Annotated in this window: 109 protein-coding genes and 1 pseudogene (2 of these 110 cut by a window edge); 71 read left to right on the top strand and 39 right to left on the bottom strand. The window is 35.7% G+C overall.

Going from position 1 to position 115343, the window contains the following annotated elements; all coding sequences use genetic code 11:
- The 7 genes from WBG21_RS06915 to purD form a co-directional block, all read left to right on the top strand.
- Positions 1 to 75, top strand: partial view of a WecB/TagA/CpsF family glycosyltransferase gene (locus tag WBG21_RS06915; RefSeq protein WP_340076190.1) — the end only. Its footprint begins 660 nt before the window's first position; the window shows 75 of its 735 coding nt (coding positions 661-735); its start codon lies off the left edge, out of view; its stop codon occupies positions 73 to 75.
- Positions 72 to 1280: an O-antigen ligase family protein gene (locus WBG21_RS06910; RefSeq protein ID WP_340076188.1), complete on the top strand. Its 1209-nt coding sequence runs from the start codon at positions 72 to 74 to the stop codon at positions 1278 to 1280. Before WBG21_RS06915 ends, WBG21_RS06910 begins: the two co-directional genes overlap by 4 nt.
- A gap of 538 nt (positions 1281 to 1818) precedes the next feature.
- Positions 1819 to 2160, top strand: coding sequence for a hypothetical protein (locus tag WBG21_RS06905; protein ID WP_340076186.1), 342 nt, complete (start codon positions 1819 to 1821; stop codon positions 2158 to 2160).
- A 13-nt stretch (positions 2161 to 2173) separates the two neighbouring features.
- Complete coding sequence (locus WBG21_RS06900; protein WP_340076184.1) at positions 2174 to 3472, top strand: UDP-glucose dehydrogenase family protein; 1299 nt, start codon at positions 2174 to 2176, stop codon at positions 3470 to 3472.
- 14 nt (positions 3473 to 3486) lie between these two features.
- Positions 3487 to 4470, top strand: a complete 984-nt coding sequence (locus WBG21_RS06895; RefSeq protein WP_340076182.1) for a UDP-glucuronic acid decarboxylase family protein — start codon at positions 3487 to 3489, stop codon at positions 4468 to 4470.
- 4 nt (positions 4471 to 4474) lie between these two features.
- A complete protein-coding gene (locus WBG21_RS06890; protein ID WP_340076180.1) occupies positions 4475 to 5824 on the top strand; it encodes an exopolysaccharide biosynthesis polyprenyl glycosylphosphotransferase in 1350 nt (449 codons plus the stop codon).
- Positions 5825 to 5860: 36 nt separating this feature from the next.
- Complete coding sequence (purD, locus tag WBG21_RS06885; RefSeq protein ID WP_340076177.1) at positions 5861 to 7132, top strand: phosphoribosylamine--glycine ligase; 1272 nt, start codon at positions 5861 to 5863, stop codon at positions 7130 to 7132.
- Here purD and WBG21_RS06880 read toward each other — a convergent pair.
- A complete protein-coding gene (locus WBG21_RS06880; RefSeq protein ID WP_340076175.1) occupies positions 7127 to 7348 on the bottom strand; it encodes a DUF6341 family protein in 222 nt (73 codons plus the stop codon). The genes purD and WBG21_RS06880 overlap by 6 nt on opposite strands.
- Positions 7349 to 7395: 47 nt before the next feature.
- Here WBG21_RS06880 and WBG21_RS06875 point away from each other — a divergent pair, with 47 nt between their 5' ends.
- Positions 7396 to 8319, top strand: coding sequence for a DUF6427 family protein (locus WBG21_RS06875; protein ID WP_340076172.1), 924 nt, complete (start codon positions 7396 to 7398; stop codon positions 8317 to 8319).
- Here the strand turns inward: WBG21_RS06875 and upp are convergent.
- Positions 8308 to 8964, bottom strand: coding sequence for a uracil phosphoribosyltransferase (gene upp / locus WBG21_RS06870; RefSeq protein ID WP_340076169.1), 657 nt, complete (start codon positions 8962 to 8964; stop codon positions 8308 to 8310). The genes WBG21_RS06875 and upp overlap by 12 nt on opposite strands.
- Positions 8965 to 9042: 78 nt before the next feature.
- Here upp and WBG21_RS06865 point away from each other — a divergent pair, with 78 nt between their 5' ends.
- Together WBG21_RS06865 and WBG21_RS06860 are read left to right on the top strand one after the other, a co-directional pair.
- Positions 9043 to 9648, top strand: a complete 606-nt coding sequence (locus WBG21_RS06865; RefSeq protein ID WP_340076167.1) for a DUF4254 domain-containing protein — start codon at positions 9043 to 9045, stop codon at positions 9646 to 9648.
- Positions 9635 to 10699, top strand: a complete 1065-nt coding sequence (locus WBG21_RS06860) for a glycosyltransferase family 9 protein (RefSeq protein WP_340076165.1) — start codon at positions 9635 to 9637, stop codon at positions 10697 to 10699. Before WBG21_RS06865 ends, WBG21_RS06860 begins: the two co-directional genes overlap by 14 nt.
- On the opposite strand, the gene WBG21_RS06855 is transcribed toward WBG21_RS06860, so the two are convergent.
- Positions 10684 to 11736, bottom strand: coding sequence for a ferredoxin--NADP reductase (locus WBG21_RS06855; protein ID WP_340076163.1), 1053 nt, complete (start codon positions 11734 to 11736; stop codon positions 10684 to 10686). The genes WBG21_RS06860 and WBG21_RS06855 overlap by 16 nt on opposite strands.
- Positions 11737 to 11832: 96 nt before the next feature.
- Between WBG21_RS06855 and WBG21_RS06850 the strand changes: the two genes are divergently transcribed.
- From WBG21_RS06850 to WBG21_RS06835, 4 genes are all read left to right on the top strand, one after another.
- Positions 11833 to 13317 carry a DUF5687 family protein gene (locus WBG21_RS06850; RefSeq protein ID WP_340076161.1) on the top strand — a complete coding sequence of 495 codons (1485 nt, stop codon included), beginning with the start codon at positions 11833 to 11835 and terminating at the stop codon, positions 13315 to 13317.
- 11 nt (positions 13318 to 13328) lie between these two features.
- The gene (locus tag WBG21_RS06845) at positions 13329 to 14024 is read left to right on the top strand and encodes an ABC transporter ATP-binding protein (RefSeq protein ID WP_340076159.1); all 696 of its coding nucleotides are present in this window, start codon (positions 13329 to 13331) and stop codon (positions 14022 to 14024) included.
- A gap of 121 nt (positions 14025 to 14145) precedes the next feature.
- Complete coding sequence (locus tag WBG21_RS06840) at positions 14146 to 14328, top strand: hypothetical protein (RefSeq protein WP_340076157.1); 183 nt, start codon at positions 14146 to 14148, stop codon at positions 14326 to 14328.
- Between the two features lie 37 nt (positions 14329 to 14365).
- Positions 14366 to 14539 (top strand): hypothetical protein, encoded by a 174-nt coding sequence (locus WBG21_RS06835; protein ID WP_340076155.1) that lies wholly within the window; start codon positions 14366 to 14368, stop codon positions 14537 to 14539.
- A gap of 31 nt (positions 14540 to 14570) precedes the next feature.
- Here WBG21_RS06835 and WBG21_RS06830 read toward each other — a convergent pair whose 3' ends face one another.
- Entirely contained in the window at positions 14571 to 14903 is a 333-nt protein-coding gene (locus WBG21_RS06830; protein WP_340076153.1) for a helix-turn-helix domain-containing protein, read from the bottom strand.
- Between the two features lie 152 nt (positions 14904 to 15055).
- Between WBG21_RS06830 and WBG21_RS06825 the strand changes: the two genes are divergently transcribed.
- The 22 genes from WBG21_RS06825 (at position 15056) to WBG21_RS06720 (ending at position 33054) form a co-directional block, all read left to right on the top strand.
- Entirely contained in the window at positions 15056 to 15238 is a 183-nt protein-coding gene (locus tag WBG21_RS06825; RefSeq protein WP_340076151.1) for a hypothetical protein, read from the top strand.
- A gap of 53 nt (positions 15239 to 15291) precedes the next feature.
- Complete coding sequence (locus tag WBG21_RS06820) at positions 15292 to 15462, top strand: hypothetical protein (protein WP_340076149.1); 171 nt, start codon at positions 15292 to 15294, stop codon at positions 15460 to 15462.
- A gap of 92 nt (positions 15463 to 15554) precedes the next feature.
- Positions 15555 to 16022 (top strand): CPBP family glutamic-type intramembrane protease, encoded by a 468-nt coding sequence (locus tag WBG21_RS06815; RefSeq protein ID WP_340076146.1) that lies wholly within the window; start codon positions 15555 to 15557, stop codon positions 16020 to 16022.
- The gene (locus tag WBG21_RS06810; RefSeq protein ID WP_340076144.1) at positions 16022 to 16225 is read left to right on the top strand and encodes a hypothetical protein; all 204 of its coding nucleotides are present in this window, start codon (positions 16022 to 16024) and stop codon (positions 16223 to 16225) included. Before WBG21_RS06815 ends, WBG21_RS06810 begins: the two co-directional genes overlap by 1 nt.
- A 461-nt stretch (positions 16226 to 16686) precedes the next feature.
- Complete coding sequence (porW, locus tag WBG21_RS06805) at positions 16687 to 19209, top strand: type IX secretion system periplasmic lipoprotein PorW/SprE (RefSeq protein ID WP_340076141.1); 2523 nt, start codon at positions 16687 to 16689, stop codon at positions 19207 to 19209.
- A 28-nt stretch (positions 19210 to 19237) separates the two neighbouring features.
- A complete protein-coding gene (locus tag WBG21_RS06800) occupies positions 19238 to 19645 on the top strand; it encodes a bactofilin family protein (protein WP_340076139.1) in 408 nt (135 codons plus the stop codon).
- The gene (locus tag WBG21_RS06795; protein WP_340076137.1) at positions 19614 to 19835 is read left to right on the top strand and encodes an AtpZ/AtpI family protein; all 222 of its coding nucleotides are present in this window, start codon (positions 19614 to 19616) and stop codon (positions 19833 to 19835) included. The genes WBG21_RS06800 and WBG21_RS06795 overlap by 32 nt, the downstream gene beginning before the upstream one ends.
- Positions 19836 to 19837: 2 nt before the next feature.
- On the top strand, positions 19838 to 20212 hold the full coding sequence (locus tag WBG21_RS06790) for a DUF6168 family protein (protein WP_340076135.1): 375 nt from the start codon (positions 19838 to 19840) through the stop codon (positions 20210 to 20212).
- Between the two features lie 72 nt (positions 20213 to 20284).
- Complete coding sequence (gene atpB / locus WBG21_RS06785; protein WP_340076133.1) at positions 20285 to 21403, top strand: F0F1 ATP synthase subunit A; 1119 nt, start codon at positions 20285 to 20287, stop codon at positions 21401 to 21403.
- Between the two features lie 38 nt (positions 21404 to 21441).
- Positions 21442 to 21633 (top strand): ATP synthase F0 subunit C, encoded by a 192-nt coding sequence (gene atpE / locus WBG21_RS06780; protein WP_303302503.1) that lies wholly within the window; start codon positions 21442 to 21444, stop codon positions 21631 to 21633.
- A gap of 88 nt (positions 21634 to 21721) precedes the next feature.
- Complete coding sequence (locus WBG21_RS06775) at positions 21722 to 22222, top strand: F0F1 ATP synthase subunit B (RefSeq protein WP_340076126.1); 501 nt, start codon at positions 21722 to 21724, stop codon at positions 22220 to 22222.
- Between the two features lie 4 nt (positions 22223 to 22226).
- Entirely contained in the window at positions 22227 to 22775 is a 549-nt protein-coding gene (atpH, locus tag WBG21_RS06770) for an ATP synthase F1 subunit delta (RefSeq protein WP_340076124.1), read from the top strand.
- Between the two features lie 60 nt (positions 22776 to 22835).
- Positions 22836 to 24416, top strand: coding sequence for a F0F1 ATP synthase subunit alpha (gene atpA / locus WBG21_RS06765; protein WP_340076122.1), 1581 nt, complete (start codon positions 22836 to 22838; stop codon positions 24414 to 24416).
- Positions 24417 to 24489: 73 nt separating this feature from the next.
- Positions 24490 to 25353 carry an ATP synthase F1 subunit gamma gene (gene atpG, locus WBG21_RS06760; RefSeq protein WP_340076119.1) on the top strand — a complete coding sequence of 288 codons (864 nt, stop codon included), beginning with the start codon at positions 24490 to 24492 and terminating at the stop codon, positions 25351 to 25353.
- A gap of 161 nt (positions 25354 to 25514) precedes the next feature.
- Complete coding sequence (locus WBG21_RS06755) at positions 25515 to 26420, top strand: DUF6607 family protein (protein ID WP_340076117.1); 906 nt, start codon at positions 25515 to 25517, stop codon at positions 26418 to 26420.
- A 114-nt stretch (positions 26421 to 26534) separates the two neighbouring features.
- Positions 26535 to 27032, top strand: coding sequence for a hypothetical protein (locus WBG21_RS06750; protein WP_340076115.1), 498 nt, complete (start codon positions 26535 to 26537; stop codon positions 27030 to 27032).
- Positions 27033 to 27110: 78 nt separating this feature from the next.
- Positions 27111 to 28568: an oligosaccharide flippase family protein gene (locus WBG21_RS06745; RefSeq protein ID WP_340076113.1), complete on the top strand. Its 1458-nt coding sequence runs from the start codon at positions 27111 to 27113 to the stop codon at positions 28566 to 28568.
- Positions 28565 to 28999, top strand: coding sequence for a dUTP diphosphatase (gene dut / locus WBG21_RS06740; RefSeq protein WP_340076111.1), 435 nt, complete (start codon positions 28565 to 28567; stop codon positions 28997 to 28999). The genes WBG21_RS06745 and dut overlap by 4 nt, the downstream gene beginning before the upstream one ends.
- Positions 29000 to 29058: 59 nt before the next feature.
- Positions 29059 to 30069, top strand: coding sequence for a sugar phosphate nucleotidyltransferase (locus WBG21_RS06735; protein ID WP_340076108.1), 1011 nt, complete (start codon positions 29059 to 29061; stop codon positions 30067 to 30069).
- Between the two features lie 35 nt (positions 30070 to 30104).
- A complete protein-coding gene (locus tag WBG21_RS06730) occupies positions 30105 to 31031 on the top strand; it encodes a tetratricopeptide repeat protein (protein ID WP_340076106.1) in 927 nt (308 codons plus the stop codon).
- 5 nt (positions 31032 to 31036) lie between these two features.
- Positions 31037 to 31822, top strand: coding sequence for a lipoprotein insertase outer membrane protein LolB1 (locus tag WBG21_RS06725; protein WP_340076103.1), 786 nt, complete (start codon positions 31037 to 31039; stop codon positions 31820 to 31822).
- A complete protein-coding gene (locus tag WBG21_RS06720) occupies positions 31822 to 33054 on the top strand; it encodes a murein hydrolase activator EnvC family protein (RefSeq protein WP_340076101.1) in 1233 nt (410 codons plus the stop codon). Before WBG21_RS06725 ends, WBG21_RS06720 begins: the two co-directional genes overlap by 1 nt.
- A 72-nt stretch (positions 33055 to 33126) precedes the next feature.
- Here WBG21_RS06720 and WBG21_RS06715 read toward each other — a convergent pair whose 3' ends face one another.
- Together WBG21_RS06715 and WBG21_RS06710 are read right to left on the bottom strand one after the other, a co-directional pair.
- Positions 33127 to 33639: an acyl-CoA thioesterase gene (locus WBG21_RS06715; protein ID WP_340076099.1), complete on the bottom strand. Its 513-nt coding sequence runs from the start codon at positions 33637 to 33639 to the stop codon at positions 33127 to 33129.
- Between the two features lie 79 nt (positions 33640 to 33718).
- Entirely contained in the window at positions 33719 to 34699 is a 981-nt protein-coding gene (locus tag WBG21_RS06710; RefSeq protein ID WP_340076097.1) for an HU domain-containing protein, read from the bottom strand.
- A gap of 73 nt (positions 34700 to 34772) precedes the next feature.
- Between WBG21_RS06710 and dprA the strand changes: the two genes are divergently transcribed.
- Positions 34773 to 35879, top strand: coding sequence for a DNA-processing protein DprA (gene dprA / locus WBG21_RS06705; RefSeq protein WP_340076095.1), 1107 nt, complete (start codon positions 34773 to 34775; stop codon positions 35877 to 35879).
- Here dprA and trpS read toward each other — a convergent pair.
- Positions 35876 to 36844, bottom strand: a complete 969-nt coding sequence (gene trpS / locus WBG21_RS06700) for a tryptophan--tRNA ligase (protein ID WP_340076092.1) — start codon at positions 36842 to 36844, stop codon at positions 35876 to 35878. The genes dprA and trpS overlap by 4 nt on opposite strands.
- Before the next feature lie 77 nt (positions 36845 to 36921).
- On the opposite strand from trpS, the gene WBG21_RS06695 reads away from it, so the two are divergent.
- A complete protein-coding gene (locus WBG21_RS06695) occupies positions 36922 to 37662 on the top strand; it encodes a lysophospholipid acyltransferase family protein (protein ID WP_340076090.1) in 741 nt (246 codons plus the stop codon).
- A gap of 61 nt (positions 37663 to 37723) precedes the next feature.
- Here the strand turns inward: WBG21_RS06695 and WBG21_RS06690 are convergent, their stop codons facing one another.
- From WBG21_RS06690 to recA, 4 genes are all read right to left on the bottom strand, one after another.
- A complete protein-coding gene (locus WBG21_RS06690) occupies positions 37724 to 39124 on the bottom strand; it encodes an outer membrane beta-barrel protein (protein ID WP_340076088.1) in 1401 nt (466 codons plus the stop codon).
- A 2-nt stretch (positions 39125 to 39126) separates the two neighbouring features.
- Positions 39127 to 39669, bottom strand: a complete 543-nt coding sequence (locus WBG21_RS06685) for an RNA polymerase sigma factor (RefSeq protein WP_340076085.1) — start codon at positions 39667 to 39669, stop codon at positions 39127 to 39129.
- A 20-nt stretch (positions 39670 to 39689) separates the two neighbouring features.
- Complete coding sequence (locus WBG21_RS06680) at positions 39690 to 40118, bottom strand: hypothetical protein (protein WP_340076083.1); 429 nt, start codon at positions 40116 to 40118, stop codon at positions 39690 to 39692.
- A gap of 90 nt (positions 40119 to 40208) precedes the next feature.
- Positions 40209 to 41213 carry a recombinase RecA gene (gene recA / locus WBG21_RS06675; RefSeq protein WP_340076081.1) on the bottom strand — a complete coding sequence of 335 codons (1005 nt, stop codon included), beginning with the start codon at positions 41211 to 41213 and terminating at the stop codon, positions 40209 to 40211.
- Between the two features lie 372 nt (positions 41214 to 41585).
- Here recA and trhO point away from each other — a divergent pair, with 372 nt between their 5' ends.
- The 6 genes from trhO to WBG21_RS06645 all read left to right on the top strand — a co-directional run bounded on the left by trhO (position 41586) and on the right by WBG21_RS06645 (position 48127).
- Positions 41586 to 42650: an oxygen-dependent tRNA uridine(34) hydroxylase TrhO gene (gene trhO / locus WBG21_RS06670; RefSeq protein WP_340076079.1), complete on the top strand. Its 1065-nt coding sequence runs from the start codon at positions 41586 to 41588 to the stop codon at positions 42648 to 42650.
- Positions 42651 to 42728: 78 nt separating this feature from the next.
- Positions 42729 to 43883 (top strand): PSP1 domain-containing protein, encoded by a 1155-nt coding sequence (locus WBG21_RS06665; protein ID WP_340076076.1) that lies wholly within the window; start codon positions 42729 to 42731, stop codon positions 43881 to 43883.
- Complete coding sequence (locus WBG21_RS06660) at positions 43883 to 44368, top strand: gliding motility lipoprotein GldH (protein WP_340076074.1); 486 nt, start codon at positions 43883 to 43885, stop codon at positions 44366 to 44368. Before WBG21_RS06665 ends, WBG21_RS06660 begins: the two co-directional genes overlap by 1 nt.
- A 6-nt stretch (positions 44369 to 44374) precedes the next feature.
- On the top strand, positions 44375 to 46708 hold the full coding sequence (locus WBG21_RS06655; protein ID WP_340076072.1) for a penicillin-binding protein 1A: 2334 nt from the start codon (positions 44375 to 44377) through the stop codon (positions 46706 to 46708).
- Positions 46709 to 46740: 32 nt separating this feature from the next.
- Positions 46741 to 47442, top strand: a complete 702-nt coding sequence (locus tag WBG21_RS06650; RefSeq protein WP_340076070.1) for a CoA transferase subunit A — start codon at positions 46741 to 46743, stop codon at positions 47440 to 47442.
- A gap of 28 nt (positions 47443 to 47470) precedes the next feature.
- Positions 47471 to 48127, top strand: a complete 657-nt coding sequence (locus WBG21_RS06645) for a CoA transferase subunit B (RefSeq protein ID WP_340076068.1) — start codon at positions 47471 to 47473, stop codon at positions 48125 to 48127.
- Positions 48128 to 48130: 3 nt separating this feature from the next.
- On the opposite strand, the gene dxs is transcribed toward WBG21_RS06645, so the two are convergent.
- A complete protein-coding gene (gene dxs, locus WBG21_RS06640; RefSeq protein WP_340076389.1) occupies positions 48131 to 49903 on the bottom strand; it encodes a 1-deoxy-D-xylulose-5-phosphate synthase in 1773 nt (590 codons plus the stop codon).
- Positions 49904 to 49941: 38 nt separating this feature from the next.
- On the opposite strand from dxs, the gene WBG21_RS06635 reads away from it, so the two are divergent.
- Positions 49942 to 50391 (top strand): nucleoside deaminase, encoded by a 450-nt coding sequence (locus WBG21_RS06635; protein WP_340076066.1) that lies wholly within the window; start codon positions 49942 to 49944, stop codon positions 50389 to 50391.
- A 57-nt stretch (positions 50392 to 50448) separates the two neighbouring features.
- Here WBG21_RS06635 and WBG21_RS06630 read toward each other — a convergent pair whose 3' ends face one another.
- The 5 genes from WBG21_RS06630 to aspS all read right to left on the bottom strand — a co-directional run bounded on the left by WBG21_RS06630 (position 50449) and on the right by aspS (position 55109).
- Positions 50449 to 50643, bottom strand: a complete 195-nt coding sequence (locus WBG21_RS06630; RefSeq protein WP_340076063.1) for a cold-shock protein — start codon at positions 50641 to 50643, stop codon at positions 50449 to 50451.
- A gap of 93 nt (positions 50644 to 50736) precedes the next feature.
- Positions 50737 to 50982: a hypothetical protein gene (locus WBG21_RS06625; protein ID WP_340076061.1), complete on the bottom strand. Its 246-nt coding sequence runs from the start codon at positions 50980 to 50982 to the stop codon at positions 50737 to 50739.
- A gap of 2 nt (positions 50983 to 50984) precedes the next feature.
- Complete coding sequence (locus WBG21_RS06620; protein ID WP_340076059.1) at positions 50985 to 52775, bottom strand: chloride channel protein; 1791 nt, start codon at positions 52773 to 52775, stop codon at positions 50985 to 50987.
- A 34-nt stretch (positions 52776 to 52809) separates the two neighbouring features.
- Positions 52810 to 53301: a ferritin gene (locus WBG21_RS06615; RefSeq protein ID WP_340076057.1), complete on the bottom strand. Its 492-nt coding sequence runs from the start codon at positions 53299 to 53301 to the stop codon at positions 52810 to 52812.
- A gap of 53 nt (positions 53302 to 53354) precedes the next feature.
- Positions 53355 to 55109 carry an aspartate--tRNA ligase gene (aspS, locus tag WBG21_RS06610; protein ID WP_340076054.1) on the bottom strand — a complete coding sequence of 585 codons (1755 nt, stop codon included), beginning with the start codon at positions 55107 to 55109 and terminating at the stop codon, positions 53355 to 53357.
- A gap of 242 nt (positions 55110 to 55351) precedes the next feature.
- Between aspS and WBG21_RS06605 the strand changes: the two genes are divergently transcribed.
- Entirely contained in the window at positions 55352 to 55702 is a 351-nt protein-coding gene (locus WBG21_RS06605; RefSeq protein ID WP_340076052.1) for a toxin-antitoxin system YwqK family antitoxin, read from the top strand.
- A gap of 63 nt (positions 55703 to 55765) precedes the next feature.
- Here WBG21_RS06605 and WBG21_RS06600 read toward each other — a convergent pair whose 3' ends face one another.
- The 5 genes from WBG21_RS06600 to WBG21_RS06580 are packed head-to-tail and all read right to left on the bottom strand — an operon-like array spanning position 55766 to position 62854.
- Positions 55766 to 59260 (bottom strand): efflux RND transporter permease subunit, encoded by a 3495-nt coding sequence (locus WBG21_RS06600; protein WP_340076050.1) that lies wholly within the window; start codon positions 59258 to 59260, stop codon positions 55766 to 55768.
- 5 nt (positions 59261 to 59265) lie between these two features.
- Entirely contained in the window at positions 59266 to 60438 is a 1173-nt protein-coding gene (locus tag WBG21_RS06595) for an efflux RND transporter periplasmic adaptor subunit (RefSeq protein ID WP_340076048.1), read from the bottom strand.
- Between the two features lie 29 nt (positions 60439 to 60467).
- The gene (locus tag WBG21_RS06590) at positions 60468 to 60857 is read right to left on the bottom strand and encodes a four helix bundle protein (protein ID WP_340076046.1); all 390 of its coding nucleotides are present in this window, start codon (positions 60855 to 60857) and stop codon (positions 60468 to 60470) included.
- A 39-nt stretch (positions 60858 to 60896) separates the two neighbouring features.
- Positions 60897 to 62246 (bottom strand): TolC family protein, encoded by a 1350-nt coding sequence (locus WBG21_RS06585; protein ID WP_340076045.1) that lies wholly within the window; start codon positions 62244 to 62246, stop codon positions 60897 to 60899.
- Entirely contained in the window at positions 62243 to 62854 is a 612-nt protein-coding gene (locus tag WBG21_RS06580) for a TetR/AcrR family transcriptional regulator (RefSeq protein ID WP_340076043.1), read from the bottom strand. Before WBG21_RS06580 ends, WBG21_RS06585 begins: the two co-directional genes overlap by 4 nt.
- Before the next feature lie 138 nt (positions 62855 to 62992).
- Here WBG21_RS06580 and WBG21_RS06575 point away from each other — a divergent pair, with 138 nt between their 5' ends.
- Positions 62993 to 63967 (top strand): polyprenyl synthetase family protein, encoded by a 975-nt coding sequence (locus WBG21_RS06575; RefSeq protein ID WP_340076041.1) that lies wholly within the window; start codon positions 62993 to 62995, stop codon positions 63965 to 63967.
- Positions 63968 to 63975: 8 nt separating this feature from the next.
- Here WBG21_RS06575 and WBG21_RS06570 read toward each other — a convergent pair whose 3' ends face one another.
- Entirely contained in the window at positions 63976 to 64965 is a 990-nt protein-coding gene (locus tag WBG21_RS06570; protein ID WP_340076039.1) for a hypothetical protein, read from the bottom strand.
- Between the two features lie 52 nt (positions 64966 to 65017).
- Positions 65018 to 65701, bottom strand: coding sequence for a metal-dependent transcriptional regulator (locus WBG21_RS06565; protein WP_340076037.1), 684 nt, complete (start codon positions 65699 to 65701; stop codon positions 65018 to 65020).
- A gap of 41 nt (positions 65702 to 65742) precedes the next feature.
- Between WBG21_RS06565 and WBG21_RS06560 the strand changes: the two genes are divergently transcribed.
- From WBG21_RS06560 to WBG21_RS06525, 8 genes are all read left to right on the top strand, one after another.
- Entirely contained in the window at positions 65743 to 66540 is a 798-nt protein-coding gene (locus WBG21_RS06560; protein WP_340076035.1) for a transporter, read from the top strand.
- A gap of 71 nt (positions 66541 to 66611) precedes the next feature.
- Positions 66612 to 67520, top strand: a complete 909-nt coding sequence (locus tag WBG21_RS06555) for a metal ABC transporter solute-binding protein, Zn/Mn family (protein WP_340076033.1) — start codon at positions 66612 to 66614, stop codon at positions 67518 to 67520.
- Complete coding sequence (locus WBG21_RS06550; RefSeq protein WP_340076031.1) at positions 67520 to 68257, top strand: metal ABC transporter ATP-binding protein; 738 nt, start codon at positions 67520 to 67522, stop codon at positions 68255 to 68257. Before WBG21_RS06555 ends, WBG21_RS06550 begins: the two co-directional genes overlap by 1 nt.
- Positions 68257 to 69378 carry a metal ABC transporter permease gene (locus tag WBG21_RS06545; protein ID WP_340076029.1) on the top strand — a complete coding sequence of 374 codons (1122 nt, stop codon included), beginning with the start codon at positions 68257 to 68259 and terminating at the stop codon, positions 69376 to 69378. Before WBG21_RS06550 ends, WBG21_RS06545 begins: the two co-directional genes overlap by 1 nt.
- Positions 69371 to 70531 (top strand): metal ABC transporter permease, encoded by a 1161-nt coding sequence (locus WBG21_RS06540; protein WP_340076027.1) that lies wholly within the window; start codon positions 69371 to 69373, stop codon positions 70529 to 70531. Before WBG21_RS06545 ends, WBG21_RS06540 begins: the two co-directional genes overlap by 8 nt.
- A 261-nt stretch (positions 70532 to 70792) precedes the next feature.
- Positions 70793 to 71779: a ribonucleotide-diphosphate reductase subunit beta gene (locus tag WBG21_RS06535; protein ID WP_340076025.1), complete on the top strand. Its 987-nt coding sequence runs from the start codon at positions 70793 to 70795 to the stop codon at positions 71777 to 71779.
- Between the two features lie 159 nt (positions 71780 to 71938).
- A complete protein-coding gene (locus WBG21_RS06530) occupies positions 71939 to 74362 on the top strand; it encodes a ribonucleoside-diphosphate reductase subunit alpha (RefSeq protein WP_340076022.1) in 2424 nt (807 codons plus the stop codon).
- 171 nt (positions 74363 to 74533) lie between these two features.
- Positions 74534 to 75868 carry a deoxyguanosinetriphosphate triphosphohydrolase gene (locus WBG21_RS06525; RefSeq protein ID WP_340076387.1) on the top strand — a complete coding sequence of 445 codons (1335 nt, stop codon included), beginning with the start codon at positions 74534 to 74536 and terminating at the stop codon, positions 75866 to 75868.
- Between the two features lie 3 nt (positions 75869 to 75871).
- Here WBG21_RS06525 and WBG21_RS06520 read toward each other — a convergent pair whose 3' ends face one another.
- Positions 75872 to 77164 (bottom strand): aminopeptidase P family protein, encoded by a 1293-nt coding sequence (locus tag WBG21_RS06520; RefSeq protein ID WP_340076020.1) that lies wholly within the window; start codon positions 77162 to 77164, stop codon positions 75872 to 75874.
- 56 nt (positions 77165 to 77220) lie between these two features.
- Between WBG21_RS06520 and WBG21_RS06515 the strand changes: the two genes are divergently transcribed.
- From WBG21_RS06515 to WBG21_RS06490, 6 genes are all read left to right on the top strand, one after another.
- Positions 77221 to 78084, top strand: a complete 864-nt coding sequence (locus WBG21_RS06515) for a ChaN family lipoprotein (protein WP_340076018.1) — start codon at positions 77221 to 77223, stop codon at positions 78082 to 78084.
- A gap of 35 nt (positions 78085 to 78119) precedes the next feature.
- Positions 78120 to 78743 (top strand): AbiU2 domain-containing protein, encoded by a 624-nt coding sequence (locus WBG21_RS06510; protein WP_340076016.1) that lies wholly within the window; start codon positions 78120 to 78122, stop codon positions 78741 to 78743.
- Between the two features lie 128 nt (positions 78744 to 78871).
- Positions 78872 to 81724 (top strand): WD40/YVTN/BNR-like repeat-containing protein, encoded by a 2853-nt coding sequence (locus WBG21_RS06505; RefSeq protein WP_340076014.1) that lies wholly within the window; start codon positions 78872 to 78874, stop codon positions 81722 to 81724.
- 103 nt (positions 81725 to 81827) lie between these two features.
- Positions 81828 to 82487 (top strand): succinate dehydrogenase cytochrome b subunit, encoded by a 660-nt coding sequence (locus WBG21_RS06500; RefSeq protein WP_340076012.1) that lies wholly within the window; start codon positions 81828 to 81830, stop codon positions 82485 to 82487.
- A gap of 12 nt (positions 82488 to 82499) precedes the next feature.
- Positions 82500 to 84503 (top strand): fumarate reductase/succinate dehydrogenase flavoprotein subunit, encoded by a 2004-nt coding sequence (locus WBG21_RS06495; RefSeq protein ID WP_340076010.1) that lies wholly within the window; start codon positions 82500 to 82502, stop codon positions 84501 to 84503.
- 76 nt (positions 84504 to 84579) lie between these two features.
- On the top strand, positions 84580 to 85326 hold the full coding sequence (locus WBG21_RS06490; RefSeq protein ID WP_340076008.1) for a succinate dehydrogenase/fumarate reductase iron-sulfur subunit: 747 nt from the start codon (positions 84580 to 84582) through the stop codon (positions 85324 to 85326).
- Between the two features lie 167 nt (positions 85327 to 85493).
- Here the strand turns inward: WBG21_RS06490 and WBG21_RS06485 are convergent, their stop codons facing one another.
- Entirely contained in the window at positions 85494 to 88760 is a 3267-nt protein-coding gene (locus WBG21_RS06485; RefSeq protein WP_340076006.1) for an amidohydrolase family protein, read from the bottom strand.
- 94 nt (positions 88761 to 88854) lie between these two features.
- On the opposite strand from WBG21_RS06485, the gene WBG21_RS06480 reads away from it, so the two are divergent.
- Complete coding sequence (locus tag WBG21_RS06480) at positions 88855 to 90543, top strand: ABC transporter ATP-binding protein (RefSeq protein ID WP_340076004.1); 1689 nt, start codon at positions 88855 to 88857, stop codon at positions 90541 to 90543.
- Positions 90544 to 90950: 407 nt separating this feature from the next.
- Here the strand turns inward: WBG21_RS06480 and WBG21_RS06475 are convergent, their stop codons facing one another.
- Both WBG21_RS06475 and WBG21_RS06470 read right to left on the bottom strand, forming a co-directional pair.
- On the bottom strand, positions 90951 to 92951 hold the full coding sequence (locus tag WBG21_RS06475) for a S9 family peptidase (RefSeq protein WP_413789396.1): 2001 nt from the start codon (positions 92949 to 92951) through the stop codon (positions 90951 to 90953).
- Positions 92952 to 93060: 109 nt separating this feature from the next.
- On the bottom strand, positions 93061 to 93630 hold the full coding sequence (locus tag WBG21_RS06470) for a DUF3109 family protein (protein WP_340076385.1): 570 nt from the start codon (positions 93628 to 93630) through the stop codon (positions 93061 to 93063).
- 125 nt (positions 93631 to 93755) lie between these two features.
- On the opposite strand from WBG21_RS06470, the gene WBG21_RS06465 reads away from it, so the two are divergent.
- Both WBG21_RS06465 and WBG21_RS06460 read left to right on the top strand, forming a co-directional pair.
- On the top strand, positions 93756 to 94328 hold the full coding sequence (locus WBG21_RS06465) for a MarC family protein (protein WP_340076000.1): 573 nt from the start codon (positions 93756 to 93758) through the stop codon (positions 94326 to 94328).
- A 10-nt stretch (positions 94329 to 94338) separates the two neighbouring features.
- Complete coding sequence (locus tag WBG21_RS06460; RefSeq protein WP_340075998.1) at positions 94339 to 94542, top strand: hypothetical protein; 204 nt, start codon at positions 94339 to 94341, stop codon at positions 94540 to 94542.
- Here the strand turns inward: WBG21_RS06460 and WBG21_RS06455 are convergent.
- The 3 genes from WBG21_RS06455 to WBG21_RS06445 form a co-directional block, all read right to left on the bottom strand.
- On the bottom strand, positions 94539 to 96134 hold the full coding sequence (locus WBG21_RS06455; RefSeq protein ID WP_340075996.1) for a S41 family peptidase: 1596 nt from the start codon (positions 96132 to 96134) through the stop codon (positions 94539 to 94541). The two genes, WBG21_RS06460 and WBG21_RS06455, sit on opposite strands and share 4 nt — an antisense overlap.
- A gap of 2 nt (positions 96135 to 96136) precedes the next feature.
- Positions 96137 to 96571, bottom strand: coding sequence for a deoxycytidylate deaminase (locus tag WBG21_RS06450; RefSeq protein ID WP_340075995.1), 435 nt, complete (start codon positions 96569 to 96571; stop codon positions 96137 to 96139).
- Between the two features lie 105 nt (positions 96572 to 96676).
- A complete protein-coding gene (locus WBG21_RS06445; RefSeq protein WP_340075993.1) occupies positions 96677 to 97261 on the bottom strand; it encodes a HupE/UreJ family protein in 585 nt (194 codons plus the stop codon).
- 351 nt (positions 97262 to 97612) lie between these two features.
- Here WBG21_RS06445 and WBG21_RS06440 point away from each other — a divergent pair, with 351 nt between their 5' ends.
- The 4 genes from WBG21_RS06440 to WBG21_RS06425 all read left to right on the top strand — a co-directional run bounded on the left by WBG21_RS06440 (position 97613) and on the right by WBG21_RS06425 (position 102066).
- Entirely contained in the window at positions 97613 to 98749 is a 1137-nt protein-coding gene (locus WBG21_RS06440) for a tetratricopeptide repeat protein (RefSeq protein ID WP_340075991.1), read from the top strand.
- Positions 98750 to 98795: 46 nt separating this feature from the next.
- A complete protein-coding gene (locus tag WBG21_RS06435) occupies positions 98796 to 100508 on the top strand; it encodes an erythromycin esterase family protein (RefSeq protein WP_340075989.1) in 1713 nt (570 codons plus the stop codon).
- Positions 100509 to 100865: 357 nt separating this feature from the next.
- On the top strand, positions 100866 to 101276 hold the full coding sequence (locus WBG21_RS06430; protein ID WP_340075987.1) for a BrxA/BrxB family bacilliredoxin: 411 nt from the start codon (positions 100866 to 100868) through the stop codon (positions 101274 to 101276).
- Positions 101277 to 101334: 58 nt separating this feature from the next.
- Positions 101335 to 102066, top strand: coding sequence for a lysophospholipid acyltransferase family protein (locus WBG21_RS06425; RefSeq protein ID WP_340075985.1), 732 nt, complete (start codon positions 101335 to 101337; stop codon positions 102064 to 102066).
- A 28-nt stretch (positions 102067 to 102094) separates the two neighbouring features.
- Here WBG21_RS06425 and WBG21_RS06420 read toward each other — a convergent pair.
- The 8 genes and pseudogenes from WBG21_RS06420 to WBG21_RS06385 all read right to left on the bottom strand — a co-directional run bounded on the left by WBG21_RS06420 (position 102095) and on the right by WBG21_RS06385 (position 112784).
- Positions 102095 to 103168, bottom strand: a pseudogene (locus tag WBG21_RS06420) (PA0069 family radical SAM protein).
- Positions 103169 to 103269: 101 nt separating this feature from the next.
- Complete coding sequence (locus WBG21_RS06415; RefSeq protein WP_340075983.1) at positions 103270 to 104052, bottom strand: enoyl-CoA hydratase/isomerase family protein; 783 nt, start codon at positions 104050 to 104052, stop codon at positions 103270 to 103272.
- On the bottom strand, positions 104031 to 105467 hold the full coding sequence (locus tag WBG21_RS06410; protein WP_340076383.1) for a sensor histidine kinase: 1437 nt from the start codon (positions 105465 to 105467) through the stop codon (positions 104031 to 104033). The genes WBG21_RS06415 and WBG21_RS06410 overlap by 22 nt, the downstream gene beginning before the upstream one ends.
- A 105-nt stretch (positions 105468 to 105572) precedes the next feature.
- Positions 105573 to 106124 carry a CopD family protein gene (locus WBG21_RS06405; protein WP_340075981.1) on the bottom strand — a complete coding sequence of 184 codons (552 nt, stop codon included), beginning with the start codon at positions 106122 to 106124 and terminating at the stop codon, positions 105573 to 105575.
- A gap of 75 nt (positions 106125 to 106199) precedes the next feature.
- Positions 106200 to 109322 (bottom strand): VPS10 domain-containing protein, encoded by a 3123-nt coding sequence (locus WBG21_RS06400; protein ID WP_413789395.1) that lies wholly within the window; start codon positions 109320 to 109322, stop codon positions 106200 to 106202.
- A gap of 74 nt (positions 109323 to 109396) precedes the next feature.
- The gene (locus tag WBG21_RS06395) at positions 109397 to 110737 is read right to left on the bottom strand and encodes an MATE family efflux transporter (protein WP_340075977.1); all 1341 of its coding nucleotides are present in this window, start codon (positions 110735 to 110737) and stop codon (positions 109397 to 109399) included.
- Positions 110734 to 111771, bottom strand: a complete 1038-nt coding sequence (gene hemH / locus WBG21_RS06390) for a ferrochelatase (RefSeq protein ID WP_340075975.1) — start codon at positions 111769 to 111771, stop codon at positions 110734 to 110736. Before hemH ends, WBG21_RS06395 begins: the two co-directional genes overlap by 4 nt.
- A gap of 119 nt (positions 111772 to 111890) precedes the next feature.
- Positions 111891 to 112784 carry an AraC family transcriptional regulator gene (locus WBG21_RS06385; protein WP_340075973.1) on the bottom strand — a complete coding sequence of 298 codons (894 nt, stop codon included), beginning with the start codon at positions 112782 to 112784 and terminating at the stop codon, positions 111891 to 111893.
- 201 nt (positions 112785 to 112985) lie between these two features.
- Here WBG21_RS06385 and hemA point away from each other — a divergent pair, with 201 nt between their 5' ends.
- The 3 genes in view from hemA to WBG21_RS06370 are tightly spaced (each overlapping or abutting the next) and all read left to right on the top strand, a layout consistent with a single transcriptional unit that may run on beyond the window.
- Entirely contained in the window at positions 112986 to 114242 is a 1257-nt protein-coding gene (hemA, locus tag WBG21_RS06380; protein WP_340075971.1) for a glutamyl-tRNA reductase, read from the top strand.
- Complete coding sequence (gene hemC, locus WBG21_RS06375; protein ID WP_340076381.1) at positions 114233 to 115147, top strand: hydroxymethylbilane synthase; 915 nt, start codon at positions 114233 to 114235, stop codon at positions 115145 to 115147. Before hemA ends, hemC begins: the two co-directional genes overlap by 10 nt.
- On the top strand, positions 115148 to 115343 hold the beginning of the coding sequence (locus WBG21_RS06370; protein ID WP_340075969.1) for a uroporphyrinogen-III synthase. 467 nt of this gene lie beyond the right edge of the window; 196 of the gene's 663 nt are visible here — the first part of the coding sequence; its start codon is at positions 115148 to 115150; the stop codon falls past the right edge of the window.

Here is a 115343-nt window from a genome sequence, read left to right as displayed (position 1 = left end):
CGCATGTGGAAAAGATATTTTTATACAAACACGATATTCATTAAATTGCTTTTAAGGTACCTATTGTTTAAATGAGAAGAGAAAAAACTATAATAAACTTACATTTTATAGCAATATTAACTATATCCCTATTAATTTTTGGTGACTTAGCCAGAAAAATTGCAGTATATTTTGAATTTGAATTTACTAGGTATACTGCAGCCGTAAAATTGTTTTTGCTATTAGTTTATTTCATTTTTTTTTTAAGTAAGCTCAATGAGTTTTTTAGGAATAAAATCCAAAGACATATATTCTTTATTATTCTCGCATTGATTTTTCTTTTTTTTTTAAGTAATGCTTCTCCATTTAATAATAAGCCCTTTAATCCATATAATATAGAACACCTAACAAAATATTTATTTTTTCCTATAACCTTTTTTGTTTTTTATAAAGCTTTCCAGAGCAGGAAATTTGTTAAAAACATATTTATATATTATCAATATTTTTTCTTGGCAAACCTTATAGTAATTGCCCTTAGTTTTATTTTTGATATTCAAATATTTAGAAGTTACTATAATTTGGAAAGATTTGGCTATTCAGGATTAATAAATAGACCTAACCAAATAAGTTATATAACCATCTCTTTTATTTTAATCTATTATTATGAGACAATAGTCTTAAAAAGAAAAAAGCTATTTTATTTATTAGGCACTATTTTGGTTTCGTTACTATTTGGAACAAAAAGAATTTATTTTTTCTTGATAATAATGCTGACGTTTCACATAACAACTATTACTAGAGAGATGAAGGTTAAAAATTTAATAGCTTTATTTTTTGGCATTATTGGAGCTTTTTTATTTAGAGATATTTTTTATAACCTTTTTGAGAGTAAGTTCGGAATCTTTATTGACATATATCAGAAAAAAGGATTTTTGTCTAGTATAATGTCCTTTAGAAATGAAACATTAACAAAAACTATTAATGAACAGATAGTTCCTAATTGGGAGGTTTTTAACATCTTTATTGGAGGGGCCGATTTTACAAAAATAAGACCCGAAATGGATTTATTTGACCTGTTCTTTTTCTTTGGGTTAATAGGGATGGGTTTATATTTTCTTTTTTTGAAAAACTTTGTTAGCACATTAAACATAAAAAGTTGCTATCTAAAATATACCCTCTTGGTATGTTTTTTCATATCATTTATGTCAAGTGGGTTTTTAAACAGCGCGAATATTCCGTTTATATTTTTGATTAATATTTATTATTTAAACCAACTAACGTTAATAAAACAAGGGGAATGACCCTAAAATAATATTATAAACCCATAATATGAGGATATTCATCTTTTGTATATTTACCGATAAAGATCTTATAAAATCATCTCCTTTAGTCTTTTTTAAAGTAAGGAGAAACTACTATATGGTTTTCGGATTTTGATTAATCTAATGTGGAGAAGTCTTAGTCAAAATATTGAAAACAAAGACTTGTTTATTCTTAACCCACCATTTTGTAGATTTACCTTGTTAATCAAATAATATCCTCACCTAAAAAGGTTTCCGTGAACAATAATTTAGGCACAAGGGAAGGGCAAATGTTGCTAAAGGGAGAAGAGATAATATTTCATCATTCAAGAAAATGGCATGAAATATATAAGTTGGATTGACAGTACATAAAAAAGAATGACAAAAACATTGAGACATGAATCTATCAATATTATTAGAAAAAAACCCTAAACATAGTTGGAGCAAAAAAAATAAGTCATAATTTTGAACTGTCTTATTTCATTATTTTTTATAGAAATTCATATGCTCATTGTGAAAGTTTAATTAGAAGAAAAAGATGGAACCTAAAAAAGTAGCCGAATATGCAATAAAGTACCTTAACTTTCAAAAGGAAAACATTAAAAACCTTGAAAATTCAATAAGCATATCCTATGAAGATTTAACAGACAATACGGATGCAATATCTAATAGGATTATAAAATTTATGCCAGAACTTGTAGATATTAAATTTAAAAAGAAGTTTTCGGCACATAACTATTGGAATGAAAAAATGAAAATAACCAACCTTAACCATGAAAACATAAATAGATTATCCGAAGAGCAAATGAATGCTATTAATACTGTTTTTAAAAAAGATGAAAAAACACTAAGCTATTTTGGGTATAAACTTATTTTGTAAATATTAAAATCGAATGAAAATATCAGTTATAGGAACCGGTTATGTGGGTTTGGTTACAGGAACCTGCCTAGCCGAAACAGGGAATGAAGTGCTTTGTGTAGATATAGATGAGGCTAAAGTACAAAAAATGAAAAATGGAGAAGTCCCCATTTATGAACCTCATTTGGATGTTTTATTTGAACGGAATATCAAAGCGGGACGACTTAACTTCACAACATCATTAAAAGAAGGTCTAGATCATGGAGAAATTATTTTTCTAGCACTACCCACACCCGAAGATGAAGACGGTTCCGCTGATTTAAAATATGTTTTAGGGGTAGCTGATGAAATAGGAAAATTAATTACAGAATACAAAGTTATTGTTGATAAGAGTACTGTCCCTGTAGGCACTTCAGACAAGGTAAAAGAAGTAATAGCTAAGCATGCAAAGATAGACTTTGATGTGGTGTCCAATCCTGAATTTTTACGGGAAGGCTTTGCAGTAGATGATTTTTTAAAGCCAGAACGTATTGTTATAGGTTCAGGTTCATCAAGGGCGACAGCACTTATGGAGAAGTTATACAAACCCTATGTTCGCTCAGGAAACCCTATTATTATTATGGATGAGCGCTCTGCAGAACTCACCAAATATGCAGCTAATGCATTTTTGGCCACTAAGATCACTTTCATGAATGAAATTGCAAATTTCTGTGAAAAAGTTGGGGCAGATGTAGATAAAGTACGCATAGGTGTTGGCACAGACTCAAGAATAGGTAAACGATTCCTTTTTCCGGGGATTGGATATGGTGGTTCTTGTTTTCCAAAAGATGTAAAAGCATTGCACAAATCAGGAAAAGACAATGCTTATGATTTTCAAATATTAGGTTCGGTTTTAAAGGTAAACACCAAACAGAAGTTAGCCCTTATTCCCAAGATAAAAGGGTACTTTAACAACAATCTTTCGGGCAAAAAAATAGCTATTTGGGGCCTGGCTTTTAAACCGGAAACAGATGATATTAGAGAAGCTCCAGCATTAGACATTATAAATGCATTACTGGAATTAGGTGCTAAAATTACTGCTTTTGATCCTGAGGCAATGAATAATGTAAAAAGAAAGATGGGAGATAAAATACAGTTTGCAGCCAATATGTATGAGACACTTGATGGAGCAGAGGCATTAGTCATTTGTACAGAATGGAGTATATTTAGAACTCCAAATTTGCAAAAATTAAAAGACAATTTAATTAACCCAGTTATATTTGATGGGAGAAATCTATATGATAAAGAAGAAATAAGAGATGCGGGGTTTAATTATATATCAATTGGGAGGTAATAAGCTAAAATAATATGAAACGAGTTTTAATAACAGGTGCTGCGGGGTTTTTAGGGTCACATTTATGTGATCGGTTTATTAAAGAAGGCTTTTATGTGATTGGAATGGACAACCTCATTACAGGAGACTTAAAAAACATAGAACATTTATTTAAGCTTGAAAATTTTGAATTCTATCATCACGATGTTACAAAATTTGTACATGTTCCTGGAGAGATAGACTATATATTGCATTTTGCTTCTCCTGCCAGTCCTATAGATTATCTTAAAATTCCTATTCAGACTCTTAAAGTTGGGGCATTAGGGACTCATAATTTATTGGGATTAGCAAGAGAAAAAAAGTCACGTATTTTAATAGCATCTACTTCTGAAATTTATGGGGATCCTTTGGTTCACCCACAAACAGAAGAGTATTATGGAAATGTAAACACTATTGGCCCAAGGGGGGTATATGATGAAGCTAAACGATTTATGGAGTCAATAACAATGGCATATCATCGTTTCCATAATGTAGATACTAGGATTTTACGGATATTTAACACCTATGGCCCTAGAATGCGATTAAACGATGGAAGAGTTATTCCTGCTTTTATTGGACAAGCTCTTAGAGGTGAAGACCTTACGGTGTTTGGAGATGGGATGCAAACACGTTCCTTTTGTTATGTAGACGATCAGATAGAAGGAATTTATAGGCTTTTAATGAGTGATTACATATATCCGGTAAATATTGGTAATCCAGATGAGGTCACCATTAAAGAGTTTGCTGAAGAAATAATAAAATTGACAGGAACAAATCAAAAAATTATTTATAAGCCTTTACCTCAAGACGATCCTCTTCAAAGACAACCAGATATAACGAAAGCAAAACAGGTTCTAGATTGGGAACCTAAATACAGCAGAAAAGAAGGAATGAAAAAAACATATGAATATTTTAAATCCTTGAATAAGGAAGACTTACAAAGAACTGCTCATAGGGATTTCTCATCGCACATTAAATAATAAAATGGGGTATAAAAGAGGAAGATATTCAAAATTCTTATTACCATTTATATGCATAATAGACCTTACAGTTGTAAATCTTACTGCATATATTCTGCCAATTCTTTTTAAGACCCCAGTACTATTTTCAACCTATATCTCCATTACATGGGTAGTAATTGCATTAAGAAATAATTTTTATGAAGTTCATCGCTATTCTAAAGTAACCCTTATTCTCTCTTTGCTTTCTAAACAATTTGTTTATTATTTTTTGGCACTATATGCATTTATTGGATTCTTTAAAGAAGTAAATATTAGTAGACTATTATTAGCAACATATTGTTTGATAGTACTAATAATAGTGGCAATTATAAAGTTTACATTTCATTATCTCTTGATGAAATATAGAGAAAAATATGGAGGAAATCAAAGAAAGGTTATAGTAATAGGGAAAAATAAGAAGACAGATCAATTAGTTCAAATATTTCAAAAAAGATTAGAATATGGGTATGAGTTTAAAAAACAGTTTTCATTAACAGAGGGGAAAAATACTCTAAAAGATTGCTTTGAATATGTTTTAAAAGAAAATATAGATGAAATATATTGTTCGGTTTCAGAACTTTCAAATAAAGAAATAGAAAAGATTGTTGATTTTACAGACTTAAATCTTAGAGTTATTAAATTTTTACCAGACAATAAAAATATATACACTAAAAAATTAAAATATGAGTATTATGACTATCTACCTATACTTTCATTAAGAGATGTCCCTTTAGATAACCCTATAAATTTTTTCACTAAAAGAACATTTGACATCATTTTTTCTTTTCTTATCTTCTTCTTCATTTTATTATGGTTAATTCCTATTCTTGGGATATTAATAAAAATAGATTCAAAAGGGCCTATCTTTTTTAGGCAAAATAGACCAGGACTTAATGAAAAAGGGTTTTATTGTTATAAGTTTAGGTCTATGAAACTTAATGATGTTACTGAAAAATCAGCAACTAGAAATGATCCAAGAGTAACTAAATTAGGGGCTTTTTTGAGGAAAACAAGTATTGATGAACTTCCTCAATTTATTAATGTATTATTAGGAGATATGTCTGTGGTAGGGCCTAGACCACATTTATGGAAACAAAATGCAGAATATGGTAAAAACGTTAATAAATATATGATCCGTCATTTAGTCAAACCAGGCATAACAGGTCTTGCTCAAACAAGAGGGTATAGAGGAGAAATAGAAACGGATGGAGATATGATAAATAGAATTAAGCTGGACATTTTTTATATTGAAAACTGGTCTTTAGTCTTAGACATTAAGATAATTATACAAACCGCTTTAAATATGATAAAAGGTGAAGAGAAAGCCTATTAACTTTTTGATATAAATTTTTATATACAATACAAATTAATGAACATTCTTATTTTAGGTTCCGGAGGGAGAGAGCATACCTTTGCTTGGAAAATTTTACAAAGCCCCAAAGTAAAAAACCTTTTTGTAGCCCCGGGAAATGCAGGGACAGCAACAATTGCTAAAAATATACCCATCAATGTAGCAGATTTTCAAGCAATTAAAAACTTTGTGATTAATGAAAACATCGACATGGTTGTAGTAGGCCCTGAAGATCCTTTAGTAAAAGGGATTCATGATTTTTTTCTCTCAGAAAAAGAATTAAACAAGGTAAATGTTATAGGCCCTGGAAAAATAGCAGCTCAACTTGAAGGGAGCAAAGAATTTGCAAAGCAGTTCATGATGCGGCACGGAATTCCAACAGCACAATATCAAAGTTTTACTAAGGAGGCCATAAATTCAGCCTTTAAATTTTTGGAAACATTACAGCCACCATATGTCTTAAAAGCTGATGGGCTTGCAGCGGGTAAGGGCGTATTAATTTTAAATGACCTGCAAGAAGCTATAAATGAACTTCAAAACATGTTAGTCGCCGAGAAATTTGGAGAAGCAAGCACTAAAGTGGTTATAGAAGAATTTTTAGACGGCATAGAACTAAGTTGTTTTGTGTTAACAGATGGAAAGAATTATAAAATACTTCCTACGGCCAAAGATTATAAGCGGATAGGTGAAAGAGACACCGGATTGAATACCGGAGGCATGGGCGCTGTCTCTCCTGCTCCTTTTGCCGATGAAACACTATTACAAAAGATAGAAGAAAACATTGTTAAACCAACAATAGAAGGGCTTCAAAAAGATAAAACTCCATACAAAGGGTTTATTTTCATAGGCCTTATAAAAGTAAATGGAGACCCCTATGTGATCGAGTATAATGTTCGGATGGGTGATCCTGAGACAGAAGTAGTTCTTCCTAGGATCAAGAATGATTTGGTAGAACTATTTGAAGCAGTAGCGAATCAAACCTTGGACAAAATTGATATAGAAATTGACGAACGTGCTGCCGCAACCGTTATGTTAGTTTCCGGAGGTTATCCGGAAACCTATGAGAAAGGAAAAGAAATTAAAGGGATTGAAAAAGTAGAAAATGCCTTAATTTTTCATGCAGGAACGAAGCTGGAAGCGAATAAGGTTGTAACAAATGGTGGAAGGGTTATTGCCATTACGTCTTTAGATAAATCGTATAAAGAGGCTATAAAAAAATCGTACCAAGAGATAGAAAAACTACACTTTGATAAGATATATTATCGGAAAGATATTGGTTTTGATTTATAGATAGGAGTGTGCTGTAATGCTCTTATCCTCTTCATTATTATCATTGAATTTTTTCAATTGCATTATCCAGTAAACCATGGCAACAAAACCAATAATAGCTAAAAGCCAATTTACGATATTAGCGACCCACCAGTTTTCCGTAAAACGTAAAGCATCATAAGGAACAAAAAGTACATTCACAAACAAACTTTCAATACCTTCAAAAAAACTCTTCATAGATTAAGAAATATTATATTTACTGTACAAAAATATAAAAACAAAACATGATATCAAGCATATTTGGAAAGACAAAGCCCATTAATTTTGTTTTTATTGTAGGATACCTTTTTGTATTTTTTATACTATCCGTTTTTAACACCTTAGATACACCAATAACTTTTTCGATAATGACATACCATGGCATTTCATGGGTGATCCTTATAGTGTCCATTTTCATTATTGATTTTATTGTGAAAAAAAATCACCTGTCAAAAAACAATTCATACATTATTTTAGTATTTGCGCTTTTGCTAACATTATCTCCGGAATCATTTTTTGACAGACAAATTATTCTATCCAACGGCTTCCTGCTCTTAGCTATCCGTAGAATTATTAGCTTACGGTCTTACGTGGCAACAAAAAGAAAGATATTTGATGCAACGCTGTGGGTAATAATTGCTTCATTGTTTTATGAACCAGCTATTTTAGGACTTTTATGGGTTTTTGTGGGACTTATTGTATATGTAGGGAAGGATGTTAAAAATTGGTTTATCCCGCTTTTAGTAGTAGGGATGGTACTTATATTTGGATACACGTATGCCATTTTAAAAAGTGATATAACCATCTTTAAAGAAATCATAAGCATTGATCTAAGCTATATCCCTAAAGAGTTTTATCAATCAATCAATACTTTTTCTTTTTGGATTGTAGGTGGAATAGGAATAATATCATTATTGTCTTTTTTTATTCAGATAAAGGCAAAAACATCAGAGGCCAGAACAGCAATAGCATTAATAATAGGATTACTGTTTACAACTTTAGCGATGAATGTTGCATTACCGGAATACAATAAAGCAGCATGGTTATTTGTAGCATTTCCTTTAGCACTCCTTATTGCAAACTATATAGAAACAAGATCGAAAAAATGGGTTGAGGAAATTACCTTATGGTTGTTCCTAGTGGCACCATTTGTAGAATTAATGCTGTAATTTAGTACCAAAAGACAAATCGCCTGCATCTCCCAAACCGGGAATAATATATCCTTTATCATTCAACCCATCGTCAATAGCAGCAATCCATAAATGTGTTTCCGGAGGGAAATGTGATTCTAAATATGCAATCCCTTCAGGAGAACCAATAGCAGAAATCAAATGGACCTCTTTAGGAGTACCCAAGGGTTTCATCACCTCAAATACAGAAGTAAATGAATGGCCGGATGCCAACATAGGATCTGCCAATAACAACGTTTTCTCTTCCAGAGATGGAGCAGCCATATATTCTACTATTATTTCAAAATCAGTTTCATTCAAATGATGCCGATAAGCAGAAATAAAAGCACTGTCCACACCATCAAAATAATTTAGTAACCCTTGGTGCATGGTCAAACCTGCTCTTAGTATGGAACAAATAACAAGATCATTTTTTATTAAAGGTGTTTTTTTAGTGCCTAAGGGAGTACTAATATTTTTAGAATGGTAAGAAAGCGATTTACTTAGCTCATATCCCAATACTTCACCAATGCGCTCTATGTTTCTTCGAAAACGCATACGGTCTTTTTGAATAGAAATAGCTCTAATTTCACTAATAAATTGGTTAAGTATGGAATTTTGCTCCCCGATATGATGAATGTACATAATGTCTTTTTAGGCAGAAGTATCAATAATCCAAAAGTAACCAATTATAGATTATATTTGCAACTCAAAGCAAGAACAATGAAATTCAGCAAATTTGCCTACCAAATATTTGAAGAAAGCATAGAAAAATACCATGTATTAGACAGTGTAAACCAATCTTTTGAAAATCCATACCCAAAAAACAAAATAGAGCATCTTCTATACCGAAAAAACTGGATAGATACGGTACAATGGCATTATGAAGATATTATTCGTGCCCCTAAAATTGATCCGGTGGAGGCACTTGGATTAAAGCGAAAAATTGATGCTTCAAATCAAGATCGGACTGATATGGTAGAATATATTGACAGCTATTTTTTAGATAAATATAAGGAGGTAAACCTGAACCCTGATGCCACCATAAACTCTGAAAGTCCGGCATGGGCTATAGACCGCCTATCCATTTTAGCATTGAAAATATACCATATGCAAGAGGAAGTATTAAGAGAAGATGCATCCCCTGAGCATAAAGCTGCTTGCCAAACAAAACTAAATGTATTGCTGGAACAGCGCAAAGACTTGTCTTCAGCAATCGACCAGCTTTTGGAAGACATTCAAAATGGCAAAAAATACATGAAAGTGTACAAGCAGATGAAAATGTACAATGACGAGGAGTTAAACCCCGTACTGCGTGAAAAAAAATAGTCCACAAGAACACCTTTTGATTATCCGCCTTTCTGCTATGGGCGATGTAGCAATGGTAGTACCAGTGCTGATGCTTTTAAGACAAAAATACCCGAAACTAAAAATAACAGTTCTCTCAAAAGCATTTTTCAAGCCTATTTTCAATGACATCCCAGATATTCATTTTCATTTTGCTGATGTAAAAGGGAAACACAAAGGCATTTTGGGATTGTACAAATTATCAAAAGAGCTTAACCAATTAGGAGTAACAAAAATAGCAGACCTGCATAGCGTGTTAAGAAGCAATGTTCTATGTTGGTTTTTGAACTGGAAAAGGATTAATATTAAAAAGGTTGACAAAGGAAGAAAAGAAAAAAAAGCACTTACGCGGCCTCAAAACAAAATATTTAAACAACTAAAAACAACCCACCAACGATATGCAGATGTTTTTTCTCAACTAAACTTTCCAATTGATGTAAGCAACTCCGTTTTTCTACCCAAAAAAGAAATAAACCCAAAAATCCATAATCTGATAGGAGCAGACACTAAAAAATGGATAGGAATTGCACCTTTTGCGGCACATAAAGGCAAAATGTACCCATTAGATTTGATGGAAGAAGTTATTCAAAAACTTGACAAAACCAATCAATTTAAAATCATCATTTTTGGAGGTGGAAATAAAGAAAAACAGCAAGTAAACGCAGTTTTAAAAAATCACAAAAACACGGTCAATACTATTGAAAAACTCACTTTTGAAGAAGAATTAGCATTAATATCCAACCTTGACATAATGGTTTCTATGGATAGTGGAAATGCTCACTTAGCAGCTATGTATGGTATTAAAGCAATAACGCTCTGGGGAGTTACCCATCCCTATGCCGGGTTTTGTCCCATTGGTCAACCCAAAGAATATGCATTGCTTTCAGACCGTGAAAAATATCCATTAATTCCGACCTCTGTGTATGGAAATAAGTTACCGGACGACTATAAAGAAATTATGCGGACAATTACTCCTGAGCAAGTGATAGAAAAAATATTGGAAGGTATAGAACAGCATTACACATCATCATAGTCAATAACCAAGGTTTCTGAATCAGGATTTGCTTGACATGTAAGAATCAATCCTTCAGCTACCTCGGAATCTGTTAAAATCTGATTTTTTACCATAGTGGCGCTCCCTTCTTTAATACGGGCAATGCAACTGCTACAAATACCTCCTTGACAGGAATAAGGAGCATCTATTTTTTGTGCTAATGCAGCATCAAGGATACGTTGCGATTTGTCCATCACAAAAGAAGTTTCCTCGTCATCTACCCATATTGTTATTTTTGTTTTGCCTTCCGGGACATCTTTAGAAGGTTCTTCTTCATTAGAAGTTGTAAAGAGCTCAAATTTTATCTGTTTGTCAGAAACCGTATTCTCTTTAAGTATTTCAGAAACCGTTTCAATCATTTCTTCAGGCCCGCACAGGTAAAAAGTATCAAAAGCCACTTCTTTATACTTATTCTTCAGGATAAAATTAACCATAGACCGATCTATTCGACCAAACAATGCACCGTCTTCAGTATTTCGGCTATAAATAAAGTAAACAGATAATCGTATTGTAAATTTTTCAATAAGGGCCAACAGTTCTTCATGAAACATGGTTTCTGCAACAGATTTATTTCCATACACAAGAACAAAGGAGCTATTGGGTTCTTCCTCTAAAACCGTTTTTATAATGCTCATAATAGGTGTAATACCACTTCCGGCAGCAAAAGCGATAAGATTTCTTTTTTTAGAAGGATCAGGCATAAAAATAAATTTCCCCTCAGGAGGGTGTACCTCCAAAACATCTCCTATCTGAAGCTCGTCATTTGCATATGCTGAGAAAGTGCCTTTAGGCACTTTTTTTATCCCTACACGAAGCAAATCATCCATATGCGAACTACAAATAGAATAGGACCTGCGAATTTCTTTGCCATTCACTATTTTTTTAATAGTGATATATTGTCCTGCTGTGAATGAAAAAACATGTTTCAAATTTTCCGGGATTTCAAAAGAAATCATAACAGCTGATGGTGTGATACGCTGAATTTCTTTTACTTTTAAGGGATAAAAAGAAGCCATACATAAAATTTTGTCCAAAAATAAGAAAGACCAAAAGGTTATTGTAACAAAAGGTTAATATTTATACTAATATTTAAGAGTAAAATTAGCAATAGTATGTTTAAGCACTTCTTTATTCTCCAGTGGAAATCATTTTTCAGGGCATCTAGTGTTGGAAAAAGCATTGGGTTAAAAATTCTTATGGGGTTTTTGGCACTCTATTTCTCAGCCGTATTTTTAGGTTTGGGAATAGGGTTATATCCACTACTAAAAAAAATATCTCCGGAAGCAGACCCTTTAACTGTTGTGAACCAATATGTGGTATTATGGTTGGCAGCCGACCTTATATTTCGTTTTTTTATGCAAACCTTACCAGTGATAGACATAAAACCACTAATGTACTTACCGATAAAGAAAGGGAAAATAGTACACTATATATTATTAAGGGCACTTACCTCTTTTTTCAATATCCTTCCTTTATTTGCAATAATTCCTTTCGGGATTATCTGTATTGCCAAAGGAGATTATTCTCCATTGAGTGGCACTGTTTGGATACTGAACATGTTTCTTTTGATTTTAATGGTAAACTATACCAACTTTCTGATTAAAAAAAAGTTTGCTGAAAACCTAAAAAAGTTTTTGCCATTTATAATGTTGGGAGGATTGTTTGCAGCATTGGAATATTTTAATGTTTTTAAAATAAGCGAATTTATTGGAAATATTTTAAACTCTTTAACAACAAACCCTATTTATATAAGCATTCCTTTTTTAGTGTTAATGGGCTTGTACAAATGGAACTATAATTTTTTAAAAAGCCATTTTTATTTAGACACATCATTTAGACCAAAAACGAAAGAAGCGAATACAAATGATATGGGATGGATCCGCCGTTTTGGGGATATTGCTCCTTTTTTACAACAGGATTTAAAACTCATTTGGCGTAATAAACGCCCCAAAACTACAATTTGGATATCACTATTAATAGTAGGCTATGGATTGATTTTTTATCCACAAGAAACCTATCAAGATATGCCGGCCATTTTTGTGTTTGTGGGGATATTCATAACGGGAATTTTTATGATCAACTTTGGACAGTTTATACCTGCTTGGGATAGTGGTTATTATAGCATGATGATGGCACAAAACATTCCAATGAAAAAATACTTGGCATCCAAAATGGGGTTAATGAATTTTAGTGTTATTGTACTGTTTCTGTTGAGCACCCCTTATGTGTATTTCGGATGGAATATTTTGGTACTAAACGTAGCCTGTGCTATTTATAACATGGGAGTGAATGTTCCAATATTGCTCTACGCAGGGTCTTTCAACAGAAAACGAATTGATTTAGACAAAAGCCCTTTTATGAACTATCAGGGAACAGGGGCAACACAGTGGCTGGTCGGGCTTCCATTAATGCTTTTCCCATTAGCAGTATGGTTTTTGTTTTACAAATTGACCAGCTATCAGATAGCTACATTTGTTATAGGAATAGCTGGTATAACAGGACTCTTATTAAGAAATTATTTAATGGAAATTATTGTACGGGCATACCGGAAAAATAAATATGCAATGATCAACGGGTTTAAAAAACAAGGAGAATAAAAAAACATAAAATGATATTAGTAACAGACCTCTCAAAAAAATACGGAAACATGACCGTACTTAATATAGAAACCTTAGAAATACCAAAAGGACAAAGCTTTGGCTTAGTGGGGAATAATGGCGCAGGAAAAACAACATTTTTCAATTTATTGTTAGACCTTGTTCAGCCAACTACCGGACAGATCATCAATAATGAGGTTCAAGTAAACCAAAGTGAAGCATGGAAACCTGAAACAGCTGCTTTTATTGATGAAAGTTTTTTAATAGGGTACTTAACCCCGGAAGAATACTTCTATTTCATAGGAGAACTGAGAGGCTGGAATAAAGCAGATATCGATGCTTTTTTGGAGCAGTTCACGGAATTTTTTAATGATGAAATTTTAGGAAAGAAAAAATATTTAAGAAACCTTTCAAAAGGAAACCAAAAGAAAGTAGGCATCGTAGCTGCTTTGATTGGAAATCCAAAAGTGATTATTCTTGATGAACCATTTGCTAACCTTGACCCTACAACACAAATCCGCTTAAAAAAAATCATCAAAAAACTAGCTGAGGACATTGAAATTACCATACTTATTTCCAGCCATGATTTAATACATGTTACAGAAGTATGCGAACGGATTGTTGTACTACACAAAGGAGATGTTGTAAAAGACATAAAAACCTCCTCTGAGACCCTAAAAGAGCTGGAACATTTTTTTGAGGAATGATAATTTTATTCTCAAAATCAATTTTTTATAACTAAAAAGAATTTTTTATTACAAAAACAACTAGTTTTTTTATGGTAGTTGCCCCTTTCTTTGCCAAAAGCTAATTAAAAACTACTGTTTTATGTTACAACAATTACGTATAAATCTTAAAAGAAGAACTGTTCAAACATTAAATAATCGTGAGATGTATGAAATCTCTGGAGGAGATGATTCATCATCAACAACCCCTCCCGATAATGGAGACAGCAACCCATGGCTAGATGGAACAGATAGCAATCCATGGTTGGATGGAAGTGGAGAATAACATATAGTTAAGCTTAAATTGATTAAATCAAAATGTCATGAATAAATTAGAATTTCAAATAGTAAAACCTCTGGAAATGGTTACAATTAAAGGAGGTCATGGCCCTGAAATAGTGCCTGTTGGGATGGAAACTGAATTTTTTGAGGAAGAAGATTTTAATGATGAATTATTATTTAAAAGGCGACCGATTAAGAAAAGAAGAGTGGGATAGTAGAATTATACCTCTATTAGGGGGATTTTTATTATGAAAATCGTTGATGCAATAATGCCTCTAATTTTTCAATCATTTTATCTTTATCTTTTAGACGCGCTTCGTATAAATGCAACATCTTAGGGCTCATTTTTGTGCTTTCCTTTTTATCATGACTCTTGTTAGAGGCAATCTCTAAAAGTTGCTCCAGAGGAGTTTCTAGTACCTCAGCTATTTTTAGGAGGCGCTCTACACTTAGCTTGGTTTCATTACGCTCTAATTTAGTATATGCCGCTTGGCTTATATTTAGCCTGAACGCCAGGTATTCTTGGGAATACCCTCTCACTTTTCGAACGTTCCGGATGTTTCGCAACACATAATCCATAACCTGAAGTTATAAAAACTATCATAAAAGTAATAAAAATCTTCAAATAATTATATTTTTTTTTTGTAATTAATAGATTACTTTGTTTACAACAAAATATTCCGGAAACTATTTTGTAATTAAAAAAATGTATAATTTTAAAAGCGTAAATTATGAGATTAGAAAATTTTAACGTACAAAAACTAGACACAGAAAATCTTAGGAGAGTTAATGGTGGAGATATCAGATTTCCTGGATGGTTAGGATGGTTAACCTTTGCGGTTTCTGTTATTGATGAATTTAACGAAGTATATTCTGAAGAGACATCGTCTTCTAGTAGACCATGGAATCAATGAATTAAAGTTTAATTAAAATTAAAATAATCATGAAAAATTTAGAAAAACTAAATGTGTATAAACTATCACAGAAAGAACTCAGAACAATTAATGGAGGAGGACTTGGCCGTTGGATAGCTAAAGGACTTATAGCAGTTGAGGATGCTGTTTATAATTTTTTTAATGGACATTATGAGCATTTTAGTAAAGATGATGGACCATATAATGTTGATGATGCATATTAGTATATTAACAAATGTACATACAGGATGAGGAGTAATTATTACTCCTCATCTAACATCCCTATAAGAAACTAGAATAATTTCAGAAACATAAGATGAAAAAATATTTGAAGGTAATATTAATTTATACCTTTATTGGGTTTCTTCCTGATATCTTAAATGGTATATCTGAGTTATTTTTTGAGACATCTATTTCTTTTGACAATGAAGAAGTTCAAGGAATGAGTTTGATAGAAATAGTTTTTTTAACTATTATAGTTGGGCCAGTAATAGAAACGTTAATATTTCAAGCGTTGTTAATATGGGGATTATTAAAAGTTAAATTTTTAAGAAATAATGAATGGATGTTAATATTAATTTGTGGATTAGTTTTTGGACTTTCTCACGGCTATTCAACACAACATATTGTGTTTGCTACATACGGAGGAGTTATATTAGCACATTTATACATAAAGATGTTTAATCTTTTAAATCATAAAAAAGCAATATTAATAACCACGATGGTTCATTTATTGAGGAATTTATTAATATTTATCATGGTTGATTTGTTAAAACTATTTTAATGAAAAAACAAAAGAACCTATTTTTGATAGGCTTTGGAATAATTGCAGTTTTAGATTTTATAGAACCTATTATTTATCCAAAAGAAGCCTATGTTATTTTTTCGTATACCGTTCCTAAATTATTATATATAACATATAAGTTTTTGATTGCTGTTATTTTATTATGGGGAGGAATAAACTATAAAGGCAAAAATCAAACGTAATAATTATAAATCAGCGAAATACACATAAGTATATATATTCTTACCAACACCCACCCTCTCACTTTTCGAACGTTCCGGATGTTTCGCAACACATAATTCATAACCAATAGTTATAAAGATTGTCATAAAAGTAATAAAAATCTTTATTAAGATATAATTTTTAATTTTAACTTTTTGTAAGTTTATCAATAAAATTTTTAAAAACTTAAAAATATGAATTTCAATAAATTTCAAAATCAAGAATTAACTCATCAGGAATTGCATCAAATCACAGGAGGTTGGCAGCCTGAGATTGTTCCTGTAGGAGCAGAAGACAATTAATTATCAACCTTTTTTTGCAACCAAGAGACCGTCTAGTTTTTTAGACGGTTTTTTTTATTTCCTTTAAAAAAGAACAATTTTTATCACCTTACATACTAAATAGTTAGATTTGCAGTTAAACAAATCACAGTATTAGCCTTTTGAGAAAAATACAAAACATAACTTTTGGAGTATTATTTATAAGCGCTTTTATAGGCTGCTCTACCAAAAAAGATGCTTTTATAAACAGAAATTGGCATGCGCTCAATACCAAATACAATGTGCTCTATAATGGCCATGTGGCTTTTGAAAAAGGGAAAGAAACCATAGAAACTTCTTATACTGATAATTTTTGGGAAACCCTTCCCATAGAACAGATGGAGATAAAGGAGACCATTACCCTTTCTGACAGTCCTGAAAACCCCAATTTTGAAAGGGCAGAAGAAAAAGCGACCAAAGCCATTCAAAAACACGGAATGCACATCAGTAACAGGGAGCGGAACCCTCAGACAGATGAAGCCTATTTATTACTGGGAAAATCGCGTTATTATGACCAACGGTTTGTTCCGGCATTAGAAGCATTCAATTATGTACTCTATAAATATCCTGACAGTGATAAAATAGGAGAAGCCAGCGTGTGGAGAGAGAAAGTGAATATTCGGTTGGAAAACAATGAATTGGCGATAAAAAATTTAAAGCGCTTACTAAAACAAGAAAGATTGCAGGATCAAACCTATGCAGATGCTACAGCAGTAATGGCACAAGCTTATATCAATTTAAAATACTTGGACAGTGCAGCACAAGAACTTAAAATAGCGGCCGCATATACTCGAAAGAATAAAGAAAAAGGGAGGTATTATTACATTTTAGGGCAACTTTATAATGAATTAGGGCATAAAGACACTGCCAACATGGCTTTTGACAAGGTGATTAACTTGAACAGAAAAGCTCCCCGGGCTTATATGATTAATGCCTATATTGAAAAAATCAAAAATTTTGACTCGGAGACAGGCGATAAAGAATTGTTATATGAAACATTGACAGATTTAGAAAAAAACAGGGAAAACCGTCCTTTTTTAGATAAAATATACCGGCAGGTAGCCCTTTTTCATTTAGAGAATGATTCTATTGATTTGGCAAAAAACTATTTCAACAAATCCTTACAAGAAAGTACGCCTGACGAATTTCTTAAAGCATTGAATTATGAAGATTTAGCTACCATTTATTTCGATGTTGCCAGTTATAAAGAAGCCGGAGCTTATTACGATAGTACCCTTACCAACCTTAAAGAAAAAACTAAAAAACACCGAACAATATCCAGAAAAAGAAAAAACTTAGAAGATGTTATTAAATATGAAGCGATAGTACAAAAGAATGACAGCATTTTATACATTCTTTCACTTTCTGAAGAGGGACAGACAGCCTATTATGAAAAATATATTGCTGATATAAAAGCCAAAGAGATTGCTGAAGCCGAAAAACTAGCGACAGAAAAACAACAAACAGGGATAGCTAATACATTCAATAACAAAACAAGCAATAACACTACAAGGGAAAACTTCTACTTCTATAATACAATAGCAGTAGGGTATGGAAAAAATGAATTTAGAAAAACATGGGGTAACCGGAAATTAGAGGACAATTGGCGTTTATCCAACAGAACAACTACCACTAATATTGGGACTCCTCAAAACACAATAACAGCAAATACAGAAGTAGAAGACATATATGATGTAAACGCATATTTGGACAAACTGCCAAAAGCACAACAAGAAATAGACAGTATCAAAAAAGAAAGAGATTTTTCATATTATCAATTAGGCCTTATCTATAAAGAAAAATTCAAAGAATATGAACTGGCCTCAAAAAAGCTAGAAACATTATTGAAAAACCAACCCGAAGAAAAATTGATCTTACCTTCAAAGTACAATTTGTACAAAATATACGAAGTGACTGAAAACGAAACAAAAGCATTTGCAATAAAGCAAGATATTATAACCAACCACTCTGCTTCTCGGTATGCAGAAATATTACAGAACCCACAAGCAGTATTATCAACAGATGAGAACAGTCCCGATGCGCGTTATACAAACTTATATAAGCTATATGAAGCCCAGAAATATGAAGAGGTTATTTCTCTTGCCGAACAGTATATTAGGATATATACAGGAGATGCTGAGGCTTCTCGATTTGAATTATTAAAAGCGAATGCTGTAGGACGATTAGAGGGGTTGGAAGCCTATGATGAAGCATTAAACTATGTGGCCCTCAATTATCCGAATGATGAATTTGGAAAAGCAGCACAAAAAATAATAGATGAATCAATTACAAAATTGAAAAACAATCAATTTAATGATGCTGACCCACAAGAAAAATGGAAACTTATATTCCCTTTTAATAAACAAGATACCACAACCATATCAAAACTTCAAAAAACAATAGAAAAAGCACTTTCAGACCTTAAATATAATGAGTTGTTCATTTCTAAAGATGTATATGATAGAGCTGAAACATTTATAGTAGTACATGGTTTTAGAACAAAAGAAAGGGCATTAGGCTTTGCAGAACTCTTAAAAATAAACAAAGAATATAAAATTAATGAACAGAATTTTGTAATTTCGACATCCAACTATAAAACACTACAAATACATAAAAACAAAAAAGAATACTTAGAAACCAAATAATAAAAACCTAACTTTAAATTTAGCCCCCATGTTTTCAGAAAGTAAAAGTAAGCAAACAGTCTCAACTTCGGGACAACCTAATCGAATTGGACAAAAAACAAAAATCAAAGGAGAGATTCTTTCAGAAGGCGATTTCCGTATTGATGGTGAATTAAATGGAGATGTCAAAACTTCCGGAAAAGTTGTTATTGGAAAAGAAGGCTACATCAATGGAAAAGTAGAATGCGCCAATGCAGACATTGAAGGGAAATTTTCTGGAGAATTAACAGTTATCAATATCCTTTCATTAAAATCAGGATCCAGTGTGGAAGGCAATATTGTTATTGGCAAACTTGCAGTAGAGCCCGGAGCCTCTTTTAATGCTACATGCAGTATGAGGAACCCTTCAATTAAATCATTAAATAATGAGCGGCCAGAAACCGAAAAAGCCGTATAACAAATTCCTTATTTTAACTGGAGTAGCCCTCCAAATGGGGCTAACAATATATCTAATGGCTTATTTAGGTAAGTGGTTGGATGAGAATTATAATGCCGGAAATAAACGATATATAATTATTTTTACCTTACTGGGTGTTGGGATAGCACTATTTAATGTTGTGAGGCAAACCAATAAGTTGAATAAATAATTATGGCAAAAAGTTTTACAATACGGTTAATTATAATTCTTGTTTTAGTTTTTTTTATACACATTGGAGTTCTCTTTAAACTAGAAGCCCCTCCTTATGAAAATGCAATTATCTTATCCTACACAGTAAATTTTTTAGCTGCTTTTAGTATTTATAGCATCATTTATTTAGTGAGAGAAAAATATAAAAACCAGCTAGGCTTTATTTTCATAACAGGGAGTGGATTAAAATTCCTGCTTTTTTTCATCTTTTTTTACCCACTCTATAAGCAAGACGAGACTATTACCACACTAGAGTTTTCTGCATTTTTTGTTCCATATGCAACCTGCTTAATAGTTGAGGTTTTAGGAATTGCAAAATTGTTAAACAAACAATGAAAATTGTTTTTTGATTTTAATAGAAAAACGTACATTTGCACCGATTTTTAGGCCACCATTATAGTTAGCAGGATGCAAAAAAAAATAACGGTTAAGTTCATCACACTTTTAGCGGCTTTACTATCCTTAACCGCTTATAGTAAGGATAAACAAGAGAAGGGCGATATAAAGTCTGAAATTAAAGAATATATCAACCATCACTTACTGGATTCTCACGATTTTAGCTTAACGACATATACTAATACCGAAGACGAAACCATACACGTTGGATTTCCGCTTCCGGTAATCCTCTGGGACAATGGTTTAAAAGTCTTTTCTTCTGCTAAATTCCACCATGGAGAAAGTGTGGCACAAGTAGGGAGCAGCTATTATACACTATACCATAATAAAATATACAAAACGGATGCACAGGGAACTATTGAGTATGATGAAGAGCATCACCCAACCAATGCGAAACCGCTAGATTTTTCCATCACTAAAAATGTTGCAATGATCTTTTTAGTGGGTTTATTAATGCTTTTCTTATTTAAAGGACTGGCAAAATCTTATGCTAAGAACAATGGCATTGCCAAAGGAATTGGGCGTTTCTTTGAGCCTATTGTACTATATATTCGTGATGAGATAGCCGTTCCGAATATTGGTGAAAAGAAGTATAAAAAGTACATGCCCTACTTATTGACTGTGTTCTTTTTTGTTTGGTTTATCAATTTATTGGGCTTAACACCGTTGGGAGTGAATGTAACCAACAGTATTTCAGTAACCATAGCCCTGGCATTAATGACATTTTTATTAACCAATTTAACAGGGACAAAAGACTATTGGAAACACATTTTTGACCCATTAGGGCATTCCATGCCATGGTATGGAAAATTACCTATTTATATCATATTGGTCCCTATTGAAATATTAGGGCTTTTCATTAAGCCATTTGCATTATTGATACGTTTGTATGCAAATATTAAGGCAGGACATATTGTATTGATGAGCTTGATAGGCTTGATGTTTATTTTTAAGAGCTGGATAGGTAGCCCGTTATCATTTGGATTGGCTTTTGCCATTTCGTTGATTGAGTTATTAGTTGCACTATTACAAGCATATATTTTTACTATGTTGTCAGCATTGTACTTTGGTTTTGCTAGCGAAACCCATGAACATGCTGAAGAACATGACGGGGAAGTACAACATTTGTAATATGAAATTTGAACGTTTAATTTTTTAAATATATATCTATGGAAATTCCAGTAATGGTAGGTGCAGGTTTAGTAGTAATTGGAGTAGGTATCGGGATTGGTAAAATTGGAGGTAGCGCAATGGAAGCTATCGCTCGCCAGCCGGAAGCTACAGGGAAAATTCAAACTGCGATGCTTATTGCAGCTGCTTTAATTGAAGGTATTGGGTTTGCTGCATTGTTTGCAGTATAACCAAAACCATTAAAACAAAGTTGTAACGGTTGGTTACAACTTTGTTTTCACTATTAAAATTAAAAAGACTCGACAGTATAAATAGATTATGGAAAAGTTAATAGAAGAATTTTCAATAGGCTTGTTTTTCTGGCAAAGTATCTTGTTTTTGGCATTAGTTTTCTTGCTAAGAAAATTTGCTTGGAAACCCATTCTTAATGCAGTTAATGAAAGAGAAGAAGGCATCAAAAATGCATTGGCAGAAGCAGAAAATGCCCGTAAAGAAATGCAAAACATATCTGCAGATAATGAACGCATTCTTAAAGAAGCTCGTGGTGAACGAGAAACATTGCTTAAAGAAGCCCGTGAATTAAAAGATAAAATTATCTCAGATGCTAAAAATCAAGCACAAGGAGAAGCAGATAAAATTATCAAGCAGGCACAAGCAACTATTGAAAGCGAAAAACAAGCAGCCATAGCAGACCTTAAAAATCAAGTAGCTAACTTGTCTATTGACATTGCAGAAAAGGTAATCCGAGAAGAGTTGTCAGACAAGAAAAAACAGCTACAATTTGTAGAAGGGATGTTAGAAGACGTTAAGCTAAACTAAAAAAATGGCCGGATCTAGAGCAGCAATACGATATGCGAAAGCAGTGCTGAGTTTAGCACGAGATAAAGCAGTAGCAGAGGTAATCCATAAAGATATGGAACTGATAAGTAAAACAGTTGCCAACAGTGATGATTTACAGATGTTGTTGCAAAATCCTGTTATAAATCCCGAAGAAAAAAAGGAAGCCTTAAAAAGAGTATTTTCTCAAATACACGAAATATCTACAGGACTTATTGATTTATTAGCAGCCAACAAAAGAATTGAGCTTTTAGCAGAAGTGGCTAAAAAATACAATTCCTTGTATGATGAATGGAAAGGCGAAGAATTGGCAGTTGTTACCACAGCAGTGCCCTTATCTGGAGACCTTGAAAAAAAGGTGCTTGAGAACATTAAAAAATTCACAAAAAACAAAGTCACTATTCAAAACGAAGTAGATGAAAGTATTATTGGGGGTTTTATACTTCGTTTGGGGGATTTACAATACAATGCAAGTGTCGCCGACAAATTAGATAATTTAAAAAGGACATTTAATAACAGTTCATATAGTTCATAATTATAAAGAAAGCCGTGTCAGCTATTTTTAGCTAATACCTGAAATCTAAATACAAAAGAAATGGCAGAAGTTAAAGCCGCTGAAGTATCAGCAATATTAAAAAAACAACTATCGGGATTTGAAGCCTCTGCTTCCTTAGACGAAGTAGGGACTGTACTGCAAGTAGGGGATGGAATCGCACGTGTGTTTGGACTTTCCAATGCACAATACGGAGAATTAGTAGAATTTGATTCTGGTTTAGAGGGGATTGTTCTTAACCTGGAAGAAGATAATGTAGGTATTGTATTGTTAGGGCCCTCCAAAGAAATTAAGGAAGGAGATACCGTAAAACGCACCCAACGTATTGCTTCCATCAAAGTAGGAGAAGAAATGGTAGGCCGGGTAGTAGATACTTTAGGAAACCCAATAGATGGTAAAGGGCCTATAAGTGGAGAACTGTATGAAATGCCATTAGAGCGCAAAGCGCCTGGTGTTATCTTTCGTCAACCCGTAAACGAACCTTTACAGACAGGTATAAAATCAGTAGATGCGATGATTCCTGTAGGGAGAGGCCAACGAGAATTAGTCATTGGTGACCGCCAGACAGGAAAAACAACTGTGTGTATTGATACCATTATCAACCAGAAAGAATTTTATGATGCGGGAGAGCCTGTATTCTGTATCTATGTAGCGATAGGGCAAAAAGCATCTACCGTTGCTGGGATTGCAAAAACATTGGAAGATAAAGGCGCAATGGCATACACAGTGATTGTTGCTGCAAATGCTTCAGACCCTGCGCCGATGCAAGTATATGCACCTTTCGCGGGAGCAGCTATCGGAGAGTATTTCCGTGATACCGGAAGGCCGGCATTAATTGTATATGACGACCTTTCTAAACAAGCTGTTGCTTACCGTGAAGTATCTTTATTATTACGTCGTCCACCAGGACGGGAGGCATATCCCGGAGACGTATTCTACCTTCATTCAAGATTACTAGAACGTGCTGCCAAGGTGATTGCAGATGATGCTATTGCAAAGAACATGAACGACCTTCCGGAAGCATTGAAATCTATTGTAAAAGGAGGCGGATCGTTAACTGCGTTGCCGATTATTGAAACACAAGCAGGAGATGTATCAGCATATATCCCAACCAATGTAATTTCGATTACTGATGGACAAATATTCTTAGAGTCTGACTTATTCAACTCGGGAGTACGTCCGGCGATCAATGTGGGAATCTCTGTATCCCGTGTAGGAGGATCGGCTCAGATCAAATCAATGAAGAAAGTAGCAGGAACCTTAAAATTGGATCAAGCACAATTCCGTGAATTGGAAGCATTTGCTAAGTTTGGTTCTGATCTTGATGCGGCAACTTTAAATGTTATTGAGAAAGGGAAAAGAAATGTAGAGATTTTAAAACAAGCTCAAAATGACCCTTTTACAGTAGAAGATCAAGTAGCAATCATTTATGCAGGTTCTAAAAATCTATTGAGAGATGTGCCAGTAGAAAAAGTAAAAGAATTTGAAAGGGACTATCTAGAAGTGTTAAATGCAAAATATAGAAATGTGTTAGATACACTAAAAGCAGGAAAATTAACAGATGAAGTTACCGATACATTAACAGCGGTAGCAAAAGATCTTTCAGCAAAGTATAAGGCATAAATAGATTTTAGTATTGATTAATGAGACTTTTTTATCCTCATTACTGAATACTCAATACTAAACATTTGAAAAAATGGCAAACTTAAAAGAAATACGGAATAGAATAACATCGGTAAAATCGACTATGCAGATTACCAGTGCCATGAAAATGGTTTCTGCAGCCAAGTTGAAAAAAGCCCAGGATGCCATTACAGCTATGCGGCCGTATGCCAATAAGTTAACAGAGCTGTTACAAAATTTAAGTGCATCGTTAGATGCCGATAATGGTAGTAAGTTTAGCACAGACCGAGACGTAAAGAATGTGCTTGTTGTTGCCATTACATCCAACAGGGGGTTATGTGGAGCCTTCAATTCCAACATTATAAAAGAAGCGCATAGACTTGCCAAAGAAGCGTATGCTGATAAGCAAGTTCATTTTATCACTATTGGAAAGAAAGGGAATGATATTCTCAAAAAATCATATACTGTTGTAGAAAATAATAATGAGGTATTTGATGATTTAACCTTTGAGAATGTGGCAACGATTGCAGAAAAATTGATGCAGTTGTTTGTTGAAGGAACCTATGATAAAATAGCCCTTGTTTATAATAAATTTAAAAATGCAGCAACACAAGTTGTTACAAAAGAACAATTTTTACCAATAGTTGCTTCAGAAGGAGAGGGAACAAGCGCTAATTCAGATTATGTTTTTGAACCTTCTGCAGCGGAAATTGTAGAAACATTAATTCCAAAATCATTAAAGACACAACTATATAAAGCAGTAAGAGATTCCTTTGCCTCAGAACATGGAGCACGGATGACAGCTATGCACAAAGCAACAGACAATGCAGGAGAGTTAAGAGATTCATTAACGCTTATATATAACAAAGCTCGACAGGCTGCTATCACAAATGAAATTCTTGAAATTGTAGGTGGGGCAGAAGCACTTAATAACTAATAACTAGTTAATTGATCTTCGTTTATTATTTACATTCTTATTTATAATATCATCTTGAATAAATAGACTAAAGTTATTTGTATTAATTCTAAATAGAGAATATATTTGCAACACTATTTAGATTTATTCTAATTAAAAATAACTTTAATATATTTATTAACATGAAACAAATAGCAGTATTTTTTACCGTTTTAATGCTAATCTCCTTAAACATAAATGCTCAAGTTAAAAAGAGAAAAGATCAAGAAGCCATTAAAAAAATGTGTGGATGTTATAAGGTTGGATTTAACTTTGCAGAAACTTTTAACTACGCAAAAGATTCAACCTATCAACCCTCTAAAGTAAAACATAGCAGAGGCTTAGAATGGGTTCAATTGGTAGAAGACAAAGAGAATAAAATTGTTATTCAACATTTATTGATCGTGGGAAATTCTGCGAAACCGTATATTGTTAAACATTGGAGGCAAGACTGGTTGTATGAAAACACAGATTTTTATATGTATGACTCAAATAATAAGTGGGATTATGTGAGTAAACCTAAAAATGAAATAGTAGGGCAATGGACACAAAAAGTGTATCAAGTAGACGATAGCCCACGTTATGAGGGTTCTGCCACTTGGGTACATGTTGACGGGAAAAGCTATTGGGAAAACACTACTGATGCACCCTTACCAAGACGGGAATTCACAAAGAGAAATGATTACAATGTTACCATTAGAAGGAACCGTCACGAAATTACTAATGAAGGCTGGGTACATAATCAGGATAATGATAAAGTAATTCGAAAGGCAGGAAAAGAAGATTTTGTTTTGGCACAGGAGAAAGGATATAATACCTATGTAAAGGTAGCTGATTCCAAGTGCCAGGCAGCCCAAGACTGGTGGGAAGAGCACAAGCTATTTTGGAGATCAGTTCGAAATAATTGGGAGCAAATATTTTCTCGAAAAAAAGAATTAGAATTAAAAATGAAAGTTGAAGGCAAAAGGTTATATGAATATTTATTTGATTTAGAGCTAACCTCAAAAAGTGAAAAAATAGAAAAAGTTGTCAATAAATTTGTTAAATAGCTATAACAATTCTATATAAATAAAATATCATTGCCTGATAAGATTCTTATCGGGCTTTTTTATTTTCTGGCATCAAAATTGGTTTGTATCTTTAAAAAACTAAAAATTAAGAGGATGAAAGCGTTTTGGTTGTACAGAAATTTCTTTTTTCTATCAGGAATCATGCTTGTGTTTTTAAATTGTTCAAGTTCACAAGTATTTCAAAAGAACCCTCCTTTTAAAATTAATGAAGTATATTCAGAAGAATGGGTGAATGGGACACAAGGTGGAGGCTATGGGGTAAACATACACGCATATCTTTTTGAAATAGCAGAAAATGTGGTAATAGATAGTTTGTTTTATGATGGAATGGGGACAAAATTAGAAGAACAAAAAGTAGATAAAGGGCTTTATTTTTTGGCATGGTACCTAAAAGAAAACTATAAAAAACCGGATCTTATAATGCATGAAGACCCTAAGAAGGAAGTCGGTAACACTGTCCCTGTAACACATAAAAAAATTCCTTTTGAACTAGAGAAGGACGAAGCCGTAATAAGCTATATAGAAAACGGAAATAAGAACTATTATAAAATAAAAGGGATAAAAAAGAAACCGGCTGTTCATTATCCGTAAGGGACAGTAAATATAAACTTTAATTTTTCATAACAAACTTATTCATAATAAACTAGAAAAACTTAATTGACCTTTTAATTGAATTCTATCCGGAAACTTTTTAAGCAAACTTTTATCTATGGCCTAGCCACAGTATTACCTAGGGTTTTAGCTTTAATTCTTACACCATTATACATTTCCGAACTCCCCAGAAGTGACTACGGAATTTACCAAAGCTTAATAGTATACTTAATCTTGGGGAATGTCGTTTTGTCGTATGGTATGGAAACCGCTTTTTTTCGGTTTATCAATAAAAGTGAACGAAAAGCCGAAGTACAAGCCACAGCATTAACCTCTATTTTAATCTCCTCCATTGTATTTATCTGTGCAGGGCTACTTTTTAGAGAAGCCATTGCAAACTGGCTAAACTATGAAGTAGACTTTATTATATACGCATTGCTCATTCTTTTTTTAGATGCGCTGGTTGTAATCCCATTCGCATGGTTTAGGAATCGTGAGATGCCTGTTAAGTACTCATTTATTAAAATTCTGAATGTTGTTATTAATCTTTGCTTAAACCTTTTCTTTTTCTTAGGATTGCCATTGCTTGTATCAAAAGAACCCTCTACAGCTATAGAGCACCTGACATTTGGCAATAAAGTACATTATATTTTTATTTCAAATTTAATAGCCAGTTTGGCAACCTTTCTCATATTAATACCAATCTATCGGCGGATCGGATTTGCCTTTGATAGGGTATTATGGAAAAAAATGTTCAGATACGCATTTCCTGTATTTATTGCCGGAATTGCATTTTCTATAAATGAAGGATTTGACAAATTGATACTCCGCTATATGCTTCCTGAAGACACTGCAGATACAGTTGTAGGCGTTTATGCCGCCTGTTATAAACTAGGGGTTTTTATGACGCTTTTTATTACCGCATTTAAATTGGGGGTGGAACCTTTTTTCTTTCATCATGCCAATAAGAAAAAAGCAAAAGAGACATATGCAAGCATCACCTTATATTTTACTATTTTTGGAACGTTTATTTTCTTATTTGTAGTAGTTTATACAGATATACTTAAATATATACTTTTACCTAATAAAGTCTATTGGGAAGCGCTATGGATTGTTCCATTTATACTTCTGGCAAACTTATGTTTAGGAATTTATCATAACCTTTCCGTTTGGTACAAGGTAACTGACAGAACAATATATGGAGCCTATATTTCAATAATAGGCGCTATCATCACATTAGCTGTAAACTTTACGCTTATTCCGATATTCAGCTATAAAGGGGCGGCTATTGCAACCTTATCGGCATATGGGAGCATGATGTTGATATCTTTCTTTTTAGGTCAAAAAAAGTACCCGATTCCTTACAACTTAAAAAAAATAGGGGCCTATATGATGACAGCTATATTATTTTCAGGACTTTCTTTTTATGTGTTCAATAGAAATATAATTATTGGTAGCGGTTTTCTTTTAGTATTTTTGGGGATGATTTATGGGTTTGAAAAAAAAGAACTAAAGAACATATTTTTTAAAAAATGACCGTAAAAATTATCAACCGATCCCAACATCCATTACCCGAATATGAAACAATTGCTTCTGCAGGAATGGATCTACGGGCGAATATTTCTGTCCCTATTGTATTACAACCACTAGAGCGGATGATCGTTAAAACAGGCTTATTCATAGAACTTCCCATTGGTTATGAAGCACAAGTAAGACCACGTAGTGGATTGGCTGCCAAAAAAGGGATAACAGTGTTAAATGCTCCGGGAACCATTGATGCCGATTATCGTGGGGAAATAGGGGTAATTCTAGTAAACCTGTCCAATGAGGAATTTACCATAGAAAATGGAGAGCGAATAGCCCAACTCGTTATTGCAAAGCATGAACGCGCCGAATGGCAATTGACAGAAGAACTATCTTCGACTGAAAGAGGTGCAGGAGGTTTTGGAAGTACTGGAGTGAAATGATCTAAAAACAGTTAATTATTACATCATTACATTTTTCAATCTATTGAACACATAGCAACATGAAAATTATTGTTCCGATGGCCGGAAGAGGTTCCCGGCTCAGGCCACACACATTGACCGTTCCCAAACCATTAATTCCTATTGCAGGAAAACCCATTGTACAGCGCCTGATAGAAGACATTGCAAATGTTATTCAACAAGACATTGAAGAAATTGCATTTATTATACAAGATGATTTTGGAGAAGAAATAGAAGAAAAATTAAAGGCAATTGCTAAAAGCTTGAATGCAACAGGGAAAATTTACTATCAGGACAGGCCATTAGGAACGGGGCATGCAATAATGTGCGCAAAAGAGTCGCTTTCAGGACCATGTGTAATAGCATATGCCGACACACTTTTTAGAGCAGATTTCAATATAGATTCGTCTGCAGATAGTGTTATTTGGGTAAAACAAGTAAATGACCCGTCTGCTTATGGAGTAGTAGAGCTTGACGATAAAAATAAAATAATTGGCTTGGCTGAAAAACCAAAAGAATTTGTTTCAGATTTAGCCGTTATAGGCATTTATTATTTTAAGGAAGGGAAGATATTAAAGCAAGCACTCCAAGAAGTGTTAGACAATAACATTATTCATGGAGGGGAGTATCAAATCAATGATGGTATATTGTCCATGATGAAAAAAGGCTTAAAATTTATACCTGGAGAAGTAAACGAATGGATGGATTGTGGCAACAAAGAGGTAACAGTAGCGACCAATACAAAAATGCTAGGCTTTTTACATCAAGAAAATGAGGAGCTGATTTCAAAAACGGTACAATTGGACAATGCAGAAATTATTTCTCCTTGTTATATTGGAGATGGGGTGAAACTTACCAATGCTACTGTAGGGCCATATGTCTCTTTAGGAGATGGCTGTGTAGTAGAAAACGCAAACGTTAAAAACAGCTTAATACAAACACAATCAATCATAAAAAATGCTAACTTAGAGAATGCAATGATTGGAAACCATGTAGTATTTGACGGAACATTTACACGGATAAGTATTGGAGATTATTCCGTTTTGGAATAATAGTTGAGTATACCATATAAAAGAACAATAATTCCATGTATAAACGCTTATACATACTCATTTTTATAGGAGGAAGCCTATTGTTTCCCGCATCTTTGTATGCCCAAGAAGAGACAGCAGATATTACTAATGAAGGGAATGAAGATGCTTTCCAAGAATTTTTTTTTGAAGCACTTAAACAGCAAGGCATAGAAAACTATGAGAAAGCCATTGAAGCATTGTTAGAATGTAAAAAACTAGCACCTGAAAATGCTGTTATTGATTATGAATTAGGAAAAAACTATCTCCAACTAAACCAACACTATAAAGCAGAGGATCATATCCTAAAGGCGGTAAATGCTGTACCGGAAAATGAATGGTATTTAGATATGCTTTATAAAGTTTATGAAGCACAAAACAACATTCCGAAGGCCATAGTAGTACTTGAAAAGTTAGCCGATAAAAATATAAGCTATCAAGAAAGCTTAATTACACTGTATTCCAGAAACAATAATTATGAAAAAGCGATAGCCCTTATAGATGTACTTGATAAGGAATTTGGGAAAACTACAGTTAGAAAGAACCAACGCATACGGTTTCAACAAATGATAGAAAAAAAAGAGGAAACTACCGCGGAAAAAATCAATATCAAAAAAACGGAAGAGAACCCTATAGAGGCTATTCAAGCACAACTGGAAGAATTAATAGAAAACAATAATTATAATGAGCTGCTAAAAGTTACTATAGAAGCATTGGAGAGCTATCCTTCTCAGGCGATTTTTTATTACGCAAACGGATTAGCAAATAATAGGACAAAAAACTACAAGCAGGCAATTTCTTCCTTAAAAACAGCGTTAGATTTTTTAATAGACGATGAAGATTTGCAACAAAAAATATATGAAGAGTTAATAAAAGCATATAACGAACAGGGAGATACCAAGAAGGCCAATGAATATTTAAAGAGACAGAAGGGAGAATTGTAGTGAAGATGAAGAAGTATATAAAATATATTAAAGGGAGTATATATGCGACAGGACTCATTTTAATTTTTTATTCCTGTGGTACCAATAAAATAGTTGTGGAAGAAAAAGCAACAGATGCCCTTCCTGCCAGAACTATCATAAGGAACCATTACAATAATGAGCTTGCCTTTAAAACCATTCGCGGACGGATGAAAATTGACTATAATGATGGTGGTAAATCAGAAAGTTTTTCCTTAAGCATGCGTATGGAAAAAGATAAAGCCATATGGCTGAGCGCCACACTGTCACTCGTGAAAATATACATAACCCCAACACGGGTAAGCTTTTATAACAAATTAGACAATAGTTATTTTGATGGCGATTTTTCATACCTAAGCAATTTGCTAGGTACAGAAATGGATTTTAAAAAAGTACAAAACCTGTTGTTAGGCCAAGCCATATTTAATTTAAAAGAAGAAAAATATAAATCCTCCGTCTCAAATAACAATTACCAACTAAAACCCTCTAGGGACATTGAGCTATTTAAAAAACTATTTCTTATAAAACCAGGTAACTTTAAAATGGCGCTACAGCAAATAGCGCAACCCAATAGAAACCGGCTGTTGAACATTAACTATAAAACCTACCAGAAAGTAGACAACAAGTTAGTCCCTAATGAAATAATGATAGAAGCGGAGGAACAGACCAGTAAAATAAACATTGCTATAGAATACAGAAACATAGAATTTGATCAACGCGTATCTTTTCCTTACGCTATCCCAACAGGCTATAAAAGAATTGTATTGAACTAATGCAACAAAAACGAATTACACATAAGCACATTTTTTGGTGGATAGCATTAGTGCTTTTTACAGTTCAACTACCTGCTCAAACCGCTGAGCAAAAAGCATTAGAAGCACAAAAAGAACGTTTACAAAAAGAAATCCGCCAAATAAACGAACTGCTTTCTAAAGAACAGAAAGAGCGTAAAACAACTATTCAGCAAGTAGAAGACCTCTCCCAGAAGATAAATGTAAGAAGTGAACTTATACGTGTTACCAACCGTCAGGCAAATATTCTTAACCGACAGATCAATAATAACTTAAACAAGATTTCAAGCCTTCGGGAGGAGTTAGCAGCTCTCAAAGCCGATTATGCACAGATGATTCAAAAATCATACAAAAGCAAATCGCAACAAAGCAGATTGATGTTTTTACTGTCTTCTGATAATTTTTTTCAAGCCTACAAGCGGCTTCAGTATATGAAACAATACACTGATTACAGGAAAAAACAAGGAGAACAAATACAAGTCAAGACCATAGAATTGCAAACGCTCAATAAAGCGTTGGTAGCCCAACGAAAAGAAAAAGAAAAACTCATTACTGAAAACCGTAAAGAACAACAGCAATTAGAAAACGAAAAGAAAACACAAGAAAACTTATTGGCGGCTATTCGCAAAAATGAAAAACAATACAAATCGCAAATTGAAAAAAAGCGAAAAGAAACATTGGCCATTGATCGGCAAATTGAGAAACTTATTCGTGAAGCCATTGCAGAAGCCAACCGAAAAGCGGGAAAAACAGGAAATACCACCACATTTGCATTGACCCCTGAAGCAAAACTCATTGCCAACAATTTTGAAGCCAACAAAGGAAAACTCATTTGGCCGGTAGAAAAAGGCGTAAAGAAAAAAGGCTACGGAAGTTATGCAGACCCTGTATACCCCAACCTAAAACATTTCAATAACGGGGTTATTATTGCTACTGAAAAAAATGCAAGTGTGCGGGCTGTTTTTGATGGAGAGGTGTCGGCTATCATAGCAGTGCCCAACGGGAACAAAGCAGTGCAGGTACGGCATGGAAACTATATCTCTACCTATTACAACCTGTCGAGAATATTTGTAAAAAAAGGAGATAAAGTAAAAACCAAAGAAGTACTCGGCGAAATATTTACTAGTCCTTCTACCGGAAAAACCGAACTAAAATTTTTCCTCTACAGGGACACCAACCGCTTAAATCCTGAGAATTGGGTGTATAGGATGTAAAAAGAGCATCCCAATTTATATCATAAATCTCGAAAAAAATGCTTTAACCCAAAAAACTATTTAGATTAACAACTAATCTGTAAAGAGAGCTCTTAACTCTGTGGCATTTTTTGCCTTCATTTTCCCGGCAAGCACTAAGCTTAATTGTTTTCTGCGGAGTGCTGCTGCAAAACGTTCTTTTTCCAAATCGGTTTCGGGAATAAGCTCGGGAACTACCGTTGGGGTTCCGGTATCATCAACAGCTACAAATGTATAAATAGCCTCATTGGCCTTAGAACGAAGACCGGAGACCCGGTCCTCTATCCAAACATCTATAAAGATCTCCATAGAAGTTTTAAAAGCCCTTGAAACAGCAGCTTCTACTGTAACAACACTTCCTAGAGGAACAGCCTTGTTAAAAGCTACATGGTTTACCGATGCTGTTACCACAATACGGCGTGAATGCCGTTGTGCAGTAATGCTTGCACATCGGTCCATCCGGGCTAACAATTCGCCCCCAAAAAGGTTATTTAACGGGTTTGTTTCACTGGGAAGTACCATGTCCGTCATAATAGTCCTTGAATCACTGGGGTGTTTTGGCTGCATATCACAATTTTTTGCAAAGATACACGCTGTTAATTCAATTACCTAAAATAAATATGGGGAGTAAAATATAATTGGATAATTATTCTGCTACATATAGCCAAGCATCCCATGCTTCATTCCTTCGCGCATCCCTTAAAAAAGAAAGCGCTTCATCAGCGTCCCTAAAACTGGTATAAGCTACAATATGGAGGCCATACTTATTAATTCCAAGCCGCTTAGGTGTATAACCTTTAGCCGTAAGTTGGCGCATTCGTTTTTCAGCATTGCGTTCTATACGAAAAGCTCCGGCAATAACATGATAATTTGCGTTTTGGTTGGTCTCCTTTTGAGCATTTATGGCAATGGAAGGCAATTCTATAGGGGCTGCGTCAAAAAAGGTGGCTTGCTGAATGTTCTCTTCTACTTGTTTCTGTGCTTCTTTTTCAGCATACTGAATATTTTCTTGATAACGGTTTCGGAAATGTTTGACCCCTAGAAAGCTTCCTATGGAAAGAAGCACAAGTGCAATAGCAGCATATTTCAGATATGATTTTTTAGTACGCTGTTCAGGGGTAAAGAATATAGGCACTGCCGTTTCCATTTCAACGACCTCCTTTTTTAAAATTTCTCTTTCAACGGCATTAGACACGAAAGAATGTAGCCCGAAAGATGAGGCTAAATAATTAACAGCGTGAGTAGGCTTAAACTGAATTTTGAGAGCTTCATTAAGCCATAATTCGCCAATATCTTTGAGGATTAACGTTTCTTTTTTCTCAAGAGTGGTTTTCCAATTAGCAACGTATCTCTCTATTTTGCTCAATGCCTTTTCATACGAAATGTCTTCTACGTCAGCCATGTATTTAGCGAGCAATCCGTCATTAGAGATAAGCTGTGCATTAAAAGACAACACTTTGGACGGAGGATAAAATGCATGGATAGTATGATGTACTTGCGCGGGCTTATGATGTGCCAAAAAAGCTCCGAAACCCGGAACAGTAACACATTCATACCGATATAGTAAATCACTTATATAATTAGACACTCTCATCATCACAAATATGGGGAAAAATTCGATAGGCATAAAAGTTTATCAAGAAGTTTTTATTAACACTATTTATTTAGGTTCTTTGCAACGATATAATTACGGTATATAAATGACAGAAAAAACATTAATATCTTTCTTGGCATTACAACATGCACCTACCATTGGTGATATAACAGCAAAAAAACTTATTGTTGCTTGCGGTGCTGCAGAGGCTGTTTTTGAAGAAAAAAAGCGAACACTTTTAAAAATTGATGGAATTGGAGAGCGAACAATTGCTAAACTATTTGATACAGTTCATTTTAAAGCAGCGGAGAGAGAATTAAAATTCATTAAAGACAATAATATTAAGTGTTTTTCCTTCGAAGAGACCGAATATCCGGAACGATTAAAACATTGTGTAGATGGCCCCATCCTTATTTTTTGTAAAGGAAATATAGCTATCCATAAGGAAAGAAAAATAATCAGCATTGTAGGCACACGTCAAAATACTTCTTATGGAACCACCTTTTGTGAGCAACTATTGGAGGAAATAGCGCCATTAGATCCTATTATTGTAAGTGGCTATGCATATGGGATTGATATTGTAGCACATAGAGCAGCCATAAAAAATGGGCTGCAAACCATAGGTTGCTTGGCGCACGGGTTAAACCAAATATATCCCAAAGTTCACGAGCGGTATAATAACCAAATGGAAGCAAATGGAGGGTTTATTACCGATTTTTGGAGTACTAGCAATCCCGACAGGGAGAACTTTTTAAAACGGAATCGTATTATTGCAGGTTTATCAGAGGCAACCATTGTTATAGAATCAGCAGAAAAAGGGGGAAGCTTAGTGACCGCAGATATTGCACATTCATACAACCGTGAAGTATTTGCAGTTCCCGGAAGAAATACGGATAAGTTTAGTGAAGGGTGTAATAACCTAATCAAATCACAAAAAGCACATATGCTTACTTCAGCAGCAGATTTGGTCTATATTTTAGGATGGGATATTGATGAGAAAAAGAAAAATGTAATTCAGAAAAAGCTATTTTCAGAATTAGATACTTCGGAAAAAAAAGTGTACAGCTTCCTAGAAAAAAAAGGAAAAAAACTTTTAGATGAAATAGCTTTGGAATGTCAGTTGCCAATTCACAAGACCTCAACATTGTTGCTCAACATGGAATTAAAGGGAGCCGTAAGGCCACTTCCGGGGAAGTTATTTGAAGCAATTTAATAGCCTACTTTTTCCCGAACTCTTTTTAAGACACTATTGGCTACTTCCTTAGCTTTTGTGGCTCCTTTTGCTAAAATAGTATCTATTTCATCTAAGTGGGACATATAATAATTAAAACGTTCACGCTCTTCAGCAAAACGGTTTATTAATGATTCATACAGGGCTTGCTTGGCATGACCGTAGCCATAACCTCCTTTTAAATAGTTTTCTCGCATAGCGGCAACTTCCTCAGTAGTAGCGACAATTTTGTATAATGCAAAAACAGTATCCTTATCCGGATTTTTCGGTTTTTCCAAAGGGGTGCTGTCCGTTTCAATTTGCATAATTTGTTTACGCAATTGTTTATCAGGGAGAAATAAATTGATAGTATTGTTTTTACTCTTGCTCATTTTTTCTCCATCAATGCCGGGAACGAGCATTGTGTTTTCTTGTAAATTAGCTTCTGGTAAAACAAAAGTTTCTCCCATCTTAGTATGAAACCGTGAGGCAACATCACGGGTCATTTCTATATGTTGGAGCTGGTCTTTCCCTACAGGAACAATATCTGCGTCATATAACAAAATATCAGCAGCCATCAGCATAGGATAGGTGAATAAACCGGCATTTACATCTTCTAAACGGTCAGCTTTATCTTTAAAAGAATGTGCCAACGTTAACCGCTGATAAGGGAAGAAGCAACTCAAATACCAGGCAAGTTCTGTTACTTGGGGGATATCACTCTGGCGATAAAAAACTGTTTTTTCAGTATCTAGTTGAAAAGCAAGCCATGCGGCGGCTGTGGCATACGTATTGGCTCTTAACGCTTCACCATTTTTTATTTGGGTGAGCGAATGCATATCAGCGATAAACAGAAAAGAATCATTATCCGGATTTTTGGCCATTTCAATAGCCGGTAAAATAGCACCTAAAATATTGCCCAAATGTGGAGTGCCTGTACTTTGTATACCTGTAAGTATTCGTGCCATAGGATATTCTATTCAAACAAGAGACAAAGGTAACGGATTTGACAAAAACGAAGGTTAAAATTGTTACTTTTGAGAATATGATATTCTTAGCAAAGGCAATTTTCTATAGCTTATGGCGGGCATGGTTTTATGTATTGGTAGGAATTCCTATTATCATTTTTTTTCCGGTGTTGTTGATATTATCATCTAATGAAAAACTATATCCGCAATTTTTTTGGGTAGCTCGTAATATATGGGCAAATATCATCCTTTATGGAATGGGCTTTTTTCCAATTATTAAGGCTGAAGAACAAATAGTTAGAGGGAAAAGCTATATGTTGATTGCCAACCATACAAGTATGATTGATATTATGCTGATGCTAAAAGCTTCTAAAAACCCATTTGTGTTTGTAGGGAAAAAAGAATTGGTGAAAATGCCAATTTTTGGGTTCTTCTATAAACGGGTAAGTATATTAGTAGACAGAAGCAGTGCTAGGAGTAGGACTGCAGTTTATGAAAGGGCAAAAGCCCGATTAAATGAAGGCTTAAGTATTTGTATATTCCCTGAGGGAGGAGTTCCGGACGAATCCGTTTTTTTAGATAAGTTTAAAGATGGTGCCTTCCGGCTTGCAATTGAATATCAAATACCTATTGTACCGATTACATTTGTTGATAATAAAAAACGGTTCCCTTATACTTTTATGAAAGGAAGCCCTGGGAAAATGCGGTGCATTATTCATAATTTTATTAAAACAGAAGGGCTATCGCTTGTCAACAAAAATGAGATTAAAGAAAAATCCAAAAAAATCATTTACAATCAATTAAAAAAGCCATTCTAGTAATTAGAATAGCTTTTTTATCATTGCTTTTCAGTAAAAGAAAAGTATGAAACAATTTATATTAAAACCTAAAACTAAATCCTGTATAAATGCCTAACGAATAGGGTTTAAAACCACCATCACTGTTAGAAAATGTGTTTAATTGATATTTGAACATAGGTTCTATGTTAATTTTGAGCTTATTTGATAATGGATAATCGATACCTAGACCTATGTTAGTACTAAAGTTGGTAGCATTTAAATTATTAGCCTCTCCTATTTCAGCATCGATATTATCAGAATCTATAGAAATAGTATTGTCCATTAGAAAGAGTGAACTTATCCCACCGATGAGATTTAAGCCCAGTTTTTTGTCAACAATTCGGTAGCTTAACTCTAAAGGAACTTCTATATAGCCCATTTCTTGAACTAAGACACCCGTAATTTCAGCAGGCCTAGCAGAAGTTTCAAGAGCTATGATTGGTGAAATAGTTTTATTTGCGTCGTCTAGTATAAAGGAGTTGGTATTATTATTTACTATGGTTTCCACTTGTGCCAAAGGCCTCAAAGAAACATCATTAGTATTATAACCGTAATCAACTTTATTGATTCCGGACCGGATACTTAGGCGGTCATTTAATTGATATGTAACAGTAATCCCATAGCTTAGGTTTACATTTCCGGATTTTGAATTATCAGAAAGCTGTCTGCTAATTGGGGATCCTTCTCCTATAGTATTATAATATACAGGCGCAATTACTGGAGAAATACTCCATTTTTTATTTTTGGTTTCTGCTGTTACGGTTTCTTCTTCTTTATGTTGTTCTTCTATAATATCTAGCAATGATTTTTTCTGGTTCTTTACATCTGTGTTATTCACAACAGTTGCTGCTTTTTTGTCTGGTATGGTATCTTGAAGAGTGGCTTCTGATAATTTAGCTATTTCTTTCTCATTTTTAGATTCTTTATCAGAGATTGTATGGGTTATTTGCCTGTCATGTATTGTGGCTAATAGCTTTTCAGACCGCTCTGATTGAATAGTAGAAACAGAATCTCTTATGGTCACATACGCTCTTTTATTTGGCTTAGATGAGGTTTTTTGAAAAAGTGGGTTCTTAGAGTTTTCATTTTCTTTAGATGTGAGAGAAGAAACAACATTTTTATTATTTCCTATTGAATCGATAGGGATAGTAGTGACTGGATCAGTATTGGTTTTTTTCTCATTTTCTTTTTGGGTGTCAACAATGATGTTTTTTTGGGGAGAATGATCATTGTTATTGATTAATAAATTATATCCTATGGAGAAAAGAAGAGCAACCAGTGCTGCGACGCCACCTAGTTTCCACCAAATAGGAATGATTCTTCGGGACTTTTTCTTTTCTAGCTTTTCTTCGATACGTTTCCAAAAAGTATCGCTAGGGGAAACGTTGAAGTCCCTAAACTTTTCCCGAAATAACCGATCTATATTTTTCTTATCACCCATAGTTAAAGTGATTCCGTTTTTTTATTTGTTAAATCTTTTTCAATAGTATTTTTTAAAATCATTCGAGCCCTAGACAAATTTGACTTTGAGGTACCTTCTGATATATTCAACTTTTCGGCAATTTCCTTATGTGAAAAACCATCAATTACATACAGATTAAAAACAGCCTGGTACCGATCAGGTAATTTTTGAATCAATTTGAGTAAATAGTTTATGTCTAGGTGGCTACCTTCAATAATTACTTCTGTATCTTCCTCCACTTCGTCAGAGATTAAATCGAAAACTCTTTCTTTTCGGAATTTCTGAAGCACAGTATTTATAGCAATTCTACACATCCACCCTTCAAAAGAGCCTTTGTGTTTGTAGCGCCCTATTTTGTCAAAAATAGTCAGGAAACTATCCTGCAAACTATCTTCAGCATCAGCTTTATTTTTAGAATATCGTAAACAGATACTGTATATTTTACTGCCAAACAATTTATATAGCTGTTGCTGTGCTTTTCTATCTTGATTTTTACAATCCTCTATGAGCTTTTCTATCTGCACGCAATCTTATAAATATACTTTTAGCCATTGTTTTCAGAAATAACAACGGGAACTTCCAAAATTAAATAAACAGGATCACCATTTTCATCAATACCTTGCCAAAAACGAAACGTATAAACGCCTTCATTAACTACAAAAAAGTCAAAAGAGACCTCTATCTGTTCATCTATAAATTCTTCACAGGTATCATCTTCCAGTACAGAATTAATAATGGCAACGGTTCTTAAATTATTCTCCCCTCTTACAAAATCAAACCCTTCAAAAAAGTGACAAGTAGTAGGCCTGAAGTAGGTTAATAGTATTTCATAGGTTTCCCCTAGTTCAAAAAATTCTGGCAAAGTGGCTGTTGAAATAGGAATAGCTTCAAAAGAAAAGTTCCGGTTATCATCATTTAAATCACATGAAATAATGACTACTATAACAGCAAATAGTAGAATAATTTTTTTCATAATACGGCACATATTTTTTATAATAGATGCAGAAAACTTAAAAAGGTTGCGTCTAAAGCTAAAAAAATCCCGAATTTTCGGGATTGTCTTTTATTGAATGGCTTTTAAAGCTTCTTTAATTTTAGTTTCGAGCTCTTCTAGCAATTCGGGATTGTCTTCCAATAAGAGCTTTACAGCATCGCGGCCTTGCCCTAGTTTGGTGTCACCATAGCTGAACCAGGAACCACTTTTCTTGATGATTCCATAATTGACACCAAGGTCTAATATTTCACCAACCCTGGAAATCCCTTCCCCGTACATAATATCAAACTCAGCAGTTTTAAACGGAGGGGCCACTTTATTTTTTACCACTTTTACGCGGGTTTTATTACCGGCCACTTCACCATTGTTGTCTTTTATCTGAGTAGAACGACGAATATCTAATCTGACGGAAGCATAAAATTTTAAAGCATTTCCTCCGGTAGTAGTTTCCGGGTTACCAAACATAACCCCAATTTTTTCACGAAGTTGATTAATGAAAATCACAGTACAGTGGGTTTTGCTTATAGTTGAAGTAAGCTTTCTAAGAGCTTGTGACATTAACCGGGCATGCAATCCCATTTTAGAATCACCCATCTCCCCTTCTATTTCACTTTTTGGTGTAAGGGCAGCTACAGAATCAATCACTACAATATCAATTGCTCCGGATCTAATAAGGTTTTCTGCAATTTCCAGCGCCTGCTCTCCGTTGTCAGGTTGTGATATAATAAGGTTGTCAATATCTACTCCAAGTTTTTCTGCATAGAAACGGTCAAAAGCATGTTCTGCATCAATAAAAGCAGCAATTCCACCGGCTTTTTGAGCCTCTGCAATAGCATGGAGCGTGAGTGTTGTTTTTCCAGAAGACTCCGGACCATAGATTTCTATAACACGCCCTCTGGGGTAACCGCCTACTCCCAAAGCAATATCTAAGCCAATAGAACCGGAAGGGATTACTTCTACTTCTTCTACTACACTATCACCAAGCTTCATTACGGCACCTTTTCCGTAAGTTTTATCGAGTTTGTCTAATGTTAATTTTAAGGCTTTTAGTTTTGCATCTTTTTCAGAACTCATCAGTATATTTTCTAAATAATTTTGTTGTGCTAAAATACTATTTCTTTTTTCAGAATACAACGTGTTGCGCAACCTTTTTAAGTTTTCTGCATCTTACTAATACAAGGGGATACTGATAATGAAATTTTTTAAAAAGACATTTTTAATTAATTGCCAAATGCTTGCTATTTCTGTTTCGGCAAATAGCAGGTTAGATGGTGGCTAGCTGACGTTATATTTTGATTTGAAAATTTGATAATGAAAAATCTAATAATAACGAATTAGCTGTAAAAAGCATTTAAGGAATGTTCCTTAAATGCTTTTTGTTTGCTTAAAGTATAATAAAGCAATAATTTTGTAAAAACTATTCTTTAACCTTAAAAACCGTATAGCATGCAACTGTACAACACTTTAAGTGCTAAAGAAAGAGCAGCACTTATTGAAAAAGCTGGCAAAGATCGGTTGACGCTCTCTTTCTATAAGTACCACAACATTAAAAACCCTGAAATTTTCAGAAACCATTTGTTTATTGCTTGGAATGGAATGGATGTTCTTGGCCGTATATATATTGCCAAAGAAGGGATCAATGGCCAACTGTCTGTGCCAGCAGAAAACTTTGAAAAATTCAAAACACATTTGGACAGTATTACATTCTTGGAAAATGTAAGGCTAAATATTGCCGTGGAACAAGACAATAAATCATTTTTAAAATTGAAAGTAAAAGTCCGTGATAAGATTGTGGCGGATGGATTAAATGATGATACGTTTGATGTTACAGACAAAGGAACTCATGTGGCAGCTGAAAAATTTAACGAACTTATTGAAGACCCTGATACAGTATTGGTAGATATGAGAAACCATTACGAAAGCGAAATAGGACACTTTAAAAATGCCATTACCCCCGATGTGGACACCTTTAGAGAGTCATTACCCATTATTGAAGAGGACCTTAATGACTATAAAGAGAGTAAAAAATTGGTTATGTACTGTACTGGAGGGATAAGATGTGAAAAGGCAAGTGCATATTTTAAACATAAAGGATTTAAAGATGTATATCAACTAGAGGGGGGGATTATAAATTATGTTCGTCAAGTAAAAGAAAAAGGATTGGAAAATAAATTTTTAGGTAAAAACTTTGTGTTTGATGACCGCAGAGCAGAGCAAATTTCTGATGAAATAATTGCCTCATGCCACCAGTGTGGAAACCCTTGCGACATGCATGTTAACTGTGCCAATGAAGGGTGCCACTTGCTTTTTATTCAATGCGAAGTATGTGCAGAGAAAATGAACCAATGTTGCTCAGAAAAATGCAAAGAGATAGTAGCATTGCCCTATGAAGAGCAAAAGAAACTTCGAAGAGGCAAAACCGTATCAAATAAAATATTTAAAAAAGGACGTTCAAAAGTGTTGAAATTCAAAAAAAACACCATAAAAAAAGCACTAATATCATCTGAATAAATAACACTATCTTTACGTTTTTAGAAATTAAATGATAAACCTATTCCGTGATAAAAACCTCGGATTAATATAAAAAATATGGGTTGCACAAATTGTTCAACCGGGAAAGACGGAAAGCCTGGAGGATGTAGAAATAATGGTACTTGTGGGACAGATAGCTGTAATAAATTAACTGTTTTTGATTGGCTGTCTAATATGGCGCTCCCTGCCGGTCAAGAACCATTTGATTGTGTAGAAGTCCGGTTTAAAAATAGCAGAAAAGAATTTTTCAGGAACACAAAAAACCTTCCATTGGTTATTGGTGATATTGTTGCTACGGAAGCACCTTCCGGTCATGATATAGGTATTGTAACATTGACAGGAGAATTGGTAAGGGTTCAAATGAAAAAGAAAAAAACCAATTGGAAAGACGAAACCCTCCCGAAAATTTACCGGAAAGCATCAGAACGGGATGTTGATAAATGGTCTTCAGTAAGAAACAGGGAAGAAGAGGTTCAAAAGCGATCCCGGGAATTAGCCATTACATTAGGCCTAGAAATGAAAATATCAGATGTAGAGTTTCAAGGAGATGGCTCAAAAGCAATTTTTTACTACACAGCAGAGGGGCGGGTAGATTTTCGACAGCTGATCAAAGAAATGGCGAGAGTATTTGGAACGCGTATTGAAATGCGACAGATAGGCCTTCGCCAAGAAGCATCGCGTCTCGGGGGTATTGGCTCTTGTGGCAGGGAATTGTGTTGCTCTACATGGTTAACTGATTTCAGGTCTGTAAGCACATCAGCAGCACGATATCAACAATTATCTTTAAACCCTCAAAAGCTGGCAGGTCAATGTGGCAAGCTAAAATGCTGTCTTAATTATGAATTAGACGCTTACTTAGACGCTATACAAAATTTTCCAAAACAAGAGATAAAATTAAATACTGAGAAAGGAAGAGCAATATGTCAAAAAGTGGATATTTTCAAAAGCCTTCTTTGGTATGCATATGAAGACAATGTATCTAACTGGTATAGATTAACAACAGAACAAGTTAATGAGATTATTGAAATAAATAAATCAGGAGAAAAAATCACTAGCTTGGAGGAACATGAATCAGAATTCACTGAAGAAAATAAGAAAGGCTTTGAAAATGTCGTTGGACAAGATAGCCTGACACGATTTGACAGGCCTAAAAAGCGAAGGAGAAAGAATAAGAAACGGAGGAATAAAAACTATAAAAAAGCATCAAAATAATGCTAAAGAAAGGGCTATTTCTTTTCTTGTTAATACTATTTCATTCCTGTAATACTAATACAGTGTTTTCAGAATACCAGTCCATAGAAAAAGGGTGGAATAAAAACAAGAAAATCACGTTTTCTTTTCAAGCACCCGATACTATAGGCAATTATGATATGTTTATCAATCTCAGAAATGATGAAAACTATAAGTATAACAATCTTTTTTTGATTGTGGAGATGAGATTTCCCAATTCAGAAGTAATTTCTGATACTTTAGAGTATGAAATGGCAAAATCTTCAGGGGAATGGTTAGGAAAAGGATTTACATCATTAAAAGAGAGTAAACTGTGGTACAAAGAAGCAGTTACCTTTCCAATATCAGGGGAATATGAAGTTCATATAGAACATGCCATGAGGTCAAATGGAAGTATTGAAGGAGTTTCTGTATTAGAAGGGATTAATGATGTAGGCATTGAAATAGAAAAAGTAATTAAAAATTAGTCCGGAATGACTAAAAAATCTGTAAAAAAGAAATCCGATCAGCAAAAAAATCTTTTCAAAAGATATATTGTATGGTTTTGGAGGTTGTTTGCCGGATTTATAGGAATAACTGTACTTGTCTTTTTATTAGCGTCATGGGGTGTTTTCGGAAAGATGCCTACGTTTGAGATATTAGAAAACCCTAAGACCAATCTTGCAACAGAAATTATTTCATCAGATGGAAAAACATTAGGGAAGTTTTACTTTAATGATAATAGAACCCCTATTTCATATAACGACTTACCAAAATATTTAGTAGACGCCTTAGTTGCTACGGAAGACGAACGTTATTACAAACATTCGGGAATAGATGTTCGTGGTACACTCAGGGCATTTGTTTTTCTAGGAACTAAAGGAGGGGCAAGTACCATATCGCAACAATTGGCGAAGTTATTATTTACCGAAAGAGCATCTAACAATATAGCTGCCAGAGTATTACAAAAAATTAAAGAATGGATTATTGCCACACGACTAGAGCGTCAATATACAAAACAAGAGATTATTGCAATGTATTTCAATATTTACGATTTTAATTATAATGCAGATGGAATACGCTCTGCAGCACGTATCTATTTCGGAAAAGAACCACACGAGCTAAAAATAGAAGAGTCAGCGGTATTGGTGGGAATGCTAAAAAATTCATCTTTATACAACCCGATTCGACGTCCTGAAATGGTAAAGCAAAGGAGAAATGTTGTTTTGAAACAAATGCATAAAAATGGATACATTGCTAAAAATGAAAAAGATTCCCTCCAAAAACTCCCTCTGGAGATAAATTTCACTCCCGAATCACATAAAGAAGGCACTGCTACTTATTTTAGAGAATACTTAAGGGGGTATTTATTGGACTGGATTGAAAAAAACCCTAAAAAAGATGGATCAAAATACAATATCTATCTTGATGGCTTAAAAATATACACAACCATAGATTCACGCATGCAAAAATATGCAGAAGAATCAGTGGAAGAGCATATGAAGCGCCTTCAAAAAGAGTTTTTTGTCCAAAATACGTTGGTCAGAAACCCCACAGCCCCATTTACAGGGGTTACCAATGAAGAAATAAAAGGCATTTACGAGCGTTCTATGCGCCAGTCGGAACGTTGGCGAGTATTGAAGCTACAAGGAAAAAGTGAAGAAGAAATAAAAGCTTCCTTCAATAAAAAGACAGAGATGACTGTATTTAGTTGGGGTGGCGAAATAGATACAGTAATGACACCCTTAGACTCTATAAAGTATTATAAATATTTTCTTCGTACAGGAATGATGTCTATGGAACCCAGAACAGGTCATGTTAAAGCGTGGGTAGGAGGAGTGGACTATAGGCACTTCAAATACGACCAGGTAATACAAGGAGCACGGCAAGCAGGCTCTACCTTTAAACCGTTTGTATATGCTACGGCGATTGATCAGTTACATATGTCCCCTTGTGACTCCCTGCCTGATGTGTTACATTGTATAGAAGCTAATAAATATGGGAATATGGAACCATGGTGTCCTAAAAATTCAAGTGGTGAATATTCCGGAAAAATGAGAACACTTAAGAATGCATTAGCAAACTCGGTCAATACCATTACAGCGAGATTAATGGACAAAGTAGGTCCTGAACCGGTAGTAAACTTGAGCCGTAAACTGGGCATTACATCAGATCTTTTAGCCGTTCCTTCTATTGCTTTGGGCACACCAGATATTACTGTATATGAAATGGTAGGTGCATATGGAACCTTTGCCAATAAAGGAGTATATGTGAAGCCTGTTATGGTGACCCGTATCGAGGACAAGAATGGAACCATTTTATTCGAATATGTTCCTGAAACAAAAGATGTTTTAAGTGAAGAAATAGCCTATACAACAGTAAACTTATTAGAGGGGGTCACAGAAGCAGGGTCGGGGATGAGACTAAGGCATACCTTTGCAAAAGACCGGACAGAATATAAAGAAATTATTACGGGCTATCCTTATGAATTTAAAAACGCTATTGCCGGTAAAACAGGGACCACACAAAACCAAAGTGACGGCTGGTTTATGGGAATGGTTCCTAATTTGGTCACGGGTGTATGGGTAGGAGGGGAAGACCGGGCTACACATTTCAAAACCATCACCTACGGACAAGGAGCAAGTATGGCACTTCCTATATGGGCATTGTACATGAAAAAATGTTATGAAGATGAAGAACTGAATGTTTCCAAAGAGGATTTTGAGGCTCCTGAAGAGCTAAGTATAGCTGTAGATTGTACCAAAGAACTAACAAATGAGGAGCTTATAGAAGTGGATGATGAAGAATTTGAAGAGTTAGACTTTTAAAAGATAGATTGTTTCATAAATTTTTAGCCTAAATGATTAACAAAAAAGTAAGTTCAGTAGAAGAGGCCCTTGAAGGAGTCAAAGATGGAATGACCTTCATGTTAGGAGGGTTTGGACTGTGTGGGATTCCTGAGAATAGCATATCCGAATTAGTAAAACGCGAAATAAAAGATATTACTTGTATTTCTAACAATGCCGGAGTGGATGATTTTGGTTTAGGACTGCTACTACAAAAACGTCAGATAAAAAAAATGGTATCTTCCTATGTGGGAGAGAATGATGAATTTGAACGGCAAATGTTGAGTGGTGAGTTAGAGGTGGAGTTAATACCACAAGGAACTTTAGCAGAACGCTGCCGGGCAGCGCAATCAGGTTTTCCGGTTATTTATACTCCTGCCGGTTATGGAACAGAAGTAGCAGAAGGTAAGGAAACGAGAGAATTTGATGGTAAGATGTATGTGCTAGAGCATGCTTTTAAAGCAGACTTTGCCTTTATAAAAGCATGGAAAGGCGATGAAGCAGGAAACTTGATCTTTAAAGGAACAGCCAGAAACTTTAACCCATGTATGTGTGGGGCAGCAAAAATAACAATAGCAGAAGTAGAAGAGCTATTGCCTGCAGGAAGTTTAGACCCTGACCATATCCATATCCCGGGAATATTTGTACAGAGAGTATTTCAAGGGAAAAACTATGAAAAGAGAATAGAACAACGCACGGTTCGATCTAGAGATTAAAAAACTACATTAATAAAATCAGTAAATAATGTCATTAGACAAAATAGGCATTGCCAAGCGGATAGCGAAAGAACTAAAAGATGGATATTATGTAAACCTTGGGATCGGAATCCCAACTTTAGTTGCCAACTATATCCCGGATGGAATAGAAGTAGAATTTCAAAGTGAAAATGGTGTTTTAGGAATGGGGCCATTCCCGTATGAAGGAGAAGAAGACCCCGATATTATCAATGCAGGGAAACAAACCATTACGACATTGCCCGGAGCCTCCTTTTTTGATTCTGCAATGAGTTTTGGAATGATCCGAGGACAACATGTACACCTTACTATTTTAGGAGCTATGGAAGTAGCTGAAAATGGTGATATAGCCAATTGGAAAATTCCAGGGAAAATGGTAAAAGGAATGGGAGGGGCAATGGATTTAGTAGCTTCAGCAAAAAATATTATAGTGGCGATGATGCATACTAATAAAGCTGGAGAATCCAAGCTTTTGAAACGTTGTACATTACCATTAACAGGCGTTAACTGTATTAAAAAAGTAGTGACTAACTTGGCAGTATTGGATATTACTGATAGAGGGTTCAAATTATTAGAAAGAGCTCCGGGGGTTTCTGTAGAAGAAATACAAAAGGCTACAGAAGGAACGCTTATTGTAGAAGGTGATATTCCTGAAATGAAGATATAGCACTTATAAACTATTTAAAAGAATTCTTTTTATTGATAGAACATCAATTCCCGCAACTTTATACAGGTCAGTAATATTTCCTTGTTCAATAAAAACGTCCGGAACACCAAGTCGCTGAACAGTGATTTTATAACCGTGCCGTGCCATAAATTCCAAAATGGCACCTCCGAAGCCACCGTTTATGACACCATCCTCTATGGTGATAATTTTTTGATAAACAGCACAAATTTTATGAAGTAGCTCCTCATCTAAAGGTTTTACAAAACGCATGTCATAGTGTGCTATTCTTGAATTGTCAGGAATTTCATGAAGCGCTGAGGTAACATTATTAGCAATGCTTCCGATACTTAAAATAGCAATATCAGTTCCTTTTTTTAGCTGTGTTGCTTTTCCGATAGGAATATTTCCAAAGGGTGTCCTCCAATCAGTGACGGTTCCCCTGCCCCTAGGGTAACGGATAGCAATGGGATGTTCTAATCCAAGCTGAGAAATATGCATAATATTACGCAATTCCTGTTCATTTCTTGGAGCAAAAATGATAAGATTGGGAATGCACCTTAAATAAGCTAAGTCAAAAACCCCATGATGTGTAGCACCATCTTCACCTACTAAGCCTGCACGGTCTATACAAAAAATAACCGGAAGGTTTTGTAATGCAACATCATGAATCACTTGATCATATGCACGTTGTAAAAAAGTAGAATAAATGGCACAGAAAGGAATGAGCCCTTGTGTAGCCATTCCGGCAGCAAGTGTCACAGCATGTTGTTCGGCAATACCTACATCAAAAGCCCTATCAGGAAATGTTTCTATCATATATTTAAGAGAGCTTCCGGTAGGCATTGCAGGGGTAATACCCACAATTTTTTCGTTTTTTTCAGCCAATTCAACCAATGTATGCCCAAAGACATCTTGGTATTTTGAAGGTAAACCGTCTTCTGCTTTAGGAGCAATAACCCCTGTTTTTCTATCAAATTTTCCGGGAGCATGATAGCGTATTTGATCTTCCTCAGCTTGCTTTAACCCTTTTCCTTTGGTAGTAACAATATGCAAAAAACGAGGCCCTTTTTTGTGTTTTAACCTTTTTAATTCATTTATCACTACTTCAATATCATGCCCGTCAATAGGACCGGAATAATCAAAATTCAAGGCCTTAATAATATTATTTTGAGCCAGTTTTTTATTTGATTTTACTTCTGTGAGGTATTTTTTTAAAGCCCCTACACTAGGATCAATTCCCATAGCATTGTCATTAAGGATTATAAGGAGGTTGGCATCCGTTACACCGGCATGGTTTAACCCCTCAAAGGCCATTCCGCTCGCGATGGATGCATCGCCGATAACAGCAATGTGAGTTTTTTCATAATCACCTTTTATATTTGAGGCCAATGCCATTCCTAAAGCTGCAGAAATGGAGGTAGATGAATGGCCTGTCCCAAAAACATCATAGGTACTTTCACTTCGCTTTGGGAAGCCACTGATGCCACCGAATTGTCTGTTTGTATGAAAAAGATCTTTTCTCCCTGTCAAAATTTTATGCCCGTAAGCTTGATGCCCTACATCCCATATCAACATATCATCAGGTGTATCAAAAACATAATGAAGTGCTATGGTAAGCTCTATTACACCTAAACTGGCTCCTAGGTGCCCTTCTTTTACGGAGACAATGTCAATAATAAACTCACGAAGTTCTTTTGCCAATTGGAGGAGTTGGGAAATAGAAAACCCACGGAGGTCTTCAGGAGAATGGATATGATCTAGCAATTTATCAGGCATACAACAAAAGTAAGGCATGAAATTGTATTTTTGTTTTAATGGAAACTATTTTTGACGATACCTACTTTATGAAAAAAGCCCTTCAAGAAGCGGCAATTGCTTTTGAAAAAGGAGAAATTCCGGTAGGGGCGCTTATTGTGATAGATAACCGGATTATTGCAAGAGGGCATAACCTTACGGAAACTTTGAATGATGTAACCGCTCATGCTGAAATGCAAGCCATAACAGCCGCTGCTAACTTTTTAGGGGGAAAATATTTAAAAGATTGTACATTATATGCAACACTGGAACCATGTCAAATGTGTGCAGGGGCACTATATTGGAGCCAGATATCGAAAATAGTTTATGGAGCAAAAGATGAACAGCGTGGTTTTACTGCAATGAAAGCGAAGTTACACCCTAAAACAGAGGTCATAGGGGGTATTATGGAAGAAGAGGCCAGCCAATTATTAAAAAAGTTTTTTATACAAAAAAGAAACCTTAACTAATAAAAAAAGCGCAATTCTCATTGCGCTTCAGTCATTCAAAATAAAATACAATTCATATTAGTTTAGCACTGTTACTTGTGAAGCAACCATGCCTTTTCTTCCTTCTGTTTCAACATATTCTACTTTGTCTCCATCTCTGAGTTCAACACCGTTCAATTCTGTTACATGAACAAAAATGTCTTTGCCCGTTTCGTCATTGGTAATGAATCCATAACCTTTTGATTCATTGAAAAATTTAACTGTACCTGTCATTATAAAATAATTAAAAATTAAAATGCAAATTTAGGATTTATATATACGCAAAATGTTAAATTATTGTTTTTTTTATTAAAAAAATATTGATTTTCAGGACTTTTCATTTTTTTTATCCTTCATTTTGTCCCAATTCTCCTGAGAAAACATATAGTCTTGTATCTTTTTCCCTTTAGAGCGGTGATAAATAAAAAGCGGCATTAGAATAAAGGCTGTTACCAACACAGCAATACCAATAATGATATCCCCTGTAGCATTGTTTGCATTATTTTTAAAGTAATATCCGGTAGCTATGGCTAGAACAATAGCAATAAATAAGATTTGAATAAGTCTTTTCATTATTAAGAAGTTACTTGAATTAATTTCCTTCTATATACAGTAAGCATTTTAGATTTGGAAACAAAACCTACATATTGATTGTTTTTAACCACCGGAAGGTTCCATGCACTGCTGTCTTGAAATTTTTTCATGACAGTAGTCATTTTATCTTTTTCTAATTCAATAATTTCCGGGGGATGCTGCATAATGTCACTGGCAAATACTTCTTTATAGAGGGATTGATCAAACATGATAGGGCGGATATCATCTAACAAAATAATTCCTTGCAATGATTGTGTTTCTCTGTCGATAACAGGAAAAATATTCCTTTTAGATTTTACTACTGCTTCATGAACAATTTCTTCTAAGTTCATATCGGGATAAATAGCTGTAAAATTTGTTTCTATTATTTTGTCAATATTCATTAAAGTTAATACTGCATGGTCTTTGTTATGTGTAATAAGCTCTCCTTTCCTTCCCAATTCCATCGTATAAACAGAATGAGGCATAAAATATTTAGTGATAGAGAAGGAAATAGCAGCAGTAATCATGAGCGGAATGAAAAGTTCATATCCTCCTGTTAATTCTGCAATAAGAAAAATAGCCGTTAAAGGAGCATGAAGCACGCCGGCCATTAAACCAGCCATCCCTACCAAAGTAAAATTACTTTCAGAAACGGCAACGTTCAATCCGATATTATTAAAGACCTTAGCAATACAATTCCCCATAATGCTTCCCATAAACAAGGTTGGCGCAAAAATACCTCCTACGCCCCCCGCACCGAATGTAAAAGAGCTGGCGATTACTTTAAAAAAAACAAGCCCTGCCAACAATGCAATCACAACCCAAACATTATCCAGGTTTAAGTTTAAAAAGTTATTTTCAAGTGCTTTCTCCGGATTCCCTTTTACCAGTTCGTTGATGACATCAAACCCTTCTCCATACAGCGGAGGAATAAAAAACACCAAAACACCAATCCCAATCCCCCCTATGATCAATCTTTTTATGGGAGAAGCTATTTTTTCAAAAAAACGATGAATTCGATCATAAGCTTCTGTAAAATAAATAGATGTAAAACCTGCAAAAACCCCTAAAATAATAAAGAAAGGGACATCACTTATAATAAACTTGTCTTCTATGCGAAAAGGCAATAGAATATCTGATCCAAAGAAAAAATATGAAGTAAGCACCGCAGAAAGAGAGGCCAATAACAAAGGGAGCATGGAAGCAATGGTTAGGTCTAAGCTAAAAACCTCAATAGCAAAAATAATAGCTGCAATAGGTGCTTTAAAAATAGAGGACATTGCCCCTGCTGCTGCACAACCAATGAGTAATGTTCGGGTAGTTTGGTTCATATGTAACATCCGGGCAATATTCGAACTAATTGCCGATCCGGTTGCCACGGTAGGCCCTTCCAACCCTACAGAACCTCCAAAACCAACAGTTATAGGAGCAGTTAGCAATGATCCTATCATTTGATATTGACGCATAATCCCTTTTCGCTTGGAAATAGCAAATAAAGTAGAAGGAATACCATGACTTACCTTATTCCGGACAAAATATTTAATAATAAGATAGGTAATAGTAAGCCCAATAATAGGGAAAACAAAATAAAAGGCATGGTGATAGTATTGCACTAGTTTGCCTTCTAGAAAATGTTGTATGAAATGTGTGAAATTTTTAAGAACTAGGGCTCCCAAACCGGAGGTAAAACCTATAAGTATACTCAAAATATATACAAACTGCCGATGGGAAATATGTTTGGCACGCCAGATTAAAAAACGTGTAAGTAGGGGCTTTTTTTTATTTGACATGCTACGAAACGCTCGTTGATTTTAGCTTTCCTGTTTAATTTTCAGGTATTTGCAAATCTCTATCAAAAAGATACAGGCCTCCTTTATCATTCCCGATAATTTTTAGCTTATCGATCAAAGTTCTGGCAGAAGCTTCTTCTTCCAGTTGTTCAGATACATACCATTGCATAAAATTGTGCACATTATAATCTTTGATCTCTAGGCACATATGAACAATTTCATTTACATGTTGAGTTACATGCTCCTCGCTTTCCAGAAACGTATTAAACAGGTTTTCCAATGAATCAAATTCGCTGATGATATCATTTATGGAAGGAACAATTGCTTTTCCGCCACGCTCATTGATAAATGCCATGAGCTTTACCATATGCATACGTTCTTCTTCTGATTGTTTATAAAAAAAGGAAGCAACTCCGTTGAAGCCATTCACCTCGGACCAAGAAGCCATTGCCAAATATTGCATAGAAGACGTAGCCTCTATTTTTACCTGATTGTTAAGTGCATTTTCTATTTTTTCAGAAATCATAATGCATTCATTTTTACTAATTTACAAAAAACGTCAGAGAATATCAATGTTAATTATTCGTCTAAGTCAAGCTTTATGTGCAGTTCATCCAATTGTTCTTCATCAATAAAAGAAGGCGCATCAATCATTACATCTCTTCCTGCATTGTTTTTTGGGAATGCAATAAAATCCCGGATGGTTTCTTGTCCACCTAAAATAGCGACTAACCTATCAAAACCAAAAGCAATACCGCCATGTGGAGGTGCTCCATATTCAAAAGCATTCATTAAAAACCCAAATTGTTCTTCAGCTTGTTCTTTAGTAAAACCGAGGAGTTCAAACAACTGGCTTTGTAATGTTTTATCATGGATTCTGATCGACCCACCACCAATTTCATTTCCATTAAGGACTAAATCGTATGCATTGGCACGTACTTCCTTGGGAGCGGTTTTGAGCAATTCAATATCTTCCGGTTTTGGAGAAGTAAAGGGGTGGTGCATAGCATGGTAACGTTGGGTTTCTTCATCCCATTCCAGTAAGGGGAAGTCAACTACCCATAGCGGGGCATATTCGTTAGGCTTTCGAAAGCCTAAACGTTCAGCCAATTCCATTCGCAATGCACTTAACTGCGCACGGGTTTTATTTTTTTCTCCTGAGAGGATCAGTATAAGATCTCCGGGTTTTGCATGGGTAACTTCAGCCCATTTTACCAAATCTTCCTGACCATAAAATTTATCTACGGATGATTTATAGGTACCATCTGCATTGCATTTTACATATACCATTCCCATAGCCCCAATTTGTGGGCGTTTTACCCAATCAATAAGTGCATCTATTTGTTTTCGGCTATAGTCAGCTGCTCCCGGAACAGCGATACCCACAACGAGTTCAGCCTTGTTGAAGATGGCAAACTCTTTATGTTGTGCCACAGCATTTAGCTCTCCAAATTTCATCCCGAAACGAATATCAGGCTTATCATTTCCGTAAGTTTGTATGGCTTCGTCATAGGTCATTCTAGGAAAGGAACCTATATCAATACCCTTAACAGTTTTGAGCAAATGCCGGACCATTCCTTCAAAAGTGCTCAAAACATCTTCCTGTGAAACAAATGCCATTTCACAGTCAATTTGTGTGAATTCTGGTTGGCGGTCAGCCCGTAGATCTTCATCCCTAAAACACTTCACAATTTGAAAGTATTTGTCCATTCCCCCCACCATAAGTAATTGCTTAAAGGTTTGTGGCGATTGCGGGAGGGCATAGAACTGACCTTTGTTCATACGGGAAGGAACTACAAAATCGCGTGCGCCTTCAGGGGTGGATTTTATTAAATAAGGAGTTTCTACTTCTATAAACCCTTCCTGTGAAAGATAATTCCGAACGGCGATAGATACTTGATGCCGAAAGATAAGATTGTTTTTTACCGGATTTCTTCGAATATCCAAGTAGCGGTATTTCATTCGGAGATCTTCCCCTCCATCTGTTTCATCTTCTATGGTGAAGGGAGGTAATTTAGCCTCATTTAAGATAGTCAAATCTGAAACCAAAATTTCAATATCCCCGGTTGGGATGTTTTTATTTTTAGACTCACGTTCTATAACTTTTCCGGAAACTTGAATAACACATTCCCTGCCAAGCGATTTAGCGAGTTCAAAAACATTTTTGGGCGTGCGTTCCTCATCAAAAATAAGTTGGGTAATTCCATAACGATCCCGAAGGTCCACCCATATCATAAACCCTTTATCCCGTGTTTTCTGAACCCATCCGGCCAATGTTATATCCTTATCAACATCAGCTATTCGCAATGCGTTACAATTATGGCTTCTGTACATACGTATAGCATATTTAGAGCCGCAAAGTTAATAAGATAAAGCTGAAAAAAGGATTTAAAATAATGGAACGTTAATATAACGGGGAAGAGAACTATTAAAATAATTAAATTATTAAATATCAGCATTTTACATTTGAAATGTAAATTTAATGTTAACTAAAAGTGTTTTTAATGTAAATCTTTTTGTAAATTTGTTACAGAAGTGTAAACAAAGAATCAAATTAAACATAAAATATAGACAGCATGAAAAACTTAATGTTAACCTTTGCAATGCTATTTTCAGTTGTCCTAATAGCACAAGAGAGTAAACCAACGCTTGAAAAGGAAGGGGATTTAATAAAAGCAACTTATTTCCATGACAATGGACAGATTTCCCAAACGGGTTATTATTTGAACGATAAACCACATGGGGAATGGAAGGCATACAATACTGAAGGGGAAAAAATAGCGATGGGTTTGTATGATTTAGGAAAGAAAACAGGGAAATGGTTCTTTTGGACAGAAGGAAAATTAAGTGAGGTTAACTATGAAGATAGTAAGATTGTAAGTGTTACGGAATGGAATAAAGCCAATTCAATAGCGGTTAATAAATAAGGATTATAATATCAAATGATATAAAAAAAGCCTCATGAAATTTTCATGAGGCTTTTGGCTTTTTTAAGCTACCGATTTCAAATCTTCTTTAACCTCCTGTAATTGTGTATTTTTAGAGAATCTCCTTTTTATTCGGAGTTTCAATTTACTCACCAGTAAGAAAGTTACCGGAACAATGACTAAGGTAAGGAAGGTGGCAAATGTCAAGCCGAAAATAACAGTCCAGGCCAGTGGCCCCCAGAAAATCACATTATCCCCACCAATGTATATTTTTGGATTGAACTCGGCAAATAGTGAAAAGAAATCGATATTGAGCCCTACGGCCAATGGAATCAACCCTAATACTGTAGTGATTGCTGTCAAAATCACAGGGCGCAAACGGGCTTTTCCTCCTTCAATAATGGCTTTTTTTGTTTCTTCAATAGCTAGTTCATCGCCTTCATCCAACTCAAGCGCAACTTTTCTCCTGTCGATCAGAAGCTGTGTATAATCTAGTAGTACTACTCCATTATTGACCACAATTCCGGCTAGGGAAATAATGCCCATCATGGTCATGATAATGACAAAAGTCATGTTAAAGATGACCAATCCGAATAAAACACCTATAAAACTCAGGAAAATAGCTAGCATGATAATAGCCGGTTTGGAAATAGAACTGAACTGGAAAATAAGCAATAGCATAATTAACCCTAAACCGGAAACCAATGCCCCTAAAAGAAAGGTCATGTTTTTTTCTTGTTCTTCTATTTCTCCGGTGAACTTATAGGTTACAGCATCTGACTTTTCAAAACTTTTGAGTTCTGATTTTAGCTGATTGACAATTTCGTTTGCATTGTACCCTGGTAATACAGCAGAATATAATGTTACCACTCTATTCAGGTTTCGGTGCTTAATGGCGCTAAAAGAGGCTGTATTCTTTTGTTTTACAAGGGCAGCCACAGGAATTTCACGTAATTGTCCGGTAGCTTGGTCACGGAATGTAATTTTTTGGTTGAAGAGTGCACTAGGGTTGTAGCGATTGTCTTCATTAAAACGGACATTGATGTCATAATCTTCGCCATTTTTTTTATAAACTCCTGCTTTTTCTCCAAACAGTGCTCTTCTGAGTTGTGTGCCTACCTGTCCTGCGGCAACCCCTAGTTCTCCTGCTTTTTCTCTGTCAACAGTTACCTGCATTACAGGTTTGTTTCGGTTTACATCTATTTTGAGCTCTTCAATGCCGGCTACGTTTTTGGTGTTGATAAAGTCGCGCATTTTTTCTGCTGTAAAAATAAGTTCAGCATAATCATCGCCTGTAATTTCAACATTTACAGGGTAACCGACAGGAGGGCCTACAGCATCTTTTTCTACGGAAATAGCAACTCCTGGATAACGTCCGGCTAGGGCTTCTTGGACACGTTTGCGCAATTCTTCGCTATCTTCCCCATTTCGGTATTTAAATTCCCGAAGGGAAACAGTTATTTTCCCCCTATGTGGCATTTCAGCATTTGATCCGCCATCAGTTTGTGGGTTTCCAGCGCCTTCGCCTACTTGCGATACGGCAGATTCTACCATAAAATTACGTCCGTTCTTATTATATTTAGGGTCATTTAAAACCGTATATACCCGGGTTTCAATATCTTTTGTAATGGCATTGGTTTTCTCAATATCCGTTCCTTGCGGGTATTCGATGTAAACAATGATCTGGTTGGGTTTGTTGTCAGGGAAAAATTCTACTTTTGGCGATGCGATGCCTACTAATACGAAAGACAGGAAAAGCAGCATAATGGTACCTCCTAAAAATGCATAGGGATGCCATCCACGCAATGCATACGAAAGGAAGTTTTTGTATTTGTTTTCGAGCCAAACTAAAAATCCTTTTTGAAAACGTAGTGCTAATTTTTTGAGCACATATTTGTATAACCAAAACATTCCTGCTGAAAAAATCATTAAGGTTCCTAGTCCTCTTACTGCTCCTCCTGCAAAAACGAGCAATAATCCAAGCCCTCCCAAGATAATAGTGAGCCGGATAAGCCCTTTTCGTGTAATCTCTCGTTCTTTAACCTCCATGAATTGGGAAACAAGCATGGAATTGATAAAAATAGCTACGAAAAGGGAAGAGCCTAATACAATAGACAGTGTTATAGGGAAGTAGATCATGAATTCACCCATAACACCAGGCCACATACCTAAAGGAATAAAGGCGGCTACGGTAGTGGCGGTAGAAATAATGATAGGGAATGCGATTTCACCGATACCTTTTTTGGCTGCTTGTGTGCGGCTCATACCTTCTTCATCCATGAGGCGATATACGTTTTCTACCACTACAATGCCATTGTCTACTAACATTCCGAGCCCCATGACCAAAGCGAATAATACCATAGTGTTCATGGTGTAACCTAAGGTTTGGAGAACCATAAATGACATAAACATGGACATAGGGATGGCAAAACCAACGAAAAGGGCGTTTCTAAACCCTAAGAAAAACATCAATACGGTTACTACAAGGATAACCCCAAAAATGATGTTGTTAACTAAATCATTCACTTGGTTGAGGGTAATAGATGATTGGTCATTGGAAATCGAAATTTTTAAATCGCTTGGAAAATAATTTTCTCGGGATTCATTTACAATTTTATTGATTTGCTCAGTAGCTTCTACAAGGTTTTTTCCTGCACGTTTTTTTACGTCCAACATTACCACACTTTCTCCAAATGTTCTTGCATAGGTGGTTTTGTCTTCATCTTTAAAGGTCACTTTGGCCACATCTTTCAGATAAACAGCACCATCTTGCGATTTTACAACAAAATCTTCCAGTTGTTTTGGGTCTTCAATTTCGCCTAGCACACGAATGGTCCTGCGTTGTCCACTCGCAATGAGGTTTCCGGCAGAAATGGTGGCGTTCCCTCTTCTGACGGTATTGATAACATCGTCAAAGCTTACTTTGGCAGCCGCCATTTTATAAATATCAACAGCTACTTCTACTTCTTTTTCTTGTGCGCCACGTATGTCTACTTGTTTGATTTCGGGCAAGGCTTCAATTTTGTCTTCCAGATACTCGCCAAACTCTTTAAGCTTATCTACCGGATAATCACCTTCTATGTTGATGTTGAGAATGGGAAATTCTTCAGAAAAGTTCAGATCAAATACATTGGGTTCTACTTTTGCTTGGTTAAATGTGGGCCAATCTTCGCTTGCTTTTTCTGAATCTACTTTGTCTTTTACTTTTTGCTTGGCATCTTCCACGGCAATATCTTCATCAAACTCCACCGTAATAATGGAATAGTCTTCCTGAGAAGTGGAAGTGATTTCTACCACATTACTGACGTTTCTCAGCTCTTCCTCAAGTGGATCAGTAATTAAACGTTCTACATCTTCTGCAGTGTTACCGGGGTATACAGAGCTAATATATATTTTGGTTTCCTTGATTTCCGGGAAATTTTCTCTTGGCATAGTGTAATATGCAGAGAGCCCCATAAACAGGAAAATGGCCATAATTACATATACTACTGTTTTATTGTTGATTGCCCATGAAGATAAAGCAAACTCTTTATCTATTTTTTTATTTTGATAACTCATGTTGTTTATTTTTTATTGATGAGTTTTACTTTTTGACCATCTTTTACACTTCTGGCACCTTCTTTTATAATTGCATCTCCGCTAGCCACTCCTTTTATAACTTCTACGATGTCTCCTTGTGTTTTGCCGGTTTCTATGATTGCTCTTTGGGCAATGGCTTCTTTACTGCTGTCAATGATAGAAGAGGCAATGTAAACGTATTGTTCTCCATCGGCATTTTCAGAAACAATGCTTTGGGGTATAAGAATGGCAGCCTTATTAGTGTAATCATTGATTCTAAGTTTTGCTGTAAGGTTGGGTTTGATATTGCCGGAGGTATTCGGAACACCAACTTCTATTTTGAATGACCTATTGTTTGGATTGATGTAATTGCTTACTTGCCTGACTTTAGTGTTAACTGTTTCTCCAAGAATAGGGAATTCAACTTGTACATGGGTTCCTTTTTTAATATCGGCAAGGTATTTTTCAGGAACTTCGGCCTCGATATACATATCATTTAGGTTTACAATCCGCATAATTTCTCTTCCGGGAGCTACTACACTTCCTTGCTCGGAAAAAATTTCATCAATGATTCCTGAAAATGGAGCTGTAATGGAAGTCTTAGCAAGTTGATTCCGCATTTGGGCAACAGCTTCACTTTGTGCTTCATAGGTGCTTTTTGCTTGGAGGTATTGAATTTCAGAGCCTATTTTTTGATCCCAAAGTCTTTTTTGCCGCTCGTAAGTGGTTTTTGCAAGATTAGCTTGTACTTGCATTTGGGCAAGCTGTTGGCTTAATCCTCCATCATCGATTTTAGCAAGCAACTGCCCCTTTTTTACAGCTTCACCTTTTTTTACATAGATTTTGTATAACACACCTGAATATTCTGCAAAAATGATGATGTTTTGTTTTGTGTCTACACTTCCCTGTATTTCTACGTAGTGGTTGAATAAGGTGTCTTTAACTGTAAAAGAGCTAACAAGGGCTAACTTTTTAACGGTATCGAGTTTTGCGATAGCTTCATCCAGTTCTGATAGCTGGGTGTTTAATAAATCATTTTGAATAACAAGCTCTCCTCTTTTAGTACGGAGTGCATCCAAATTACCTTCTTCAATAAGTTCTTCTACCGTTTTTTTGGAGCCATTTGCACATGAAGTAAGTATGAAGGCTGCAGATAGGATGATATATATATATTTCATTAGTGTTTTTAAGTTTAGAAGTTTAACGCTTAGGAGTTTAGATGTTTTATGGGAGAATTAGTCAGTTGGGATTTATATAATCCGTTCAACATTCTCGTGATTTTTTCGATGAAAAGTCTTATTAGTTCGTATTTTTCATCTGAAATATAGTTTAGTTCGGAAGAGATGATTGTTTGATTTAATAATTCTAGAGAAGACCCATATGCGATTGCTGTAAATCGGGCTTTATCTTTTTCGGTATGTCGCCCTGTACCTTCTGCAATGTTTGATGCAATAGAAACAGCACTACGTCTCATTTGAGAGGTAAGCCCAAAGCGCTCATCTTCTGGAAAAATTTTAGTTAACGAGTATACAAGAATTGACAGGGATTTAGCTTCTTGCCATACTTTTGATTTTTCAAATGAAAAGGTCTTCTTCATAATTACTAAACTTTTAAACATTTTTAAACTATTGGACGCTTATTTTGATATGCCTCTGGAATTAAAAATAGTTTCTAGTGCTGCTTTTTTGGTAACTACATCTAGCATTGCTTGTAAATATTCTTGTTGACTTGCATATAACTGCAATTGTGCTTGTCTTAGTTCAAAACTGGATGTGATCCCTTCAGTATATTTAATTTGATTTTTGCGTTCAATACGTTCTGCAAGATTTAAATTTTGCTTAGAAGTGCTGTATTGTTCTATAGCAAATTGATATTCACTTCTAGCAGATTCAAGTTGTAATTTTATTTTTTGTTCTGTTTCTGTTAAGTCGGTAGTTGCTTTTTCCAATTCAATTTTTGCTCGTTGGGTTCTGGCAGACCGCTCTAATGAACTAAAAACAGGAATGTTTAAAGTAACTCCTAATAAGGAACTTCCAAACCATTGTTGTTCTCTACTTAAAAACCTAAACTCATCATTAAACCCTTGATAGTTTCCATTTAAAAAAGCATTTAATGTAGGCAGGGCACGGCTTTTTTCAAGTTTAAGTAAAAGTTCTTGGGAACGTTTATTATTATTGGCAATAAGATAGTCAATATTACTTTCTACATCAAAGGGTGCTTCAATAAGTGCTTGGTTGATGTTTTGAACAGTTAAATTTTCTAGTGATTCTGTAAATTCAACTTCTACGTTTAAGTCAATTCCTAGAGTGATGTTGAAGAGTTTATACGCAATGTCCTTCAATCGAAGTGCATTATTGAGATCACTAGTTATATTTGCAAGGGTAATTTGTAACTGCTCAAGGTCTTCTTCTTCAGCAAGGCCGTTTTCATAAATTTTTTCAGTTTCATCTACATTTTTTTGAAGGGCATTTTTATTCTTTTCAAGAATCAAAACACTTTCTTCAGCTAATAAAACATTCCCGTAAGCTTCAATAACAGCTTTACGAACTTCTAAATCTGTTTTTACTTTGGCATTTTTAGAAATTTTGAGAAATACTTTAGCAGATTGAAGCCCTACAAGATAAGATCCGTCAAAAAGGAGTTGTTTTAAAGTAGCGGTAGCTGAAGCACTTTGTTTGGTTCCAAAAATGATTTCAGAAAATGTTCCGGGCTCTCCACCAAAAAACTCTGCGGGAATCAATGAAACTTGTTGTTTGAGAAAATTTTGGTATTCTATAGAGGCGTCTATTTTAGGCAGCCCTGTGGCTGTTGTTTCCCACTTTTGTTTCTTGGCAGCTTCAATATCCCTTTGGGCATTGATAGCCATTCGGTTATTTTCTAGTGCATAGTTAATAGCTTCTTCTAATGAAAAGCGGTATTCTTTTTGCTGGGCAATTCCCGTAGTGATATAAAGTAGTGTGAAGAAAGTTAGCGTAATTATTCTCATTCGTCCTTTGATTGTATTTTGTTAAGTTGTGCTAATATTTTCATGCCTTTTTTGGTGACAATGGCTCGTAAATGATATTCAAGATAATTTTCCATGAGCTGTTCCATAGAATATTGTTTGTTTGGAAATAAGTCACCATCTTTTATCCCCGTCATCCCATTAAAATACATTCTAGTCACAAAATCAACATTTAAGCTTTTTCTGAAAAGGCCCTTATCTATACCTTCTTTAAGGTTATCAGAAACACTTTCGTGCATCACTTCAAATTGCTTCTTTTTTAAAGCTTCATAGGTTTCCGGATAATATTTTTTGAGTTGGTATTGGGGAGAGGATTTTTCATTTTTAAGACTTTCCATCACGTACCTTTTTATATGGTACAACTCTTCAATAGGGTTGGGAGCTGTATCGCAAATAGCGTCAATCCCAGAACATATATTTTCAAACAAATAAAAAGTACATGCTTCTACCAGTTGGGTTTTGTTTTCGTAATGTGCATAGATGGTTTTTTTCGAAATTCCCATTTCATTGGCAATATCATCCATAGTAACGCTCTTAAAACCAAGGGTTAAGAACATGTCGGTAGCTTTATGTAAAATAGTCTCTTTCATTATTTTAATGAGGGCAAAAATACACAAGGAAACTATAAAAACAATAAAAGTTTCCAAAGTTTTACAATTATTTAACAAAAGATTTGTCCAATAGGCATATTGAATTATATTATTTTAGCAGGAAAATAACTAACAAAAATGTTGTCTATTCAGGAATATAGAAAAGCATTTCTCGGTTACTTAGCTGAGAAGGTCAATGTAAAAGAACCGCATAATTTATATGCTCCAGTAGAATATATGATGCAATTGGGAGGAAAGCGGATCCGGCCTATATTAACATTAATGACTGCTGCTATTTTTGACAGTAATTATAAAAAAGCCTTAGATGCTGCTTTAGCGATTGAAATGTTTCATAATTTTTCGCTAGTGCATGATGATATTATGGATGACGCACCTATACGTAGAGGAAAACTGACAGTACATAAAAAATGGGATATAAGCACTGCAGTTCTCTCTGGAGATGCGATGCTTATTATGGCATATAATTTTCTTGAAGGATATGATGAAAAAACATTTAAAAAACTATTGGTTTTATTTAATAAGACGGCCATGCAGGTTTGTGAAGGGCAGCAGTATGATATTGACTTTGAAACAAGGGAGGATGTTACATTGCCTGAATACATGAAGATGGTTGAATATAAAACGGCAGTACTTATAGGGGCAGCAATGAAAATGGGAGCTATAGTAGCTCAGTCAAGTATGGAAGATGCACAGGCAATATCTAATTTTGGGGTGAATTTGGGTATTGCGTTCCAGTTACAAGATGATTATTTAGACGTTTTTGGAGACCCAAAAACGTTTGGAAAACAAACAGGAGGTGATATCATTGAGAATAAAAAGACATTTTTATACTTAAAGGCTTTAGAAAAAGCCCCAAGGCAAACAGCTCAGATGTTACGATATTTATTTTCCATCCAACCTCCGGATGCTACTGAAAAAATAAAAACAGTGAAAAACATCTATAAAGAAACCGAAGCTGTTAAAATGTTGCAAAAGGCAATAACAAATTATACTGAAAAAGCGTTTAAAGAATTAGACCGCATTAGTATAAATGAAGGTAAAAAAGCCATTTTAAAACAGTTTGGAGAAGACCTTATGAGCAGGACAATATAGATCTTGTCTCATTTTACAATAGGGATTTCATAACTTGTAATAATAGGAATGCTTATAAATTCTTCAATGGTTTCTTGGGTTTTTACAATAGCAACTATTTCTATGGCTACATGGATTCCATAAATATTATCAGTATTATTAATGCCCAAATAAGTTTTCTTTCCATTCACTTCTTTTACCTCCACAACTCCTGACTTATAATTTTCCCGAGAGGCATCTATTTCATATAAAAAATCTTTTTTGTTATTAAAAAGGAGTGTATTTTCTTCATCTAATAAGTAGATATCACAAATATTTGCTCCTGGGGGGGCATTCAGGCTGGCAACAGCACTGCTAAGCGATTTATCATTGTCAATAAACTTTGTCAATGAAGCTGCAAGGTCAAAAGAGTGAAGAGTGTTTTTAATATCGTCTTCATTTCTGGATGCTGTAAATACATAAAACCATTCAACAGTGTTTTCAGGAAGGTTCACAGGTAGAATTACTCGGTTTTTTCCACCTTTCAAAACAGTATTAGAGCGGCTGTTAAGGTAAAATTGCTCGTTCTGTAATGACTCTGTTACTGTTTTATCAATAGTTCGATAATGAAGAGTTTGATATCCATAAGTAGTATCTCTTTCTATTTTATAGCTTACAGTTAATGGTTTATTTCGAGAGGTATTCACAAGAACATTTAATGAAAACGAACATATTTTTTTGTGGTTGTTCTTTACAACAAGTGTGTAAATACCCTCTCTTGTTGCAGTAATGGAAGTATGAAGTTTTTTCACATTCGTATCTGAAAATACCAAATGATCTGGATATTCTGACAAGGTTATTTCAGAAACCTTTCCCTTTTTTCGGTTTAGGCTAATCCCAATGACATCTCCTTTTCCTGCTGCAAAAAGAAACTCTTGTTCAGTTTCAGGAGATAATGTTACTGTTTGATTGACAACAGTATGTTGCGCATTTATAATATTTAAGGAGAGTAGGCTAAAGAAAAAGAAAAACCGGATCATACTTTTGGGCTTTAACCAAAAATACTAATTTCGATTTATAAGAGGATAAGGATTAACTAATTTCTACAAAAATATTATTTGCAAATTTTTTAGAAACAGTTTCAGTTTTTCCACCAAACTCAATTCGAATAGAACCATCAAATTCTTTCACTTCAAGTACTTTTATATCACTACTAAGTGCCAAACCAATCTCAGAAACATATTTTAAAAAAGCGACAGAATTATCATTTACGGCCATTAGTTTACATCGAGAACCACTGGTAAGGTGTGCAAGCGTTGTTTTGGGTGTCAATTCAAAATCACCATGCTCATTAGGAATAATATCACCATGCGGATCTTTTTTCGGATACTTCATAAAACGATCTAACTCGTCAATCAGTTTAGGCGATTTTATGTGCTCTAGTTGTTCGGCCACTTCATGGACTTCGTCCCAGGAAAAGTTCAGGTATTTATACAAGAAAGTTTCCCAGAGGCGGTGCTTTCGAATGAGCCATATAGCAACCTCTCTGCCCATTTTGGAGAGCTCCAATTTGCTATATTTCTCACTGCTTACCAATTTTTTAGTTTTCAGTTTTTTAATCATATTATTTACAGAAGCAGGCGAAACTTTCAGATAATCAGCTAGTTGATTGTTTCCTACTTTCGTATCTTCTTGTTCAATATGAAGATGGAAGAGTGCTTTTAGATAATCCTCTTCACTTTTTGTCAATTCTAACGAAGAATATTTGTTAGTCATGGCTAACTTTTATAGTTTTGCTAGCCAAAGATATAAAATAGATGAGTTTAATTAAAAAAAGAATAACCATTTTATGTTTATCCATAACAGGAGTTTTGTGTGCTCAGGAACAAGATAAAATAGACGAGGGAACATTGGTTACGGACCGACCTGATCAGACGGAGTCACCAACTTTGGTTCCGAAAGGCTATTTACAAGTAGAAACAGGTGCTTTTTATGAGGATAATGGAGATGGAGTGTTTAAAGAAAAAACAATGACCTATAACACAACACTGTTTCGTTATGGACTTTTAGATAATCTAGAACTTCGTTTAGGAGCTGATTTTGCAAGAGTAACCACAGAAATAAACGGTATAAAGCTGAGTGATGTTGCCAACGGGCTTTCACCATTATTGCTAGGATTGAAAATAGGGATTACTGAGGAAAAAGGCACTTTACCTGAAATAGGGTTGTTAGGGGCATTATTTTTACCCTTTAGTGCAGGAGATGACTTTAGACCAGCTACTACAGGTGCCGATATCCGGTTAGCTTTTGCACATACTTTAAGTGAAAAGTCGAGCCTGTCATATAATCTTGGAGCGCAGTGGGGAAATGACTCTCCAGAGGTAGCTTATATTTATACGTTAGCTTATGGATACAGTTTAACAGATAAATTAGGGCTATATGCAGAGCTGTATGGAGATTTTCCTGAGAATGGCACTGCAAATCATTTTTGGGATGCCGGAATGACCTATTTGCTAAGTGATAACATACAGTTGGATGCAACAATAGGTACAGGAATAAATAATGATCAGAATATACTATTAAGTGCAGGGGTAAGTTTTCGGATCCCTAAATAATGCATGATGTGATACTAAGCACTTAATTTGTTAATGAAAAAACCAAAATAGGGATAAAAAAGAACGAATAAATGAAAAAATACCTTTTACTTTTATTGATTGTAGTAAGCTGTAAAACGGAAACAAACAAAAATAAAGACGGAAAACTTCAAGTAGTTACTACAACCACAATGCTTACAGATTTACTTCAAAACATTGGAGGAGAAGCTATTAATGTTCAAGGATTAATGGGGAGTGGCGTAGACCCACATTTGTATAAAGCCAGTGAAGGGGATGTTACAAAACTTTTCAATGCTGATGTAGTTTTTTATAATGGACTTCACCTAGAGGGAAAACTGGTAGATGTTTTTGAAAAGATGGAAAGCCAAAACAAAAAAACTATTGCCGTTGCAGAAACCATAGCTAAGGATAAGCTAATAGGATCAGAATATTTTGCTTCTAATTATGATCCTCATATTTGGTTTAATATCACTTTTTGGAAAGCAATTACCCAATATGTGGCTGAAAAACTTATAGAGATAGATCCTGGAAACGGCACTTTATATAAAGAAAACAGTAAAAAATATATAAACAGATTAAACGCTTTAGAGAAAGAAATAAAGGAGGTCATAGAAACACTTCCTAAGGACAGAAGGATATTAGTAACTGCCCATGATGCATTTAATTACTTTGGTGGGGCCTATGATTTTGAAGTAGTGGGGTTGCAAGGGCTTTCTACTGCTACTGAAGCCGGAGTACAAGATGTACAGGAGCTTGCTAAGTTTATTATAGAGAAAAATATAAAAGCCATTTTTGTGGAAAGCTCGGTTCCAAAAAGGACTATAGAAGCATTACAAGCATCTGTAAAATCAAAAGGGCACAATGTCGCCATAGGAGGGACACTTTATTCAGATGCTTTGGGCACAAAAGGCACCGTAGAAGGTACTTACACAGGAATGTTTGAATACAATGTAAATACCATTGTTAACGCATTAAAATAATGAGTGAAAAAATAGCCATAAAAATAGATGACCTCACTGTAGCATATAATTATAAGCCGGTGCTATGGGACATTGATTTAGCCATTCCTGAAGGTGTTTTAATGGCTATTGTAGGACCTAATGGTGCTGGAAAATCAACTTTAATAAAATCAATTCTAGGCATCATAAAGCCCATTGCCGGAAGTATAAAAGTTTTTGGAAAAACCTATAAGGAACAATATCGACATGTAGCGTATGTGCCACAGAAAGGGAGTGTAGATTGGGATTTCCCTACTACGGCACTAGATGTAGTAATGATGGGTACATACGGAAGTTTGGGATGGATAAAACGCCCGGGGCAAAAACAAAAAAAAGCCGCTTTAGAAGCCTTGGAAAAAGTAGGAATGCTCGAATTTAAATCAAGACAAATAAGTCAGCTAAGCGGAGGCCAGCAACAGCGCATATTTTTAGCGAGAGCACTAGTCCAGGACGCCAGTATTTATTTAATGGACGAACCCTTTCAAGGAGTTGATGCCACTACAGAAAAAGCTATTATTAATATTTTGAAAGAACTGCGCAAGGCAGGAAAAACAGTGATTGTAGTTCATCATGATTTACAAACTGTTCCAGAATATTTTGATTGGGTAACTTTTTTAAATGTAAAAAAGATTGCTACAGGCCCTGTAAAAGATATTTTTAATGATGATAATTTAACGAAAACATACGGTATTAATTATAAGGTAAGTATTCAGCAATAATGAATATACAAGAGTATTTCTCGTTAGTAATCAATGACTATACACTCCGGACCATCACCATGGGAACAGCCGTATTGGGGGCCATTTGTGGGATGTTAGGCAGTTTTGCTGTACTCAGAAAACAAAGCCTTTTAGGAGATGCCATTTCCCATGCAGCATTGCCTGGGATAGCCATTGCATTTCTTATAACAGGCACAAAAAACACAAACACACTGCTTATAGGCGCTTTAATAAGTGGGCTTATAGGAACTTTTTGGATTAGGGGAATTGTTAAAAAAACACACTTGAAATCAGATACTGCATTAGGCCTTATTCTATCTTTATTTTTTGGTTTTGGGATGCTGCTGCTCACCTTTATTCAGAAAATGCCCAATGCCAATCAAGCTGGGCTCGATAAATACTTGTTTGGCCAGGCCGCTACATTGATAGAAAGTGATGTATGGCTAATGAGTATTATAACAGGAATAAGCCTGATAGTTTTGTTATTATTTTGGAAAGAGTTGAAACTTCTTCTTTTTGACGTGGATTATATCAAATCCTTGGGATTTAATACACGTTTTCTGGATATTTTAATAACCTCTTTCATCGTCTTGGCGATTGTTCTAGGGCTACAAACTGTAGGTGTAGTATTGATGAGTGCCATGCTATTGGCCCCTGCTGCTGCTGCAAGGCAATGGACCAATAGTTTGGGGATAATGGTTTTTTTAGCAGCTGTTTTCGGAGCAGCTTCAGGAGTCATAGGAACAGCTATAAGTGCTAGTTCAAATAATCTATCAACCGGCCCTTTAATTGTCTTGGTAGCGGCATTTTTTGTCGTACTATCTTTTATTTTCTCCCCCGGGAGAGGGTTATTGTTCAGAGAAATACGCTATCGAAAGAACCGAAGCGATTTACAATTACATAAGACATTGGCTTTTATGTACAATATTGCTAAAACACATGAAGATATAAGTCATCCACATGCGATAAAAATCTTGAATAACTTTCAGGGATATAACAAACGATCGCTTAAAAAGTTAGAAAGTAAAGAATATATAACCATTCAAGGAACCATGTGGGCGCTTACTAAAAAAGGCTATAAAAAAGCCACTAACTTATATACACAGGAAGACGATGAGTAGTGCACAGATAGAAATACAACTCATAGCCTCTTTAGTGGCCATTGCATGTGCCATCCCCGGAACCTTTTTAGTCCTACGGAAAATGGCGATGATCAGTGATGCCATAAGCCATTCTATTCTGCCTGGAATTGTTGTTGGGTTCTTCTTAACGCACGATCTTAATTCCCCTTGGTTGATTCTTTTAGCAGGTGTTACAGGGGTCATTACTGTCTTTTTAGTAGAGTTTATTCAAAAAACAGGACTGGTAAAAGAAGATACTGCCATCGGATTGGTATTTCCGGCATTGTTCAGTATTGGTGTCATCCTTATTGCCAAGAACGCAGACGATGTGCATTTAGATATAGATGCTGTGTTGCTAGGAGAACTGGCCTTTGCGCCATTTGACCGATTACTCATTAGCGGAACAGATTACGGGCCCAAATCTCTTTGGGTTATTGGGACGATTTTAATAATAACCATTGTATTTTTGATAGCATTTTTCAAAGAGCTCAAAGTAAGTACTTTTGACAAAGGTTTAGCAGCGACATTAGGTTTCTCACCTGTAATCATACATTATGGGCTTATGGCGATAGCCTCTGTTACCACAGTAGGCGCTTTTGATGCGGTAGGTGCTGTTTTAGTTGTAGCATTAATGATTGCACCACCGGCAATGGCATATTTACTGACTAGCAACCTAAAGAAAATGTTAACCTTAGCTTGTTTCTTCGGCCTTATAGGGGCTATAATTGGATATTGGGTAGCGCATTGGCTAGACGCTTCCATTGCAGGAGCAATGACCTCCGTTTTGGGGATTATGTTCTTTCTGATATACCTATTTGCGCCTAATCGTGGAGTTATATCTATATTATATCGACAAAAACGACAAAAAACGGAAGTACACTTGCTCACATTTTTATTACACTTACAAAACCATGATGAAGAAACAGAGCGACATATAAATCACCTTGAAGAACATATCAACTGGGGGAGGTTAAAATCTAAGACAATATTAACGCTTGCCTTAAAAAACAACATGATTACTATCAATAAAAATATCATATCACTAACCCCTAAAGGAAAAAGCTTTACTTCTGAAGCAATTAAATATATCATTACCAATAAGAGTGCTGCCATTGAAGAAATGAAAGAGCGCTTTTTTCTTTTTAGAGGATAAAAACATAATTTAAAAATGTAATAAAAGAAAATTCTTATTATTTCTGTTGCAGATTCATAAAGTAAAAAATATCACCACTTAACAATTACTTAACAAGGCCAATAACAATCACCTCTCAATCGACATTTCAACAATTTGTGTTAAAAACTTTAACTGATTAAACTCAGAACTTGCTTTCAATTTCAACAACATTTTTGAATCTTTGTTAAAGACAATCTGACTCAATATAATTTCTATTAATTTATTAAAAACCAAAGCACTATGTCTGTAGCAGTTGAGCCTATTTTACAAGAAAATAAAGACCGATTCGTTATTTTTCCTATACAACATCACGATATTTGGGATTGGTACAAAAAACAAGAAGCATGCTTTTGGACTGCTGAAGAAATAGACTTGCACCAAGATTTAAGCGATTGGAACACCAAGCTCAATAAAGATGAAAAATACTTTATTAAACACATCCTTGCTTTCTTTGCTGCTTCAGATGGGATTGTAAATGAGAACTTGGCAGAGAACTTTGTGAACGAAGTACAATATTCTGAAGCAAAATTCTTCTACGGGTTTCAAATCATGATGGAAAATATTCATTCAGAAACCTACTCATTGTTAATAGATACATATGTAAAAGATGAGGTAGAAAAAAACAATTTGTTTAAAGCGATAGAAGTTTTTCCCGCTATTAAAAAGAAAGCAGATTGGGCATTAAAATGGATAGAATCACCTAGTTTTGCAGAAAGGCTTATAGCATTTGCTGCCGTAGAAGGAATTTTCTTTTCAGGAGCGTTCTGTTCTATTTTTTGGTTAAAAAAACGAGGATTAATGCCGGGACTTACGTTTTCAAATGAGCTTATCTCCAGAGATGAAGGCATGCATTGTGATTTTGCTGTACATTTACATAACAATCACTTGGTAAATAAAGTGACTCCTGAACGAATTAAGGAAATAATTGTGGATGCCTTAAATATTGAGCGCGAATTCATCACGGAATCGCTTCCGGCAAGCCTTATAGGAATGAACGCTAAATTGATGACACAGTATTTGGAGTTTGTTACAGACAGGCTTTTAGTGGAATTGAACTGTGATAAAGTATACAATGCATCCAACCCTTTTGATTTTATGGAGATGATATCCCTTCAAGGAAAAACCAATTTCTTTGAAAAAAGGGTGTCCGAATATCAAAAAGCGGGGGTATTGAACAAAGACAAAGACGAAACATCTCAAAAAATAAGCTTCGACGCTGATTTTTAGCATAAGGAAATTCAGAACACCTTATAGGTGTATAAACATACGGCTCCTTACTAAAAAAAGAACCTGAAAATTTGCTTACTATGGCTACTTTCCTATTCTTTTTTGAGAGCTTTAAAAATATAATTTAAGGGAAATAATAAACAACTAAAAAACAAGGGCATGTTTGTAGTAAAAAGAGATGGTAGAAAAGAACCGGTAATGTTTGATAAAATTACCGCTCGCGTACGAAAATTGTGTTATGGATTGAATGATCTGGTAGATCCTGTAAAAGTAGCTATGCGCGTTATAGAAGGATTATATGATGGTGTAACCACGTCAGAGTTAGATAATTTGGCTGCAGAAACAGCGGCGACTATGACTACTACGCATCCCGATTATGCACGATTGGCAGCTAGAATATCAGTATCAAATTTGCACAAAAACACCAAAAAATCCTTTTCCGAAACCATGACAGATTTATATGAATATGTAAATCCGCGTACCGGGAAAAAAGCACCATTGCTTTCAGATGAGGTCTATAAAGTGATCATGGAACATGCTGACACTTTAGATTCCAGCATTATTTACAACCGTGATTTTGGTTATGACTATTTCGGGTTTAAAACTTTAGAGCGTTCATACCTATTAAAGTTAAATGGGCAGATAGCAGAACGTCCACAGCATATGCTGATGAGAGTTTCTATAGGGATTCATTTGAATGATATTGATAGCGCTCTGGAGACCTATGAACTCATGTCTAAAAAATACTTTACACACGCTACACCAACCTTGTTCAACTCTGGAACACCCAAACCACAAATGTCATCTTGTTTCCTGTTGACTATGAAAGAAGATAGCATAGATGGTATATACGACACCCTAAAACAAACAGCCAAAATATCACAATCAGCAGGAGGGATTGGCCTATCTATCCACAATATTCGTGCAACAGGATCCTATATAGGGGGCACCAACGGGACTTCTAACGGAATTGTGCCTATGCTACGTGTATATAATGATACAGCACGTTATGTTGATCAAGGAGGGGGAAAACGAAAAGGAAGTTTTGCCATTTACATAGAACCTTGGCATGCAGATATTTTTGACTTTTTAGATTTGAAGAAGAATCATGGAAAAGAAGAGATGCGGGCACGAGACCTTTTTTATGCCATGTGGATTCCCGATTTATTTATGAAGCGTGTGCAAGAAGATGGTAATTGGACATTAATGTGCCCGAATGAATGCCCTGGGCTTTTTGATGTGCATAGTGAAGAATTTGAAACGTTGTATGAGAAATATGAAGCAGAAGGCAAAGGGAGAAAAAGCATTAAAGCTCGTGAGCTTTGGGAGAAAATATTAGAGTCCCAAATAGAAACGGGAACCCCTTACATGCTTTATAAAGATGCGGCGAATAGAAAATCGAACCAAAAGAATTTAGGCACTATACGTTCTTCTAATCTTTGTACCGAGATTTTGGAATATACTTCACCAGATGAAGTTGCCGTATGTAACCTAGCCTCTATTGCATTACCGATGTTTGTGAAAAATGGAGCATTTGACCATAAAGAATTGTTTAAAGTAACCAAACAGGTTACCAAAAACTTAAACAAGGTTATTGACCGGAATTATTATCCGGTAGAAGAAGCCCGGAACTCCAATATGCGCCATCGGCCTATAGGTCTTGGAGTTCAAGGATTGGCAGACACATTTATTATGCTTCGCATGCCATTTACCAGTGATGAAGCAAAACAATTGAATCAAGATATTTTTGAAACTCTCTATTATGCTGCTGTAACCGCTTCTATGGAGCTTGCTAAAGAAGAAGGCCCATATGAATCGTACAAAGGATCTCCTGTTTCAAAAGGAGAATTTCAGCATAATTTGTGGGGAATAAAAGATGAAGAGTTAAGTGGACTTTGGGATTGGGGAAAACTAAGAAAGGATATTAAAAAACATGGTGTTAGGAACTCATTGTTAGTAGCACCGATGCCAACTGCCTCCACTTCGCAAATACTAGGGAACAATGAGTGTTTTGAGCCTTATACATCAAACATTTATACAAGACGTGTGCTTTCTGGAGAGTTTATTGTGGTGAATAAACATTTACTGGAAGACTTAGTAAATATGGGATTATGGACAGAGGAGTTGAAACAAGAATTAATGCGTGCCAATGGATCTATTCAACATATAGATGTTATCCCTCAGGAAATTAAAGAACTATACAAAACGGTATGGGAAATGAGCATGAAGGACATCATAGACATGTCGCGCCAGAGAGGGTATTTTATAGACCAGTCACAATCACTCAACCTGTTTATGGAAAATGCCAATATGGCAAAACTAACCTCGATGCATTTCTATGCATGGAAGAGTGGATTAAAAACAGGAATGTATTATCTGAGAACAAAATCGGCAGTAGATGCAATTAAGTTTACATTAGATAATACCAAAAAGTCAGAACCCGTTCCCGAGGCAATAGCAACGCAGGCAAAAGGGACAAACCCGGCAGTAGCGGTAGAACCACTTTCACCTCAAGAATTGAAAGAAATGATAGCAAGGTCAAAAGAAAATGAAGATGATGATTGCCTAATGTGTGGGTCATAATAACAACATTAATAGGGGCTGTCTGAAAAGTAGCTTTTTTGTCAATTCGGGCGCAGTCGAGAATTTTATATAGTTGATAACCAAATATTTCGACTGCGCTCAATATGACATATTTGGAACTTTTATGGCTTTTCATACAGCCCGTTGTCATTTAAAGAAAGTACCACTATGATGCAATGGGAACAATTGCTATCCCTTAAACGTTTTGGAGATACCCATAAGCGGCTCCGAAAAGAACAAGACGAAACCCGTTTGGGTTTTGAAGTAGATTACGACCGGATTATATTTTCTTCTGCATTTAGGAGCCTGCAAGACAAAACACAGGTAATTCCCTTATCTAAAACTGATTTTGTACATACCCGGCTTACCCATAGCTTGGAGGTCTCGGTAGTAGGGCGAAGTTTAGGAAGATTGGCCGGTAAAAAAATACTGGAAAAACATCCACACTTAAGAGAAATCCATGGATATCATTTCAATGACTTTGGAGCTATTGTCGCTGCTGCAGCATTGGCACATGATATCGGGAATCCTCCTTTTGGGCATAGCGGGGAAAAGGCTATTGGTGAATATTTTAAAAAGGGAAACGGAACACAATACAAAAATGACCTTACTGATAAAGAATTTCAAGACCTTATAGCTTTTGAAGGAAACGCAAATGGATTTAAGATCCTTACTGAAACCCGAAAAGGAATAGAAGGAGGCTTACGTTTAAGCTATGCTACGCTAGGAGCCTTTACGAAATACCCGAAAGAATCCTTGCCGGTAAAACCGTCATCACATATTGCCGATAAAAAGTTTGGAATATTTCAAACACAAAAACCATTTTTTGAAGAAGTGTTTTCCGAATTAGGAATTCAGCAAACCAATAAAGGAACAAATATTTCGTATGCACGTCATCCTCTAGCATATTTAGTAGAAGCAGCAGACGATATTTGCTATACTATTATAGATTTTGAAGACGGTATTAATCTCGGTTTGGTAGATGAATCATATGCCCTGGAATATTTGATAAGTCTGGTAAAAGATAAAATCAACACCAAAAAATACCATGAGCTGCATACTAAAGAAGACCGATTGGGCTATTTACGGGCAATGGCAATTAATGTATTGATAGAAGAGACTGTGGAAATTTTTATAAGAAACGAAGAGGCAATTCTACAAGGTACATTTACGACTGCACTGCTGGAAAAATCTAATTACAAAGCTCAAATAGATGATATTATAAAATTAAGTATTGAAAAAATATACCGGTCAAAAGAAGTTATTGAGAAAGAAATTACTGGGTATGCAGTTATTGAACGGTTGCTGGATGTTTTTTTAAAAGCAGCAGTTAGCAAATTTAAAGGAGAAGAAAGCAATTATGACAAACTAATATTGTATTTAATTCCTGAAAAGTATTTAAAAACAGACGCATCGTTATATACTTGCATCTTAAACATCAGTTGCTTTATTGCCAGTTTGACGGATGGCAGGATTACAGAATTGTTTCAAAAAATGAACAAATAAGAATTACGAATTCATAAACTCCTCAATCTCTTCCACCTCAATAGGGATGTTTTTCATAAGATTTAGAGGTTCTCCTTTTTCTTGTATTACTACATCGTCCTCTAAGCGAATGCCCATACGTTCCTCAGGAATATAAATCCCGGGCTCTACGGTAAATACCATATTTGCTTTCATAGGGGTTTTTAATTCGCCATAATCATGTGTGTCCAACCCAATATGATGGCTAGTGCCATGCATAAAGTATTTTTTGTACGCAGGCCAATCCGGATTCTCATTTTGTATAGTTGCTTTGTCCAACAACCCTAAATGAAGTAATTCAGAAGTCATAATCTTTCCCACTTCTACATGATACTCTTTCCACAATGTTCCGGGAACCAACATTTTAGTAGCCTCATTTTTTACACGGAGGACAGCATTATAGACTTCCTTTTGCCGTTTCGTAAATCGCCCATTTACAGGAATGGTGCGCGTCATATCACTGGAATAGTTTGCGTATTCTGCACCAACATCCATCAATAGCATATCCCCATCCTTACATTGTTGGTTATTTTCAATATAGTGCAAAACATTGGCATTAAACCCTGAGGCAATGATTGGCGTATATGCAAACCCTTTAGAGCGGTTCCGCAAAAATTCATACATGTATTCTGCTTCAATTTCATACTCCCATACGCCGGGCTTCACAAAATTCAACACTCGTTTAAACCCTTTTTCGGTAATAGTGCACGCTTTTTGAATCAGGTCAATCTCTTTAGGTTCTTTTACCCCGCGTATCCTTTGTAGTATTGGATTGCTTTTTTCCCATTTATGGGCAGGGTATTTCTTTTTGCACCATTTTATAAAACGGTCCTCACGGGTTTCGGTCTCTACAGCTTGGCGGTAATGTTCATTGGTGTTAAAATAAATGATTTCGGCCTCCGTCATGATATCATGAAAAACCTTTTCAAAATCAGAAAGCCAATACACAGTTTTAATTCCGGAAACCTTTGTCGCTTTTTCTTTAGAAAGCTTTTCTCCTTCCCATATAGCAATATGCTCATTGGTTTCCCTCACAAAAAGAATTTCTTTATGCTTTTCTTCTATTGCATCAGGAAACAAAACCAAAATACTTTCCTCCTGGTCTACCCCGCTCAAATAAAAAATATCCCTGTGTTGTGCAAAAGGCAACATGCTATCAGCACTTACCGGATATATATCATTTGAATTAAACACTGCAAGGCTTTTAGGCTTCATTCCGGCAGTAAATTTTTTACGGTTTTTTATAAATAAAGCATTAGGGATTAAATCGTATTTCATATGAATTTACTTTAGAAACAAATTTATACATTTGGAATGTCACAAAATACTTAAAAATGTTAAAGCATACTAAGATTACAATTCTTTTAGTGGTAATTTTTTCTTTTTCATCAATAAAAGCACAAACAAAAGCACCTTATAAGATATACAATGATAAAGGACAGAAGACTTCTTATAAAAAAATGCTCAAAGATTTTTCCAAAGCAGATATTATATTATTTGGAGAACTTCATAACAATGCAATTGCCCATTGGTTAGAATATGAGATTACATATGACCTATCCCAGGAAAATAAAATAATATTAGGGGCAGAAATGTTTGAAACAGACAACCAAGAAGCTATTGAGAAATATTTGAATGGAACAATAGATGAAAAAGCATTTGACACCTTGGCGCGGCTATGGAAAAATTATAAAACGGATTATAAGCCTCTGGTTGATTTTGCAAAGACAAAACAATTAAAGTTTATAGCCACCAATGTTCCCAGAAAATATGCAAGTTTGGTTTTTAAAAAAGGCTTTGATGTGCTTGGCAGCTTATCGATGGAAGAAAAAAAACGGATAGCCCCACTCCCTATTAGCTACGACCCAAATCTACCTTCCTATAAAGCAATGCTTGAAATGATGCCCGGCCACGGAGGGGAAAACCTTCCGAAAGCACAAGCGATAAAAGATGCTACCATGGCTCATTTTATCATTGAAAATGTTAAGCAGGGAACTATTTTTATTCATTATAATGGCGCTTATCACTCCAATGATTATGAAGGGATATATTGGTATTTAAAAAAGCAAATGCCAGATATGAATATTAAAACAATTAATGTGGTAGAACAAGAAAATATAAACAAAGTAGAAGAAGATCATTTAAACTCGGCAGACTATATCATTGTTGTTGATATTGATATGACAAAGACATATTAAATACAGTTATTAGTATCCTAAGTATATCAGCATGTATGAGAAAATCAGATTTTAATATAGAGACTTCACAGATATGGTTATTATACACCAAATCGTATGAATATTATCATTGTTTGGTTCAGCTAAGAGATTACCCAATAACAGAGAACAGTAACAAACATTTTATCCGATTTATTAAACATTCTTCTTGGTATATTTTAGTTATTGAATTATGCAAGATATTTGAGCATAAAAATGATACTCAACATTACAATGTTTATAGGTTTTTAAATCTATTGAAAAATAATTATAAGGGCCTTGAATTTAATGATGTGTTATCAAAATCTGACATTGATGAATATTGTGAGAGTTTTAATGCTGAAAACATAATTAAAATAAGAGAAAAAATAAAAACACTTAGGAATAAATTTTATGCACATACAGATAGATACAAAGAAAATTTTATTGATGAAATTGATGTTACTTTATCTGAGTTAGAATTATTGTTCTCGACTCTACGTAATTTTATAATTGAAATTAGACAAAAAGTACTTAATAGTCATTCATCCTTTGAGACTGACATCTTTATTGATCTGCAAAACATACTTGTTAATATTCATGAGAATAATAAAAAGAAACATGATAATATAATAAAGAAATGGAATGATGAGATGAGCTAATATGAACGTAGTTCAGAATGATACTAATTTTAATATGTGAGTAATGATATAATGAAGTAGTTTTATATAAAATTTTGATTCCCTTCAATTATTTTCTAAATTTCAACATCTTTAAACTAACTTCCAAAATGAAAAAATACATTTTACTATTTTTAATATGTGCAGGCCTTAACTTTGTAATTGCACAGCAAGAGCCAACTTCTGTAGAAGATATAAAATACAATCTTGAAAGCACAAAAGAACTCAAAGAAGAGTCTATTGTAAAAAATGTCCCATTCAAAAACATAGGTCCTACCATTATGAGTGGGAGAGTGGTTGACTTAGCGGTAAACCCCGAAGACCCCACAGAGTTTTATGTAGCCTATGCATCCGGAGGGGTGTGGCATACCCAAAACAATGGGACAAGTTTCACGCCTATCACAGACAACGCCCCTACTCAAAATATAGGAGATATTGCTATTGACTGGAAAAATAGAACCATATGGGTAGGAACAGGAGAGAACAACGCATCACGCTCTTCGTATTCAGGGATCGGAATACTGAAAACCACAGATAATGGAAAAACATGGGAACATATGGGATTGATGGACTCACATCATATAGGGAGGATTCTTATCAACCCCAACAATTCTGAAGAAGTAATTATTGGAGTTACAGGCCATTTATATTCCCCAAATGAAGAACGGGGAATTTATAAAACTGTTGATGGTGGAAAAAATTGGAAACAAACCCTTTTTGTGAATGATGAAACCGGAATTATAGACATAGCACATGCCCCTGGAAATTTTAATGTGATGTATGCAGCCTCATGGGAAAAAGACCGAAAAGCGTGGAATTTTTTAGGCAACGGAAATAATTCAGGCATTTATAAAAGCACTGATGGAGGTGAAACATGGGCCCGTGCATCTACTCCCGAAAGTGGTTTTCCTACGGGAGAAGGTGTAGGACGTATTGGATTGGCTGTTTTTGATGAAAACACGGTATTTGCTATCCATGATAATCAATTCCATAGAGAAAAAGAAGAAAAGAAAAAAGATGAAGACAAACTGGTGAAAGATGATTTCAAAACCATGTCAGTCGAAACTTTTTTAGCACTTGATAATAAGAAATTAGATGATTATTTAAAGACAAACGGATTTCAGGAAAAGTATCGTGCGGAGAATGTAAAACAATTAGTGAGAAGTGAGAGTGTAAAACCAGTTGATTTAGCGAAGTATTTGGAAAATGCCAATGCACTGCTATTTGATACCCCGGTAATTGGTGCTGAAGTGTACCGTACAAATGATGGTGGAAAAACATGGAAGAAGACACATGAAGGGTATATAGACGATCTTTTTTATAGTTATGGCTATTACTTTGCACAAATTGCAGTAGACCCAAATAATGTAAATAAACTCTATACGGGCGGGGTTCCTATTATCCGGTCAGATGATGGTGGAAAAACATGGAAATCCATAAATCAGGAAAATGTGCATGCCGATCATCATGCTATTTGGATCAACCCTAATAAAACAGGTCACATTATTAATGGAAATGACGGAGGTGTAAATATTACGTATGATGATGGAGAAACATGGATCAAAAAGAACTCCCCATCTGTAGGGCAGTTTTATGCCATCAATATAGACCATCAAAAGCCGTATAATGTATATGGAGGGCTTCAGGACAATGGTGTTTGGAAAGGCTCCCACAATGCTAGAGAAGACAGAAGTTGGCACCAACAAGGACAATATCCATGGAAAAGCATCATGGGAGGAGATGGAATGCAAATTCAGATTGATGCTCGAAATCCGAACATTGTATATACAGGCTATCAGTTTGGAAACTATTTCCGATTAGATTTAGGATCGGGAAAGCGAAAATATATCCAACCCAAACACGAATTAGGAGAAAGTCCGTACCGGTTTAATTGGCAAACACCTATTCTATTGTCACCTCATAATCAGGACATCTTATACTTTGGGGGCAATAAATTAATGCGGTCCTTAAATCAGGGGGATGACTGGACAGCTATTTCAGGAGATTTAACCAAAGGAGGTAAAAAAGGAAATGTGGCCTATGGGACTATTACGACCATTTCGGAGTCCCCTTTTGAGTTCGGGCTGATTTATGTGGGCACAGACGATGGTCTGGTACACGTTACCAAAAATGGAGGGAATACTTGGGAAAATATCTCCGATGCTTTTCATGAAGACTTATGGGTAAGCAGGGTCGTAGCCTCAAAACACAAAAAAGGACGGGTGTACGCAACACTCAATGGTTATCGTTGGGATGACTTTACTTCCTATGTATATAGGAGCGATGATTATGGAAAAACTTGGGGAGATCTGCATAGAAACCTTCCTACATCTCCTGTAAATGTGATCATTGAAGACCCCGAAAATGAGAATATTATTTATGTAGGTACAGATAATAGCGTATATGTATCATTTACCGGAGGCAAGAAATGGGAAGCTTTTGATAATGGATTAACTAATGCTGCAGTACATGACTTAGTGATCCAACCGGAAGAAAAACATCTTTTAGTAGGAACCCATGGGAGAAGTATTTATAAAGCAGACATTGCCCCATTGCAATATTACAATTATGAGCTTAGCAGAAAAGCCATTCATATTTTTGAGATAGACGCAGTGCGCCATTCGGGGCGCTGGGGAGAACGTTGGAGCACATGGTCAGATTACAATGAACCGGATATAGAAATAGCTTTTTATACCTTCCAAAAAGGTACATTTGAGGTGAAAGTTATGTCAGAAGATGGCATTGAAATGAATTCCTTCCAAACAGTTGCGGATAAAGGGTTTAATTATACGTCGTATGACTTAACGATGGCAATGAAAGGGAAAAAAGCCTATGAGAAAAAACATAAAGACACCTCGTTAAAAAAAGCTTCGAACGGAAAATATTATCTACCAAAAGGGAAATATACCATTGCGTTTTCAGGAAATGAAGGAGTAGCTAAAAGAGAAATAGAGATCAAGTAACACTTAAGGTGTTAAACTAATTCTAAATACCGTGTAAAAGAATCGGAAAGTTTGTTAAAAATTGCTTTGTACAGTACCTTTGTATACCTAAACTAATTGACGAATGAGTTTATTAAAATCTTCCATTGCAAGGAAAGTAGCCATGGCGCTTTCTGCACTATTTTTACTTGTTTTTTTATTACAACATTTCACCATAAATATTACCTCCGTATTTAGCGAGAAAACATTCAACGAATGGTCTCATTTTATGGGCACCAATCCCTTAGTTCAATTTGCACTACAACCAATATTAATTTTTGGTGTAGTGTTTCATTTTGTAATGGGTTTTGTGTTAGAGATCAAAAACAAAAATGCACGAGGAATCAACTATGCGAAATATAATGGTGGAGCTAATGCCTCATGGATGTCCAGAAACATGATATGGAGCGGATTGGTGATTTTAGCATTTGTAGTGTTACACTTTATAGATTTTTGGTTTCCGGAGATGAATTACAAATATGTAGAGTTCCTTCCGGAAGACCCTAACAGGTATCACCATGAGCTGGTAGAAAAGTTTCATAGCCCTTTGAGAGTTGGCGCGTATGTACTCGCATTTATTTTTCTAATGCTGCATTTACTACATGGATTTAGCTCTGCATTTCAATCGGTAGGTTTCAATAATAAATACACGTCTGCCATTAAGAAAATAGGGAAAGCATATGCTGTGCTAATTCCGTTAGGTTTTATTTTCATTGCACTTTTTCACCATTTCAACGCACATTAAAACATACGAAATATGGCAAGTTTGGATTCCAAAATACCACAAGGCGATTTAGCTGATAAATGGACAAAGCATAAAAATGACATCAACCTGGTAAACCCTGCCAATAAGCGAAATATTGACATTATTGTTGTTGGTACAGGATTAGCAGGAGGATCGGCAGCAGCTACATTGGCAGAACTGGGGTATAATGTAAAAGCATTTTGTTATCAAGATTCACCCAGAAGAGCACACTCCATTGCAGCCCAAGGAGGAATCAATGCCGCAAAAAATTATCAAGGAGACGGTGACTCTACCTATCGATTGTTTTATGATACCGTTAAAGGAGGTGATTACCGTTCGCGAGAAGCCAATGTATATCGATTAGCAGAAGTTTCAGCAAACATTATTGATCAATGTGTTGCACAAGGAGTTCCTTTTGCCCGTGAATATGGCGGGTTATTAGACAATCGTTCCTTTGGGGGCGTATTAGTTTCCCGTACCTTCTATGCAAAAGGGCAAACAGGACAACAATTATTACTGGGAGCCTATTCAGCCATGAACCGGCAGATCAATCGCGGAAAGATAAAAATGTACAATCGCCATGAGATGTTAGATGTTGTGGTAGTTGATGGAAAAGCAAGAGGAATTATAGCCCGTAATTTGATTACCGGTGAAATAGAAAGACATTCAGCACATGCAGTAGTGATTGCGTCAGGAGGTTATGGAAATGTATTTTTCTTATCCACCAATGCGATGGGAAGCAATGTAACTGCCTCTTGGAAAATTCATAAGCGAGGTGCCCATTTTGCCAACCCTTGTTACACACAAATTCACCCCACCTGTATTCCGGTTTCCGGAGACCATCAGTCCAAATTGACATTGATGTCAGAATCCCTTCGAAATGACGGACGTATTTGGGTACCTAAGAAAAAAGAAGATGCCAAAGCCATTCGTGAAGGCAAACTAAAACCTACCGATCTAGCAGAAAAAGACCGGGATTATTATTTGGAGAGAAGATATCCGTCTTTCGGGAACTTAGTTCCACGTGATGTGGCCTCCCGGGCAGCTAAAGAACGCTGTGATGCCGGATTTGGGGTAAATGCGACAGGAGAAGCGGTATTTTTAGATTTCGCCGCTGCCATTATGCGCTACGGAAAGGAAAAAGCAGCAACCAGTGGAATGAAGAACCCATCAGAAGCTGAAGTTCGAAAATTAGGAGAAGAAGTCATTGAAAATAAATATGGGAACCTCTTCCAAATGTATGAGAAGATTGTAGATGAAAACCCCTATAAGACACCTATGATGATCTATCCGGCCGTTCACTACACCATGGGAGGCATTTGGGTAGATTATAACTTAATGACTACCATTCCCGGATGCTATGCTGCCGGAGAAGCAAACTTTTCTGACCATGGAGCCAATCGATTAGGGGCATCAGCTCTAATGCAAGGATTAGCCGATGGTTATTTTGTACTTCCTTATACCATTGGAGATTACCTTTCACAAGACATCCGTACAGGAAAAATCCCAACAGATACTCCTGAGTTTGATGAAGCAGAGAAAAACGTAAAAACTCAAATAGAAAGCCTAATCAACAATAAAGGGATATATTCAGTAGATCACTATCACAAAAAACTGGGTAAAATCATGTGGGACAAATGCGGCATGGCACGTAATGAAAAAGGACTAAAAGAAGCTATTGAAGAAATTGCAGCCTTGCGAGAGGATTTCTATAAAAATGTAAAAGTCCCTGGAATAGCCAACAGTAAAAATGCCGAATTGGAAAAAGCGATGCGCGTAGCAGACTTTTTGGAGTTAGGAGAGTTATTCGCTAAAGATGCTTTGCACAGGAACGAATCGTGCGGGGGCCACTTCAGGGAAGAGTACCAAACCGAAGAAGGCGAAGCACTGCGAGATGACGAAAACTTTAAGTATGTAGCTGCATGGGAATACAAAGGCGCACCAAGTGATGCTGTATTACATAAAGAAGCATTGGTCTATGAGAATATTGAATTGAAGACAAGAAGTTATAAATAGATATCAGTATTGAGATAGGAGATGTTAGCCTAAAACTACTCAAAAGCTCAATACTCAATACTAAAATCTAAATACAATGAATTTAAAACTAAAAATATGGCGTCAAAAAGACGCTAACTCAAAAGGAAAAATTGTTGATTATGCAATCAATGATGTATCACCGGACATGTCGTTTCTAGAAATGTTGGATGTACTCAATGAAGAATTGATCGCTAAGGGAGAAGAACCTGTAGAATTTGACCACGACTGCCGGGAAGGGATTTGTGGGATGTGTTCTTTACAAATTAATGGAGAACCCCATGGACCGGACAGAGGGGTTACTACCTGCCAACTCCATATGCGAAAATTTAAAGATGGCGACACCATTTATATAGAACCCTTCCGTTCCAAGGCATTTCCTGTAATAAAAGATTTAATTGTGGACCGGAGTGCTTTTGACCGCATCCAACAAGCAGGAGGGTATATCTCTGTAAATACTTCAGGCAATACTGTCGATGCCAATGCAATACCGGTTAATAAGCACGATGCAGATAAAGCATTTGATGCTGCTACTTGTATCGGTTGTGGAGCGTGCGTAGCGGCCTGTAAAAATGCAAGTGCCATGCTGTTCACCTCTGCCAAAGTATCACAATTTGCCTTATTACCTCAAGGCCAAATTGAAGCTACAGACCGTGTGATGAACATGGTAAAACAAATGGATTTAGAAGGGTTTGGGAACTGTACCAATACCGGAGCTTGTGAAATAGAATGCCCTAAGGGTATTTCTTTGGAAAATATTGCCCGAATGAACCGGGAATATTTAAAAGCAAGTGTAAAAGGGTAAAACATAGACATTATATAAAACAACTCGCCTGAAAAGTAGTTTTTGTCAATTCGAGCGCGGTCGAGAATTCTATATTATTGATAACCAAACATTTCGTCCCGATAGCTATCGGGGCAAAATATTTAGAACTTTCATGCCTTTTCAGACAGTTTCTTTTGAGTATTTTTTTAATGCCTGCAACTACATACGGGGGTCATAAAACTATTGGTTTCGGTATAAAAAGGATAGGCATTGCCGCTTCCATCCTGTTCCCAGTAAAATTTTGTGCGCTCTTTTGAGCGCGTACCAATTTCGTTTAAAGTTGCGGCATCATACAACCGCCCATTGACCATGGTATATACTACGTTTTCCGTTTGGTGGATATCTTCCAATGGATTTCCGTCTATTACAATCAAATCCGCCAATTTACCTTCTTTTATAGAGCCTAGCTCCTTCTCCATTCCCATATATTTGGCACCGTTAATGGTAGCCACTTTCAAAGCATCCAAATTACGCATTCCTCCTTGTTGGATCATCCATAGTTCCCAGTGTGCTCCTAAGCCTTGTAATTGCCCATGCGCTCCTAAATTAATGTTTACCCCGGCATTGTGAAGGGCTGTACATGACTGCGAAGTAAGTAAGTGTCCGTTGGCATACTCCTCATCTGGGATTTTCATCCGATGCCTGGAACGAGAGTCTACCAAAGCTCTTGGAGTAAACGACAGCAGTCGTTCTTTTTCCCAAACATTGGTTTTTTCATACCAGTAAAATTCGCCATTAATACCACCATAGTTTACAATGAGCGTAGGCGTATTGCTAGTGTTGGTACTCGACCAAAATTGTATGACATCATCGTATAAAGGCGCTACCGGAATGTTGTGCTCAATACTGCTATGGCCATCCGCAATCATGTTCATATTGTGCTGAAAGAAAGAACCCCCTTCCGGAACTACCCGGATGTTCATTTCGCGGGCAGCTTGGATAATTTGCTGCCGTTGATCTCTTCTGGGCTGATTGTAACTTTTAACAGAAAATGCCCCATATGCTTTGGTCCTTCGGATGGCAGAACGCGCATCGTCAAGATTATTAATTACCGCCTTAAAATCGCCGTCAGCACCATAAAGAATAGTTCCTGTTGAGAAGATCCTTGGTCCTACCATCGTGCCATTTTTCACCATTTCCGATTGTGCAAAAGTGATTTCCGTATTTACAGAAGGATCATGTGTGGTAGTAACGCCATACGCTAAATTGGCATAATACTGCCAGTGTTTTTGTGGGCTTAACCCATGCCGGAAAGCGCCTAAATGGGCATGTACATCAATAATTCCCGGCATTATCGTTTTTCCTTTAAGGTCAATGATTTTTGCACCTTTTGGAGGGGCTATTTCAAAATCATTGGGCCCTACAAACGTAATTTTGTTATCCTGAACAATTACTTTTCCATTCTCAATCACTTCGTCACCTTCCATGGTGATAACCCGGGCATTTGTAAAAACAATAGTGCCTTTTGGCCTGTCCATTTTAGCGGGGAGCTTGATTTTTAACCCTGTAGTGTCAATAGCAGGAACAGAATCTACACCACCTTCCAGAAAGGTAAAACGATTGGTGAGCTTTTCGGTAAAATATTCATTCCCTAACGTCCAATGCAATGATTTGGAATCGGAAGACCAATGTAGATTGATCCCCGCATCTCGTGCCACTTGCGCCACAGGCAATGCTTTCATATTGGCAGAGAGCGTTACGGGCTTACCTACTTTGGGCATAGGCGCAATATATACTTTATAGAGCTCTGTAAAGGCAATCCATTTATTGTCGGGGCTAGGCACAAATTGATTGGTATATTTGGTGGTGAAAATATCAGCAGTTTCCTTTTTGTTGAGGTCATAGGCTTTAAAAGCTTTCTCTAAACTTCCAAATAAATACCCTCCGGTTTGGAAAAACAGCTTTTTACCATCTGTACTATAGGAAGGATTTTCTCCTTGTGCGAATAGAAAATGTGCTTTTCCTCCGTTTGCAGGGATTTCATAAATACCAGGCTTATTCACAAAATTAAACCCTTGGTGTGTATTTCCTCCTTCTTTACGATATACTATTTTTGTTCCATCAGGAGCAAAAGAAGGGGTACGGTAAATGCCTTTTTCATTAGTTAGTTTTATTCTTTTTTTAGAGACTAAATCCAATTTATAGATAGCTCCTAGGGTTTCATCATTCCATGTTACATAAACGATACTTTTTCCATCAGGAGCAAAAGCAGGTTCAAATTCAAAATCAGTACCATCGGTTAATCGTTTGGGTTTCCCATTGGGAAGTTTCATTTCCCATAAATAGCCCAATGCATTAAAAACAAGTTTTTTCCCGTCAGGTGCTGTTTTTGCCATCCGGATCACTTTTACATCAAACGCATCTGCATCCACAGGATTGGTAAACGCCAAGGTTTCCATCATTTTGTGTTTCACTTCTATTTCAAATGGAATTTCCGTGGTAGTGCGGGTTTGTGTATCTACGTTCCATAGTTTGCCTTTTCCCCATATGATGATGTGGCGGTCGTCTGGCATCCAATCGAATCCGGTATACGCTCCATAGATGGTCCATGCCTCTTGTTGGTCTTTGCTAAGGCCATCAAAAATCGGGTAATCTTGTTTTGTTTCTAGGTCATGAATAAATAAAACAGACTTGGTTCGTACACGTCTTACATAAGCTAATTTTTTCCCATCATGTGAAACTTGAGGGCGGCAAGCGCCACCTGGGCCACCCACCACAGTTTCGGTTGTCCCTTCTTTTCGATCATATCTTTTTATAACGAAAATCTGATCATTAGGGTCTTTGTTGTACTGAAAGAACCCTCCGGGATACATGTCTTCACTGTAATAAAGGTACCTTCCATCCAGAGAAATACTGGGCTCATTTATATCTTGCTGGGCATTTTTCTTTTTGATAAGTTGAATGCCTTCTCCCCCCGAAATATGATACATCCACATTTCTCCTGCGCCTAGCGACCTCGTTGAAGAAAAATGTTTACGTGCAATGATATAATCGCCCTCTGGTGTCCATATACCATTGTTGAGCAACCTGAAAGTTTCTTTAGTGATTTGTTTGGGCTCTTTTCCATCCGTGTTCATATACCAAATGTTATCGCCACCTCCTTGATCGCTAGTAAAAAGAATATGTTTGCCATCGGGGCTAAAACGAGGTTGGGTTTCCCAAGCCATTCCGGTTCGTAAAGCAGTAGCTTTGCCTCCGGATACAGGTATTTTAAAGATGTCGCCCAGTAAATCGAATACAATTTCTTTTCCATCAGGGCTTACATCGAGGCTCATCCAGGTGCCTTCGGTGGTATTTATAGTAATCTCTTTAAAGTTTCCCGGGGGATTATTTACGTCCCATTTGTCTTTTTTTTCTTGTGAATAGGTGGTTAGAATGCTTAGTGCTACTATAAAAGCTGAAAGTTTTTTCATATGGAATTATTTTAAGAACCTAAATATACTAATAAAAGGGGTTGTGAGTATTGAATGAATAGGCTATTAATAGTCAAAATGTTATATTTATCATATGGGAAAGCCACTTTTAGAGACAAAGAATATCTCCATTAGCTTTAAGACAGAAGAAATTTATACGCATGTTGTAAAAAACAGCTCTTATTTTCTACTGGAAAATGAAATTTTGGGAATTGTAGGAGAGTCTGGTAGTGGAAAATCAGTGAGTGCCTTGGCTATTTTGGGTTTACTGCCTCAAAAAAAAGCAAAGATCGAAGGCGAAATTTGGTTTGAAGGATCAGAGATTGCCCATTCTACAGAGAGGGAATTAAGGAAGGTTAGAGGGCGTGATATTAGTATGATTTTTCAGGAACCGATGAGTTCTTTAAATCCTTCATTAAAATGCGGGCAGCAAGTAGCGGAGATATTACTGCAACATACGGGTTTAACAAAAAAAGAAGCAAAGACAAGCACGCTTTCACTTTTTGATAAGGTGAAGTTGCCCCGACCGGAAATTATTTATAATAGCTATCCCCACCAGATAAGTGGTGGGCAAAAACAACGGGTGATGATTGCAATGGCCATTGCCTGCAAACCAAAAATACTTATTGCAGATGAACCTACGACAGCTCTTGACGTAACTGTGCAAAAGGAAATCATTGCATTATTAAAGGAATTACAAAAAGAGACGGGAATGAGTATCATCTTCATTTCACATGATTTGGCACTGGTTTCGGAAATTGCAGATAGGGTACTGGTGATGTATAAGGGTGAGATTGTGGAGCAAGGGGATACAAAAAAGATTTTTAAATCACCAAGGCATGCATATACTAAAGCACTTTTAAAATCGAGACCTTCATTGGACGTGCGGTTAAAAAAACTACCTACGGTCACAGATTTTCTTGAAGGGACTTTTCAACCAGAAATTATCTTAAAAGAAGAACGGTTGCGAAAACACCAACAATTATATGATCAAACGCCTTTACTGGAAGTGAAAAATGTAGAAAAAGAATATTTTTCAAGTGTAGGGGTTTTTAGAAAAAGAAAAGGGCTAAAAGCGGTAAATAATGTTAGTTTTAAGCTGTATGAAGGAGAAACATTAGGGATAGTGGGCGAAAGTGGTTGTGGAAAATCAACATTAGGGAACACAATATTGCAATTGGATAAAGCGACCTCTGGGACGATTTTTTATAAAGGGAAGGAAATTACTAATTTGTCCGATTCCCAAATTAGGATGCTACGAAAGGAAGTACAACTGATTTTTCAAGATCCTTATGCTTCTTTAAACCCCAGAATGACGATCGGAAATGCGATTATGGAACCAATGAAAGTACACGGAATTGGAAAAAATAAAACTGAAAGAAAAAAACGGGTATTCCAATTACTGGAAGAGGTAGGTTTGCAAGCAACATATTTTAACAGGTATCCTCATGAGTTTAGCGGGGGGCAGCGGCAACGTATTGGGATTGCTCGGGCTATTGCTTTGCAGCCTAAATTGATAATTTGTGATGAGTCGGTATCAGCGTTGGATATTTCTGTACAGGCACAGATATTGAATTTGCTCAATGAATTAAAAGAAGCGTTAAAATTTACGTACATTTTTATTTCACATGATTTGGCCGTAGTAAAATATATGGCTGATTCACTTATAGTAATGAACAAAGGAAAGATTGAAGAAATAGGGGAAGCAGATAATATTTATGCTGATCCTGAAAAAGTGTACACAAGAAAATTAATTGAAGCAATCCCAAAAGGGATGAAATAAAAAAATAACGTGAGTTTGAATAGCAATAGGTTAGGGTTGTTAAAAAGCGTCTAATGCTTGATTTGGGAAAAACATCAAACTCACGTTATGTATTATAGCATAAAAACTTTTTTGGTTATGTATGCTATTTTTTTTGTCAAATAAAAAGTCAAAATAATTCCATTCATAAAAGAATGTACTTTTTTGTTGACAAGGGGCATTTTCATAGCGTTTTCAAAGGTTAAGTTTACTTTCATAGTTCATCGTAAGATTTGGGGTCAAACGCATACTCAAACCTAGAAAATTATTTGCAACCATCGTTAAAAAGATCAAAAAAATCGATGAAATGCACACTTTGTAGTAAATCGCTTATTTTTTGAACTGTAAAATCGTTTTTTGATCCAAAGAAATAGATTTATGAAATTGTTTTACTCTTTTGCACGAAACTTTTCAAACCAAGCTAATGTATGTGAAATTTTAGTAATGAGGTTACTGGGTTTGTTGGCAATTCCATGACTGGCTCCAGGAATTTCTACCAATACGGTTTCTATTTTTCGGAGCTTTAATGCATGGTAGAGTTGTTTGGCTTCACTTGGTGGGGTACGCAAATCGTTCATACCGACCATCACCATGGTAGGTGTCTGTACATTACCCACTAGTGATATTGGAGAGAATTTCCAGTAGGTTTCTACATTTTCCCAAGGTTGTCCGGGATAGCGGTAATTAGCATAGCCATAGTAATTATCGGCTACCAGAGTTTTGCTTATCCAATTCATTACAGGTTTAGCCACTACAGCTGCTTTAAACCGATTGTTTTTTCCGATGATCCAAGCAGTCATAATACCACCTGCGCTTCCTCCGGTAACGTATAATTGTTGCTCATTTATTAGTCCTTTTTCTATGAGATAGTCAACACCATCCATTACGTCATTATAATCTTCTCCCGGATAATTGTTATAAAGCAGGTTCCCGAAGGTTTCACCGTAACTGGTACTCCCTCTTGGATTTGGATAAAAAACAATATAACCGGCTGTTGCATATAATTGCATCTCGGCAGAAAAACGGTCTCCATAATTTAATATGGGCCCTCCATGATTTTCTACAAGCAACGGATATTTTTTACTAGGGTCATATTTTGGAGGCTTTACGATCCAGCCTTGAATAGGAAGTCCGTCAACTGTTGATTTATACCACACTTCTTCTACTTCACCAAGTGTCCTGTGTGAAAGTAGGTCTGTATTCAATGCTGTTAAAAGCTGTGGTCGTTTTTGTTTAGGTTGTAGTATGGCCACCTCAGCAGGGTAATTGGGGCGAGAGTGTGTGTAAACAATAGTTCCGTTATTGGCAACACTGTAGGATCCACCGGCATAAGGTCTCCCTATGGAAGTACCCCCTAAGTTATCAGCTAATTTGGTAATAATTCCTTTGAGGTCTGTATAGCCTATTTTAGTATTTCCTTTATCGTCATAGCTGAAATAGATACGATCGCCCTTTGCATTCCATTGGATGTTGCTAATACTTCGATCAAGATCAGCTGAGAGAAGTTTTTTATTGCTCCCGTCAGCATTCATTATATAAAGCCGCCGTAATTGATAGGCTTGTACATTATCTTCAAAACCAATGTAAGCAATATGTTTTCCATCAGGGGAAATAATAGGGTTATAATCAGGCCCTTTTCGGGAGGTCAATGCTTTTATTTCTCCTGTAGAAGTATTTGCTTGGTATACTTCGCTGTTCATAAAGTCATATTCCCAGTCCTCATTCCTATTGGCGGAAAAATAAATATGGTTTCCATCCGGATGCCATGAAAGGCTGCCCCCATGGTTATAGTTTCCGGAAGTAATTTGTCTTGGTGACCCTCCTTCTGAGGGGATAACAAAAATGTGGGTATACCCCGGAGCAATATATCCGGCACCATCTGCCTCGTGATTTAATCGGTCTGTTATCCTAGGAGCGTCAGCCCATTTGGCTCCTTTAGGCTTCTTAGGCATTTTAGCAATTACCGGAGGCGCTTCTGCCACTTTCATAGTAAAAGCAAGCCACGATCCATCTGGTGACCATGTTAAAGACCCGGGACTGTTTTCTAATTGTGATATTTTAGCAATTTTTCCGGTAGCTACCCAATGCATATAAATCTCTGTTCCTTCATTAGTGGTACTTGCAAAGGCAATACGGTCTCCAGTAGGCGACCATCTTGCGGAAAATTCACTGACTTCTCGTGAAGTTAATTTTTGATGTTGCGAACCATCAGTGTTCATCATCCATAAGGCACCGGTAGCCCGATCGTTCATAATATCGAACCCCATTCGGCGGTAAATAATGGTTTTACCATTAGGGGCTATTTGTGGATCAGAAGCGTATTCTAATTCAAATACGTCTAAATAAGAAAAGTTAGGATGGTTTGTTTGTGAAAAAGTAGCAGATATCATTGATACAACGGCAATCGTTGATAGCAGGTAATTTCGCATAGTGGAGTTTTTTTAAAATGTTTTTAAACTTACTGATAAAAGAGGAGTTGAGCAAGTTTTGTACATGTGGTTATCTTTTATGCGCCTTCGCTACTTTTTCCAATTCGGCATACCAATCTTCACCAAATTTTCGGATAAGAGCCTGCTTTACAAATGTGTATACCGGGACTTGTAATTCTTTCCCCAGCGCGCAAGCATCATCACAGATATGCCATTGGTGGTAGTTTACAGCTGCAAATTCTGAGTACTGTTTAACTCTTATAGGGTATAAATGGCACGAGATGGGCTTTTTCCAATCAATGATTCCTTGGTTATAGGCTTCTTCTATACCACATAGCGCAACTCCGTTTTCGTCTTTTATAACGTATGCACAATCAGCCCCATCTATAAGAGGTGTTTCCCACTCACCATCCATTCCTTTTATGGCTGTACCTTGGCTTTCAATAGCTTTAATTCCTTCTTTCCTTAAGAAGGGGTTTACTTTTGGATAGATTTTTTCAAGGACACTAAGTTCTTCTTCTTCAAGGGGTGCCCCGGCTTCACCATCAATACAGCAGGCTCCTTTACATGCAGCAAGGTTGCATACAAAATCATTTTCTATAACTTCTTCGGATACAATAGTTTTCCCCAGCTGAAACATTTGGCAAAGATACTTTTTCAAGGAGAAATCATTTATAGAAGCTAGCTAAAATTATAATATAAAATCCTATTTCTGAATCAAAACGTTATTTCTGTTACGTATTTTTGCAGCGAAAAAACAAAAAAATGGATTTTAGCATTAAAGAGATATTAACAGCAGGGATGATCCTTTTTGCGGTAATTGATATTGTAGGGAGCATTCCCATTATTATTGATTTACGTGCAAAGGTTGGGCATATTCAATCTGAAAAGGCATCGATTGTAGCAGCGATTATTATGATTGCATTTTTATTTGTTGGGGAAGAGATTTTACGGCTTATAGGGATTGATGTCAATTCTTTTGCGGTAGCAGGGGCATTCATCATGTTTTTTATAGCTATTGAAATGATCCTTGGCATTACACTTTATAAAGACGATGCTCCGGAAACGGCATCTATTGTCCCATTGGCATTTCCTTTAATAGCTGGAGCAGGGACGATGACTACTTTGCTTTCGCTTAGGGCAGAATATCATGTAGAAAACATTATAGTTGCTATTCTGATAAATATGGTATTTGTTTATATCGTATTGAAATCTTCCGGAAGAATAGCAAGAGTGATAGGAAAATCAGGAATTGGTATTATCCGTAAAATATTTGGTGTAATTTTGCTGGCTATTGCAGTGAAACTTTTTGCAACTAATGTCACAGGATTATTTTAAATAAACAAAAATGAAAATAATAAGTAGTGTAATTGTTGTAATAGCCATAATATTAATAGGCTATAATGCAACACTTGTAAATTACCAGTCACCATTCGAAGAAGATAGCATTATTGCTATCATTGGTATTGTGGCTTCCCTATGTGCCATTTTATTATTGGTGATTTTAACTATTTCTAGAAAGATTCAGAAGAAATTAAAAGAAGGAGATTAGTTTTCGGATTGATCAAGTTCAATGACTTTTGTAATCATATCATCATCATCGTTTCGTATTTGCTCATAGGCGTTAGTCCCATATAGTTGCTCGGCAATAGTTGCCTTTATATATTTATTCAGCATATTTTTATAAGGAGAAAAATCTAAATTAATGCCCCGGTCTTGTGCATAGGCAATAAATTGTTGTACCAGTTTGTCATCAATATCGATTTCATCTATGAAACGTTTGCTATTGTAAGCATCATACAGACTTCGGTCTTTATCCAGGTATTCAAAAATGAAATAGGCCAAAAATCCGGATTCTAGCACATAGGTTAAGGATTCTTCTTCTCTACTTGCTTTTAAGGGCACAAAAATATCAGGGATAATGCCACCTCCGCCATAAACAATTTTGCCGCCTGGAGTTTTATATTTAAGAGAATCAGCAACCTTTATGCTATCCGCTGTTTTCAGTTCACCATTGCTATAACGTTGGTAGTAATTGTCATAATAATCGTTTGTTCCGTTCGCATAAGAGCGCTGTATAGACCTTCCGGTAGGCGTATAATACCGGGAAATGGTAAGACGTACCGCTGAGCCATCAGGTAAGGGCATTTCTCTTTGGACTAATCCTTTACCGAAAGAACGCCTGCCTACAATAGTCCCTTTATCGTTGTCTTGTAATGCTCCTGCAATAATTTCACTGGCAGATGCGGACCGTTCATTGATGAGGACATACACATGGCCGTCTTCAAAGCTCCCTTTTTTCGTAGCATATACCTTTTCTACAGTTCCTTTTTTGTTTTTTGTAAAAAGGATGAGTTTATCATCTTCTAAAAATTCATCGGCTATTTGCTCTGCAACCCCCATATAGCCTCCAGGGTTGTCACGTAAGTCCAGTGCTATAGATGTAGCTCCTTCATCTTTTAGTATTGTTAGCGCATTTTTAAATTCGCCATAAGTAGATTCGGCAAACCGGTTCACTTTTATATACCCTATATTATCTGTTAACATATAATAAGCATCTACACTTTTTATAGGAACATCGTTTCGGTTTAATTTTATTTCCAAAAGATCCGGTTCGCTTTTTCTATATACGCTTAATGTCAGAGGAGTGTTAGGTTGTCCTTTTAATTTATTTATAATTTCTTCACTCTTTAGGTCTTTGTTGAAAAGGGAATCATTGTCAGCCATGAGGATCCGATCGCCGGGTTTTATACCGGCTTCTATGCTTGGCCCTCCTTCTAAGGGGCGAATGACAGCTACAGAATCTTTGTACATATAAAAACTCACCCCGATACCTACAAACTTCCCTTTCATATTTTCAGCTTCTTGCTTCATGTCTTTTTTTGGAATATAAACGGAATGTGGGTCTAGTTTGTCTAGGATATTGTTTACCGTAACGTCCACAATACTATCGGTATTAACTTCATCTACATATTCATAATCGATATAATCAATTAAGCGGTTTAGTTTGTCTTTTTTAGAATTGGTTGTGAAGAGTTTTTCAGGGGAATCATTGAAATGTATCTTACCCCCAATGAAGATACCTACAGCAAGTGCTGCTGAAATAATTACAGGTAATAAGAAATAATTTCGTTTTTGTAACATTTCTAGAGTTCTTCTATGTTCGGGATGTGTTTTATTTCAACGCCGGCTTTTTCAAGAAATTGTAATCCCGCACCATCTTTATATGCTTGCTGATACACCACTCTTTTTATTCCGGCTTGATGAACGAGCTTACTACATTCTTTGCAAGGAGACATGGTAATATACAAGGTAGCCCCCCTACATGACTGTGTGGAGGATGCTACTTTAGAGATAGCGTTTGCCTCTGCATGGAGTACATACCATTTTGTGTACCCTTCTTCATCTTCACAGAAGTTTTCAAATCCCGAAGGAGTGCCGTTGTATCCGTCAGAAATGATCATCCGGTCTTTTACAATAATGGCTCCTACTTTTTTTCGTTTGCAATGTGATAGTTTTCCCCATTCATGAGCCATTCGTAAATAGGCCATGTCATATTTTGCTTGTTTTTTTTCAGACATATTTTTATAAGAAAGTAAATAACTTACAAAGACTTCTTATAGGCGAAGATAGGTCGTTATCCTTCGATAATCAACCATTGCTATGGTAAAATTTTACTAATTTTTTTAAAAAGGATATGTCTTTATCAACATCTGTATGACCATTCCCAGTACAATAGCAGAGATGATCATTATCCAATCTCTTTTATTGATTCGGAAAATAGTTAAGAATAAAGAACTTATAATTAAAACAATTAGAACAACAATGACTTGTGCAACTTCTATTCCTAATGCAAATTCTAATGAAGGGATCAATTTAGTGTCCTCTCCGGCAACAATCTGCTTAAAGTAATTAGAAAAGCCAATCCCGTGAATGAGCCCAAAGAAAAGGGTTGTGAAAAAGGTAAGCCCCCACTTTTCTTTTTTAGCTCCTTTCCCTGAGGAAGTAATATTATATAGGGCTGTAATAAATATGGTTACAGGAATTAAAAATTCGATTAATGCAATATTAAAATCAGCAATCCCATAAACAGCAAGAAGTAAAGATGCAGTATGCCCTATGGTAAAAATAGTGACGAGCCATAAAACACGTTCCCAGTTTTTAAAAGTATAAGGAATAGTAAGTACAATAAAAAAAAGCACATGGTCATATGCTTGATAATCAAGAACATGGGTAAGGCCAAGCTTGAGGTAAAACCAGAATTGAGACATTTTTTTAGTTATTTATTTGAGGGTTCCCCAAACATACAATTAAAAAAATAATTTAGCAATGGGAAACTAATTATTCTTGGATGTAGGATGTTTTTAACATTATGCATAGCACTAATTTATGGCTACTGGCGGTAGTGAGCTATATAACAGTTTTTGCTTTTGTTAATGTAACCCCATTGGTTTTTCGGTCTTAAAATTATTTGTAATGAATTTCATTTTGGCAACGATTAAATTATAATGTAGCCTTATCTAAAAAGTAAGGCTATATCCCCCTCAAATTTTTATTCGTCTTGCTATTTTTGACCAAATAATATTTCATATTATTGTAATAATACCCAAAAAAAATAGTTTATGAAGCTTTTTGTTTTTTTCTCCTTGTTTTTTACCACATTAAATATAATGGCACAATATGATAGCAATAAAATAGCTGACAGCCTGTACTTACTAGGAAATTATTCAAAAGCTATTGCGTATTATCAGAAGGGAGAGTCAACTATTAATAATCAAATTTCAATAGCCAAAGCGTATAATGCTATTGGAAATTATGACGGTGCCATTCAAAAATATGAGCAAATAATAGCAAAAGACAGTTTGCAGATAATTGCTCAATATGAGCTTGGAAAATTATATTACAAAACATCCCAAACAAATAAGGCAAAGTCCATTTTTAAATTATTGGTCAAAAAAGATTCACTAAACCCAAACTATTATTACCAAATAGGGATGATAAAAATGCAAGAAAAAGACTCTTCATTTATTGTAGATTTAAAAAAAGCTGTAAAAATAGACAGTACCCACCTTAAAAGTATTCAAGAAATAGCCAAACATTATTTAATAAACTTCACAAAAGATTCCACACTTTATTATACAGATTTAGGGCTACGTTTCTATAAAAACAGCCCTGCCCTTACTAGTTTAAAAGGACAATATCTATATACTGTTGACAAAGACTCGGCTGCTATTGTTGAATTTGAAAAACTACTAACCTTGGGACAAAAAACAGAATTTATATACGAAAAACTGGCCAATGCATATCTTAGCCTAAACGATTATGAAAATGCGTTAAAATATTACGAGATACTATTGGTTATTGATGATGAGAACCCCAGAACCCACTATAACATGGGGATTGCCTACCAACAAAAACAAGAAAATGAAAAAGCGATATATCACATAGAGGAAAGCCTACGGTTGAAATATGTTAGCAAGGCTAATGAGTATCTAAAGCTAACAGAACTTTATAAAGACATCAACGATTTAAAAAATACTATTAAATATTATAAATTACTAATAAATGAAGTTCCTGATTATACAATGGGATATTACCAGCTCGCACTTATGTCCGATGTTTATTATAAAGACCCCAATGTTAAGCTATATCACTTCCAAAACTTTAGAGATAAGGCCTCTAGTGAAAATAAGATGACTGAATACGCTGATAGAAGAATATCGGAGTTGAAAGCTGAAATACATTTACAGAGAGAATAAAGACAACCTATAAAACCTATAATACATTCACAATAAAGAAAAATATATGAATCTATTAACCGTAAGAGTATTTTCTTTTTTATTTATATCTACAATAAACTTAAACATCTATTCTCAGAAATATTTTAATCTTGATTTTGAAACAAAAATCCCTCAAACTGATTTACCGAAGAAATGGTTTGTAAGAGGTGCAGGATATGAAATAAAATTAGATTCAATCATAAAGAACAGTGGAAAATACAGTTTAAAAATGGTAAATGCTGAACAACTAAATAAATCAGTTGGTATTTCCACTTCTTCATTTCCGGTAGAATTAATGCGAGGAAAAACAGTCGCCTTCAAGGGCAAGATCAAAACAGAGAACGTTATAAATGGATACGCAGGTTTATGGTTAAGAGTAGATGGGAATAATAAGCTACTTAGTTTTGACAATATGTATGACAGAGGTATAAAAGGAACCTCTGATTGGAAAGAAGTTTCTATTTTGATGGATATCCCTCTTGAAGCTAAAGGCATTTTTTTTGGTGGAATTTTTTCAGGAGAAGGAAGTGCATGGTTTGATACTTTTGAAATAAGCATTGATAATATTCTGTATCAGGAAAAAATCCCTGAAATTAAACTCCCAAATAATGATGAGCTCAAATGGCTTAGCAAAAACATTATCCCTATAAAAACTGTTGACCCCAACAGCATCAAAGACAATGATCTTTATTTTTTAAATGATATAGTTAAAAACTCTAAGATAGTTGCCTTGGGAGAAGCAAGCCATGGTTCGAAAGAAATTTTTAAGATGAAGCACAGAATCATTAAATATTTAAAAGAACATATGGGGTTTGATATATTTTCAATTGAAGCGAATATGCCCGAATCATATATGTTAAACAATTATATTGTACAAAACCAAGGAAAACCTAAAGAGTTAATTAAAGGAATGTACTTTTGGACATGGAATACCCAGGAAACATTGGATATGGTAAATTGGATGAATGAGTATAATCTTGACCATGAAGAAAAAATATTGTTTACTGGTTTTGATATGCAATATTATCAGGGGGCCATCAATGAATTAAAAAAGATTGTTGATAAAGAGGAATTGAAAATTTTGGAATCTCTTGAGTCTGAACTAGCTACTTCGAAGGCTAATAAATTGGTACCGAAAGATACTTTTGATGAAAAACTCAACCACATAAAAAATTGGATATCTGAAAATATTACAAATCCCAAAAAGAAAAATTGGGGTATTCAGAACATTAAAATAATCAACCAAGCTATTGATAAATCATCCGGCAGAAAGAGAGATTTATATATGGCAGATAATATGTCCTGGATTATTGAAAATAACCCCCAATCAAAATTTATAATTTGGGGACATAATGGGCATATTAAGAAGTCCCGAAACGTAATGGGAGGTTATTTATCAGAAAAATATGGAAAGGATTATTTATCGATAGGCTTTGCCTTTCATAAAGGGGTTTATACAGCAAAAGGAAAAGAAGGGCTAAAAGCATATCCAGCTAAAGAATCATATCCAGGAACCTATGAATATTTTTTTAAATCTATTAAAGAGCCTATATTTTTACTTGATATGAGAAATATACATCCTGAAAGAGAAAATAAATGGCTTTTCAATACATTAGATTTCCGAGTTGTTGGAGCATCAAAATTGGATAATGAGTTTTTTGAAACCTCAATTACTGATGACTTTGATATTATCATTTTCATCAATGAATCAAATAGTTCAAAGCTATTAAAGGATTAAATTACCTGTTGGTCTCTAAACTTTTTTATTATCTGGGAGCTTGTATTCAGCCTTGATTTTTTGATCCCCTTAGGAATTATAAGATTAGATACAAATAATAATATTAAAATAAATATAGTTTTCACAAGTGACTTGAGTATTACTAATTTTTGAGAAATATTTTTTAGTACATGTTATATTTCTTCACTCTCTCGGAAACTCCTTTTTTCGTTTCTCTAAAAAAGGTTGTTGTATCTTTTTTAAAACCTTTTGCCCAAAACATTCACCAAAAACTTATACTTCTGTTTCGGACCCATCAACTCCTTGTACAAATTCCGTATCTTTGCTTTCCTTTAATTAAACAACAAAAAGCAAAATATGTATCCACCAGAATTAGTAAAACCAATGCGAGAAGACTTAACAGCAGTAGGGTTTAAGGAATTGCATACTGTTGAAGATGTAACTGCTGCAATGACTGAAAAAGGCACTACGCTCGTTGTGGTAAACTCCGTTTGTGGATGTGCTGCAGCAAATGCCCGTCCGGCAGTACGATTGTCGTTACAAAATGCTAAAACCCCTGAAAACCTTACAACTGTTTTTGCAGGGGTTGATAGAGAGGCTACTGAGGAGGCTCGCTCTCACATGGCCCCTTTTCCGCCATCATCACCAAGTATTGCACTTTTTAAAGACGGGGAATTGGTTCATATGCTGGAACGCCATCATATTGAAGGACGCCCTGCAGAAATAATAGCGGATAATCTTATAGAAGCCTATAATGAGTTTTGTTAGGGATTGAAAAAGTTTGCGTAAAGACTGCTTTTAAGGCAGTCTTTTTTATTTTTGAAAGATGAGAAAGCTGCTAGCCTATCCATTATCTGCTCTATATTTTTTCTTTTTTGGAAGTATTCTGGTCATTTTTCATCCGATACAATGGGTGTGTTTTAATCTTTTTGGATCGGTAACCCATGAAAAAAGTGTGAATATTCTCAACTTATTTCTTATTCGATGTACGCATATTTTAGGGACACGATATAAATTTCATAATATACATGCCCTTCCTAAGGAACATCCATTAATTATTGTTTCTAACCATCAGAGCATGAACGATATCCCTCCTATCATTTGGTACATGCGGAAACATCACCCTAAATTCATTAGTAAAATAGAACTTGGCAAAGGAATTCCCAGTGTATCCTACAATTTGCGGCATGGAGGGGCTGCGTTAATCAATAGAAAAGACCCAAAACAATCAATTCCGGCACTTATTAAATTTGCGAAAAGCATTAATAAACATAAAAGGGCAGCTGTTATTTTTCCGGAAGGTACCCGTAGTAGGGACGGAAAACCTAAGAAGTTTTCAACGACTGGTCTTAGATTGCTCATAGAACATATCCCGGATGCTTATATAGTACCTTTGACTATTAACAATTCCTGGAAATTATTGCAGTATGGAAAATTTCCGTTAGGGATAGGGAATCATATAATACATAAAGTACATACCCCTATAAAGGCAAGCAGCATGGAAGTAGATAAATTGATTGCTTATGTAGAGAAAACAATAGTTAACGATATACATTAAATAAGAACACTAAAAAGAAACCTGCTTGTTAGAACATTTTTAGTTGCCTGGTTTTATAGTTTTCGTGTAAAGAAATATTGAGTTTGGGCATTCCCTTGTTTTTAAAATAACGCTGCCGGGACAGAGAGAACAGATGTTGTATTTGTTCGGCAATTTTTCCTTCTCCACGGTTTCGCATGCCAAACCTACTATCATTTAAAGTGCCACCATGGCAACTTTCTATCTGGTGCAATACTTTATCCGACTTGTCAGGCATTGTCTTTTTAATCCAATCCTTGAACAATTGCCCAATGGCTCCGTTGAGTCTTACCAAAGTGAAGGCAATAGAGACCGCTCCCATTTCGGCAGCTTTCTTAGCTAATGGAACAATTTCATGACTATTGATAGCAGGTATCACAGGGGCAATCATTACATTGACCGGAATTCCATTTTCAGAGAGTATTTTTACCGTTTCAAAACGCTTTTTGATCGTAGTTGTTCGAGGTTCTAAAATTTGACGGGTGTCTTCAGACAAAGAGGTGATAGAAATGTTTACAGCGATGAGGTTATCTTTAGCAAGTGCTTTTAAAATATCCAGGTCACGGATGATTAATGCATTCTTTGTGATGATAGCTACCGGATGTCGGTATTTTAAGAAAACTGCTAAGCATTTTCGGGTAATGCCAAATTTTTTTTCTGCAGGTTGATAACAGTCGGTATTCCCGGAGAGTACAATAGGGTGTGCTTTCCAATGGGGGCTTTTTAGTTTTTCTTCCAATAAATTTGCCGCACTTTTTTTCACTAAAATCCGGCGTTCAAAATCGAGACCGGCACTATACCCCCAGTATTCATGACTGTTTCGGGCGTAACAATAAATGCAACCATGTTCGCACCCTTAATAAGTATTCATAGAGTATAACATACCAATATCGGGACTGTCTACTTTGTTTACAATAGTTTTTGGGAAAACATCAATATATTGTGTTTTATTATCATCTGCCAGCTCTCCTTCTAAACGGCAGAATTCTAAAAAATCATCTCGCATTTCATGTTTTAATGCACTGAACCTATTGTGTATGTTTTGTTGCGCACCCCTTCCTTTAAGGATAGTGTTTTTCTCCATAACTTTTATTTTGCAACACTAAAGGTAACTTGGAAATAAAAGAACAAAAGAATTTTGGTTTGGATGTTTACTGCAACTATGGGAATTGTTTTCTAAGACCTTTATTTACCCGGAAATTCTGCTTTCCGTTTTTCTAAAAAAGCGGTCGTCCCTTCTATAAAATCGTTCGTCCCAAAGCACTCGCCAAAAGCTTGTATTTCGGCGTGGTAGCCATTAATTCCTGTTTTAAATCCTGCATTTACAGCTTCTATAGCTTTGGCAATGGCGACAGGGGAATTGTTGGCAATTTTTCCGGCTAGTTTTTTACAGAAAGGGATCAGTTCTTCTTGGGCCACCATATGATTGATGAGTCCATACAATAATGCTTTCTCGGTATCGATCATACCAGCGGTCATAATCATTTCCATAGCACGGCCTTTACCTACCAATTGTGGAAGCCGTTGTGTACCTCCATATCCGGGGATAACCCCTAGAGAGACTTCGGGCAACCCCATCCGGGCATTATCACTAGCTACTCTAAAATGACAAGCCATGGCCAATTCGAGGCCACCGCCAAGCGCAAAACCGTTAATAGCTGCAATAACCGGAGTAGCGAGGTTTTCGATGAAGTCAAATAACTGCTCTTGTCCCTTGGCAGCAAGCTGTTCTCCTTCAGCTTCTGAAAAATGAGCAAATTCGGAAATATCGGCCCCAGCTACAAAAGCTTTTTCACCGCTTCCGGTAAGAATGATAGCTTTTATCTCTGTAACATTCTCTAGGGTTGTAAAAGCATGGTTCAGCTCTTTAATGGTTTCAATATTTAAAGCATTTAATTTGCTTGGCCGATTGATGGTAATAACGGCAGTGTTATTTTCTGTATTGATTAAAATGTTTTGGTATTCCATAGTTTTTCTTTTTCTTTAGGGAAGGTAACCGTAAAAACAGTTCCTTTGCCTGATTGGGATGTAAAATTAATAGTTCCGTGATAGGTTTCCACAATATTTTTTACCATGCCGAGCCCAAGCCCCATTCCACTGGTTTTAGTAGTAAATTTAGGCTCAAATACTTTATCTTTATTTTCTTCACTAACACCACTTCCATTATCTGCAACAGTGATCTTTACTTTGTTACCTTCTGAATGAACAGAGACAACTATTTTTGGTGTTTTATCTTCAGGGATGGCCTGAATGGCATTTTTAACTAAGTTAGTGATCACGCGAATCAGTTGTGTTCGGTCTAATTTAGCAATAATTTCTTTTTCTTCGGCCACAAATTGAATGTAGTCTTCATTAAAAATATCCAAGGCAAGTTTTACAATTTTTACTACATTAAGCGTTTCATTTTGCTGTGCCGGCATATTGGCAAAGTTTGAAAAAGCAGAGGCAATATTGCTTAATGTGTCAATTTGCTGAATGAGCGTTTTGGAATAATCAGTCATTTTTTTCTCAATATCCGGGTCTTTCGGGTCAAATTTACGTTGAAAATTTTGCACATTTAACCGCATAGGAGTTAGGGGGTTTTTAATTTCATGGGCTACTTGTTTTGCCATTTCTCGCCATGCTTGTTCGCGTTCGCTTCTTGCTAGTTTTACAGCACTTTCCTCTAACTCGTCGATCATGGCATTGTAAGCATCAATAAGACTTTTGATCTCTTGAGTGGCTGAAGGCACTATTATTTTTTCATTGCGTTCGCTAAGCCGTGTTTGATCGAGTTTATCAGAAACAGTTTTTAAGGACCGGGTAATATATTTAGAAGTAATGTAGGCTAAAACAATAGCAATACCGAGCATAAAGAGGTATACAACTCCTAGCCGAACCAAAAATTCGCGTAACTCCATGGTATTAAAAGAATCGTCTTCAAAATAAGGGAGGTTCAGTATGCCGACAGGTTTAAATTTACCATCTGTTATAAAAGAATAAGAAGACTGAAAGCGTTCGCCAGCAGTAACTTTTTTCTCAACGTAATGCCTATCAGGGCTTACATCTAATTGGTTCAAAATCTCAGGTTTTAGACACCTGGCAATAGAATCATTTTCAAGTTGAGGTAAGGAACTTTTTATGAGGTCGCCATTTAGGCTATATAAATTAAAGTTAACATTTTGTACGTTGGCTATTTGGTAGATTTCATCTTTAAAAATAAGGTGTAGGTACTGTGTTTCTACCGGATAGGTAGTGCGCTGTAACACATAATCAATACTTGCCCTTATCTGCTCCTCTTTACGTTCTAACCGATTTTTATGATAGTCTTTGGACTGCTCCCTATATTGGTAAATAGTGACACCTGCTATTAAGATGGAAGCAACCACTACCAATAAAATCATGGAAAAGAAGATGCGAGAACGAAGTGATAATTTTTTATCCACAAAGCGTTGTTTTATCGGTTAAAGATAAGCAATAATCACGCCACAATATAGCTAATAAAAGGCTTAAGCATCCGGATTTTTGTCTCGGATACGTTTGTATAATTTGATGCCTAGCATTAGTAATATAGCTAGTGAAAAAACCCCAACAACACCAAATATCCAGTTGATACTGTTTTTGAGTACGACAAGAAATATAACAGCAAACAAAATAATAGTGGCTCCTTCATTCCATATACGCATAAAATTAGAAGAGTACTTCACGACATCATTTTGTAATTGTTTGTATAGTTGATGTGTTTTAAGATGGTAGATGATAAGAATTATCACAAACCCTAATTTTACTTGCATCCACCCTTGTTGTAGCCATTCGGGGATTAAAATAAGCAGCCAGAGCGCAAAAATGATAGCCAGGATAGCAGATGGCCAAGTAATAATGTGCCATAAGCGTTTGGCCATTAACTTCAATTGCTTTCCTAAAATTTCTTTCTCTGGAGAGGGTTTATGAAAGGCTTCTATCTGATAAACAAATAAGCGGGGCATATAAAAAAGCCCTGCAAACCATGTGATTACAAAAATGAGGTGCAAGGCTTTTATGTAGTTATAATATTCGGACATTGTTGGTGCCTGATTTTAGGTTTTTTAAATATTAAAGAATAGGTTTCGACTTTGCTCAACCTGATATTTACCTTTCTATTCAACAAATAAATAGCTTAATTGCAGGTCATTAAATTGTCTATTAAAATTAGCAATTTCTTCAGAAATTAATTTGTCAAATGCTTCCAGTTGCTCCTTAATTTGTCCAGTAATTTCATTTTTTACAGCAATGTCCTGAGCCGTAGGGGGAAAATCATCAATGGTTACCAAACTATTTAAATGTGCTAATTTGTTGGTTAATTTAATAGGGAAATTTAAAGGGTCTTGATTACTCCTGTTTTTTGTTTGATAAAGTGCTTCTTCAATTTCTGTAAATTGTTTTTTCAGGGCTTTGGCTTTTTCTACTAAGGTTTTTACTTGTTCATTTTCTTTGAACTCATCAGTAGTATATTGTTTTTCGAAAGCACCTAATTGTTCATTGATTTTTCGGATTTTTTTAATGGACTTATGTGCTTTGTCAACCGTTTCATTTACGCTTTTTACAAAATCGAACTGAGTTTGCATATCATTCACTGTGACTTCAGCTCTTGGGTCAGGTAGGATATTAAAAGGTGTTGTTTCCTCATTCCCGTTTACGTTAAGTGAAACTTGGTATGTCCCGGGAATGGCTTTTGCACCGCTTAAATTTGCCCACCATAAGATCATGCCCGGGAGACGTTCAGCACCATCGTATCGCATATTCCATACGAATTGATTTGCTCCTTTTTTTGCTTTCAGCGTATTCTCTTTCTCTTTTGAAAAATTGCTGTATTCTTTAATAACATTTCCGGCATTGTCTTTATAAGTTAGTGATACGGTATCCTTTTCTTTGTCAAAATTTTTCAAGTAGAAATAAGTAATCACACCATTTGGATGGTTCGTTCCGACTGTTTTAGAAGGTCTCCCTGCGCCACCCTTGGTACGATAACTGTCTTTTGGTTTGAAAAGAATAACATCTTTGTTGTTATCATTGGCATTTAATTGATGAAGTACTGTTAAATCATCAATCATCCATAAACTTCTTCCTTGGGTAGCAACAATAAGGTTATTCTCCTTGATAGTTAAATCAGTAATAGGAACAATTGGCAAATTCAACTGAAAAGGTTGCCAGTTTTGTCCATCATTGAAGGAAATGTACATACCTGTTTCAGTCCCGGCGTATAACAATCCTTTTCTTTTAGGGTCTTCACGGAGCACCCGGGTAAAGTGTTCACGATCTATCCCTGTAGTGATTTTTGTCCATGTTTTCCCGTAGTCGGTTGTTTTATATAAATACGGTTCAAAGTCCCCTAATTTGTAACGTGTTGCGGCAATATAACATGTACCTTCATCATAAGCAGAAGGTTCTATGCTATTTATCATGGCCCATTCAGGTAGGTTTTTGGGCGTAACGTTTTCCCAAGTTTCCCCTCCATCTTTAGTAACATGCACTAGGCCGTCATCACTGCCTATCCATAAAAGACCTTCCTTCAAGGGGCTTTCATTAGCCGCAAAAATGGTACAATAATACTCTACTCCGGTATTGTCTTGTGTTATGGGTCCTCCGGAGGATTTTAATTTCTCGGGGTCGTTTCGTGTTAAGTCAGGACTTTTCAACTCCCAGCTTTGTCCTTCATTAGTACTTAGGTGCACATGGTTAGAGAAGGTATAGAGTTTTTTCGGATCGTGTTTAGAGAATATAATGGGGAAGTTCCATTGAAAACGATATTTCATACCTTCGGCACCATATCCCATAGGATTATCTGGCCATACATTGATGGCTCTAACTGTGCCTGTTTCATGATTTACGCGCGTTAAAAAACCACCGTAACTACCCCCATAGACAATATCGTTATTCAAAGGGTCAACTGCTATGTGGGCTGATTCCCCTCCTGCAGTTCGTTCCCAATCATCTTCATCAATACTAAAGCCATCACTTCGATGATTAATCCGAATGGTAGAGTTATCTTGTTGTGCTACATAAATTCGGTATGGGTAATGGTTGTCTGTGGTTACACGGTAAAATTGCGCTGTGGGTTGGTTGTGATACGTGCTCCATGTGATGCCCCCATCGTAGCTGATTTGTGCACCTCCATCATCGCCCATAATCATACGTTTGGGGTTTTCAGGAGCAATCCATAGGTCATGGTGGTCTCCATGTGGTGCATTGCTGGAACTGAATGTTTTTCCACCATCTTTGGATTTGTGATAGCTTACATTAACCACATAAACGACATCTTTGTCTTGTGTATCTGCATAGATTCTAGTATAGTACCAGGCACGTTGTCGAAGGCTTCTGTCATCGTTAATATGTTTCCAATTTTTTCCACCATTCTCACTTCGGTAAATGCCTCCTTTTTCCTGGTTTTCTACAATAGCCCATATTCTCTCGGAATCTTGAGGAGATACGGTAACTCCGATAATGCCGAGTGTCCCTTTTGCAAATCCTTCATTGTTTGAAATCTCCGTCCAGGTTTCTCCGCTATCAGTACTTTTCCACAATGCAGAGCCTTCTCCACCACTACTTAAACTGTAGGGCGTCCGTTGTACCCGCCATGTTGCAGCGTATAATATTCTTGGGTTGTTGGGATCTATAGTTAAGTCAACAGCACCTGCTAAGTCATTTACAAACAAGGTTTTTTTCCATGTTTTTCCACCATCGGTGCTTTTGTAAATTCCTCTTTCTTGGGTAGGTTTATAAATGTCTCCTAATACCGCTGCATAAACTGTATTATAATCATTAGGATGCACAACAATTCTCGGGACATGCCTCGATTTTTCCAGTCCGGATGCTTTCCATGTTTTTCCTGCATCTTCACTTTTCCATATGCCGTATCCGGAAGATACATTTCCTCTTACAGTTACTTCTCCACCACCCACATAGATCACATTATGGTCACTGTTAGCAACAGTAATGGCACCAATAGAACCTCCAAAAAAACTATCAGAAATGTTTTCCCAAGAACGGCCCCCATCTTCTGTTTTCCATACACCGCCACCTGTGGCTCCGAAATAGAATAAATTAGGCTCACCCGGTACGCCGGTTACAGCAGCAGAACGTCCTCCTCGGAATGGTCCCAAGAGGCGATATTCTAGAGAACTATATAATTTTTCGGGGTAGGCAGGTGTTGTTTCTTTTGATTTTCGTTTGCTTTGGGAATGAACTTCTTGATAAGTGCCTAAGGTAATGACAAGCACCATGATTACGTTCAGGAATAACTTACGCATATTTTTAGTTTGTTAGTTTGGTTATAAAAATACTAAAATAAAGTTCTTTATTTTAAGTTATGGTGTATTTCCCTATTCAGATAGTATCCGGTTACAATAGTCGATAAGATATCGGCGATAGGAAATGCGACCCAAACACCAAGTTCACCATAGTAGAAGGGTAAAACAAAGAGCAGTGGAATAAAGAAAAACCCCTGCCGGGTTAGAGTTAACAATAATGCCGGAGTGGCCTTGCCAATGGCTTGAAAATAAGCAGCACCAATAAGCTGGACAGCAATAATAGGCGTAGCCATAAATACCCAACGAATGGCCGACGGCGTATTGGAAACCACAATAGGATCATCTGTAAATATTTTTACAATCGTTTCTGGGAAAATCATGATGAAAGCAAAAACGATAGTTCCTACCACAGAAGCATAGGTGATGGCGGTATTAATACTTTGTCTTACCCGGGGATATTGATGCGCACCATAATTGTATCCGGCAATGGGGAGAAACCCTTGCGTAACACCAAAAACAGGGAAGAGGGCAAACATCAACATTCGTCCAATAATAGCATAGACAGTTACAGAAGCCTCTCCACCTAGATCAAACAAAATGTTATTGACAAACAAATAAGTGATACTTACTACTGCCTGACGGGCAAGGGTAACAAAACCTAAAGAACTTATCTCGGAAACGATAGGAAGTTGAAGCTTAAAATGTTTCCAACCAATTTTTAATTCAGAATTTTTAGAAAGAAAGAACCAAAAAATATAGCCGAAGCATAATAGGTAAGAACCTGTAGTGGCCCAGGCGGCACCTTGCATGCCATAATCCAGTACATAAATGAAAATATAATCCATGATTAAATTCCCAATGGAAGGGATAATCATGGCAATCATAGCGTGTTTTGGTTTTCCTTCTGCACGGATTACGTTATTTCCCATCATGCAAAGTGCTAGAAAAGGAACCCCATACAATACAATGATATAATAAATACGGGCAGGATTGAAAATAGCTCCTTTACCCCCAAACTTTGGGATAATATCATCTACAAAGAACAGCCCTAAAGTGATTAAACTAATGGTAACTACTAATGTAAGTGTGATTTGATTTCCAAAAGACTGTAATGCTTTTTCTTTGTTTCCGGACCCTAACGCTCTTGAAACAATAGAAGAGCCTCCAATACCGATAGCCATCCCTAAAGCAGCAATGAAAAAAGAGACAGGGAGCACTACATTGATGGCTGCTATAGCAATAGAACCAATCCATTGCCCTACAAAAATGGTATCGACAAGAATGTTGAGCGACATGACCAGAATTCCTATAGAAGCAGGAACTGCTTGTTTTACAAGGAGTTTTCCTATAGGAGCTGTTCCAAGTGCTGCAGAGGTTGTTTTTTTCATGTGTTGGTTGCACTTTGAATAGTGGCCCATTCATCAATCCATCGGCTCATTACGTTTACCCAGTCGTCATTATCGTTTAAGCAGGGTACATGGATGTAGTTTTTTCCGCCTGCCTCCAAGAACTGCTGTTTTCCTTCCATGGCAATTTCTTCCAATGTCTCTAGACAATCAGAAACAAAAGCGGGTGTAATCACGGCTAAGTTTTTTACTCCGTGTTCTTTTGCTAATCGTTCAAATTCAAAATCGGTATAAGGTTTTAACCAAGGATCGCGCCCCAATCGTGATTGAAATGAATTGCTGTACGTGCCTTCTTTTAAATTTAAATAATTAGCTATTTCCTTTGTGGTTTCAAAACATTGGTGCCGATAGCAGGTTTTATGTGCTTCAGAAGGGGTATTGCAGCAGCTCCCGTCAATTTTGCAGTGTGATTTTGTAGGATCGGTTTTATAGATATGCCGTTCCGGAATCCCATGGTAAGAGAACAAAAGATGGTCGTGTTTATAACTTTTGAGATGTTCTTTTATATTTTCAGCCATTACCCTAATATAATCCGGGTGATTATAGAAAGGGGGAACGGTTGTAATTTCCATGTTTGGAAAATATTTTCGTTGCTCCTTAAAAGTTTTTGCAATGACCGTCTCGGAAGAAGACATCGCATAATGAGGATATAGGGGGATCATCAATACTTCGGAAACCCCTTTATCATAAAGTTCCTGCAATCCTTTTTTTATTGACATAGACCCATAACGCATGGCCAAAGCTACAGGGATAGAAGTATGTTTGTCGATTTTTTCTTTAAACCGTTCTGAGATAACAATGAGTGGAGACCCTTCTTTCCACCATATTTTTTTGTATGCTTCTGCTGATTTTTTTGGGCGGGTATTCAAGATAATCCCTTTAACCACAAATGCCCGGATAAGATAAGGGCTGTCAATAACACGTTTATCCATGAGAAACTCATCTAGGTATTTTTTTACATCTTTAGGGGTTGGACTATCCGGAGAACCAAGGTTTATCAATAAAGCTCCTTTCATGCAAATGATGTTTTGTGGTTCAAAAATACATTAAAAAGCATGCTTTCTATGCAAAATCAAGTTATGTTTATTGATATAATTATAGAGAAAAGTGATTTTAAATATAGATGTAACAGGGTTTAAGAAGATAATGCCATCAAATACTTTTTAGGCGTAGTGCCAAATTTCTTTTTAAAAGCTGCAATAAAATGGCTGGCAGTACTATAACCTACTTTTAAACCTACTTCATTTACATTATACTCACCACTTTCTAGCATTTTCCGGGCATACTCCATTTTATAGTCAAACAAAAAACTATATACCGAATCCCCGTACAATTGCTTAAACCCTACTTTTAACTTTTTTAGGTTCAGCCCTACCTGATTGGCCAATGCTTGCAATCCGGGAGGTTCAGCCATATTGGTAATAACGATGTCTTTGGCTTTGCGTATTTTAAGTACATTTTCTTCATCAATCAAAAAAGGGCATTGTTCAATGTCGGCATCTTCTGATTTATTGAAATATAAGCTCAACAGTTCATATGCCTTTCCTTTAATATATAGATTTAAGATAGATTCATGTAAGTTAGCATTCATTATTTGGTGGAGCACCACTGCCATAGAGGGAGATATATTACTATCACTATAATATTTTTTATGCTTGTTTTCATTGCTTAAAAAATCAACATATCCGGCTTCCGGAGAAAAGAGTGAGTGAAATTTCTGAATGGAAATTAAAATAGATACTAACCAAGTTCTGGAATTTATTTCCATATCAATAGGAAGGTCCCGTTGTGGATTGTATAACAATAATGCTTTTTCCTCTTCCACATTTAGTGCGTAGCGACCCCCATTAAAATTAAACTTTGCAGAACCTTTCAGGCTAAAATGAAACTGTATAAAAGAACTGTTTATTTCCTTGATAATGTGATTAGTAACATCTGTTTCATTTTGATGCTTTAAAACAATAAACCCTTCTTCAAGGATTATTTCATTTGGAGTACCTACAGCGTTATTTTTTAATATAAGATCCATGTTGTTAGTAAATCTTATTATTTAGAATGATTCTAAACAAATTAAATGTAAAGTATTGGTTTTACTACAAAGATAGCGTATTTTCGATTTTACAGATATAAAATCTTTAAAATCACTTTAAACGATATAAAAAGTCCTTTGAGCGTTATTTTCTATTAAACACTCCTCCTATTTTTGTTTTCGAATTTCCTGAACAGGCAAATGAAACGGTACCACATATCAAAATACAATACTTTTTATGCCATTGGGTTGAGCTATCATAAGGCAGATGCAAAAATCCGCGGACACTTCAGTCTTGGAACAATAGAAAAAGAAAACCTGCTTAAGCAGGCGAAAGAAGAGGGTATTGATGGGATATTGGCAATATCTACATGTAATCGAACGGAGATATATGGTTTTGCACAACACCCTTTTCAACTTATCAAATTACTCTGTGAACACTCGCATGGAACTATAGAAGAATTTGAAAAAATTGCATATGTACATAAAAACCGGGATGCAATTGCACATCTTTTCAAGGTTGGAACAGGTTTGGACAGTCAAATTTTAGGAGATTTTGAGATAATCAGTCAGGTAAAGCAAAGTTTTATTCTTTCTAAAAAGTTAGGTCTTGCCAATCCCTTTATAGAACGCTTATGTAATTCGGTTATTCAAGCAAGTAAGCGGATTAAAAATGAAACTGAAATTTCATCAGGGGCCACCTCTGTAGCATTTGCATCCGTTCAATACATATTATCAAATGTTCCAAATATTTCAGAAAAAAACATACTTCTCTTTGGGACGGGAAAAATAGGCCGAAATACTTGTGAAAATCTCGTAAAACACACTCAGAACGATCATATAACGCTTATAAACCGAACTAGAGGCAAAGCAGAAAAAATTGCCGGGAAATTCAACCTACTTGTAAAAGAATATAGTGAACTACAAGCTGAAATACGAAAAACAGATGTATTGATTGTTGCGACGGGTGCACAAAACCCAACCGTTTCAAAAGACATTATCCATACTGATAGAGAACTGCTTGTTCTAGATCTGTCCATTCCAAAAAATGTAGATGAAAATGTAATGTCTTTGAAAAATATAACCCTTGTTCATCTTGATCAATTATCAGAAATAACAGATAAAACATTAGCGCGTAGAAAAAAGTTTGTGCCACAAGCAAAAGCAATTATAAAAGAAGTAAAAGGAGAATTTATCGATTGGCTGGAATCTAGAAAATTTGCCCCCACTATTAAAGCCCTAAAAAAGAAACTGAAATCAATTAATGAGGCCGAAATAGATTTTCAGCGTAAAAAACTAAATGGCTTTGATAAAGATCAAGCAGAAATTATCTCAGATCGGATTATTCATAAAATAACGACTCATTTTGCCAATCACCTCAAAGAAAATGCCAACGGTTCGGATGAAAGTATAGAGCTCATCCGAAAAGTTTTTCAGCTTGAAATCCAATCCAAATGAGAACAATTCGAATTGGAACACGGGACAGTGAACTGGCACTTTGGCAAGCCAACACTGTTAAAAACAAACTTGAAGAGCTTGGGTACACTACTCAACTAGTCGCTGTAAAATCTACCGGCGACATTGTCTTGGACAAACCACTATACGAGTTGGGAATTACCGGAATTTTCACTAAGACATTAGATGTTGCCCTGTTAAAAGATGAAATAGATATTGCCGTACATAGTATGAAGGATGTGCCCACTTCATTGCCGAAAGGGCTAGAACAAGTTGCTGTATTGAAGAGGGGAAAAGTAGAAGATATTTTAGTTTACAAAGGAGACATGGCTTTTATAGAAGGTAAAGGAATTATTGCAACGGGAAGTTTACGCAGAAAAGCACAATGGCTACATCGGTTTCCTAGACATAAGGTTACAGATATTAGAGGTAATGTAAACACACGATTGCAAAAATTAAAAAACAATAATTGGGACGGAGCTATTTTTGCGCAAGCAGGGCTAGAGCGGATCAATTTAAAACCAAAAAAACATATAATACTAGACTGGATGATTCCCGCCCCTGCACAAGGAGCAATGGTCGTAGTAGCAAAACAGGAAGATGTATTTTCAAGGAGTGTCTTGACAGAACTCAATCACGAAGAAACCGAAATGTGCACTTATATAGAGCGTCAGTTTTTACGAGAATTAGAAGGTGGATGTACAGCTCCTATAGGAGCCATTGCAAAAATTGAGAACGGACAAATTCATTTTAAAGGCATACTACTTTCCATAGATGGAAAACAAAGACTAATAAAGGAAACAGTCGTTGAGATAGCGTCCTATAAGGATATAGGAAAACAGTGTGCACAAAAAGTATTGGAAAGTGGAGGAAAAGAATTGATGAAAACGATAAAAGGTCAACTATAGATGTCAAAAGCACGTGTCCTCTCCACAAAAAAACTAACACCCTCTCAAAGGCACCTGCTTTTGAATGCTGATATATCAGTAGTAGAACATGCTTTTATAAAAATTGAACCCATTCTTTTTGAAATAAAACAATTACATAGAAACATTATTTTTACTAGTCAAAATGCAGTAAAAAGTGTTTTAAAACAACGTTCGG

The sequence above is a fragment of the Leptobacterium meishanense genome (assembly GCF_037645805.1).
Lineage (GTDB): Bacteria > Bacteroidota > Bacteroidia > Flavobacteriales > Flavobacteriaceae > Leptobacterium_A > Leptobacterium_A meishanense.
The sequence above is the reverse complement of the archived record's forward strand: the minus strand, read 5'-3'. Positions and strand labels throughout refer to the sequence as shown.

Excerpts from the sequence above, each read along its gene's own strand:
- WBG21_RS06910 (WP_340076188.1), top strand. The coding sequence starts at position 72 with ATGAGAAGAGAAAAAACTATAATAAACTTACATTTTATAGCAATATTA.
- WBG21_RS06905 (WP_340076186.1), top strand. The coding sequence starts at position 1,819 with ATGGAACCTAAAAAAGTAGCCGAATATGCAATAAAGTACCTTAACTTT.
- WBG21_RS06900 (WP_340076184.1), top strand. The coding sequence starts at position 2,174 with ATGAAAATATCAGTTATAGGAACCGGTTATGTGGGTTTGGTTACAGGA.
- WBG21_RS06895 (WP_340076182.1), top strand. The coding sequence starts at position 3,487 with ATGAAACGAGTTTTAATAACAGGTGCTGCGGGGTTTTTAGGGTCACAT.
- WBG21_RS06890 (WP_340076180.1), top strand. The coding sequence starts at position 4,475 with ATGGGGTATAAAAGAGGAAGATATTCAAAATTCTTATTACCATTTATA.
- purD (WP_340076177.1), top strand. The coding sequence starts at position 5,861 with ATGAACATTCTTATTTTAGGTTCCGGAGGGAGAGAGCATACCTTTGCT.
- WBG21_RS06880 (WP_340076175.1), bottom strand. The coding sequence starts at position 7,348 with ATGAAGAGTTTTTTTGAAGGTATTGAAAGTTTGTTTGTGAATGTACTT.
- WBG21_RS06875 (WP_340076172.1), top strand. The coding sequence starts at position 7,396 with ATGATATCAAGCATATTTGGAAAGACAAAGCCCATTAATTTTGTTTTT.
- upp (WP_340076169.1), bottom strand. The coding sequence starts at position 8,964 with ATGTACATTCATCATATCGGGGAGCAAAATTCCATACTTAACCAATTT.
- WBG21_RS06865 (WP_340076167.1), top strand. The coding sequence starts at position 9,043 with ATGAAATTCAGCAAATTTGCCTACCAAATATTTGAAGAAAGCATAGAA.
- WBG21_RS06855 (WP_340076163.1), bottom strand. The coding sequence starts at position 11,736 with ATGGCTTCTTTTTATCCCTTAAAAGTAAAAGAAATTCAGCGTATCACA.
- WBG21_RS06850 (WP_340076161.1), top strand. The coding sequence starts at position 11,833 with ATGTTTAAGCACTTCTTTATTCTCCAGTGGAAATCATTTTTCAGGGCA.
- WBG21_RS06845 (WP_340076159.1), top strand. The coding sequence starts at position 13,329 with ATGATATTAGTAACAGACCTCTCAAAAAAATACGGAAACATGACCGTA.
- WBG21_RS06840 (WP_340076157.1), top strand. The coding sequence starts at position 14,146 with ATGTTACAACAATTACGTATAAATCTTAAAAGAAGAACTGTTCAAACA.
- WBG21_RS06835 (WP_340076155.1), top strand. The coding sequence starts at position 14,366 with ATGAATAAATTAGAATTTCAAATAGTAAAACCTCTGGAAATGGTTACA.
- WBG21_RS06830 (WP_340076153.1), bottom strand. The coding sequence starts at position 14,903 with ATGGATTATGTGTTGCGAAACATCCGGAACGTTCGAAAAGTGAGAGGG.
- WBG21_RS06825 (WP_340076151.1), top strand. The coding sequence starts at position 15,056 with ATGAGATTAGAAAATTTTAACGTACAAAAACTAGACACAGAAAATCTT.
- WBG21_RS06815 (WP_340076146.1), top strand. The coding sequence starts at position 15,555 with ATGAAAAAATATTTGAAGGTAATATTAATTTATACCTTTATTGGGTTT.
- WBG21_RS06810 (WP_340076144.1), top strand. The coding sequence starts at position 16,022 with ATGAAAAAACAAAAGAACCTATTTTTGATAGGCTTTGGAATAATTGCA.
- WBG21_RS06800 (WP_340076139.1), top strand. The coding sequence starts at position 19,238 with ATGTTTTCAGAAAGTAAAAGTAAGCAAACAGTCTCAACTTCGGGACAA.
- WBG21_RS06795 (WP_340076137.1), top strand. The coding sequence starts at position 19,614 with ATGAGCGGCCAGAAACCGAAAAAGCCGTATAACAAATTCCTTATTTTA.
- WBG21_RS06790 (WP_340076135.1), top strand. The coding sequence starts at position 19,838 with ATGGCAAAAAGTTTTACAATACGGTTAATTATAATTCTTGTTTTAGTT.
- atpB (WP_340076133.1), top strand. The coding sequence starts at position 20,285 with ATGCAAAAAAAAATAACGGTTAAGTTCATCACACTTTTAGCGGCTTTA.
- atpE (WP_303302503.1), top strand. The coding sequence starts at position 21,442 with ATGGAAATTCCAGTAATGGTAGGTGCAGGTTTAGTAGTAATTGGAGTA.
- WBG21_RS06775 (WP_340076126.1), top strand. The coding sequence starts at position 21,722 with ATGGAAAAGTTAATAGAAGAATTTTCAATAGGCTTGTTTTTCTGGCAA.
- atpH (WP_340076124.1), top strand. The coding sequence starts at position 22,227 with ATGGCCGGATCTAGAGCAGCAATACGATATGCGAAAGCAGTGCTGAGT.
- atpA (WP_340076122.1), top strand. The coding sequence starts at position 22,836 with ATGGCAGAAGTTAAAGCCGCTGAAGTATCAGCAATATTAAAAAAACAA.
- atpG (WP_340076119.1), top strand. The coding sequence starts at position 24,490 with ATGGCAAACTTAAAAGAAATACGGAATAGAATAACATCGGTAAAATCG.
- WBG21_RS06755 (WP_340076117.1), top strand. The coding sequence starts at position 25,515 with ATGAAACAAATAGCAGTATTTTTTACCGTTTTAATGCTAATCTCCTTA.
- WBG21_RS06750 (WP_340076115.1), top strand. The coding sequence starts at position 26,535 with ATGAAAGCGTTTTGGTTGTACAGAAATTTCTTTTTTCTATCAGGAATC.
- dut (WP_340076111.1), top strand. The coding sequence starts at position 28,565 with ATGACCGTAAAAATTATCAACCGATCCCAACATCCATTACCCGAATAT.
- WBG21_RS06735 (WP_340076108.1), top strand. The coding sequence starts at position 29,059 with ATGAAAATTATTGTTCCGATGGCCGGAAGAGGTTCCCGGCTCAGGCCA.
- WBG21_RS06730 (WP_340076106.1), top strand. The coding sequence starts at position 30,105 with ATGTATAAACGCTTATACATACTCATTTTTATAGGAGGAAGCCTATTG.
- WBG21_RS06725 (WP_340076103.1), top strand. The coding sequence starts at position 31,037 with ATGAAGAAGTATATAAAATATATTAAAGGGAGTATATATGCGACAGGA.
- WBG21_RS06720 (WP_340076101.1), top strand. The coding sequence starts at position 31,822 with ATGCAACAAAAACGAATTACACATAAGCACATTTTTTGGTGGATAGCA.
- WBG21_RS06715 (WP_340076099.1), bottom strand. The coding sequence starts at position 33,639 with ATGCAGCCAAAACACCCCAGTGATTCAAGGACTATTATGACGGACATG.
- WBG21_RS06710 (WP_340076097.1), bottom strand. The coding sequence starts at position 34,699 with ATGCCTATCGAATTTTTCCCCATATTTGTGATGATGAGAGTGTCTAAT.
- dprA (WP_340076095.1), top strand. The coding sequence starts at position 34,773 with ATGACAGAAAAAACATTAATATCTTTCTTGGCATTACAACATGCACCT.
- trpS (WP_340076092.1), bottom strand. The coding sequence starts at position 36,844 with ATGGCACGAATACTTACAGGTATACAAAGTACAGGCACTCCACATTTG.
- WBG21_RS06695 (WP_340076090.1), top strand. The coding sequence starts at position 36,922 with ATGATATTCTTAGCAAAGGCAATTTTCTATAGCTTATGGCGGGCATGG.
- WBG21_RS06690 (WP_340076088.1), bottom strand. The coding sequence starts at position 39,124 with ATGGGTGATAAGAAAAATATAGATCGGTTATTTCGGGAAAAGTTTAGG.
- WBG21_RS06680 (WP_340076083.1), bottom strand. The coding sequence starts at position 40,118 with ATGAAAAAAATTATTCTACTATTTGCTGTTATAGTAGTCATTATTTCA.
- recA (WP_340076081.1), bottom strand. The coding sequence starts at position 41,213 with ATGAGTTCTGAAAAAGATGCAAAACTAAAAGCCTTAAAATTAACATTA.
- trhO (WP_340076079.1), top strand. The coding sequence starts at position 41,586 with ATGCAACTGTACAACACTTTAAGTGCTAAAGAAAGAGCAGCACTTATT.
- WBG21_RS06665 (WP_340076076.1), top strand. The coding sequence starts at position 42,729 with ATGGGTTGCACAAATTGTTCAACCGGGAAAGACGGAAAGCCTGGAGGA.
- WBG21_RS06660 (WP_340076074.1), top strand. The coding sequence starts at position 43,883 with ATGCTAAAGAAAGGGCTATTTCTTTTCTTGTTAATACTATTTCATTCC.
- WBG21_RS06655 (WP_340076072.1), top strand. The coding sequence starts at position 44,375 with ATGACTAAAAAATCTGTAAAAAAGAAATCCGATCAGCAAAAAAATCTT.
- WBG21_RS06650 (WP_340076070.1), top strand. The coding sequence starts at position 46,741 with ATGATTAACAAAAAAGTAAGTTCAGTAGAAGAGGCCCTTGAAGGAGTC.
- WBG21_RS06645 (WP_340076068.1), top strand. The coding sequence starts at position 47,471 with ATGTCATTAGACAAAATAGGCATTGCCAAGCGGATAGCGAAAGAACTA.
- dxs (WP_340076389.1), bottom strand. The coding sequence starts at position 49,903 with ATGCCTGATAAATTGCTAGATCATATCCATTCTCCTGAAGACCTCCGT.
- WBG21_RS06635 (WP_340076066.1), top strand. The coding sequence starts at position 49,942 with ATGGAAACTATTTTTGACGATACCTACTTTATGAAAAAAGCCCTTCAA.
- WBG21_RS06630 (WP_340076063.1), bottom strand. The coding sequence starts at position 50,643 with ATGACAGGTACAGTTAAATTTTTCAATGAATCAAAAGGTTATGGATTC.
- WBG21_RS06625 (WP_340076061.1), bottom strand. The coding sequence starts at position 50,982 with ATGAAAAGACTTATTCAAATCTTATTTATTGCTATTGTTCTAGCCATA.
- WBG21_RS06620 (WP_340076059.1), bottom strand. The coding sequence starts at position 52,775 with ATGTCAAATAAAAAAAAGCCCCTACTTACACGTTTTTTAATCTGGCGT.
- WBG21_RS06615 (WP_340076057.1), bottom strand. The coding sequence starts at position 53,301 with ATGATTTCTGAAAAAATAGAAAATGCACTTAACAATCAGGTAAAAATA.
- aspS (WP_340076054.1), bottom strand. The coding sequence starts at position 55,109 with ATGTACAGAAGCCATAATTGTAACGCATTGCGAATAGCTGATGTTGAT.
- WBG21_RS06605 (WP_340076052.1), top strand. The coding sequence starts at position 55,352 with ATGAAAAACTTAATGTTAACCTTTGCAATGCTATTTTCAGTTGTCCTA.
- WBG21_RS06600 (WP_340076050.1), bottom strand. The coding sequence starts at position 59,260 with ATGAGTTATCAAAATAAAAAAATAGATAAAGAGTTTGCTTTATCTTCA.
- WBG21_RS06595 (WP_340076048.1), bottom strand. The coding sequence starts at position 60,438 with ATGAAATATATATATATCATCCTATCTGCAGCCTTCATACTTACTTCA.
- WBG21_RS06590 (WP_340076046.1), bottom strand. The coding sequence starts at position 60,857 with ATGAAGAAGACCTTTTCATTTGAAAAATCAAAAGTATGGCAAGAAGCT.
- WBG21_RS06585 (WP_340076045.1), bottom strand. The coding sequence starts at position 62,246 with ATGAGAATAATTACGCTAACTTTCTTCACACTACTTTATATCACTACG.
- WBG21_RS06580 (WP_340076043.1), bottom strand. The coding sequence starts at position 62,854 with ATGAAAGAGACTATTTTACATAAAGCTACCGACATGTTCTTAACCCTT.
- WBG21_RS06575 (WP_340076041.1), top strand. The coding sequence starts at position 62,993 with ATGTTGTCTATTCAGGAATATAGAAAAGCATTTCTCGGTTACTTAGCT.
- WBG21_RS06570 (WP_340076039.1), bottom strand. The coding sequence starts at position 64,965 with ATGATCCGGTTTTTCTTTTTCTTTAGCCTACTCTCCTTAAATATTATA.
- WBG21_RS06565 (WP_340076037.1), bottom strand. The coding sequence starts at position 65,701 with ATGACTAACAAATATTCTTCGTTAGAATTGACAAAAAGTGAAGAGGAT.
- WBG21_RS06560 (WP_340076035.1), top strand. The coding sequence starts at position 65,743 with ATGAGTTTAATTAAAAAAAGAATAACCATTTTATGTTTATCCATAACA.
- WBG21_RS06555 (WP_340076033.1), top strand. The coding sequence starts at position 66,612 with ATGAAAAAATACCTTTTACTTTTATTGATTGTAGTAAGCTGTAAAACG.
- WBG21_RS06550 (WP_340076031.1), top strand. The coding sequence starts at position 67,520 with ATGAGTGAAAAAATAGCCATAAAAATAGATGACCTCACTGTAGCATAT.
- WBG21_RS06545 (WP_340076029.1), top strand. The coding sequence starts at position 68,257 with ATGAATATACAAGAGTATTTCTCGTTAGTAATCAATGACTATACACTC.
- WBG21_RS06540 (WP_340076027.1), top strand. The coding sequence starts at position 69,371 with ATGAGTAGTGCACAGATAGAAATACAACTCATAGCCTCTTTAGTGGCC.
- WBG21_RS06535 (WP_340076025.1), top strand. The coding sequence starts at position 70,793 with ATGTCTGTAGCAGTTGAGCCTATTTTACAAGAAAATAAAGACCGATTC.
- WBG21_RS06530 (WP_340076022.1), top strand. The coding sequence starts at position 71,939 with ATGTTTGTAGTAAAAAGAGATGGTAGAAAAGAACCGGTAATGTTTGAT.
- WBG21_RS06525 (WP_340076387.1), top strand. The coding sequence starts at position 74,534 with ATGCAATGGGAACAATTGCTATCCCTTAAACGTTTTGGAGATACCCAT.
- WBG21_RS06520 (WP_340076020.1), bottom strand. The coding sequence starts at position 77,164 with ATGAAATACGATTTAATCCCTAATGCTTTATTTATAAAAAACCGTAAA.
- WBG21_RS06515 (WP_340076018.1), top strand. The coding sequence starts at position 77,221 with ATGTTAAAGCATACTAAGATTACAATTCTTTTAGTGGTAATTTTTTCT.
- WBG21_RS06510 (WP_340076016.1), top strand. The coding sequence starts at position 78,120 with ATGAGAAAATCAGATTTTAATATAGAGACTTCACAGATATGGTTATTA.
- WBG21_RS06505 (WP_340076014.1), top strand. The coding sequence starts at position 78,872 with ATGAAAAAATACATTTTACTATTTTTAATATGTGCAGGCCTTAACTTT.
- WBG21_RS06500 (WP_340076012.1), top strand. The coding sequence starts at position 81,828 with ATGAGTTTATTAAAATCTTCCATTGCAAGGAAAGTAGCCATGGCGCTT.
- WBG21_RS06495 (WP_340076010.1), top strand. The coding sequence starts at position 82,500 with ATGGCAAGTTTGGATTCCAAAATACCACAAGGCGATTTAGCTGATAAA.
- WBG21_RS06490 (WP_340076008.1), top strand. The coding sequence starts at position 84,580 with ATGAATTTAAAACTAAAAATATGGCGTCAAAAAGACGCTAACTCAAAA.
- WBG21_RS06485 (WP_340076006.1), bottom strand. The coding sequence starts at position 88,760 with ATGAAAAAACTTTCAGCTTTTATAGTAGCACTAAGCATTCTAACCACC.
- WBG21_RS06480 (WP_340076004.1), top strand. The coding sequence starts at position 88,855 with ATGGGAAAGCCACTTTTAGAGACAAAGAATATCTCCATTAGCTTTAAG.
- WBG21_RS06475 (WP_413789396.1), bottom strand. The coding sequence starts at position 92,951 with ATGATATCTGCTACTTTTTCACAAACAAACCATCCTAACTTTTCTTAT.
- WBG21_RS06470 (WP_340076385.1), bottom strand. The coding sequence starts at position 93,630 with ATGTTTCAGCTGGGGAAAACTATTGTATCCGAAGAAGTTATAGAAAAT.
- WBG21_RS06465 (WP_340076000.1), top strand. The coding sequence starts at position 93,756 with ATGGATTTTAGCATTAAAGAGATATTAACAGCAGGGATGATCCTTTTT.
- WBG21_RS06460 (WP_340075998.1), top strand. The coding sequence starts at position 94,339 with ATGAAAATAATAAGTAGTGTAATTGTTGTAATAGCCATAATATTAATA.
- WBG21_RS06455 (WP_340075996.1), bottom strand. The coding sequence starts at position 96,134 with ATGTTACAAAAACGAAATTATTTCTTATTACCTGTAATTATTTCAGCA.
- WBG21_RS06450 (WP_340075995.1), bottom strand. The coding sequence starts at position 96,571 with ATGTCTGAAAAAAAACAAGCAAAATATGACATGGCCTATTTACGAATG.
- WBG21_RS06445 (WP_340075993.1), bottom strand. The coding sequence starts at position 97,261 with ATGTCTCAATTCTGGTTTTACCTCAAGCTTGGCCTTACCCATGTTCTT.
- WBG21_RS06440 (WP_340075991.1), top strand. The coding sequence starts at position 97,613 with ATGAAGCTTTTTGTTTTTTTCTCCTTGTTTTTTACCACATTAAATATA.
- WBG21_RS06435 (WP_340075989.1), top strand. The coding sequence starts at position 98,796 with ATGAATCTATTAACCGTAAGAGTATTTTCTTTTTTATTTATATCTACA.
- WBG21_RS06430 (WP_340075987.1), top strand. The coding sequence starts at position 100,866 with ATGTATCCACCAGAATTAGTAAAACCAATGCGAGAAGACTTAACAGCA.
- WBG21_RS06425 (WP_340075985.1), top strand. The coding sequence starts at position 101,335 with ATGAGAAAGCTGCTAGCCTATCCATTATCTGCTCTATATTTTTTCTTT.
- WBG21_RS06415 (WP_340075983.1), bottom strand. The coding sequence starts at position 104,052 with ATGGAATACCAAAACATTTTAATCAATACAGAAAATAACACTGCCGTT.
- WBG21_RS06410 (WP_340076383.1), bottom strand. The coding sequence starts at position 105,467 with ATGATTTTATTGGTAGTGGTTGCTTCCATCTTAATAGCAGGTGTCACT.
- WBG21_RS06405 (WP_340075981.1), bottom strand. The coding sequence starts at position 106,124 with ATGTCCGAATATTATAACTACATAAAAGCCTTGCACCTCATTTTTGTA.
- WBG21_RS06400 (WP_413789395.1), bottom strand. The coding sequence starts at position 109,322 with ATGGTGCTTGTCATTACCTTAGGCACTTATCAAGAAGTTCATTCCCAA.
- WBG21_RS06395 (WP_340075977.1), bottom strand. The coding sequence starts at position 110,737 with ATGAAAAAAACAACCTCTGCAGCACTTGGAACAGCTCCTATAGGAAAA.
- hemH (WP_340075975.1), bottom strand. The coding sequence starts at position 111,771 with ATGAAAGGAGCTTTATTGATAAACCTTGGTTCTCCGGATAGTCCAACC.
- WBG21_RS06385 (WP_340075973.1), bottom strand. The coding sequence starts at position 112,784 with ATGGATCTTATATTAAAAAATAACGCTGTAGGTACTCCAAATGAAATA.
- hemA (WP_340075971.1), top strand. The coding sequence starts at position 112,986 with ATGAAACGGTACCACATATCAAAATACAATACTTTTTATGCCATTGGG.